The organism is Streptomyces sp. NPDC060035 (assembly GCF_042736635.1).
In the GTDB taxonomy this organism is placed as follows: Bacteria; Actinomycetota; Actinomycetes; order Streptomycetales; family Streptomycetaceae; genus Streptomyces.
Genome location: NZ_JBHWVO010000018.1, coordinates 54,297 through 166,907 on the forward strand (window position 1 = coordinate 54,297; position 112,611 = coordinate 166,907).

Sequence of the window (112,611 nt, forward strand, 5' to 3'; positions counted from 1 at the left end):
CCCCGCGTGCCAAGCGATGTTGTTCTCGCGTACGCACTGGGCCACGTATCCGTCCGTCGAGCGCACCACGTAGTGCGCTGAAACCTGCTTCGCCGGATTCTGGAAGATGCCGATGGTGTCGGCGAAGGTCTCCTGAGCGACATGGATGACGACGAAATCGACGGGATACGCCGAAGGGCGGCTCGACGTCGTGTAGTTGGAGGGGGACGCCGGAGCCCAGTGGGCCGACGGGTAGTCCGTGTCGCCGGTGGGGACGGCGGCTGCTCGGACCGATGCCGGCAAGAGGGCCGCGGTGGCTGTGACCGCTGCACTCTGGAGAATCCTTCTGCGGCGCATCGACACTCCTGTTCGGGAGACGTCCGTAGTCCGTGACGGGCCGTCCGATGTACGGCAGGGTAACCGTCCGCCTCACCGTAGAGCTGCGGTACGGGTGAAGAGGGCAACTGCCCGGGACCGAGCGGACGCGCTCACGCGCGCGCAAAAGCACCGGGCACAGCGGCCGGCCCCTTGGCGGCTGTGCCCGGTGATGGTGAGTTGTGCGAATCAGCCGACCAGCGGTCGCGGCAGCTTGAGCAGTGTCACCGATGTCTCGATACCGCTGTCCACCAGTCGGCCGTTCGCGTCGAAGGCTTCCGCGCCGTCCGTCATCCCGAAGTCGTTGTCGTTGATGACCGCAAGGGTGTCGCGGCCTGTGACGGCCACTCCCTCGATCTTGCCGGGCACGCCCTCGAGCCTGCCGAGGTCGACGACCAGGCTCTTGCGCAGCACCCGCACCCCGGACGCGGAGGGGTCGTCGAGCTCCTCGTACGCGGGTGAGGTGGCCGGATCGTCCCACTCCGAGCCGAGGATGCCGGAACCGCCGGGCAGCGTCACCCTGTGCAGCCGGGCCGACTTGTCGGTGCGCTCCTCCACCAGCAGGCTGTCGCGTCCGATCGCCACGACCGAGGAGATCTTCAGCTCGGACGTGTCGTCCTCGCTGGGGTCGACGACCTCGACCGGGTCGAAGCGGTACGCGTACTCCGCGGTCACCTTCTGCTTCTCCGTCGAGAAGCGAAGGAGACGCACGTTGCGGGAAGCCTCGCCCGCGTCCTGGTCCGGGAGCGACAGCGGGCTCTGCACCGCGAGGACCAGATCGCCGCCCGGCAGCAGGGCGAGCCCTTCGAAGCCGCGGTTGACCTTGCGGTGCAACAGCACACCGGGCAGCGCCTCGACGACCCGGTAGCCGGCGCCCTTCAGCTCCAGGCCCTCCGGTACGTATCGCGTCAGGACCCGGCCACGCGGGGAGACATGGACGAGCGACGGACCGTACTCGTCGACCAGCCAGAACGACCCGTCCGCCGCACGCACGAGGCCCTCGGTGTCAAGCCCGTTCGGGTTGTACGCGAGCGGAGTCCGCGCGTCATAGGTGTACGGGGCCTCGTCCCGGCTCTCCTGATTCGACAGACCCGTCACCGCAGCGCCGGAACGCGTGGTCAGCGGCAGGGAGTCCAGCACCTCGATCCGCTTGCCGTCGACGCGGATCCTGACGATCGCGGGGTCGAAGCCCGGCACGGGGAAGGTACGCCGCTTCTTGCCGTCGACCTTGATCTGGCCGTTGGGGCCGCGGTCCGTCACCGTCCAGAACTCGCCCTTGCGGCCCGCCGGGTAGATGTCGCTGCCGATGCCGCCCAGCATCACGCCCCGGTCGTCGGAGACCGTACCGGGCAGCAGGCTGTTACTGAATCCGGCCAGCGGGACATCGCCGAGCACCGCACTGCCGGTGACCCGTGCCGTGCGCTCCGGACGGTCGGTGGAACCGTGACGGTCCTGCGAACCGGCCGCGGTGGCTGCCACACAGACCGTGGAGAGCAGGGCGAGCGGCAGCCCGACAGCAAGAGAACGACGGACAACGCGCGCGGACATGGGGCCTCCTGGTGGCACTGACGCTCGGACGGTCGTCAGGCTCTGCCCCCACCCTCAACGCATGGTGACATCGAGTTGAACGTGGGGGCAGCAGGTGAGGAACGTGACGGCTGCTCAGGCGTCGGACAGTGCCCCGGCCAGCGCGCCCGCCGGATCGTCGTCCGCCGGCCCGGCCGGAACCCAGCGGCCCCGCTCCTTGCGGTACGGCCACCAGCGTCCGTCGCGCCCGTAGCGCACCTGCGCACCGGAACCCGTCGCGGTCCAGCGGTTGTACGCGGCGCGCAGCTGCGGGCCCTCGCCCTCCTCCCACGCGGCGGCCAGCTGCGCACGGGCCCGCGCCAACTCCTCCGGGCCCGGCAGCCACTCCTCGTCGAGCACAGCCAGCGCGGCCGTTCCGCCGTACTGCCAGGCCCGCACGGCGGCGTCGAGGTCCGCCCGCTGCCGTCCCGAAGCCGAGGCGAGGCGGGTGGACAGCTGCCCGTCCGGCCGGATATCGGCAGCCAGCCGCACCGCGTCCTGTTCCGGCGTCAGCCCGTGCGCCACGGGCTGACGTTCGTGACCCTCTGCGAGTGCATCCGCCAGCATCGCGAAGGCCCGTACGGCGCTGTCCGCCGCCAGTACCTCCAGCGCGGCCGGATCGACGCCCGCCACCGGATCCGTCTCCGCGTCCAGCGACGGCGGCAGACCCGGTTCCGCAGGCAGCGGCGGGGGAGCGGGCAGCGGCGGCAGGATGTCCCGCGCGGCGAACGCCTCATCGGCCCGGACGCCGTGCGGGACGCCCTGACCCGCCAGGGGGTCCGCCGGCTCCGGAGCAGCACCGCTCGCCTCGCGGACCGCACGCGCGGCGCTGCGCACCTGGAGCTCGTCGAGCAGCCGCCGTTCTTCACGCCCCCGCATCAGCAGCAGCACGAACGGGTCCTGGTCCAGAAGCCTCGCCACCTGGTAGCACAGGGCTCCCGTGTGCGGGCAGTGATCCCAGGCCTCACAGCTGCACTCGGGCTCCAGACCACCGATACCCGGCAGCAGTTCGACCCCGGCTGCCGCCGCGTCCTCCACCAGATGCGGCGGCATCTCACGGTCGAGCAGTGCGGCGATGTGCCCGGACCGCTCGGACGCCATGTCCAGGAAGCGGTCCCACTCCGCCTCGCTCAGCTGCGGGAGAAGCACATCACTCCGGTACGCGGTCGAGTCGCGGTCCTGTACGAGCGCGGTGATCCGGCCCGGCCGGACGGACACCGCGCCGACCCTGCCCTCCCGGGCCAGTCTGCGGCCCTTCTTGAGCTGCTGACCGTCGAGCGCCGTGTCCTCCAGCGCCTTCAGCCATGCCTGCCCCCACCAGGACGACGCGAATCCCCGGCCGGCTGCGGGCGGGAGGGCCGCAAACGTACGCTCCGGTCCGTCACTGTCGTTCATCGTGCGCCCCCTCGAAGCTCGACCAGGTCGGCCAGTTCCGCATCGGTCAGTTCCGTCAGCGCCGTCTCGCCCCCGCCGAGCACGGCATCCGCAAGCTTCTGCTTGCGGGCCAGCATGTCGGCGATCCGGTCCTCGATGGTTCCCTCGGCGATCAGCCGGTGCACCTGCACCGGCTGGGTCTGCCCGATCCGGTACGCACGGTCGGTGGCCTGCGCCTCCACGGCCGGATTCCACCAGCGGTCGAAGTGCACCACATGGCCGGCCCGGGTGAGGTTGAGCCCCGTACCCGCGGCCTTGAGCGACAGCAGGAACACCGGGGCCCCGCCCGCCTGGAACCGGTTCACCATGGCCTCCCGCGCGGCGACGGGCGTGCCGCCGTGCAGGAACTGGGTGGGGACCCCGCGCGCGGCCAGATGCTGTTCGAGCAGCCGTGCCATCTGTACGTATTGCGTGAACACCAGCACGCTCGCGCCCTCGGACAGAATCGTGTCGAGGAGTTCGTCCAGCAGCTCCACCTTGCCCGAACGGTCCGCGATCCGGGGCTGCTCCTCCTTGAGGTACTGCGCCGGATGGTTGCAGATCTGCTTGAGCGCCGTCAGCAGTTTCATGACGAGTCCGCGGCGCGCGAAGCCGTCGGCGCCGGAGATCTCGGCGAGGGCCTCCCGCACCACCGCCTCGTACAGACCGGTCTGTTCCGTCGTCAGCGAAACCGCCCGGTCGGTCTCCGTCTTCGGCGGCAGCTCCGGGGCGATGCCCGGGTCGGACTTGCGGCGCCGCAGGAGGAACGGACGGACCAGTGCGGCCAGCCGCTCGCCTGCGGCAGGGTCGTTGCCGCCCTCGACCGCTCCGGCGTACCGGGAACGGAACGTACCGAGGCTGCCCAGCAGCCCGGGGGTCGTCCAGTCGAGGATGGCCCACAACTCGGAGAGGTTGTTCTCGACAGGGGTGCCGGTGAGCGCGACGCGTGCCCGTGCACCGATGGTCCGCAGCTGCTTGGCCGTCGCCGAGTGCGGATTCTTCACGTGCTGGGCCTCGTCGGCGACGACCATGCCCCACGAAGCCTGTGCGAGCCGTGCCGCGTCGAGGCGCATCGTGCCGTACGTGGTGAGGACGAACTCGCCGTCCGCCACGTCCTCCAGGGAACGCACTGCACCGTGGAAGCGGCGCACCGGCGTGCCCGGAGCGAACTTCTCGATCTCCCGCTGCCAGTTGCCCATCAGGGAGGTCGGGCACACCACGAGCGTGGGCCCGGCGGCGTGCTCGATGCCCTGCCGGTGCAGATGCAGAGCGATCAGGGTGATGGTCTTGCCGAGCCCCATGTCGTCGGCGAGACAGCCGCCGAGGCCGAGCGACGTCATGGTGTGCAGCCAGTTCAGGCCGCGCAGCTGGTAGTCGCGCAGGCTCGCTGAGAGGGCCGCCGGCTGACCGACCGTCTGCAGGTCCCGCGACTCCGGATCGGCGAGCCGCTCACGCAGCTCCTCGAGCCAGCCGGTCGCCGAAACCTGCACGCGGCGTCCACCGATGTCGGTGGTCCCGGTCAGCACGGCGCCGAGGGCGTCGATGGCCGTGACCTTGCGGTCCTGCGCCTCCCGGGCGCGCCGGGCCTCCTCCGGGTCGATGAGGACCCACTGGTCGCGCAGCCTGACCAGGGGCCTGCCCGCCTCGGCGAGCCGGTCGAGCTCCTCGCGGCTCAGCTTCTGGTCCCCCAGGGCGAACCGCCAGTCGAAGGCGAGCAGCGCGTCGGCGGACAGGAACGAGGGCGTGTCCGATTCCGTCCTCGCGGGGCGACGGGCGCCGCCTTCGCCATCGTCCGGGCCGAACGCGCCCGAGGGGCCGACCACGGCGCGCGCGGTGAGCTTCCTGGCCAGCTCCTTGGGCCAGTGCACCTGAACGCCCGTCGCGGCGAGTGCCCGGGCCGCAGGCCCGAGCAGCTCCGCGATCTCCTCGTCGGCCGGTTCGACCGCATCCGGCACGGCGGCAGACAGCAGCGGTGCCAGCGGAGGCCAGGCGCGGGCGGCGCGGCGCAGCGCCAGCAGGGCGTCCATGCGGGCGCGCGGGCCGAACAGCGAGGCGCTGGGGGAACGGGCGGCCCATACATCCGCCGCGTCGGCGACCAGGGCGGGATCCTGGACGCTGTGGATCTGCAGGACGGCACGGAACGACGGCCCACCGCCCGTACTGTCGTCGGCGCCTGCCTCGGTGAGCCCCGACACCTCGATACGCAGCGAGAGCCGGACACCCGCGTCGTGCCCGGCGGCCACATCGGCCGCCCATGGCCGCAGTCCGGGCAGGTGCTGGGCGGCCATGGCCGCGAACGCGGGTCCGCCCGTGACGAGTTCGGCGGCCGGGGAGCGAGGCATCCCGTCGGCGACGGCATCGAAGAACGAACGCAGCAGTGGTTCGGGTTCGGCAAGCATGACCGGATCCGCTGCCGCGTCGAGCGGCACCGCGTGCGCGGTGGGCGGCATGGAAGCCGCCAGGACCCTGATCCGCTCCAGGTCGTCCGCGGTCAGCGGGCCTGCGCGCCACGCGTCGTTGTCCCCGGCACTCAGTCCCGGCAGGACCAGCCCACGCGCGACGAGTTGAAGGGCGAGCACCCCGGCGGAGCCCCAGAACGCCGTCGCGGCGGAGGCATGTGCGCTCGCGCGCGCCCGTGTGAGGAGGGGCAGCGCGTCGCGTACCGGCAGAACCAGCGCCGGTACGGTGCAGGGGTGGGCGTCGCTTCCGACGACCGTCAGCTCCGTCGAACTCCCGGGACCGTCTGGAGGGGTGCTACCGTCCGGGTTCCAGAACGCGATCAGGCCGGTACGGGCCGGATCCGCGGGGAGGAAGACTGCGGAGCAGCGGGACAGTTCAACGATCTCGTCATGTGTTGTTGCCGCAGGGAGCCTGTGCACAGCGATGTCAGATTCCTCAAATTTGACTAGTGAGCCCGGGGTCGCCGAGGGTACTCCATCCACGGCCCGTTCCGGGAGAAATGCACAGTGAGCCACCTCACTCATTTCTGCCTTCTGAAGCTTGGGGTGCAGTCGGCACCACCACGGGGGGAGGGGGCTGGCCCCCCTAGGACCGGGGTGGTGCCGTCATGGCAGCCGCAGGCCCGCCATCCGTACGTTTGACGAGGTCAGCGTAGATGCCCAGAAACCGGAGACGTCATGCCCCAGGCGGTAGCCACCGTTGCGCAGCACACCCGTGACGGATCGGAGGGACCGGGAGCTTCCCCGGCCTCCGGCAGTGATTTCGCCCCGCTCCTGAAGGCCGTGAAGAGCCAAGGACTCCTGGAGCGACGCACCGGCTGGTACGCGGCGGGCATCGCCGCCAACCTGGTCGTCCTCGGAGGGGTGATCACCGGCATGGTGTTTCTCGGCGACACCTGGTGGACCCTGTTCCTCGCCCTTCCGCTGGCCATCCTGTGGACCCGTACCGCCTTCTTCGGGCACGACGCCGGCCACGCGCAGATATCCGGCGACCGCAAGGCGAGCCGCATGGTCGGATTGATCCACGCCAATCTGCTCCTCGGTATGAACGAGGCCTGGTGGAACGACAAGCACGTACGCCACCACGCCAACCCCAACCACATCGACAAGGACCCCGATGTCGGGGTCGGCGCCCTGGTGTGGACGCAGAAGCAGGCGGCCCAGCGCGAGGGCTTCGCCCGCTGGCTCACCCGTAACCAGGCACGGCTCTTCTTCCCGATGCTGCTCCTCGAGGGCATCGCCCTCAAGATCTACGGCTTCCAGTTCCTGCGGCGCCAGCCCGTCCGCGAGCGTGCACTCTCCGGTCTGCTGCTGGCCGGTCACCTCGCGCTGTACGTGACGCTGCTGCTCACCACCATGTCGCTGGGCAAGGCAGTCGTCTTCGCCCTCGTGCACCACGCACTCTTCGGCCTCCACCTGGGGATGGCCTTCGCGCCGAACCACAAGGGCATGGAGATGCCCGACCCGGACGGCGACCGCTGGGGCCACCTGCAGCGCCAGGTCCTCACCTCGCGCAACGTACGCGGCGCCGTCCTCACCGACTGGTTCCTCGGCGGCCTCAACTACCAGATCGAGCACCATCTCTTCCCGAGCATGCCCCGACCCCATCTGCGTCTGGCGCAGCCGCTGGTCAGGGCCCACTGCCGGGAGATCGGGATGCCGTACGCGGAGACCGGCCTCATCGAGTCCTACCGGCAGGCCCTGGAGCACATGCACGAGGTCGGCGAGCCGCTGCGTTAGACGGGAGCGGCCTGCTGGAACCGATGAACGGTCGCGGGCGTTCTCACACCAGGAGCGGCTCCGGCCGCGGAGGAGGCATGGATCATGTCGAACGGTGCAAAGATCGCCATCGGGGGAGTCGTCGCGGCAGTCGTCCTGATTCCGTTCATCGGATTCTGGTGGTCACTGCTCGTCCTTGTCGGGGTGCCCACGGTGGGCTACCTGATGCTCGATCCGGCCCAGCGGCGCAGGCTCCGCAGGATCAGCCGTAAGGAGATAGGGCGCTGAACAGCACAGTTGTGGCAGTCAGCAGCAACGGCGTGTACTCGTTCACCAAGCCGAACCGAGCCGGCATCACGCTGCTGGCCGGGCTCGGTGTGGAGGGCGATGTCCACGCCGGTGTCACGGTCAAACACCGGTCGCGAGTGGCCCAGGACCCGACGCAGCCCAATCTGCGTCAGGTCCACCTGATCCATCAGGAGCTCTTCGCGGAGCTGCGGGACGCGGGATTCGACGTTGCTCCGGGCGACCTGGGGGAAAACGTCACCACCGGTGACATCGACCTTCTCGCCCTCCCGGTGGGCACGCTGCTCCACCTCGGCGACGAGGCAGTCGTCGAGGTGACGGGCCTGCGCAACCCGTGCCTGCAGATCGACCAGTTCCAGGACGGACTGCTCAAGCGGGTCGTCGGGAGGAACGACGACGGCAGCGTCGTGCGGAAGGCCGGGATCATGGGCATCGTCAAGGTCGGCGGAGCCGTGCGGCCCGGTGACCCGGTCAAGGCCGAACTGCCCGCAGAGCCGCACCGTCCGCTGGAGCGGGTGTAGTACCTACGGCCGACCGGTCAGCCGAACCTGAGCAGGGGGTGACGGCCGCTCGCGCGGAGCGTGCCCCCTGCTCCGGGGCCGGGACGGCAGAGCACCTGGTGGGGGCGCGCATGCCCCCGTAACGCACGGTGGCCGTACTGGGCGGGCGACGCACTGTGAGCCGTCCGGGCCCGCCTGCATGTGCTTCGGGCTCACGCAGGCCGGACGGCCAGCTCGTCGAGCGACTTCAGCAACCCCGGCAGTTCGGGACCGCGGCCGACGGGCAGGACCTCGCCAGGTTCCTCGTCCAGCAGGATGAACGCGATGTCGTCGGTCCTGGCCACCAGGGACCAGCCGGGACCGTCCGCGCGCAGCGTACGGGCTCCGCCCGGGGCGAACGCGGAGCGGATGCGGCCGGGAGGGGGCGGGTTCGTGACGTACGCGCGGGCCTCTTCGAGCGCTCTGCGCAAGCCTGGATGACTGCTGGAGGCGTTGTCTCCCCCGGCCGTATCCTCGGCCTCCGCACCGTTCTGCGCGTCCCCCGAGGGGGTCCCGCCGCCCGGGGACTCGTCCACGGATCGCCCGAATGCGGTCTCGTCGTCGATCTGCTCCCGCCAGACGGCCCACTGCAGGGCGATCTCGTCCGCACCGAGACGCCGCTGGGCCGCTCCCCAGACCTCGGTGTCCGGCGGCGCCAGGGGTGCCGGGTCGGTTCCCTCGGCGGCCGGGTCCGGTGTCGGGTCGTGCGGCTCGGGAACGCCGGGCGCCGCGACCGCCAGGGCCAGCGGCCAGCCCGGCAGAGCGCACACCACCGAGCGGTCGTCGGGGGAGAGGTCGTACTCCATGCCGCAGTCCCAGGAGGCGATGGCGACGGCCACCAGCGAGACGTCGTCGACGACGACCGTCCAGCGGGCGCCGCCGCCGTCCTGGCCGAGCACAAGACCGTACCCCTCGGCATACGGCTCGAGGCCGAGCGCGCCGCACGCGGCCACGTAGTCGTCGCCGAGCACGCTCGGGAACTGCGCGGGGGTCAGCAGCACCGCGGTCAGCACAAACAGTGCGTCGTCGTCGGTGACCGCCTCGTCGGGCCCGGCCACAGCATCCTCCTCTTTCCTCACAGCTTCGTCCGTCGGCGCACCTTAACTACTCGGTAACCCTGCCGTCGAGGCCCTGACGAGCGGCATTGCCCCGGTGACGGGAGGCCGCCGGGGCTCGCTCCGGCGCGCCGGAGCGCCCCTCGCACCGGAGCGGCCCTCGGACCGTGGTGCCCCTCGCACCGTGGTGCCCGTCAGTCCGGCCCGCGTAGGGTTGTGCCTCCGGCCGACGAGGGGACAACCAGGGTGAAGCGGTTCGAACGGCTCAAGGAGATCCAGCGGCTCGACCCGGAGCGGGACTTCCTCGAGATCTACCGGCTCACCGTGACGTACGAATTCCCCTGGGACATCACCCGCGCACTCGAACTCGCCCTGTACCGCACCTATGCCGTCCCCAGCATCGGCCGACTCCTCGCGGAGACAGGGGAACTGACGGAACGTTCACAGAAGCGGTACGACGACACCGCACTTCTCCTCGACGCCGTCGTGGAGCACGGATTCGACAGCGAGGCGGGACGCACGGCGGTCCGGCGGATCAACCGGATGCACCGCAGCTACGACATCAGTGACGGCGACATGCGCTACGTGCTGTGCACCTTCGTCGTCACCCCCAAGCGCTGGCTCGATGCCTATGGCTGGCGCAAACTGTCCGGCCACGAGCTGCGCGCCTTCGCCGCCTACTACCGCACCCTCGGCACGCACCTGGGCATCAAGGACGTGCCGCAGACGTACGAGGACTTCGAACGCACCCTCGACACCTATGAGGAGGAGTACTTCGGCTGGGACGAGGGCGCACGTGCGGTCTCCGACGCCACGCTGGCCCTCATGGGCTCCTGGTATCCGGGCCCGCTCGCGCCCGTCGTGCGCAAGGCCGCTCTCGCACTGCTCGACGAGTCGCTGCTGCGGGCGTTCCGCTACGAACGTCCCGGCCCCTTCGCCCGGGGACTGACCCGCGGAGCGCTGCTCCTGAGGGCCCGTGCCGTGCGGCTCCTGCCGCCGCGCTCCACCGCGCACTACGCCCGCCAGAACCCCGAGATCAAGGGCTACCCGAACGGGTACGAGGTCGCGGGGCTCGGTACATTCCCCACGCCGGGCGTCCGAGGGTGCCCGGTCCCGCACGGCCGGCCCTCAGACACTCCGGTCGAGTGAGTCGAGGGTGGCGCGCAGCCACCTCAGCTCGGTCTCGCTGGTCGCCCGGGCGATCGTGAGGATGCCCCGGCGGAAGGGATCGTCCAGTTCCTCGGCGCGCAGCGGCCTGTCCCCGGCGTAGAAGAAGCTCGCCGGCTCCTCCAGGAAGGCCAACCGCCGCCGGAGCACGCCGGCCTGGGCCGACGGGTCCGGCAGATGGCGCAGGAACGCCAGGAGCGCGAACCAGCGGTTCTCATCGGTGATGTCGCCCCGTGCCGGTTCGGCCAGACGGCGCCGCAACTCCGTTCTGCCTGTCTCGGTCAACGTCAGGACGTGACGGGGTGCCGCCGTGCTGCCCGGCTGCGTTTCCCTGGCCAACAGCCCTGCCTTCTCCAGCCGCTTGATGGCCGGGTACAGCGTGCTTTCCGCGACCGGCCTCACATGTCCGGTCAGAGCCGTGATGCGTTTGCGCAGTTCGTAGCCGTGCAGAGGCGTGTCGTACAGGAATCCGAGGATGGAGAGCTCCAGCATGCCCACATTCTGCCCCATGGGCGTGGTACATCGTTGCGGTAATACATCGGTGTCGATGTATGCTTCGGTGAAGTGGGACGTCGACGAGTGGGGAGTGGACCTGTGCACGAGGCGCAGTTCGATCAGCGGGGCAGTTCGATCCGATGGACCGAGTCGGGCGGTACGCCCGACGACGCCGGCGTGGCCGCGGTGTACGTACACGGGCTCGGAGCGATGTCCGCCGTCTACCACGCGCACATTGCGGCCGACCCGGCTCTGTCCGGCCGCCGTTCACTCCTTGTCGACCTTCCCGGGCACGGCATCAGTGACCGGCCCCAGGATTTCGGCTACACGCTGGAGGAGCACGCCGACGCGCTGGCTGCCGCGCTCGACGGAGCGGGGGTGCGCGCCGCGGACCTCATCGGCCACAGCATGGGCGGCGCGGTCGCGATCGTCCTGGCGCACCGGCGTCCGGAGCTGGTCCGGCGCCTCGTCCTCACCGAGGCCAACCTCGACCCGCACCCGCCGGTCACCGCGGGGAGCAGTGGTATCGCCTCGCTGACCGAGGAGGAGTTCGTCCACGGCGGCGGCTTCGCCCGCGTGCTGGCACGGGTGGGTCCGGCCTGGGCCGCGACCATGCGGCTCACGGATCCGCTGGCACTGCACCGCTCGGCGATCTGCCTGATGCGGGGCACCGAGCCGACCATGCGCCGGATGCTGATGGAGTCGCCGGCCGAGCGTGTGTTCCTGCAGGGCGCACTGAGCGGTGAACTCCCGGGCGAGGAAGAGCTGACGGCCGCAGGTGTACGGGTGGAGACCGTCCCGGAGGCCGGACATACCCTCATGTTCGACCGGCCGGACGCGCTGGTAGGGGCCATCGCCGCGCGCCCGGTGTGACGGTGGCCGCTCAGCGCGCGTGCCCGATGTGACGGTGGCCGCTCAGCGCGCGCGCACGGTGTGACGGTGGCCGCTCAGCGCGCGCGCACGGCGAGGACCAGGAAGCGGTCGTCCTTGTCGGTGTACGAGTCCAGATCCCACCCCGCACGTGCCAGCAGGGGAACGAGGCGGGGCTCCGCCCGCAGATCGTCGTCCGAGATGTCTCGGCCGTGCCGTGCGGCCAGCGCTGCCCGGCCGATCGGATGGAACAGGGACAGCCGGCCACCGGGACGCACAACGCGTGCCAGCTCGCGCAGATCCCGCTCGGGGCGCGCGAGATGGGAGATCAGGCCGGCCGCGAACACCGCGTCGAGCGTTCCGGCGCGCAGCGGCAGCTGTGCCACATCGGCCAGGAGCAGGGCACCACTTGCGCCCCGCCCCGCACGTGCCGCCGCATTGAGCATGGCGGGTGTGAGGTCGGCGCCGAGCACCGTGCCGCCGGGCCCTACTGCGGTCCGCAGGTGCGGCAGCGCGCGCCCCGTCCCGCAGCCCGCGTCGAGAACGGCGTCGCCCGGCCGAAGCCGGAGTGCGCCGACGGCGGCGGCGTACGCGGGCCCGTCATCGGGGAACCGGCTGTCCCAGTCCGCTGCTCGGACCGAGAAGAAATCCTGGACATGTGTGTGGTCGTCGGCCATACGGACATGATCGCGTAGTCCGCACCCGAGCGAAACGGCACGAATCGGCGCGCACGTTCGAACCTGCCCCGATCGTTCGGGAACATCTCTCTGTCATATTTCAGCACCTTTCGAAATGCGCCCCTGGCACACGCCCCTGAGCGGGCTAGCGTCCCCGATCCATGGGACACCTGGACCACGCCACCTTCGGCTGGCTGACACCCGCGCTGTCGTACGCGATGGCATCGATCGGCGCCGCACTCGGTCTTCGCTGCACCGTGCGCGCGCTCGCCACCAGCGGCCGTTCGCGCCGCAACTGGCTGTTCACCGCCGCATCCGCCATCGGTACGGGCATCTGGACGATGCACTTCGTCGCCATGCTCGGCTTCGGCGTCACCGGTACCGACATCCGCTACAACGTGCCGCTCACCCTGCTCAGCCTGCTGGTCGCCATGGTGGTGGTCGGGGCCGGAGTCTTCGTCGTCGGCTACAGCCGTGACCGCTCGCGTGCGCTCCTGGTCGGCGGCCTTACCACCGGGCTCGGAGTCGCCAGCATGCATTACCTCGGCATGGCCGCGCTGCGGCTGCACGGCACCGTTGCCTACGACCCACTGCTCGTGGCGCTCTCGGTGACGATCGCCGTCGTCGCCGCGACGGCGGCACTCTGGGCGGCACTGAACATCAGGTCGCCGGGGGCTGTGGCCCTCGCGTCCCTCGTCATGGGCGCGGCAGTCAGCAGCATGCACTACACCGGAATGCTGGCGGTAAAAGTCCGGGTCGCGCCCTCGGGATCCGAGCTCCCCGGAGCCACAGTGATGCAGTTCATCTTCCCCCTCGCCGTGGGCCTGGGCTCGTACCTCTTTCTCACTTCGGCGTTCGTCGCACTGTCACCTGCGGCCCGCGACCACGTGGAGGACACCGCCGAACGGACCCCGGCGGCAGCGGCGCCCTGACGCCCGTACCGCGCGGCACCCCGCCGTACACAGCACTCGGGGCACAGAGCTCCACACCTGGAACGAGGAGGCCATGCGCACACCCCGCACGACGACCCCGGACTCCGGTGCGCACGTCGAACGGCCCGCGCCACCGCCGCGCGGACGCCGCGCGCACGCAGGACGGCCGGCCGACGAGCGCACCGAGCACCAGGCCCGGTCGCCGGCCCCGGACGATCCCCCGGCGCGTCGCGGGTCCCTGCGCCCCAGGACCGTGCGGGCCAAGGTCATTTCCCTGCTGATGGTCCCCGTCGTCTCGCTGCTTGTCCTTTGGGGCTTCGCCACCGTCACCACGGCGCAGGACGTGGCCCGACTGCGCGAACTGCAACGGGTGGACCACACCGTGCGAGCACCGGTCTCGGCGGCCGTCGCCGCATTGCAGATCGAACGCGAGGCGGCACTGCGCCAGTCGGTGGCCCCGGGCACCGGACACGCCGCCGACCTGAAGCGGCAGGCGAGGCGGACCGATGCCACGCTCGGCGCGCTACGCCTGGGCGACCGGCACACGGTCGCCGACGCAGGCAATCTTCCCGTGGGGGTGGCGGGCCGGCTCAGCACCTTCCTGGAGCACACCCAGCAACTGCGCACCCTGCGCAGCCGTCTCCTGGCCCCTCCCACCGGCGGCCCCCGGGACCGGGACGCGGATCAACGCGCCGAAGCGGACGCCGCATTCACGCAGTACTCCGAAGCCATCACCGCGGCGTTCGGTGTCTCCGGTGCGCTGACCGGCATTCAGGACACCGAGCTCGGGTCCGAGTCCCGCGTCCTGCTCGAACTGGGGCGGAGCGGTGAGATGCTGGCGCGCGAGGAGGCGCTGCTGGCCTCCGCCGGGCTCACCGGGACGCTCGACGGCGAGCGGCTCCGCAACTTCACCGGCGCGGTGGCGACCCGCCGGAGCCTCGCCGCATCGGCCGGCGCCGACCTGCCGAGCACCGGCCGAGGTGCCTGGCGGGCCCTCACCGAACGCGGCGCCTACCGCAGGATCATGGCAGCCGAGGACGAGGTGCTGCAGGCAGCGCCGGGCCGCAGAGCCGCGCAGGCGGTGTCCGCCGCGGAATGGGAGCGCGACGCGACCGCGGTACGCGAGGAGCTGAGCTCCATAGAGACCGGCGCGGTCGAGCGCGCCGCCGACCGTGCCGACCCTCTCGCCCGGGCACTGTTCAGTCCTGCCGGAGCGGCTGTCCTCTTCGGGTTCTTCGCCGTCGCCGCCTCACTCGTGATCTCCGTGCGCATCGGCCGGGCGCTCGTCGTCGAGCTCGTCAGCCTCCGCAACAGCGCGCTGGAGATCGCCCGGCGCAAACTGCCCCGCGCCATGCAACGACTGCGCGCCGGCGAGGAACTGGACATCAGGGCGGAGGCGCCTGTCGGCAGGTCTTCCCACGACGAGATCGGCCAGGTGGGCGAAGCCCTCGACACCGTCCACCGTGCCGCGCTCAGCGCCGCAGTCGAACGTGCCGAACTCGCCAGCGGAATCTCCGGAGTCTTCGTCAATCTCGCCCGCCGCAGCCAGGTCCTCGTCCACCGCCAGCTCGCCCTTCTCGACGGCATGGAGCGCCGCGCCGACGATCCCAACGAGCTGGGCGACCTGTTCCGGCTCGATCACCTGACGACCCGGATGAGGCGACACGCGGAGAGCCTGATCATTCTCTCCGGAGCGGCACCCGGGCGCGCCTGGCGGATGGCCGTACCACTGACCAATGTTGTGCGTGCCGCCGTCTCCGAGATCGAGGACTACGCACGCGTGGAGGTGCGGATGCTGCCGGAGGCGGGCGTGAAGGGGGCGGCGGTGGCCGACCTCACCCACCTCCTGGCCGAACTCGTGGAGAACGCCGCACAGTTCTCCCCGCCGCACACCAAGGTGCGCATCAGCGGCGAACCGGTCGGCAACGGGTACGCCCTGGAGATCGAGGACCGTGGGCTCGGCATGGGCAAGGAACTCCTCGGCGAGGCCAACCGGCGCATCGAGCAGTCGGAAGCGCTCGACCTCTTCGACAGCGACCGGCTCGGGCTCTTCGTGGTCAGCAGACTCTCCGTCCGCCACCACATCAAGGTTCAGCTGCGCACCTCGCCGTACGGGGGCACGACGGCGGTGGTGCTGCTGCCGACCGCGCTGCTCCAGAGCGGACTCCCGGCAGGGGAGCCGGCCGCTCCGGTGGGCGCCGACCCCGGGACAACGGTGGTCAGGGACGGCGACGGCCGGGCGCCGGGATCGGGGCCACGTCCCGTGGCCCCGCGTCCCACCGCATTCCCCGCCCCGGTGGCGGTGCCGGCGCTCGAGCCGCGTACGCCCGTCGAGACGCGTACCGGGCCGAAGGCCGCACCTGCGCCGGTCACCACGCTGCACCGGCGTGCACGTCCCTCGGGTCCCTCGGGTCCCTCGGGTCCCTCGGACAAGGACGGTGAGCTGCCGCGTCGCGTCCGCCAGGCCAGCCTCGTACCCCAGCTGCGCGAGAAGCCGCGCCCGGAACGGGGCGAGACGCGCGACCACGGGTCGACGCCCCCGGTCGAACGAACGCCCGAACAGGCTCGCGACCGCATGACCGCCTACCGCAACGGATGGGTCCGCGGCGGCGGGACCGCACCGGGCAGCAGCACACCCGGACCCGATTCCGGTATCCGGCCGTACACCGAAGGAGACCAGGCATGATCGCGAACGAGAGGGCAGCGGCTTCCCGCGGCTCCGGCGAACTCGACTGGCTGCTGGACGATCTTGTCGCACGGGTCGGCGAGGTCCGGCACGCCGTCGTGCTGTCCAACGACGGGCTGGCCGTCGGTGCGTCCAGTGCCCTCAGCAGGGAGGACGCGGAGCACCTCGCAGCTGTGGCGTCGGGTTTCCACAGCCTTGCCAAGGGGGCGGGCCGGCACTTCCGGGCCGGGGGAGTGCGCCAGACGATGGTCGAGATGGACGAGGGCTTTCTGTTCGTCGCAGCAGCCGGCGACGGATCCTGTCTCGCCGTGCTGAGCACGGCCTTCGCGGACATCGGCCTCGTGGCCTACGAGATGGCGCGTCTGGTGAAGCGGGTGGGCGAGCACCTCGCCACCCCGGCGAGGCTCGTCGAACCACCGGCAACCGGCTGAGGGGGCGGGCGTGCGCATGGGCATGAGCGACGACGGCACAGCGCCGGGCAGCCAGTGGTACGACGCCGAGGCAGGCCCGCTGGTCCGCCCCTACGCCGTGACGGGCGGCCGTACCGAGCCGGGGCCCAGTGGGGTGCGCTTCGACCTGATCGCGCTCGTGGCGGTCGACGACGACGCCCCGGACAGTTCCGGCGAGGGCCTGCTCGGCCCGGAACACCGGGCCCTGCTGACGCTGTGCCGAAGCGAGACCCAGTCGGTCGCGGAACTCTCCGCCGACGCCGACCTGCCCGTCGGCGTGGTGAGGGTGCTCCTCGGCGATCTGCTCGAAGCCGGCTTCGTGCGGGTCAGCCGTCCTGTGCCCCCGGCGCAGCTGCCCGACGAGCGGATCCTGCGTGAGGTGATCGACGGCCTGCGGGCGCTGTGACGGGCGCCTGCGCGATGGTCGTCCGTACTGCCACTTCGCGTCGAATACCAAGTTGAATACCGAGGCGAAAACCGACGGGAGCGACCGAATGCGAACAACGAACGGGCCCGTCCGGTCACATCGGTCAAAAACCGTTCACTCCCTACGGCGGCGGCTGCTCCTTGCCATGCTGTCGCCCCTACTGATGGCACTGGCGAGAGAAGTGATCGATGTCCTCCGAGCATGTGGACAGCACGGGTGGGGAACAGACCGAGGACACCACGGCCCTTGCCCTGAAGATATTGGTCGCCGGCGGCTTCGGCGTCGGCAAGACGACCCTGGTCGGCGCGGTCAGCGAGATCCGGCCGTTGCGCACCGAAGAACTCCTCAGCGAGGCGGGGCAGTCCGTGGACGACACCGGCGGAGTGGATCAGAAGACCACCACGACCGTGGCCATGGACTTCGGCCGTATCACCATCAGGTCCGGCCTGTCGCTCTATCTGTTCGGCACCCCGGGGCAGGACCGCTTCTGGTTTCTGTGGGACGAGCTGTCCACAGGTGCGCTCGGAGCGGTTGTACTGGCCGATACCCGGAGGCTCGAGGACTGTTTCCCGGCCGTCGACTATTTCGAACACCGCCGCATTCCGTTCGTCGTCGCCGTCAACTGTTTTGCGGGAGCACGTGCCTACGGGGAGGACGACGTCTCCCGCGCACTCGACCTCGACCGTGGCACGCCGGTCGTGCTGTGCGACGCACGCGACCGAGCCTCCGGAAAAGAAGTCCTCATCCGTATGGTCGAGTACGCCGGGCGGATGCATACCGCCCGGCTGCTCGACTCCGTGGGGCAGGGTGGCACGCAATGAGCCGGATGGCCTGAACGTGTGCCGCCCGGGCATCGCGGTCTAGCCGGCCACCTCGGCCATGGCCAGCACCTTGTCGATGCGCACGCGCACGACGAGCTCGCCGGCTACACCATTGCGTGCCCCGAACTCCTCGGCCGCATCCGGGCCCATGTAGCGGCCGGCGATGCGTGTCGCCCAGTGCCGCAATTCGCCGAGGTCCTCGCTCAGTTCCGCCCGCCCTTGAAGCACCGCGAACGCGAAAGGAGGCCGGTCGTCATCCACGCAGATCGACACCCGTCCATCACGCGCGAGATTGCGGCCCTTGACGCTCTCCTTCCCCGTATTGAAGAGCAGATCGTCATCGTCGAGCAGAAACCAGACGGGAGCGATGTGCGGGCTTCCGTCCGCTCGTACGGTCGAAACCTTGGCGGTGCGGGTTCCCTCCAAGAGGAACGCCCGCCATTCGTCCTGAGTCATGTGGTGTGCCATGAGCCCATCTTCGGACGAGAAACGCAGCATGGCGTGAAGCGACGCCCCGGAGACCGGGAGGCGCTTGCCCGCGAGGGAGCCGTACGCAAGGCTTGCCCATCGACGCGGGGAACGGACGAACGGGGAGGACGAGCACATGCCGATGGACCGGGGACTTGACTGGCTCCTTGACGATCTCACCAGCCGAGTGGAACACGTACAGCACGCTCTGGTGCTGTCGAACGACGGGCTGGTCACCGGGGCCAGCACCGAACTGGCACGCGAGGACGCCGAGCACCTTGCGGCGGTCTCGTCCGGACTGCACAGCCTGGCCAGGGGGTCGGGGCGTCACTTCGGGGCCGGCAGAGCGCGCCAGACCATGGTGGAGTTCGATGAGGCGCTGCTCTTCGTGACGGCGGCGGGAGACGGCAGCTGCCTGTGCGTACTGAGTTCCGCAGAGGCTGATGTCGGCCAGGTCGCCTATGAGATGACCCTGCTGGTCAATCGCGTGGGCGAGCACCTCGGTGTTACGGCACGGCAAGGCGCGGAGCGAGCCGAACGCCTCTGACCTGAGCTTTTCGCTGAACACTCGGAGTTATCCACAGGGGCAGCGGGATCTGCCTCCCCTGGCTACCGTGGTCACAGAGAGTATTCGACCTCACGGGGGAGGCCAGTCATGGCTGTCAAGGAAGCCACACGCACCGTCGGCGCAGGAGCGGAGCGCAGGGACACAGCAGCGGGCGGGGGTGCGGGGAACACACTGGCCGCCGGGCGTGCCGCGCAGGCGCTGGAGTTGAAGCGCGGCGAGTTCGATCTTGCCGTCCATCTCGGACTGATCAGCGCGGAAGCGTGGCCGGGCGTCGGCAGGCCGCGGGTCCGAGGGGAGGAGGTCGACAGGCTGCGAGCCATGGCCGGGTTCCCCGAATCACTCCGGGACAGGGTGCGCACGGCAGGGACGGCGGAGGGCGCCGCCCTGCTCGGCATCAGCGGTGTCCGCTTCAGTGCGCTCGCCCGGATCGGGTGCATCTCACCGGTGGCGTTCTATCTGAACCGATACCGCGCGGTGGTCTGGCTCTATCTCGTGGACGAACTCGCAGGATTCGGCGCGAGGGAGCCCGATCTGCTCGCCGGAAAGAGCCCGGTCGGGATGCGGACCATGCTGGAGGCCGGCGTCGACTGGCGTGCGCGCAACTGGCGTTCGCGCAGGATCGACAGGCTGTTGAGCCGGACGGAGGATCCATGGGTGCGTGCTGCGGTGCAGGCGTCTGCTCTGGATGCGGTCCAGCTCGCGGAGGTAGTGGATGACCCCTACGAACGCGCCTACCTTGCGCGTGTCCGGCCGGAACCTTCCTTCGGACGGCCTGGATCCGTGTCCGGAAGGGAGACCATGGGGCAGCTGGTGCTTGCGGACGATCCGGACGAAATCCTGTGGCGGCGGGTGAACCTGGCCATGGAGCTGGACCGGGCCAGGGAGTGCCGCTCTGCTCCCCGGCCCGGCGGCGAACCTGCGAGCGTGCCCGTGCCTGTACCTGCGCCCGTACAGGTGAGGGCGGTCGGCCGAGCGCCGGGCCGAGCCGCTGTGCCGCCCGTGGCCGGGCCTGGTCTGCTTGCCCGGATCGGACTGGGCAGGCGACGGAGCCGAGATCATTGAGTGCTTGCGATCGGCCCGTTCGCACGGGCATCGTTACCCCATGCTGATCAGGGAAGCCACCGCGGAGGACTGGCCCGCCATCTGGCCGTTCTTCAATGAAATCGTCGCCGCGGGCGAGACGTTCACCTATCCCTTGGACCTGGGCGCGGACGACGCCAGGGAGTGGTGGCTCATGTCCGCGCCGAACCGTACGGTCGTCGCGGTCGATGACGCCGGGACAGTCCTGGGCACGGCCAAGATGAACCGGAACCACATGGGTAACGGCTCGCACATCGCCAGCGCCAGTTACATGGTCGACTCGCGGCACTCCGGCCGGGGTGTGGGCCGTGTCCTGTGCGAATACACCGTGGAGTGGGCGCGGAAAGCGGGCTTCCGTGCCATGCAGTTCAACGCCGTGGTGGAGACCAACACCCGCGCCGTGCGGCTGTACCGCTCGCTCGGCTTCGAGGTACTGGGAACGCTTCCGGAGGGATTCAACCACCCCGTCGAGGGCTACGTCGGCCTGCACATCATGCACAAGTCCCTCTGAAAGGGTCTCAAGGCGACGGGGAGCCATGTGGGTCCGCTGGGACTGCTGAGGCGGCCTAGGCCATTCTGGGCACAGGGGCGTGGAGCTCGCCGAGCCGCTCAGTCACCGACACCGGAGATCGTACGACCCGCAGGTCCGGCGTCCTCCACGCCGCTCCTGGTCCCCGGAGTGACCACCGTGCCGGCCCAGGACAGCGCGTTCCAGCCATCCTCGGGCGTGCCCTCGACCACCACCACCCCCGTGTTGTCGAGGGCCCGTGCGGCGGCGAAGTCCACCGAGACGTTGTGCGCACGGGCTGCCGCCCACATTCTGATCGCCGCGCCATGGCTGATCAGGGCCGCCGTTCCCGTGCGGGCCGGTCCGGCGGCCGAGGCGGCCTCCGCCACCACAGCGTCGAAGCGGGCCAGTGCCTCGGCGCCGCTCTCGCCGCCCGGCATACGTCTCGCCGTGTCTCCGGCGGACCAGGCGAATGCCGTCATCAGATACTCCGCCACCGCCGCCCGGTCGGCGCGCATCTCCAACTTCCCGGCGGAAAGTTCACGGATGCCGTCCCGGATGTGGACCTCCAGACCCCGCTCGGCAGCCAGGGGCGCCGCCGTCAGCTGAGTGCGCGTCAGCGTCGAGGCGTAGAGGGCGCGAATGTCCTCACCGGCCAGGGCGGCCGGCAGCTCGGCCGCCTGGCGTAGACCCAGGCCGGTGAGCCCGGGGCCGGGACGCGCGGTGTCCAGGAAGTGGCCGAGGTTGGACGGCGTCTGACCGTGACGGATCAACAGCAATCGCATAAATGGGACGGGCTCCAGGCTGGGTGCAGGGTGCAACAACAGATATATGTACCGGTCACCTTCCCATCGCGCCACCCCATGCAGTGCCTGCCCGCGTCCCGGCGTGTCCGCCATGTCATAAGTCGCGGTGATGTGGCAACAGTTGGTGCGTCCGATGGTGCGTGGGGTGGGTGCACACCTGGTCGGCGGGGGCAGTACTGTGCGCCCCACCGCCAGTCCGGCGGGGAAACTCGTATGAAGGAAGAATCCATGACCATACCCAGGAGATCGTGGCGTGGCGCGGGAGCATTCGCGGCCGCTGCGGTTGTCGGCCTGACCGGCGGGGTCATCTCCGCCGGTCCGGCCGCAGCTCACACCCCCACCTGGGTTGTGACCTGCTCCGACGTGAGCGTCGACCTGACCCAGTACTCGAGCGACGTCGCCAACGTCGTGACCGTCTCCGTGGTGGGCGGCAAGGAACTGCTCCCCGCGACGACGTTCGGTCGGGAGTTCCACACGAAGACGCCTCTCCAGCTGCCTTCGCACGACAAGGAGCTGACGGTCCGGCTCGTCGTCAAGGCCGGAGACGGCGAGAAGTTCTCGCGCGACGAGACGAAGACGGCCCCGGTGTGCGAGGACAATACTCCGTCGCCCACGCCGACCGAGGCGACTCCGAGTACTGAGCCGTCGGCCACGCAGACCCCCGAGCCGAGTGCCACGCCGAGCGAGACCGCTACGGAGACAGCGCCCGCCCCGGCGGCGCCGAGCCCCAGCGCGCCCGACCTGGCCGAGACCGGTTCGTCGTCCGCCACGCCCGTCATCGGGGGTGCCGCGGTCGCGGTTCTGCTCGCCGGCGGCGGCATCCTGTGGTCCGTCCGTAAGCGCCGTTCCGCGCAGCACTGACGCATCCCGGCAGTCCGGCCCGACGGGCGAGTTCCGGCAGGCCGGGTGAGGGGCGTACCGCATCGGGATCGATGCGGTACGCCCCTCACAGCGTTCCTCATGGCTGCGCCGGGTCCATGGGACCGGGCGCAACCGAGGCGTTGGTCGGCGCGATGGCGGCGTCCGGAGAGGTTGGACCCATCTCGCACCAGACGGCCTTGCCCTCACCGCGGGGTTCGATGCCCCAGCGTGTGGCGACCGCGTCCAGAAGCAGCAGACCGCGCCCCGAGGTCGAGGTCTCGCCCGGGGTGCGACGCCTCGGCCAGACACTCGAGCGGTCCTGGACCGACAGCCTGATGCGCCGAACAGGTTCCGGCAGAACCTCCAGTGTGAGTACGGCTCCGCCCTCCGTGTGCAGCAGCACATTCACCAGCAACTCGCCGGTGACCAGTTCCGCATCGTCGGCCAGTGCGGCCATGTCCCAGTCCGTGAGCGCCTGACGAACGATGGCGCGCGCATCCGAGAGCCCCTCCGGGTCCGCCTGATGGATGTACTGGTGCAGCCGCGGAGCGCGTGGCGACCCCAGGTCGGGGCTGCGGCGCAGCACCAGCAGCGCCACGTCGTCCCCCGAGCCCCATCGTTCCCACAGCCGGTCCGACAGGTGGTCTGCCAGCGCCTCGGCACCCGCCGGCCCGTTGCTGATCTCGTGAACCAGCGTGGCGACGCCCGTGTCGATATCGGCGCCCGGCTCCTCCACCAGCCCATCGGTGTACAGGACGAGCGTCTCGCCCGGTACCAGGTCGAGCCGCGTCTCCGGGAACTCCTCGTCCTTGAAGGTCGTGGAGATCCCGAGCGGCAGACCTCCGCGTACCTGAGGGCTGGCGACCCGGCCGTCGGTGTGCCGGATGAGCGGGCCGAAGTGCCCGGCGCGCACCACGCGTACCGTGCCCGTGGCGAGGTCCACCTGTGCATACGCACACGTTGCGAAGCGGTCGGTGTCCAGTTCGGCCAGGAAGCGGGAGGCGCGAGCCAGTACCGTCGCCGGCGGATGTCCCTCGGCTGCGTACGCGCGCAGGGCGATACGCAGCTGGCCCATGATCGCGGCAGCGTGCGTGTCGTGGCCCTGCACGTCGCCCACCACGACGCCGAAGCGGTGGTTGGGCAGCGCGATCACGTCGTACCAGTCGCCGCCGACCTGCCGGCCGCTCCACGCCGCGTGGTAGCGAACCGCGATCTCCCCGCCCTCGATGTCATGGATCCGCCGCGGCAGCATGGCCGACTGGAGCCCGGTGGCGAACTCACGTTCCTCGTCGAACAGCATGGCCCGCTGGAGCGACTGGGCCACGATGGCGGCCAGTCCCAGGCAGAGAATGCGCTCGTCCGCGCTGAACACCGTGCGTTCCCGGTAGAAGAGGGCGAGCCCACCGAGGGGTCGCGCCTGTGCCACCAGCGGAAGGTAGGCGGCGGCGCGGAACTTCAGCAGGCCCATATGCGGCTCGAGCACCGGATAGCGCCGGATCAGGGAATCGAGCGAGGTGATGAACCGGGGCTTTCCGCTGAGGATCGTGTCACCCAGGGGAAGGTCCGCGTCGAGCTCCCCGGAGCCCAGGCCGCCGAGCACCTCCACGGAGTCGCCGCTCAACGCGATGATGTTGAGTGCGGAGTTCTCCACCAGTCCGAGTGCCAGCCCGTCCGCGCCGAGCCCGGCCAGGCCCCCGGGGCCTGTGAGTGCGGCGGTGACGTCGTCGACGGTCACCGCACGCGACATCGCACTAGTCGTGCGTTCAACAATGTTGGTCTGGCGCTGGCGGCGCTTTTCCAGATTCTGCACGAAGGCCGAATGGGTGACTTCCGCCGTCGCGTCCCGCACCACACCGATGACACGGTGTGCGCGGCCGTCCTCGGAACGCAGGATCCGGGCCTGAACGTGGGTCCACTGGCGCGCGCCGTCCGCCAGGGGCACCTGGAAGTGGACACTGTAGGAGCTGCTCCCGCTGGAGAGCGCCTCGTCGATGGTGACGTCCAGACGCGCTCGTTCCGACGGATCGAGCTGCTCCACCACGGACGTCGGCCGTGCGTCGAAGGTCTCCGGGTCCAGACCGAAGACCATCAGCCCGGCCTCGTCGATATCCAGGGTCCCTGCGTCCAGATCCCATTCGAAACTGCCGGTCCGGTTCATGGCGAGGCGCTCCGCCGTCCCCGTTTCGCTGCTGCCGGTCCCGTCGGACCGGAGGGGAGGCGGAGCCTTGGAGCCTGCTCGCCGTGGATCGTCGGTCATTCCTGCTCCGGAGGTCGTCCGGCAGGCCTGCTGAAAGTCGCGGCCCGTAGGTCTCAATTGTCGAGCCCGCCGTGCGGGAGTGCCACAGCGGTTTCGCAGGGCACCCGGCTCCGGAGCCTCGATGCGGCCGTCGCAGAATGGCAGACAGAGATCTCCCACAACCGGTGGATGCACCGCCCATGCCTGACCGGAGCGCACACATGAATGACGACGAACCAGTCCTGCTGCATACCGAGGGTCACAGTCTGCACATCACGCTCAACCGTCCCCGGGCACTGAACGCGCTGACCCACACCATGGTGCGGAGCATCGACGAGGCGCTCACCCTCGCCGCGCAGGACGACGCCGTCACCGCCGTCGTGATCAGCGGGGCCGGGGAGCGCGGTCTGTGCGCCGGCGGCGACATCCGGTCCATCTACGAGGACGCGCGAGCCGGCCGCAGGGCATCCGTGGACTTCTGGCGCGACGAGTACCGGCTCAACGCCCGTATCGCCCGATTCGCCAAACCGTACGTAGCGCTCATGGACGGCATCGTGATGGGCGGTGGGGTAGGGGTGTCCGCCCACGGTGACGTCCGCATCGTCACCGAGCGCTCGCGCGTGGCCATGCCTGAGACCGGGATCGGCTTCGTCCCCGATGTAGGTGGTACCTATCTGCTGGCCGCAGCACCCGGCGAGCTCGGCACCCACCTCGCGCTCACCGGGCAGGCCGTGGGCGCCGAGGACACCATGCTGTGCGGGCTGGCCGACCATTTCGTGCCCTCGCAGCGGCTGGGAGACCTCACCGCCGACCTTGCCCGCAGTGCCACGGCCGCCGGAGTGACGGAGACGGTGCAGCGGTACGCCACGACGGCGCCGGAAGGGGAGCTCGCCCTTCACCGCCCATGGATCGATTCCTGCTACGCCGCCGACACCGTCGAAGAGATCATCGGCCGGCTCGTGGACAGCGGTGTGCCCGCAGCGAAGGAGACCGCCGGGACACTTCTCGCCAAGTCGCCCACCGCGCTCAAGGTCACCCTTGCCGCCGTGCGCCGCGCCAGGCGTCTCGAGAGCCTCGAAGCGGCACTCGACCAGGAGTTCCGGGTCTCCTGCCGGGCCTTCGCCGGACCCGACCTGGTGGAGGGAGTGCGCGCCCAGATCATCGACAAGGACCGTCGTCCCAGGTGGAACCCGGCCGAGCCGGGCGACGTCACCGACGCGGACGTCGCCCGCCACTTCGAGCCGCTCGGCGAACTCGAACTCGGGCTGGCCTCAGGCTGACCGGACCTCTCCCCGAGCGGTACGAACGCCGCTCAGAGGTCGCCCGGCCCGGTGACCGCGCGGAACGGAATGCCGAGAAGGCCGGCAGCGGCCTTGAAGTCCTTGGCGCGGTGACCCGTGCAGAGGGTCCAGTGGTGACCGATACCCGTCGAGGACCAGGCGTCAGTCCACTCACCGGGGTCGAAGCCGAAGTCCACGCGGGACGTCGTGTTGCCGATCTTCAGCAGCGGGCCGGCGACGACCTCGACCTCGGAGACGACGAACACGAACGAGCCGTCCGCCTCCTGTCCGATCCCGAACGTGGTCACCGGGCCGTGCTTCACATCGAACTCGACGCTGACGCCCCAGCCGCGCTTGCCGTGGTAGACGCCGAGACCCCGCAGCAACGGGTCCTCGGCGCTGACCGCCAGATGAGCCGGGCCGTCGTGGCCCATCTCGACGACGCCGTCACGGAAGTTCAGGGCCTGAAGTTCGGTGAAGGACCCGCCGGCACCGAGGGTGTCGGCGATCAGCATGGCGAGGCTGGTGCGGAGCTCGTACTCACCGGCAACCGGAATACCGCGGGCGGTGAGCAGGGAAGCACCGAGGATCATCCCGGCACCGAGCCGCTCGTGGATCTCGCCGTCGAGGCCGCGATGGTAGTAGGCGAGGCTGTCGAGCGAGAAGTCCTCGACGAGCCGGTCCAGCCCCACCGACACCCGGGCCGCCCAGTCGAGATCACCCTCGTCGACGGACTCGTCGAGGGTGAACACGCCCCGGGCCGGCGCGACGCGCTCGGCGGCCTCCTCATCGGTGACCGCCGCGACCCGTACCCGCAGATCGTCGAATTCCAGGACCTCGACATGACCGCCGAACTGGGAGGACACCAGCGTCATGTCCGTCGACACATCGAGCATCCCCGGGTAGAGGTGGCCCATCAGCCCGTGCCGGCCGTGGCGCATGGCGCCCCGCACGCCCGCCCGCCGCGGAGATCCACCGACGGATCCGGTTCCATGCGTTCTCGTCCTGCAGATGTCCGGAGACCGAGCGGAAAGCAATATTGCTGCGGCGGAACACATTGGCGACCTCGGGCAGCGGGCACTGGCCGCAGTAGGCCAGCCACTTGCCGGTATCGGTGTTCGGATGGTCCATCACCTCGGTCGGCTGAAGATCGATGACCAGCACCGGCGTATGGGTGCGCTGGGCAATGGGCAGCACCATCGAAGCAGTGAGGTAGGTCGTCAGAAAAGTGACGACGATGTCGCAGTCGGCCCTGCGAAGCTGCTCCGCCGCGCGGGCCGCCTCCTGAGGATCGGAGATGAAGCCGGCGTCGACCACCTCGCATCCCATCGCCTCGAATCGCTCGGTGACGAAGCGCGCCGAGTCCTGGAGCTGATCCAGGAGGCCGGGGAACTGCGGCCAGTAGGCGGCGAGCCCGCCGGAGACCAGACCGACGCGGGTACGGCGGCGTGTGGTGCGGACGAGCGTGCCGTCGAGCGCGGCGGGGGCATCGTCAGCCATCGGAATTCCTTCCTTCGTCTTCTGCGGAGCGGTCCGTGGCGGCCGGGGTGCCCGCCGCACGCGTCGCCTCGAGGCGGTCCGCGGCCCTGTCCCACGCCGCCGGGTCCCCCTGCGGGCTGTAGTGACGCAGTTCCTGGGTGCGTGCGACCAGCCGGCGCAAGTCGGCCAGGCCGCCCACCAGACCGTGGGCCCGCGCCTGCAGGAGCACGTTGCCGAGTGCGGTCGCCTCCGCGGGACCCGCGGTGACCGGCAGACCGGTCGCGTCGGCGGTCCACTGGCACAGCAACTCGTTGCGCGAGCCACCCCCGACCAGGTGGATGCGGGTCAGCTCGCGGCCCGCCAGGCCGGCGGCCTGTTGCAGCGTGCGCCGATGGGCCAGAGCGAGACTCTCCAGCACGCACCGCACATACCCGCCGGGGCCGTCCGGCAGGGCCTGTCCGGTCCGGGTGAGAGCGGCGTCAATGCGCGAGGGCATGTCCCCCGGGGCAAGGAACGCCGGATCGTCGGGATCGATCACCGCGGCGAACGGCCGGGCACGCACCGCGTCCGCGAGGAGCCGGGGCAGGCTCGGGGACGTACCGACGCGCTCCCAGGTACGACGGCACTCCTCCAGCAGCCACATGCCCATGATGTTGCGGAGATAGCGGACGGTGCCGTCGACCCCGCGCTCATTGGTGAAGTTCGCCGCCCGTGACTCCTCGGTCAGCACGGGCGCGTCCAGTTCCAGACCGGCCAACGACCAGGTGCCGCACGACACATACGCGAACCCGGGTTCGGTGGCAGGGACCGCGGCGACGGCCGACGCCGTGTCGTGCGAGGCGACCGTCGTCACCGGCGTGCCCGCGGGCAGACCGGTGTACTCGGTGACGTGCGGCAGAAGCGCTCCCGCCCGGTCACCCGGTTCGCGCAGCGCGGGGAGCAGTGAAGGCTCCAGACCCAGCCGCTCGATCAGTGCCTCGGACCAGCTTCCGGTACGGGCGTCGAACAGTCCGGTCGTCGACGCGTTGGTCACCTCCGCACCCACCGTCCCGGTCAGCCAGTACACCAGCAGATCAGGCATCAGCAGCAGCGTCCGCGCGGCCTCCCACTGTGCGGTGGAACGATGGGCGGCGAGCTGGAAGACGGTGTTGAACGGCAGATGCTGCAATCCGGTCACGCCGTACAGCTCCTGTGCGCCGATACGGGCCAGTACCTCGTCGGCAGCGCGGGCGTTACGGCTGTCGCGGTAGTGGAACGGCACCCCGAGCAGAGCCCCGTCGGAGTCCAGGAGACCGTAGTCCACAGCCCAGGTGTCGATGCCGACCGAGGTGACGGGACCGCTGCGCGCCGCCTCCCGGAGTCCGTCCAGCATGCCCTGGTACAGGCCGAGCACGTCCCACCGAAGCCCGTCGGGCAGCCGGACCGGAGTGTTGGCGAAGCGGTGCGCCTCGGTCAGCACCAGCTCGTCGTGGCCGACCCGGCCGGTGATCACCCTGCCGCTGGTGGCGCCGAGGTCAACCGCGGCGAACACCGGGTCGTGTCGTGAAGTCGCAGACATGGCCATCTCATCCGATCGGGCGGGGCCGCGCCTCGCACGTCCGCAGACCGTGCAAGGCGCGGCTGATCGCGTGTGGTCAGCGCAGGAAGGCCGCCGCCACACCGGCGTCGACGGGAATGTGAAGGCCGGTCGTGTGGGTGAGGTCCCCGCCGGTCAGCGCAAACACGGCGTTGGCGACGTGCTCGGGAAGCACCTCGCGCTTGAGGAGTGTGCGCTGGGCGTAGAACTCGCCGAGCTTCTCCTCCTCGATGCCGTACGTCGCCGCACGCTGGGCGCCCCATCCCGCGGCGAAGATCCCGGAGCCGCGCACCACCCCGTCGGGGTTGATGCCATTGACCCGGATGCCGTGCTCGCCGAGCTCGGCAGCCAGGAGCCGGACCTGGTGGGCCTGGTCGGCCTTGGTCGCCGAGTACGCGATGTTGTTGGGGCCGGCGAACACGGCGTTCTTCGACGCGATGTAGATGATGTCGCCGCCGAGGTCCTGGGCCCGCATCGCACGGGCGGCCTCGCGCGAGACGAGGAACGAACCGCGCGCCATGATGTCGTGCTGGAGATCCCAGTCCCGGGCAGTGGTCTCCAGCAACGGCTTGGAGATCGAGATCCCGGCGTTGTTCACGACCAGGTCCACGCCGCCGAAGGCGAGCACCGCGGTCTTGAACGCGTCGGCGATCTGGTCCTCGCTGGTGACGTCGACCGTCACCGCGACGGCCTTGTCCGGCCCGCCGAGTTCGTCGGCGACCGCAGCCGCGTTCTCGGCGTGGAGGTCCGCGACGACGACGCAGGCACCTTCCGCGACGAGCCGGTGCGCGATGGCCTTTCCGATGCCCGACCCCGCGCCGGTGACCAGCGCGACCCGGGTGGCGAGGGCCTTCGGCGGCGGCATACGGCGGAGTTTGGCCTCCTCCAGTTCCCAGTACTCGATGCGGAACTTCTCCGACTCCTCGATCGGAGCGTAGGAGGAGACGGCCTCGGCACCCCGCATGACATTGATCGCGTTGAGGTAGAACTCCCCGGCGACCCGCGCGGTCTGCTTGTCCTTGCCGAAGGAGAACATCCCCACCCCGGGCACCAGCACGATCGCCGGGTCCGCGCCGCGCATCGCGGGCGAGTCGGGTGTCGCGTGACGCTCGTAGTACGCGCGGTACGCCTCCCGGTACTCCTGGTGGAGCGACTGGAGGCGGGCGACCGCCTCGTCGAGCGGAGCGTCTGCCGGCAGATCAAGGACCAGCGGGCTGACCTTCGTACGGAGGAAGTGGTCCGGGCAGGACGTACCGAGTGCGGCGAGACGCGGGTGCTCGGCGCGGGAGAGGAAGTCCAGCACCGGCTCCGCGTCGGTGAAGTGGCCCACCTGCGGGCGGTCCGTGGACGCCAGACCGCGGATCACCGGAGCGAGCGCCGCGGCCCGCTCCCGGCGTGCCTCCTGCGCCAGGGCCTCCCGGCCGGACAGCACGGCGCCGAACGGCTCGGTCCTGCCGTGCACCTCGAGGAACGTCTCGGCCGTACGGATCATCCAGAGGGCGTTGCGCTCACACTCCTCGGAGGTGTCGCCCCAGGCCGTGATGCCGTGGCCCCCCAGGACAACGCCGACCGCCTGCGGGTTGGCCTCCTTGACGGCCGCGATGTCGAGACCGAGCTGGAAACCGGGGCGGCGCCAGCCCACCCAGGCCACCTTGTCCCCGAAACACTCCGCGGTGAGCTTCTCGCCGTCGGCGGCGCACGCCAGCGCGATACCGGAGTCAGGATGCAGATGGTCGACATGGGCGGCCTCGACCAGTGCGTGCATCGCGGTGTCGATGGACGGGGCGGCGCCGCCCTTGCCGTGCAGGCAGTAGTCGAACGCCGTCACCATCTCGTCCTCGCGCTCCATCCCCGGGTACACGTCCTTGAGCGCGCGCACCCGGTCCAGCCGGAGCACGGCGAGCCCGGCCTCGGTGAGTGTGCCGAGGTCACCGCCCGAGCCCTTGACCCAGAGCAGTTCGGCCTCGCCGCCGGTGACCGGATCGGTCTCCGTAGCCTTGGCCGACGTGTTGCCTCCGGCGTAGTTGGTGTTGCGGGGGTCGGAGCCGATCCGGTGGGCGCGCTCCAGGAGCGCGGCGACTTCGGCGTGCGTCGCGGACGTCATGAGGGTTCCTTCGAGGTGATGGGGCGGGCGGGTACCGGACGGATGCGCTGGGCGCGAGAGGCGCCGGTGGTCTCAGGCGCCCCAGCCGGCCTGCTCGCCGCCGACCCGGTCGGCTGCGATGCGCTCCTGGTTGCCGGAGGCGCGGTAGGCGGCGAACGGGTCGCGGGCCAGGCCGAGTTCCTCGCGCACCTCGGCGAGCAGCGGCCGTACGTCGGTGTTGAACGCGTCCATCAGCGCACCGTTGGCGGCGAGGACGTCGCCGGACCGCTGCGCCTCGGCCAGCGCCTCGACATCGATCAGCAACGCCTTCGCGGTCGCTTCCTGCACATTGGTGACCGAGCGGATGACTGCCGGGATCTTGGCCTCGATGTTGTGGCACTGGTCGAGCATGAAGTTGACGTTGGTCTCGGGTTTCATGCCCCCGTTCTTGACCACTTCATGCATGATCCGGAACAGCTGGAACGGATCGGCGGCGCCCGCCATGAGGTCGTCGTCGGCATAGAAGCGGGAGTTGAAGTCGAACGCTCCGAGCTTTCCCTCGCGCAGCAGGAACGCCACGATGAACTCGATGTTGGTGCCCGGCGCGTGGTGGCCGGTGTCCACGACGACCTGCGCCTTCGGGCCGAGCTTGAGGCAATGGGCGTACGAGGTACCCCAGTCCGGGACGTCGGTGGCGTAGAACGCCGGCTCGAAGAGCTTGTACTCCAGCAGCATCCGCTGGTCGTCGCCCAACCGCTCGTAGACCTCGGCCAGCGCCTCGGCCAGTCGGTCCTGACGGCCCGAAATGTCGTCCTGACCCGGATAGTTGGTGCCGTCCGAGAACCACAGCTTGAGGTCGGGCGACCCGGTGGCATCCATGATGTCGATGCACTCGAGCAGGTGGTCGGTGGCCTTGCGGCGGACCTTGGGGTCCGGGTGGGTGACCGAGCCCAGCTTGAAGTCGTCATCCTGGAACACGTTGGAGTTGATGGCGCCGATCCGCAGCCCGAGCCCCTCGGCGTGCCGGGTCAGTGCCGCGTAGTCCTCGACCCTGTCCCACGGAATGTGCAGCGACACCTTCGGGGCGACCCCGGTGTAGCCGTGCACCTGCGCCGCGTCCGCAAGCTTCTCGAACGGATCGCGGGGGACTCCGGGCTGGGCGAAGACCTTGAAACGGGTCCCGGAGTTGCCGTAACCCCAGGACGGCGTCTCGATGACCTGAGACTTCAGAGCTGCCTTGACGGCCGACACATCAGACATGAACACCTCGTAAGCAGAGTCATCCGGCGACCGGTCAGGATCGGGGACATGAATCGTTTCATCGGAACGTACGCTAGATTTGGCTGATGCTGCTAGTCAAGCAGCTAGTCAAGTTTCTTCTGGATTTGAATCAATTCATCGCAAGCGCTTGCTGTCTCGTCCCTTTGACAGGTGACCCAAAGGTCACATATTTTGGTTTCATGGACGCGGTGTTCAAAGCCCTGGCAGACCCGACGCGGCGCAGTCTGCTCGACGAGCTGTTCCGTGAAGACGGGCAGACACTGAGTGCGTTGGAGGCCCGCTTCGAGATCACGCGGTTCGCGGTGATGAAGCACCTCAAGCTGCTGGAAGCGGCGGGCCTGGTCGTCACTCGACGGCGAGGCCGGGAGAAGCTCCACTTCCTGAACGCGGTGCCCATCCGGCTCGTCCACGACCGGTGGGTGAGCAAGTACGCGGAGCCCTGGGCTGCAGGGCTCAGCGGCCTCAAGAGCCGACTGGAGAACCCCATGGAGAAGGTCTTCGAGATCTACATCCGCACCACTCCCGAGCGCCTCTGGGAGGCCATCACCGACCCCGAGATCAGGAGCAAATACAACTTCGGAGCCCGTGTCACCTCCGACTGGACGCCGGGATCACGTTTCGAGATGGGTGCCCCGGGTGCCCCTGGACCGCTCGGGGAGGGTCAGAACCTCGAAGTCGACCCGCCGCGCAAGCTGGTCCAGAGCATGGTGGCGCTCTGGAGCGACGAGGTGAAGAACGAGGGACCGACCCGCATCACATGGGAGATCGAGCCCGTCGGCGACTCCTGCCGGCTGACCGTCACCCATGACGAGCTGCGCGACGGCGCCAACGAGGAGCTGTACGGCGGTTGGCCGATGATCCTCTCCGGCCTGAAGACCTGGATCGAGACGGGCGAGCTGCTCACCACGCCGGGCTCCCTGCTGTACACGTAGTCGAAAATCCGCCTGTGACTCTTCCGCGGTGGATGCCCGGAGCTCCCGTCCCGGAGCGGGACATCCACCGCGAGCCGTAGTGGTCAGCGGCCGGAGGAACCGGTCAGGCTCGGCTGAAGTGCCCGTACGAGAGCGAAGAGCCTGTCCTCGTTGCCCGAGAGGCCCGCGCTCCGCAGCGCCTCGTCGGCCTCCTCGATCGGGGAGGCGAGCAACGGCATGTACAGCGGAGCGTCCGCCGGGTCCGCGAGCGCGGCACGGGTGGCCGCCAGTAACCGGACGTACGCCTGGGCGGCGGCGATCTCGTCATTGCGCATCTCAGCATCTCCTGGTCAGAGGTGTCGGACCGTCAAGCATCCCCCATGGGTCTGACAACGCCCGTCCGTGCGGCCCGGCGAGCAGGCTCAGCCGCGCTGCGTGCGAGGACCCGCGGCCGGTGGTTCGACCTCCAGGAAACGCCGCCGGCGCGGTCCCCGGTACGACAGAGCCGTCCAGCCCAGGCGCTGCAGCACGGTGGCGCACCCGGCCAGTGCGCGCTCCTCGTCATGGGCCGCGCCGCTGCCGGGCGCACCCACCCACTCCACCCGTACCGAGCCGGGGAGTTCTCCTTCGCATACCCGGTACCCCGTGGCCGTACGCTCCCCGGACGCGCCGACCGCCGAGGCGGATATCTCTGCGGCCTCCAGGGCCAGCGCCACCGCCCGGACCGGCTGGTGCAGCTCCCACTGGGCGGGTACACGCTCGGGATCCGCGTGCCCCGTATGGGTCAGCCGTCGGATCTGCAGCATCCCGTCGAAGGCCGTCCGCACCACGCCCGCACGCTCGTCGGCGGGACCGGACAGCGGCTGCCCGTCCCCGGTGACGGGCTCGAACCCGGTCTCCCGCGAGGTCTCCATACGTGTCCCTTCACCGGTGCAGTGCTCTGCGGCCAAGTGTGCGCCGGCCCAGTGACAACGGTGGTTGCGCCGGGAGTTGTCAGGCATCGATAGGCTCGGCATTCACGCCCGCTCCCCCGGAGGAATCACGTACCGTGCCCGACCATGAACCAACCGGTGTTCCGGCCACCGAGCGGGAGGATCTGCGCGCCGACTGTGCGAACTGCTTCGGTCTGTGCTGTGTCGCGCTGACGCTGACCGCGTCCGCGGACTTCGCGATCAACAAGGAGGCGGGGGAGCCCTGCCTCAATCTGCGGGACGACTTCCGCTGCGGCATTCACACACAACTGCGACCGAAGGGGTTCTCCGGCTGCACGGTGTACGACTGTTTCGGTGCCGGCCAGAAGGTCTCCCAGGAAACCTACGACGGCCGGGACTGGCGATCCGCTCCGGACACCGCCCAGCAGATGTTCCAGGTTTTCCCCGCGATGCGCAGGCTCCACGAACTGCTCTGGTATCTCACCGAAGCCCTCGCCCTGCCCGCGGCCGGGCCTCTGCACGCGGAGCTTCGCAGCGCCCTCGTCACCACCGAGCACCTCACCCACTCCTCGGCCGAAGTCCTCTCGGAACTCGACGTGTCGGCACACCGCGACGAGGTCGCGTCCTTGTTGCTGCGCGCCAGCGAGCTCGTGCGCGCTGCTGTTCCCCGGCGCAAGAAGCGCAACCACCGGGGGGCCGACCTCATCGGAGCCCGCATGCGGGGCGCCGACCTGCGGGGCGCAGACCTGCGCGGGGCCTACCTCATCGCGGCCGACCTGCGCGGGGCCGATCTACGGCTCGCCGACCTGATCGGCGCGGATTTCCGTGACGCCGACCTGTCCGGCGCCGACCTCATGGGAACCCTGTTCCTCACCCAGGCCCAGCTGAACGCGGCGAAGGGCGACGCCGCCACGAAGCTTCCGCCGCCCCTGACACGGCCCACGCACTGGTCCGGCCAGGGCTCAGGACAGGGCTGAAGGCCCGGCCCGGGATGATCACGCGGGGCGCGGGCCGTCCTCCTCGTGGTCGGCGGCAGACGCGCTGTCCTGCTCCAGCGCCTCCTTCAGCCGTTCCAGCGTTGTGCGGATGTTGGCGCGCTGGAACTCTGCGAACGTATGGCCGCGCGTCGCGATCCGGTCGAACGTGTTGGCGAGGGGATCCGGCCACGATCGGCGGTCGTCGGTCCATATCTCCGTGACCCGCGTGGAGCCGTCGACCGCCTCGAAGAGGTACTCCCACGTCGCGATCGGCCCTCGCAGCCGAGGCCGCTTGGCCCCGATCGCATGGACGCGGAACGCGAACCGCTCGCCCGCGTCGGCGGCTGTGACGGTGCATTTCGTCGTCCAGCGGAAGGCGCCGCGCTTGTTACGGCCCTCGAAGACCATGCCCACATGGGTGCCGCCCGCGTGCTCTCCGAGCACCCTCGCGCCCCGGTTCTCCGGGCTCCAGCGCCCCATGGCCGTGGGGTCGCTGAGCTGTTCGTACACGGCCGAGGGCGCCGCGTGGATCACGATGCTTTCCGAGACGGACATGGTGCGGGGCATGGGGGACTCCTTGTCCACGGCCGTCCTGGGACACCTGCCGCAGGCCGGGCGGATCGTGGGCGAACGGTTGGCGGTGGTGGTTCGTCGGACAGACAGTGTGGCCTACACCTGGCACCGCCCGGAACACCGGACCCGAGGACTCCGCGCCTGCCCACCCACCGAAGCCGGCCGCACCTGAACGGCACCCGCCGACAACAGCGGGCGTTCGCGCCGTACGACCTCGACGAGCCCACCACGCAGCTCGATAGGACGAACGCCGACGGCGGGGTCATCGACGCCGGGCCTGGTCCGGGCTTCGCCGCCCGGCGTCATCCCCGAGCTCAGCGAGCAAGAAGTGCGCCTCGGAATAGGGGACTTGACTCCGCGTGCACTCCAACTGTGGGGATCCCCGGCATAACCCGCGCAGCCACGCGGCAAGAAGGACGACCAGGGGGAGCGAAGCATGAGTGAATCACCGGTCACGCTGATCACCAAAGGCGGTAGCGGAATCGGTGCGGCGACGGCCCGTCAACTGCTGGAGCGGGGTCATCGGGTGACCGTCACCGGGCGCGGCGAGGACAGGCTGAGGCGTTCGCCGAGGAACTCGGCAAGCCCGAAGGCCTGTTGACGTTCACCGGCGACGCGGCCGACCATGACGTGTGCGATCCGCGGTCGACGCGACGGTCGACAGGTTCGGAAGGCTGGATGCCGTTGTCGCCAACGCTGGATCGCCACCCACGACACCCTGGCGGACGGCGATCCCGAGGCCTGGCGGGAGATGGTCCTCACCAACGTTATGGGACCGGCCCTGCTGATCAGGGCGGCACTCCTGGCGCTGAAGGCAACGCGCGGGCGTTGTCCTGGTCGGCAGCGTCGCCGGCTTCCTCAACACCCCGGGAAACATCTGCGGGGCGCAAGTGGGCGGTTACCGGGTTGGCCGGGAACACCCGGCGCATGGTGACGGGCGACGTCGTGGGCGTGACGTTGATCGCGCCGGGCCGCGTGGAGACACCGTTCTGGGGCGACCTCGGCAGCCTGCCCGAGGGACGTCGGCCGACGGCAGGTCAGATCACCGACTCCATCGTGTGAGCCATCGGCCGGCCCGAAGGTGTCGATGTCAACAACGTCATCATCCGGCCGATCGGCCAGCCCGTCTGACGACACCTCCGTGCACCGTGCTGCGCCACCGACCTGGGAGCGCAGCACGGGGTACGGGGCGAGGGGCCCTGGGGCAACGGTCAGGCGCTCCACTCCGCGGTACGTTCCGGGGACGCGTCCGCCAGGGCCTTCAGGATGGTGTCCGCGTCGCCCCGGTTCCCGTAGACCGGCGTTCCCGGCTGCTGGCGCCACGACTCGTCCAGACCACCGGTGTCCACGGTGTCGAAGCCCAGCTCGGCGATGAGCTCCCGTACCGCCTGCTTGGCGGCCGGATCGTCACCGGCGACCGGGAGCGCCTGGCGGCCGGGGGTCCCCTGGGGCAGGCCCCTGTCGAGGATGTCCTCGGCGTACGTACCGTTGAAGGCCTTGATCACCGAGTGGCCGATCTGCTGTTCGGTCCACCGGCTCTCCGGCAGGCCGTCCTCGATGGCGGCGATCCGTCCGTCGCGCTGCGGGTAGTAGTTGCCGGTGTCTATGACAGCGGCGCCGGGTGCAGCCTCGTCGATGAGTCCGGACGGCAGGTCCGGGACTGCCTTGAGGGGGACGGTCACCACGACGATCAGGGCGTCGCGCGCCGCCTGCGCCGCTGTGACCGCGGTGGCGCCCGTCTCGTCGGCGAGTGCCTGGAGGGTGTGGGGTCCGCGAGAGTTCGCGACGGACACATCGTGTCCGAGCTCGGTGAGGCGCCGGGTCAGGTTGCCGCCGATGTTGCCCGCTCCGATGATGCCGATCTTCATGGATCCGACCTTCCGATGCCTGCTGCGTTGGGTGAAAGGGTCTCGACGGACCACCAACCCCGCGCGGACGGCGACTATTCCGACTCGCCGAATCGGTTCTGCCGGCCGTCGGGCGGATGGAACCCCTGCGTGCGGGCACGCATGAGGGGAGAGGGGAGAACCGGAACCGCACGGCCCCATGTGGAGGTGACGCCCGTGCTGCATGGCGTCGATGTCAGTTCCCACCAGACGTCCTTCGACACCGAGGGTCTGGACTTCGTCTTCATCAAGGCGACCGAAGGACGTTCATACATCAATCCGCGCCTCGCCGACCAGGTCGAACGGGCCAGGGGAGCCGCATGTGTGGTCGGCTTCTATCACTTTCTGTGGCCGGGGAAGGTCAAAGAACAGGCGGCGTATTTTGTCGGCGGTGCGCCGGAGAAAGCCGGCGATCTGCTCGCCGTCGACTGGGAGACGACAGGCGAAGGTACGCATGCGAGCAACGGCGACAAGGACCGCTTCATCCGTGAGGTGAAGCGCCTCAGGCCGAACCATCGTGTCCTGCTGTACTGCAACCGCTCCTTCTGGCTGCATCACGACACGACGTCGTACGCGGGCGACGGTCTCTGGATCGCCGACTACGTAACGGCGGGCAAGCCGCGGATCAAGGCGTCCTGGCGCATTCATCAGTACACCGACCAGCCGCTGGACAGGAACGTGGCCGACTTCTCCTCGCGCGCGGCGATGCGTTCCTGGTCCCAAGGCTGAGGGGCCCCCGCATGTCCGGGCCTCGGGGATGATGCCGCGGATGCGCCGTCTGCCCGCGGTCCGTGCGTCAACAAGGGCATCGTGGCCGTCGGCCAATGGAGTGTCCTTTGCCAGCCACCGGTGCAGTGCGGACAGGGATGTCCCGCAGTACCGCCGCAGGGGAGTCCATCCTGGTCGCCGAGTCCGCAACCGGCCGTCGACCGAGGGAGTGCCGCAGTGACGACGAGGGGCCCCGCAGAATCGGTGGAAGCCGATACCGCCTTTCAGGACGAGTTGCCCGTACGGCGGAAGCAGCCGGGGCGTGTGGTCGTCACGTGGATGACCACCACTGACCACAAGACGATCGGCACGATGTACCTGATCACGTCGTTCGCCTTCTTCCTCATCGGCGGTGTGCTGGCACTCGTGATGCGCGCCGAGCTGGCTCGGCCGGGTACGCAGATCGTGTCGAACGAGCAGTTCAACCAGGCGTTCACGATGCACGGCACGATCATGCTGCTGATGTTCGCGACGCCGCTGTTCGCCGGATTCGCGAACTGGATCATGCCGTTGCAGATCGGCGCGCCCGATGTGGCGTTCCCGCGGCTGAACATGTTCGCCTACTGGCTGTACCTCTTCGGCTCGATCATCGCGGTGGCCGGCTTCATCACCCCGCAGGGTGCGGCCGACTTCGGCTGGTTCGCCTACGCTCCGCTCAACGACGCGGTCCACACGCCCGGTATCGGTGCGGATATGTGGATCATGGGTCTGGCCTTCTCCGGCTTCGGCACGATCCTCGGCTCGGTCAACTTCATCACCACGATCATCTGCATGCGCGCCCCCGGCATGACGATGTTCCGCATGCCGATCTTCGTGTGGAACGTCCTTCTCACCGGTGTTCTGGTCCTGCTCGCTTTTCCCGTCCTGGCGGGCGCCCTGCTCGCCCTCGAGGCCGACCGAAAATTCGGTGCGCACATCTTCGACGCGGCAAATGGCGGCGCACTGCTCTGGCAACACCTCTTCTGGTTCTTCGGCCATCCAGAGGTGTACATCATCGCTCTGCCGTTCTTCGGAATCGTCTCCGAGATCTTTCCGGTGTTCAGCCGGAAGCCGATGTTCGGTTACATCGGTCTCATCGCGGCGACGATCTCCATCGCCGGCCTCTCCGCGACGGTGTGGGCACACCACATGTACGTCACCGGCGGTGTGCTGCTGCCGTTCTTCTCGTTCATGACGTTCCTGATCGCGGTACCGACCGGCGTGAAGTTCTTCAACTGGATCGGCACGATGTGGAAGGGATCGCTTTCTTTCGAGACACCGATGCTCTGGTCGATCGGATTCCTGGTCACCTTCCTGTTCGGCGGCCTCACGGGGGTGATCCTGGCTTCTCCGCCCCTGGACTTCCAGGTCTCCGACTCGTACTTCGTGGTGGCGCACTTCCACTACGTCGTCTTCGGCACCGTGGTCTTCGCGATGTTCGCCGGATTCCACTTCTGGTGGCCGAAGTTCACCGGCAAGATGCTGGACGAGCGGCTCGGGAAGATGACTTTCTGGACGCTGTTCGTGGGCTTCCACGGCACGTTCCTGGTGCAGCACTGGCTGGGTGCGGAAGGCATGCCGCGCCGCTACGCGGACTACCTCGCGGTGGACGGCTTCACCGCGCTCAACACCATTTCCTCGATCGCCTCCTTCCTGCTGGGGCTGTCGATGCTGCCCTTCCTCTACAACGTGTGGAAGACCGCCAAGTACGGCAAGAAGATCGAGGTCGACGACCCCTGGGGCTACGGCCGTTCGCTGGAATGGGCCACGACGTGCCCGCCGCCGCGGCACAACTTCCTCACGCTTCCTCGGATCCGTTCCGAATCGCCCGCGTTCGACCTGCACCACCCCTCGGTCCGCGCGCTCGAAGAGGCGGTCAACCGCCCCGCAGACTCGGCAACGGTGGCGCCCGGGGACAAGCAGGCGTGAGGTGGGGCCCGAACGACAGCCGGAGGAGAGGAGGACTGCGTGGAACCGGAGAAGGACAGTGCCCGAGGTCTTGCCCAGATGGAGGGCTACCTGCTGTGGAACGCCGAAGTCGAGGAGGCCCGCCGCGGGGCCTCCCGCTTCACCGAGCAGTTGCCCTGGCTCACCACCGCCCAGCGCGAGGACGTCGAGCGCGTCTACGTCGCCGATGGCGTGGCCCTCTCCCGGGAGTCACTCCTGAGGATCGCCGACCGCGCAGGCGAACTCCGCGGTGAGTACACGGCACGGTACGAGCGGCTCAGAGCCCGCTGCGTGGCATTTTCCGTCCTGGCTGTCGGCGCGGCGAGCGGTACCTGCACCGCCCTCACGCTGATCAGCAGGTGACCGCGGCCCCCGGGTGCTCGGTGCAGCACTCGGGGCCACGGCCGACCGCGGTCACTCACGTACCAGACAGAACGGATGCCCAGCCGGGTCGGCGAAGACGCGCCAGCTTCGCGAGGCCGGGCCGTCGTCCAGCACGGTCGCGCCGAGTGCGAGCACCTGCTCCTGGGCGTGGTCCAGGTCGGGTACACCGAAGTCCAGATGGGACTGCTGCGGACGCTCGGGATCCGGCCACTGCGGCGGGCGGTACGTTTCGACCTGCTGGAACGCGAGCACAAACCCGGCCGGTGTATGGACGGTTGCCCAGTCCTCGCCGAGATCCCATCGTGCATCGGGCTGATTCACCCTGCCACCGAGCACGGCCCCGTAGAAGGTGGCGAGCCGGACGGGATCCGGGCAGTCCAGCACCACGCACTGCAATTCGGCGATCATGGGCCACATCCTACGAGTCGGCCCGAATGCCGTGAACGAAGCGGATCGACGGCGCACCGGTGAACAGAGAGAGCCGACGGGTGCCGGGCGCACGGCCGTTGATCAGGCAGCCGGGACCACCGGACGTGGCGTCGACCGCGCCCGGTCGAGGGCGGACTGATGCGCGGAGAGCTGCTCGGCGTGCGACGGAGGCAGCTCGGCGGCCCGGTGATCCAGATACACGGCGCAGGCGGTCGTGGTGTCGATGAGCTGCTCCAGGGCGCAGGCTATGTCCTCGGATCCGGCCGTGTGCCGGGCCACCGCGGGAAGTTCGGACGCCGACAGGTCGATGGCGGTGCGTGCCGCTGCCAACGACCGGTAGGCGTCACGCCGCAGCGCGCCCCGCCCGTGGTGGTCCTCCGGGTCACCAAGTACGTGCCCCAGATAACGGTGTGCCGCGCCCACCGCGCTGTCGAGCGCGGCCCGGACCCTGTGGCCATGCCTGCCGGGCAGCGGGAGGTGGCCGACGAGCAGCACTGTCGCGCAGGCGAGAAGGGACTCGACGACCCGGCCCCAGGCGGCCGGCGGCTCCCCGCCCAGCAGGACGAGGGCGAGCACGAGTACGGTCACCACCGCCGTCTGGACCGCGAAGTGCCGGGTGGCGACGGGAAGCAGCGCACCGCAGAGCGCGACCACCCCGACCAGGGCGAAGGGACCTGGCAGCAGCAGGACCAGCACACCGAAGACGGCGGCACCGGCAACGGTCCCCACGGCCCGGCACACCACCCGCGACGCCAGCGGCCCCAGATCGGGCTTGACCAGGAACACGGTCGTGGCGGGCAGCCAGTACCAGTGCTCGTGATGCAGGGCCTGAGCCACGACCGTGCTCGCCACGCAGCACAGCGCCACCCGTATCCCGTACTCACGCCCCGCGGCACTCCACGCCCGGCTCAGTACGGAAACGTACGAACGCCCCTTCGGGGTGCGCAGGGGAGCCCCCGCAGAGCAGTCGAAGGCCGCCGCGGCCCGCAGTATGGCATCGTCCAGAGCCCGCAGCGCGGCATCGGTCCGCGCCGGGGCCGAAAGCGGACCGCAGGGACCGCCCGTGCGTACCGCGTCGGCCAGCCGGCGCGGGCCGTCCACGATTCCGGCGGGCAGCGCAACCCCCGCCCAGGCCAGCGCGGTCGCGGCCTCGGCGAGCGGAAGCGCCGCGGCGTACTGGGCGTGCAGTCTGCGCTCGGCCGCCGAACTGGCCCGCCGACGGAGCCTCGGCCCCGTCAGCGCGTCCTGCGCATGGTCGAGAGCCGCGCTCAGAGAAGCGCGCCGGGCGAGAGCCTGCGGGCCACCCGCCGCCCGCAGCAGCCCGGCCACGGCCCCGTACACGGCGGCGACCGCCTCCCGCTCCCCGTCCAGCCGGTAAGGACCGACGCCGAGCCGGACGGGGGACGGCAGAACCAAGCGGAGCAGGATGAGCCATCCCGCACCGGCAAGGAACAGCAGAGCACGCTGCGGACCCGGCTCGGGCAACGGCATGCCTGCCCCGATCACAGCCGCGACCAGCAACTGCGTGCCGCACGCGGAGGCAACCGGACCCGTCGAGCTGATTGCTCCCGCGATCAGCCCCAGCACCCCGAGCAGCAGCGGAAGCACGACCATGGACGGGCCGGTTCCGGCGGCGGCCGCGGTCATGGTGCCCAGCAGCAGACCGGCCGAACCCGCCAGGGCAGGGATCCCGAGCCGGGAGACCGCCGCACGCCGGCTGCCCGGCCGGTCGTTGATCCCGGCCAGCATCGCGCCCAGCGCTGCCGGGATCCCGGCCGTCGGCCGTTCGGCGAGAACCGCCACGAGGAGCGGGGCTGCGGCCAGGGACCCGCGCAGGACCGCATTCCAGGGGACCGGCCCGCGCTGCGCCCGCAGCACATGGGCGAGCCACGGGGGGAGGGGAGGGAGTGTGGCGAGAAAGGCAGGTGTGAACACCGGGCTCCTGTCCGCGCAGGGGTTCGTCGGATCGCCGGCGGACACCTTCGGCCTGGGCGCATCTCCAGCCTAGATCCTTTACGTGGAGGGGGTGCTACCTGCTCGTTTCCGGAATGTGACGGCCTGCCGGACGCTCATCGTCACAGAGCGGCTCCGAAGTTCTGCGTCCACACAGGACCGCCGGAGGAGTCCTGACGGCCGACCCCGATCTCCTTGAACGCGCAGTTGAGGATGTTCGCCCGGTGACCGGGGCTGTTCATCCAGGAATCCATTACCGCGGCCGGGGTGCGCTGCCCCTTCGCGATGTTCTCGCCGTACGTGCTCCAGCGGTAGCCCGCCGCTGTGATGCGGTCGCCGGGGTCCGAGCCGTCCGGGGAGGTGTGGGAGAAGTAGTCGCGCGACACCATGTCGGCGGAATGCCGCGATGCAGCCGTCGCCAGCCGGCTGTTGCTGCGCACCGCTGCGCAACCCTCCTTCGCGCGCTCTGAGTTGACCAACGCCACGACCTCCTCGGCGGCCGAGGACGGCGGCGGGTCCGCGGGCTGCGGCGCCGGGGCGGCCTGCGGCTTCGAGGACGGTGTACGCGTGCTCGGCGCGACCTTGGGGGTGGGGGAGGCGCTCCTGCTCTTCGTCCGGGACGGCGACGGAGTGGGCGACGCGGAGGACGGCGAGGGGGAGGGCGAAGCGGACGGGGATTCCGGCGCCGGCGCTGAGGAAGACGGGCCGACCAGAGGCGCGACGGCAGTGGCCGGACCTTCGCCCTCCCCGTCCGTGTAGAGGTGCACCGCAGCGCCTCCGCCACCCAGGACCACAACCGCCACCAGCCCCGCCAGCACGGTGTTGCGACGGCGGCGCCGCATCTGGTCCCGCCGCCGTTCGGCACGTCCCGGACCGGAGGGGTGTGCTGCCCCGGCCACCGGCAGGAAGTCGGCTCCCGCGCGGGCGGCGGACGCTCCCGCACCGGCCGCGGACGCCACCAGGGGAACGAGGGCCAGTCCCACCAGCAGGCCCTCCGCCGGAACCATGCCCGACCCGTGCCCCGAGCACACCGTGCAGTCACGCGCATGGCGGGCCAGACGCTTGCGCCAGAGGGCGGACGGCGCCCCGTCCCACCCGGCGGTGAGGTCCTCCAGCAGGATGCAGCGCGGGCGCGCAGCCAGCGCGCGCACCACCACCCTGGCCCCTTCCAGCTGGGCCTTCATCCGCTGCACGCGTACCGCGGTGTGCTGCGGGGAGAGATCGAGCGCAGCGGCTACCTCGGCCCGGGACAGCTCGCCGGCCGTCTCCAGCCACCACAACGACAGCAGCGCGCGGTCGTCCTCGTCCAGCCAGCGCGTGGCCTCGGCGGCCTCGCGCCGCTGTCCGGTCAGTCCGAGGCGGACGATGGTCAGCTCGACGAAATCGGCCCCGGGATCGACGACGTCGTACGCGACCTCCATCGGGTCGGCGGATATCTCCCCGGTTCTCCGCTCACGCCAGTGCCCTCGTATCTGGTTCATGGTGATGGCCACGAACCACGACCGGAAACTCCCCGGAGCACGCAGCGAGGGGAGGCCGTGGAGCATGCGCAGCGCACTCTCCTGCACCACGTCGTCGACGTCCGCGTGACCGTTCAGAGCACGGCCGACAATGTTGTAGATCAGCGGCAGGTACGACTCGACGAGTTGGTCCTGGGCCTGCTGGTCCCCCCTTTGCGCCGCCTTGATCAACGCCGCCTCGCGTGCCTCGCCCATGGTGTGCTCACTCTTCCGGGATCCTGTTCCGTCACTGCCCACACTCGGGAGACGGCGTGCGGCGGGGACGATAACAGGAATCCTGCCGGGTCTTGTGAGCTTCTTCCCCGGAGCGGCCGTCGACCACCCGGGCAAACCGCACCCCGGACCGCTCGGCACGAGGTGCGCCACGCGGTCCGGGGTGCGGATACGAGGGCTGGGGACAGGGCCGGCCCGGCAGCCGGCGCGTACTCACGTCAGGTACGGGGCGGGTTGTCCTGGTCCCGGTCGGCGCCGAGCTGCTGCTTGAACTTGTCCTGGCCGGTGTCGACCTGGCTGCGGTACTTCCCCTGGGTCCTGCCGTCGATCGTGTCACCTGCCTTGTCGACGCCCTTGCCGGCCTGGTCCTCGTGCCCCTTCAGCATCTTCTTGATCTTGTCCAGTGCGGACATGGCTGGTCCTCCTCGGCTCGGCGCCCCCCTCCCATCCAGAGTCACCGCACATCCCGGCGACCGCATCCGCGGGAGGCACGCGGGGGCCCGTCCGGACCGGACCCGGTCCGGACGTGTGAAGGGCGTCTGTGTGGGCACATACCGGATTACCAGGAGGAGGTGGTGGCAGTGGGCCGCATCCAGATCGTCCGTCGTCCGCCGCCCCCCACGGGGCCGCCCCCGCTGGACCTGCGTACACCGTCCGGGCGGACCCTGCCCTACTGAGGAGCGCTCCAGCCGGTTCACTCCACGCCGCACCGGTGTCCCGAAGGTGCAGTGTGTGAGGCTTCCACCATGAGCAATCCTGGTCAGTCGGCGGCCGACCTGCAGTCGGACCGGCCGCACTCCGCCCGCGTATGGAACTACCTGCTCGGAGGCAAGGACAACTACCCGGCCGATGCGGCGGCGGGCGAGATGATTCTTCGGATGTTCCCCGACATCGCGGGTATCGCCCGGGATCAGCGCACCTTCCTGGCCCGCGCGGTGCGTTTCCTGACCGGGGAGGCGGGTGTCCGCCAGTTCCTCGACATCGGCACGGGGCTGCCCACAGCGAACAACACGCACGAGGTCGCGCAGAGGACGGCTCCTGAGTCCCGCATCGTGTACGTCGACAACGACCCGCTCGTCCTGACGCACGCCCGCGCGCTGCTGACCAGCACACCCGAGGGTGCCTGTGCATACATCGACGCCGATGTGCGCGATACGGGCCTCATCTTCGAAGAGGCCGCCCGGACCCTGGATTTCGACCGGCCGATCGGCCTCACCTTGCTCGGGATCATGGGGCAGCTGCCTGACGACGAGGACCCGTGGGCGCTGGTCGACCGGCTGCTGGCAGGGCTTCCGTCCGGGAGCTATCTGGCGCTCACCGACGGTACCGACACGAGCGACTCGCTGAACAGCGCCATCGAGGCGTACAACGCGAATTCGGCGAGCTCCTACCATCTGCGCAGTCCCGCACGCATCGCCGAGTTCTTCCAGGGGCTGGACGTCGTCGAGCCGGGCATTGTCAGGACGTCGGCCTGGCGCCCCGAGCCCGGTCAGGACAAGCCGGACCCCCCGCAGAGCCACGCCGTCAGCGGTGTCGGACGCAAGGCCTGAGAGGGGCGGCGGCGCGAGGCCCTGGGCGGAGGACGGAGCGTAAGCTCCCGAGTCATGATCGATCATTCGGCGGACTCCGGGACGGCGGGCGCGCGCCCGCAGCGGAACTGGGCAGGGAACATCACCTTCGGGGCGCGGCAGCTGCACACACCCGCCACGGTGGCCGAGCTGCAGAGCATCGTGGCCGCCGGGAGTGCGGTACGGGCGCTGGGCACCGGCCACTCCTTCAACACGGTCGCCGACACCCACGGCGACCTGATATCCGTAGCCGGGCTGCCCCGCTCCGTCGAGATCGACAGGAAAGCCGGGACCGCCACGGTCAGCGCGGGGCTGCGCTTCGGCGAACTGACCGAGACGCTGCACCGAAGCGGATTCGCTCTGCACAACCTGGGCTCGCTGCCCCACATCTCGGTCGCGGGCGCCTGTGCGACGGGCACCCACGGTTCGGGCGTGGACAACCGCTCCCTGGCAGGTGCCGTCCGTGCACTGGAGCTCGTCACGGCGGACGGCAGCACGGTGACGCTGCAGAGGGGGGACGCAGAGTTCGCCGGCGCCGTCGTCTCCCTCGGCGCGCTGGGAATCGTGACCCGCCTGACGCTGGACCTCGTGCCTGCGTTCGATGTTCAGCAATGGGTGTACGAGGGGCTGCCGCAGGAACAGCTGCTCGGCCGGTTCGACGACGTGATGTCCGAGGCCTACAGCGTGAGCCTCTTCACCCGCTGGCGCGACGGACCGATCGACCAGGTGTGGCTCAAGCAGCGGGTGACCGCGGACGGACACCGTACGGCGCCGCCCCGGTGGCTCGGCGCGACGCTCGCGGACGGGCCGCGGCATCCCGTTCCCGGCATGCCGGCGAAGCACTGCACGCCGCAGCAGGGCGACCCCGGCCCCTGGCACGCCCGGCTTCCCCACTTCCGGCTCGAGTTCACCCCGAGCAACGGAGAGGAACTCCAGTCGGAATACTTCGTCGCCCGGCAGGATGCGGTGGCGGCCTACGAGGCCCTCGACCGCATCCGGGAGCGCATCGCACCCCTTCTGCAGATCGGTGAGATCCGCACCGTGGCAGCCGACGACCTGTGGCTGAGCCCGGCCCAGGGCATGGACGCCGTGGCCTTCCATTTCACGTGGGTGCCGGACACTGCAGCCGTCACACCCGTTCTTGCGGCAATCGAGGAAGCACTGGCTCCGTTCGCTGCCAGGCCGCACTGGGGCAAGGTGTTCACCACCCCTCCCGTGACGCTGCGCACCGTGTACCGCCACTACGACGATTTCGAGCGGCTGACCCACCGGTTCGACCCCACGGGAACCTTCCGCAACGAGTTCCTCGCGCACCACTTCCCCCGTACGGGCCAAGGCCCCGAGGCAATCAAGGCCGGCTGAGCCGCGAGTGGAGGGGCCCGGCAGCGGTCAGAGCGAGCTGGGCCGCGCCTCGGGCCCGGCTGCTCCGCCCCGCTGTGCCGGATGCGGTGCGAGCTCCTCCACCAGGGCCGCGAGCTCCTCGCACGCCAACTCCGTCTCACGGCGGATGTTCTTGTGCTCCTGGACGATCGCGGCCAGGAGCAGCGCGGTGAGCGCCACACAGCAGTTGAGGACCCCGAGGTTGAGCATGATCTCGAGCACGGAGTGGTTGTTGAACGGCCCCACGCGGTCGGTTCCGGCGATGACCGCCATGATGGACACCAGGAGAGCGCACGGGGCGCTGCCTGCCAGCTGGAAGCGCAGCGCGGCCCAGACGAGCGGCGGGAAGACGAGGTAGATCATGGACAGCGGACTCCTCGTCGCCACCACCGCCAGCCCCACCGCGACCATCACCAGCGCCGCGGGTTCCGCCCACCGGTAACCCAGCCCCGGCACCCGTGCCGTACGCAGGACGAGCAGCACCGGAGTCACCATGAGCACCCCCATGGCGTCGCCGGCCCACCAGGCCGACCAGACGGGCCAGAACGTCCCCGCCGAGAGGTCACCTTTGAGCAGAAGGACTCCGGCACCGGTGGTCGCGCTGATGAGCATGCCTCCCATGGCTCCCAGGAAGACGAGGACGACGCCGTCGCGCAGGCGGTCCAGTTCGCTGCGGAATCCCACCGCGCGGAGCGCGAGAAAGGAGCACAGGGGGGCCAACGTGCTGCCCGCCGCGATAGCGAGGCCCGAGAGGGTGAGCCCGCCGCTGATCGAGACGATGGTGAGCACAGCACCGACAGCGATCGCGGGCCAGATCCGGATACCCAGGCACAGCAGGGCGGCCAATGCGATGCCCGTGGGGGGCCAGAGCGGAGTGACGGCGGCGCTGTTCACGGTTACCCGCCTGACCAGACCGAGCTGTCCGGACACGTAGTAGGCAGCGGCAATACCCAGCATCTGCAGAGCCACCACGGTCCGACGTCTCGTTTCCTCGCTGCGGATCACGCATCTCATCAGACACCGCGCATGACGGCAGGCGGCCGTGACACGCGCGGCCCTGCCCCTACGTCTCCTGGCGTCCGCAGGGGGCGGACTCATGGCGCAGAACGAGGACGGCCACATCGTCCTCGTGGCCGGTGAGCTCGCCCGCCCGGAGCACCCGGTCGGCCAACTCCTCGGCCGTGGCTCCGACGTGGGAGCTCGCCAGATGCCTGACCCGTTCCAGACCGTCCCCGATCGACAGCGAAGGGCCTTCGACGACTCCGTCGGTGAGCAGGACCAAGGATCCGTCGACGGCCAGCGAGCGCCGCGTGACCGCATAGTGCTGACGGGCCTCGATACCCAGGGGGAGCCCTCCGGCGTCCGCCGTGATTCCCGACCGCCCGTCGGCGGTGGCCCACACACTGGCCACATGGCCGGCCCGCGCGCTCTGGAGGTCCCCGGTCAGGGGATCCAGCCGAAAGAACGAGCAGGTGGCGAAGAGACTGGAGTCCACCGAAAGGATCAGGTCATTCGTTCGACCCATGACCTCGCCCGGATCGGTGGCCGTGATGGCGATGGCGCGCATGGCGATGCGTATCTGCCCCATGAAGGCCGCCGCCTCGACGTCGTGACCCTGGACATCGCCTATGGCCATTCCGAGTGACCCGTCCGGGAGCAGGAAGGCGTCGTACCAGTCGCCGCCGATGTCCAGCCCGTCGCGGGCGGGGGCGTAACGGGCGGCGATCTGCAGCCCCGGCAGCGAGGGCAGTGCAGCGGGCAGCATCTTGCGCTGCAGCGCCCCGGCCAGCTCGACTCGCGCCTGATGCAGCTCCACCTCCTGCCGGGCACGGGCAGTCAGGTGCTGCAGGGTGCTGAGCAGGTCCTCGGCGCTCGCTGATCGGGGAGTTCGACGCCGGTTCATGGGCCGCTCCGCGGTGCGTTAGTAGCTGCATCCTATTTCGGCGGTGAAATTCCTGCGAGCTCTGCCGTTCCTGGTGCGAGTGCGACGAGCGAGTCTCAGCCGTTCCGGCTCAGGGAGGCCGTGAGCCGTCCGAGGGTCTCCTGCAGGGCGAGGATCTCCTGGACCGACATGCCCGTGGCTCCGAGGATCGTGCGCGGAACGGGCAGTGCGCGCTCGCGCAGCCCGGCTCCCGCCCCGGTGAGGTGGACGGTGACCGACCGTTCGTCCTCCGGGCTGCGTTCGCGCCTGACGAGTCCGGCCGCTTCCAGCCGCTTGAGCAGCGGGGACAGCGTTCCGGAGTCGAGGTGCAGCCGTTCACCGATTGTCTTGACCGGCAGTGGTCCGTGCTCCCACAGGACCATCATCGCGAGGTACTGGGGGTAGGTGAGGCCGAGTTCCTTGAGCGCCTCCCGATAGGCGCCGCCGAAGGCGCGGGAGGCCGCCTGCAGCGAGAAGCAGACCTGGTGGTCCAGCCGGAGGAGCTCGGCATCCGGCAGGTCCGTGAGGTCGGGAGTGGCGGCGATCGGCGGTGGCGTCATGAGTTCAGAGTAACCTGCCGCCCATCATTGAGTTGTGCACAATTAAGTTATGTGCAATTCTTTTGGCGGTGGCCGGCTCGCGGCCGCCGTCGTACGAGAGAAGGTCATTCCATGGACGCGCTGTACACCGCTGTCGCCACCGCGAACGGCCGCGAAGGCCGGGCAGTGAGTTCGGACGGCCAGATCGACCTCGGCCTCGCCCTGCCGCCGGCCCTCGGGGGCAACGGGAAGGGCACCAACCCGGAGCAGCTGTTCGCCGCCGGATACGCCGCCTGCTTCGCCAGTGCGATGAGCTCGGTCGGCCGCGAGATGAAGCTCGACACCAAGGACGTCTCCGTGACGGCCGAAGTGTCGATCGGGAAGGACGGCACAGGCTTCGGCCTCGCGGTGATCATGCGCGTCGAGCTTCCGGAGGCTCTCGAGGGCGAGACCGGCCGCCGGCTGGTCGAGGCCACACACGCCTACTGCCCCTACTCGAAGGCCACCCGCGGCAACATAGACGTCGAGCTCGTCATCGAGTAACGGCCCCGGCCTGCCCCGCCGCCGCCCCTCGACCGCACATCGGTCGAGGGGCGGCGGCGGTACTGCGTGAGCAGGGGAGACAGGAGTCGAACCTGCGGCATCCGGTTTTGGAGACCGGCGCTCTGGCCTCTGAGCTACACCCCTTCGGTGTGATCAGCCTGGCAGCGGACACCGCCTGCGGACAAGCGGTTTTCCGTGGGGTGCCGCTCGATCCCTGATGCGCCCCGCGGCGGCCGGAGGGGGAAGCGTAGACTCTGCTCCCGTTTCCGCTGATTGGCGGGCATTACCTATCGATGGGCAAATTCGCCGTGAGTTTCGTAGACAGATCCGAAGCACCGATCTACGCCGGCCTCGTGGAGGAGCAGGGCGACGTTCCCGCTGAGGTGCGACGGGTCGCCGAGCAGACTCTGCGAGAGGTGGACCGGGCACTCGACTTCAGTGCGGTACGCGCGCCGGCGGCTTTCCGGTAGTCCTCGACCCGGTGTCGGCGGTCTCGGGGGACGGAAGCGGGCTGCTCCGGAGACGAAGCCCTCGTTGGGTTGCAGCTGCCGCCACCGCAGGTGGACAGGGTGCCCGCGCCTCAGCATTCTTTATCTTTCGGAGCATTGCGTGACCATCAGCCTGCACGGCTCAGCCACCGTCCTGTTCCAGGGGGACAGCATCACCGACGCGGGCCGGCTGTCCGACCCCGGTTACCCCCTGGGTCGGGGCTACGCGCAGATGGCTGCGGAGCTCGTACGGTCTGCGTGGCCGGACAGCGACATCACTTTCATCAACCGGGGTATCAGTGGCGACGGAGTTTCTGACCTCCGCGCCCGGTGGCGCGAGGACGCCGTCGATCTCAAGCCCGACGTGGTGTCCGTCCTGATCGGCGTGAACGACACCTGGCGCCGTTACGACTCGGGCGATGTCACCTCGTTGCGTTCGTACGAGGACGACTACCGGACCATCCTCACGCAGATCCGGGAGGGCTCGGATACGCGGCTGATCCTCGTCGAACCCTTCCTGGTTCCGGTCGCGGCCGAGCAGTGGGCCTGGCGTGAGGACCTCGATCCCAGGATTCAGGCGGTCCGCCGGCTGTCCGAGGAGTTCGACGCCGCTCTGCTGGCCGCGGACGGCCTGCTCAACCAGGCTGCGCGGACCGCGGGCGGCGCCGAGCGCATCGCCGGGGACGGCGTCCACCCGACCCCGCTCGGGCACGCTGTACTGGCCGAGGCATGGACGGCGCTCGTCGGCCTGTAGGTGCCGGCACCCGGGCCCTGCTCCTGGGCCACGCCCTGCCTTACCGAATCAGCCCTGATCACGTCGGCCCGGCGGGATCAGGGCGAGGCGGGCCGGATCGGGCCGGATTCCGAAGAGGGGCCCTGGGCGACGGGGATCCGTGCCCAGACGGTCTTGCCTGCGCCGGTCGGCAGAGACCAGCCCCACGAACTGCTCAGCGCGTTGATGATGCGCAGGCCCCGGCCGCGCTCCAAGGAATCGTCGGCGTTGCGCAGTACGGGGACAGTGGGGCTCGGATCGTTCACCGCACAGACCAGAGTGCTGTCCTGACGGGCGAGGCCGAGCCACGCCGTGGACCGGACGGCGAACTCCCCGGACGGGGGCAGCGCGTGACATACCGCGTTGCTGACCAGCTCTCCGGCGACGAGCGCGACGTCGTCCGCAAAGGACCGCAGACCCCACTGTTCCAGTGCGTCGCGGACGAACACCCGTGCCCGCTGCAGACTTTCGGCATCGGCGGCCAGGCTGTGGGTGATGAATCCGGCGGCACCGATGCCGAGATCCCGCGCCCAGTGCCGGTGAGGGGCAATGTCGTTCCCGGTCGGATCCGACGAGCCGGCATCCTCTCCGCGAGGGCGTGCGTTCTCCGCATGCATGAGCACTGATTACCCTCCGGTGAAGGCCGATTAATGGTGCCGAGGGGCCGGACGCCCACTAGTATCCTCGCCGTCCGCTCTTCCGTGCAATTGCATCCGAAATTGCACCCCCCGGGTGTGAGGGGGACAACTGTTCACCCGGTGCGGGCCCTGGCAGCACGCCAGGAGTGGTCCGAGCAACTGCCCCACAAGGAGTGCACCGCATGCAGCACATCGACAACGGCGTCCCCGCCAACTCCCTGACCGACGTGACCTGGATGAAGAGCCATCACAGCAACCCCAGTGGGAACTGTGTCGAGATGGCGCTGCTGCCCGGCGGCGACGTGGCCGTACGGAACTCCCGGCATCCCGAAGGGCCCGCCCTCGTCTATACGGAGGACGAAGTGCGAGCCTTCCTCGCAGGCGTCAGGGACGGTGACTTCGACGGCGTGATCGGCTGAAAGCGCGCCATGTTCTCGTGCTGACCCGCTCCTTCCAGGACTCCCTGATGGCACACTGGCGTTCAGACGTCCGCCCTCAGGAGCCCGCATGCCCGGCATCGAACCGCTGCAGCCCTTACGGAAGCCGGCGCCCGCCCAGGCCGCCGGGTCAAGTCCCACTGCCCTGCGTCTGGTTCTGGGTGCCCAGCTTCGACGGATGCGTGGCGAGGCGGGTATCACCCCCGATGCCGCGGCTGTCCGGATCCGCTGCTCCACGGCGAAGATCAGCCGGATGGAGACGGGGCACTCCCCGTGCAAGGAGCGCGACGCCGTCGACCTTCTTGAGCTCTACGGCGTCACCGATCCTGACCGGGCAACCGAGTTCGTCGAACTGGTGCGCGTGGCCGGACAGCGTGGCTGGTGGCGCAGTTACGCCGATGTGCTGCCGGACTGGTTCGAGCCCCTGGTGGGACTGGAGGAGGCGGCCGCCTCCATCCGGACCTACGAGGGGCACTACATTCCAGGGCTTCTTCAGACGGCTGACTACGCCTACGCCGTGGTGCGTTCCGGCCACTCGATGGAGCCGGAGGAGACCACGAGGCGGCGCGTCGAGCTGAGACTCAAACGGCAGGAGCTGCTGCACCGGCGCGATGCGCCCAAGCTCTGGGTGCTCCTGGACGAAGCGGTGCTGATGCGGCCCACAGGTGGCGCCCGCGTGATGCGTGAGCAGCTGGCCCGCCTGCTGGAAATGACCGAGCTGCCCAACGTGATCGTGCAGGTCGCCCCCTTCGAGGTGACCGCCCATACGTCGCCCGGCAACGGCATCACGTACCTGCGGTTCGCGATGAGCGGACTCCCCGACGTCGCCTACATCGAGCACCTGACCAACGCGACGTCCGTGAACAAGCCTGAGAGCACGGACGAGTACCGGTGGATCCTGGACTCCCTCAGCGCCCAGTCCCCGAGCCCCGTGGAGAGCCGGCACCTGCTGGGGCAGGCGCTCAGGCGTTACGCCTGAGCGGAGCCGGCGGAACGGCAGACGGGCCGCGTCACCACTTGCGGCCGACGCCGCCGTACTCGATCCACTCCTGGGTCTCCTGCTTCGGCGCGAGATCCGAGTCGGGACGCCAGGTCGACACCTCCACCAGACCCGGCTCCAGCACGTCCAGTCCCTCCAGGAAGACGCGTACGTCGTCCTGTTGGCGGACCCGCCCCCACCGGTTGCCCGTGCTCTTCGCCATGAAGTCCGTGACGAAGTCGCGGGTGGCGGCATCCTCACTCACGAGCTGGCACACCACCAGGAAACTTCCCGGAGCGAGGCGGTCCGCGACCCGGCGTACCAGCGCCGCGGGGTCGTCGGAATCGGGGATGCAGTGCAGCACGGAGACGAAGAGCGCGGCCACGGGCTCGTCGAAGTCGATCAGGCGGGTGACCTCGGGGTGCCCGAAAATCGTGTCGGTTTCGCGCATGTCCGCCTGGATGACCGCAGTCCGGCTGTTCTCCTCGAGTATCGCCTTGCCGTGGGCGAGGACGATGGGGTCGTTGTCTATGTACACGACGCGGGCCTCAGGGTCGACGAGCTGGGCGACCTGGTGGACGTTGTCCTGGGTCGGCAGGCCGGATCCGTGATCGATGAACTGCCGGATCCCGTACTCGGACGACAGGTGGTGCACCACACGCCGGAGGAACCGCCGGTTGTTCACCGCGAGGACCTTGGTGCTCGGCACGTGCTCCAGCAGCTGTTCGCAGGCAACCCGGTCCGCCGGGTAGTTGTCCTTGCCGCCCAGGTAGTAGTCGTACATCCGCGCCACGCTCGGCACGTTCACGTCGATGTTCTTCGGAATGGAGGTGTCCCCGTTGCTCATCCAGCCCCTCGCCAGGTCAAAGAGAAGAATTCTCGTAGCCGTGAGGGGTCATGCTAGGGATCTCATCCTGGGGCTGACAGCCCTCGGAGGAGTGAGGCGGGGGCGTACGGGGGTGAATCGGCCAGTTACATCGGCTGCGGGGCGCCGGCTTCGCCCGGTCTTCCGGCGCCGGCGCAGGCGAGTACGGAGGACGTGTCGCGCCAGGACCTGAAGTCTCCCTGGTCGGAGGGCCGGCAGGGATCGCCCAGGAGTCTCTCGGGCGGCCGCCCGGACGTGCACGCAGACAACGACGGGGCGCAGGTTGCCGTTTCAAAGCGGCCGGAAATCGCCTGACCATCCGTCCGTTTCCCGGATGCGTCGTTGGCAGTCTTCCTGCGGCGGACCATCGTTGCTCCAGTCCGGCGGACTATCGTGAACGGCATGTCTGCCCCTGAGCTGATCCGCATTGTCTCCCGCGACTCGCCCATGGCCCTGGCCCAGGTGGAGCGTGTTCGGACCGAACTGGCGGCGCTTCATCCCACCACCGCCACCGAGGTGATCCCGGTCAGGACGACGGGCGACAAGTGGATGGGCGACCTCTCCCAGGTCGAAGGCAAAGGTGCCTTCACCAAGGAGGTCGACGCCGCCCTGCTCGCAGGCGAGGCGGATCTCGCCGTGCACTGCGTCAAGGACGTCCCCGCCGACCGGCCGCTGCCGGCCGGTACGACCTTCGCCGCCTTCCTCGAGCGTGACGATATCCGCGACGCCCTCGTCCACCCGGGTGGTCTCACCCTCGGTCAGCTTCCCGCCGGAACGAGAGTCGGTACCTCCTCCGTACGCCGTGTCGCCCAACTCGCCTCCTCGCACCCCCATCTGGACTGCATTCCCTTCCGGGGCAACGCCAACCGGCGCCTCGCCAAGCTCGCCGCAGGAGAGGCCGACGCCCTCCTCCTGGCCGTCTCCGGACTCCGGCGCATCGACCGCTCCGACGTGATCACCGAAATCCTCACACCGGAAGCCATGTGCCCCCCGATCGGCGCGGGCGTCCTCGCTCTGCAGTGCCGGGAGGACGACACAGCCACCATCGACGCGGTCAGCGCCCTCAACCATCCTGGTACCTACCGGGAGACCACGGCGGAGCGCATGTTCCTCCATGTCCTGCAGGGCCACTGCAACTCACCGATCGCGGGTTACGCCACGGCCCATCGCAACGGAGATCTCTCACTGCGCGCCTGCGTGTTCACCCCCGACGGCAAAACGGTGCTCAACGCGCACGAGTGGGCAGGCCCTCTCGACGCCGCGACCCTCGGCACCTCCGTGGCCGTCGCCCTGCTGCGTCAGGGCGCACGCGAACTGATCGACAACATCGCGCACTGACCCCTCGCAACGACGGGGCCGGTCCCACGGCCGGGCGAGCGTCTCTCCGTACAACCCTTCTGCCTCACGCGCGGTCAAACAGGACGCCAGGAAGGAACGGGCCCTTCCCGGCCGTCCCCCCGGCGCCTGCCCGGTCATCCTTCACCGAGGAGCCGCTCGTGCGCACACACCGTTCGGCCGCCGTTGCCGCGGCCGCAGTTCTCCTCTCGGCGGGAGCGGTCATCGCCGCACCCACTGCCCACGCCGGTACGCCCGGCGGCACGCACGCAAGTGACCGCAACAGTGATTTCAACGGCGACGGCTACGAGGACGTGCTCATCGGCGCCCCGGGCGGCACCGTCAGCGGCAGCAGGGGCGCGGGATACGTGACCGTGCAGTACGGCGCGGCGACCGGCATCGGCACGAGCCGGGCCGCGGTCATCAGCCAGTCCACATCCGGAGTCGCCGGCTCCGCCGAGACGGGTGACCGTTTCGGTGCTGCCCTGGCGACCGGCGACCTCGACGCGGACGGTTACGACGACGCGATCGTGGGCACCCCGGGCGAGGACCTCGCAGCGGCAGCCGACGCAGGCCGCCTCACCATCCTGTGGGGAACCTCGAAAGGGCTGACCGGCGTCGCCAGCGACTGGCTGGATCCCACGGAGCCCGCCGCCGGGAAGAAGTTCGGCAGCGCTCTCGCCGCGGCCCGCTTCAGCCCCGACATCCCGGGTGACCACCTTGCCGTAATCGATCGTGACGAGCTCCAGCTGTACGCCTACGACACGGCGTCCAGGGCCGGGACGGCGCCCCTGCAACGCACGGCGCAGCGCCGCCTCGCTGCACGGGCGCAGGAGCGGCAGATCCTGCCCAGGTCCCTGACCACGGGCGACTACGACAACAACGGTCTCGCCGACATCGTCGTCTCCGGAGTCACCGGGGGAGCGGAGCCCGGCCACGGCTGGTCGTCCTTCTTCTCCGGGCAGGACGAGGGCCTGGTGTACGAGCGCGATCTGCGCGGAGGCCCCGTCGCGGCGTCCGGCGACATCAACAACGACGGATACGACGACCTCGTCACCGGTGAGCCGAACAGCCCCGACGACGGCGGTGAGGCGATGAGCGGGGGCCTTGTCGGTGTCTACTACGGCAGTGCGGACGGCCCGCTCGGCATCGAGGGAGCGAGCAGCCCGCCGCAGTGGTGGACCCAGGACTCGGCCGGTGTGCCCGGAACGGCCGAGCGCGGTGACGGCTGGGGCACCGATCTGTCCGTGGCCGACACCGACGGCGACGGCTTCGCGGACCTGGCGGTGGGCGCGGCCGGCGAGGACATCGGCACGGTCGCGGACGCGGGAGCGGTGTGGGTGCTGCGGGGAGCAGCGGCCGGCCTGACCGCCACCGGTGCCACCTCATGGGACCAGAACTCCGCCCAGGTACCGGGCGCAGCGGAGAAGGGGGACCGCTGGGGTGGCCAGGTCAGGCTGACCGACCCGAACAGGGACGGACGCTTCGGCCTGCTGGCCTCCGCCCCCGGCGAGAACACGGGCGACGGCGTGGTGTGGGTGCTCTCGGCAGGCAAGGGCGGAATCACCGCCTCAGGATCGTGGACCTACGGCGCCGGCTCGCTCGGCGCACCGTCGGTGGACGCCGCGTACGCGGCCGCTGTCGACGAGTAGTCCACAGCGGGCGGCCCGGCGGAACCCCATGTCCGCCGGGCCGCACCGCGGCTCGGATGCCGAGCCGCACGGGGAGTGTCGAGGAACTGTTTCGAGACGAGCTACGGCAGCGCGGACGCTCTCTGTCGCCTGCCCGTTCGGCTGAGCTCGGCCCATGGGTCACCTGCCGTGGAACGGCAATTGACTGACCGCCAAAGAAGCCATGGGCAGGACGAGGGGGAACGTACCCGGCCATTCAACCGATGGCGTAGCGTCGCCCGACCGCCATCTTGATGGGAGCCAGAGCCAGCCACGACCACATGGCGGCGCCGGGGGAGACGAAGACGGCGATCGGCACGGTGGCCCCGAACACCAGGATGGTCGAGACCAGATCGGCCACGATGCCGTGGCCCGTGTGCGGGTGCTGCCGGATCGCGAGGAACAACGCGAGCTGCAGCAGGTCCACGACCGCGATGGTCAGTGCGTAGAGAACGACGGACAGCGGCCGCGTGGCGTACTCGGAAAGCATCGCAGTAGGGAAGGGAACCACTGCGATGACACCCAGCCCGGCGAGGGCGATCCGTTCGGACAGCGGGTCCACCCGCTGCGCCAGCTGCAGGATCCGGCGGTGATCACGCCAGAAGCCGGCCAGGATGGTGAAGCTCAGCGCATAGGCGCCGAGCTTGGGCAGCCAGTCGCCCACAGCCTCACGGAACCCATCGGCGTCCAGCCCCGTGGGTACGTGAATGTCGAGCACCAGCAGCGTCATGGCGATGGCGAAGATTCCGTCGGACAGGGCGATCAGCCGGTCCGGGCTCTTCTCGTCGGCTCTGGCTCCGGTCACCCGACACAGAGTGAACCGGCGCGTGCGCAGGCTCGCTCATTACGCCGACAGCGGGCACGCCACGGTCAGGGATGCGATGCCAGGACTGCCGTTGCGGACACCCAAGTGCAGTAGCCGCCCCTCGCCGGCCCCTCACCCGGTCCGAGCAGCAGGAACCGGCCGTCCGGTCCGGCCGGATGTGCCGGACCGGCTGCCGAGCGTTCGCGGAGCGCGGATCCTGGGAGGAGCATGCACCCGGGGCGCGCCACGCTGATGTCCCCTGGGCACCGCGCCCGCCAGGCACGAGGAGAATCCATGGCTCAGTTCGAGGCGACGGTCGAGATCGACCGCCCCGTCGCAGAGGTTTTCGCGTTTCTCGCAGACGGCGAGAACGACAGGAAGTTCAGCCCGCGTGTGCAGGACATCTCCAAGACCCCGGCGGGCCCGACCGCGGTGGGCACCGTGTTCCGCAGCACGGTGAAGGACGCAGGCATGACGACCCGGAGGGAATTCCGGATCAGCGAGCTCGTCGCACCGACCCGGATCCGGTGGAACGAGCTGTCCAGCAACCTCGTGACAGCCCGGGAGGGCGGCTACGACCTCGAATCCCTCGCGGACGGCCGAACCAGGGTGCGGATCTTCAACGACCTCGAGGGTCACCGTCTGGGCAAGCTCCTGGTCGGCCTCGCCGTCGCCGCGGCACGAAAGGACGCCCCCGCATTCGGACAGCGGATCAAGGCCGCGGTGGAGGCGTCCTGAGAACGCCCCGACACCGCTGATGCGCTCCGCCACGACGATCGGTCCACCAGGGTGGCGGGGCATGTCCGGCCCGGCAGCGATCGAGCATCCGGAGGAACCATGAAGAGGGCAGTGTCCAAGGACGGCACCGTCATCGCGTACGAGCGGCACGGCGACGGCCCGCCGCTGGTCCTGGTCGGTGGGGCGACCTGTACCCATGAAGCGGACGCGCCGCTCGCGGCGGAGCTCGCCGCGGCACACACGGTCTACGTCTACGACCGCCGCGGCCGGGGCGAGAGCGGTGACACCACCGCGTACGCCGTCGCCCGGGAGGTGGAGGACCTGGCGGCGGTGATCGCGGAGGCGGGCGGCGAGGCCGGGGTGTACGGCATCTCCTCCGGCGGCGCGCTTGCCCTGGAGGCGGCGGCGAGCGGCCTGCCGATCACCCGCACGGCGGTGTACGAGGTGCCGTATTCCACTGATCCGGCAGCACGCGCGGACGCGTACACGGCCGCGCTCGGTGAACGGCTGGCCGCCGACGACCGGGGAGGTGCCGTGGAGCTGTTCCTCCGCCGGGTGGGCATGCCGCCGGAGGCCGTCGCGGGGATGCGCCGGGCCCCGTTCTGGAAGGGCCTGGAGGCACTCGCACCGACCCTTGCCCACGACGATGCCGTCATGGGCAAGGGCGAGGTACCCGCCGCACGGCTGGCGGACATCGCCCAGCCGGTGCTCGTTCTCTGTGGCGGATCCAGTTCGCAGTGGTTCCGCGACACGGGCCGGGTCATCGCGGAATCAGCGGCACGTGGACGGTACGAGACGCTGGAGGGCCAGGACCACCAGGTGGCGCCCGCGGTGCTGGCCCCCGTGCTCAGGGAGTTCTTCGCCTGAGCCGGTCACATCCGGGCACCGACGGCGGCGCCGTTGCGCGGTACGAAGAGCTGCGGCGCGGAGGGAATGGAACCGTCGGCCGCGCGGGCCCCGGTGACGGGGCCCGTGTCCGTGCTCAGGACCGAAGCCTCGTTCCATGTACCGCCGAGGTCCCAGGAGTTGCCGTCGGTGAGGGTGCCCGCACCGAGGGCGGCGGCCTGCTTGTCGGCAACGGACAGATTGCCGGTGAGCACGGCGACGGCCCCGGAGGTGTCGGCGTCGAAGCCGGTGCCGCCGTTGCGGAACGTGGTGTTGCCGGTCAGGGCGAGGGCGCCCGGATTGCCGTTGTCGGTGACCCCGTGCTTCGCGTTCTTGAATGCGAACGAGTTGCGCAGTGTGTGGCCCGTCGCAGGGGCCGGCGTTCCGCCGCCGAGCTTGAAGCCGTTGCCGTCGCCCGCGAAGTCGGGGAAGCCCCAGCGGTTGAACCCGTTGGCGTACGCGATCGTGTCCTCGACCAGGATCGGGGACGCGAACTTCCAGGCGTCGAAGCCGTCGTCGACGTTGTTCCACAGCCGCGCGCCACGCACGACGTTGCCCGTTCCGCTCCCCTCCTTGATGCCCAGGCCGTCCGCGCTCTCGCCGTTCTTGCGTGGGTCACGGTTCCCGTAACTGTCGAGATCAAGGATCTGGTTGTCGCTGGAGCCACCCTGGAGCTGGAAGCCGGTCTCGTAGTTGTCGCGGGTGGTGAGCCGGGAGAAGACGTTGTTGTCGCAGCCGTCGCAGTAGTAGCCGTACGGGCCGTTGACGATCTCCAGGCCCGACACCCGCCAGTGGGACGCCTCCTGGTGGATGGCACCGCGTTCGGCGCGCGGGATGCTGCCGCCGACCGGCGTGTGGCTGGCGGGCAGTTGCTCGCCGTCGATGATGACCCGCTCGCCCTGGTAGGCGCTGAGGGTGATCGGCAGGGACGCCTCGCCCGAGGTGGTGATGGTGATGTTGTCCACCAGCGCGTACGTGCCGCCCCGGACGGCGATGACGTCACCGGGGCGCGCCTCGTCCACGGCCTTCTGGATGGTCCGCAGCGGGTGCTCGAGGGTGCCGGCGGCGGAGTCGTCCCCGTCCACGGCCACGACGATCGCCGACGCGGCGGTCGCTGCCTCAGCGGGTGCCACCACCACCGAGAGCACGGCGCTCAGCACCACGACCGTGGACATGCTGACGACACGCATACAAACTCCTTCTTCCTGGCTGACGGCTGACAGGAAGACAGTGGTCGCCGATGCCGGAATGGTTGCCGCTCCCGGATGCGCCGGGCAGCACCCCGGCCCTGCAACCGGCAGTCGGGACGCGGTCGCTCAGGCTGAGCGGCAGCTCAGGGGAGACCGCTGCCGCTCAGCGATCCGAGAGCTCCGAGGGGGCTTCCTGCACCACCCAGCCGTTACCGTCCGGGTCCTCGAACGACATGAACGAGTTCCAGATGTCGCCCTTGCCGTCCTCCCAGCCCGTCGCGCCGACATGGCGGATCGGAGAGACGTCCACGCCCCGCGCCACCAGCTCCTTGCGGGCCGCCTCGATGTCCGTGACACAGAGCTGAATGCCCTGCAGCGCGCCCGGAGCCATCTGCTTCATACCGGGCGCGGCGGGCATCCCGGCGAGCATCGCAATGGAACACCGTGAGCCGGGCGGCGTCATCTGGATGATGCGCATGCCCGGGGCGACCTCGTCGTCGAGGTCCACCGTGAAGCCGGCCTTGCCGGCGTAGAACTCCTTCGCGCGTTCCATGTCGGTGACAGGGACGGGAATGACCTCGACGGTCCAGTTCATGGAAGGTCTCCTCAGACATACGGGTTGCGGTGGCCCGCAGACACCGGGGCGGGTCCACCGTCGCCCACGAGGGAGCTGCCGCGCACGTCGAAACGCCAGTCCGGTCCGCACTTTGTGCATGGGCGCATCCGTAAGGCGGCACCGGGCGTCCTCGGCCGCCCGGGCTACCGACCGGACAGGCGTTCGCGGGCTCGGTTGATCAGCCGATCAGCAGGTCCCGCTTCAGGCCGATTCAGGTCCTTGCTGCTCAGGCCGAGTGCTCGCTTCTCGTACGTCCGGAAGGAACCGAACTTCTCGGTGACCTCCTGGAAACCCGAATTGAGATGATGACCGTTCTGAAGCGACCGTCCGATCGGTGTCCCAGCCAGTCGTGACCGGAGACGGCCATGTCCGGACACAGTTGTGTCCGGACATGCCACACAGGTGAACCCATCGGCCCCAGGCAGCCCTCCTCGCGCGGGAGCGCGGCCGGCCCGGGCCTTCGGACGGTCGGTTCCTGGCCGAAGTGCATGGCCGACCGCAACAGGCAGGCCCGGCAAGGGCGGTGACGCGGCGCCGGCTGCGTCACGCCTCCGTGCAGCTGAAGTCCTCCGGCGATGTGCGCAGCTTGTCCAGCAGCCCACGCAGAGTCGTGAGCTCGCGTTCGGACAGGTCCGCGAACAGTTCCCGTTCGACGGTGTCGAGGGCGGTATCCGACGTCCGGAGCCGCGAGGTCCCCTCGGGGGTGATCTCCACGATGTGCCGGCGGCGGTCGGCGGGGTCGCGCCTGCGGCGTACGAGATCGTCGCTCTCGAGATCGTTGAGCAGGGCGACGAGGACGCTCGGGTCGACGTCGAGCTTCTCGATGAGTGCCTTCTGTGTGACCGGCCCCTCGGCGAGCTGCAGGAGCGTCATCGCATGCCGGGGTGTGAGGCCGGTGGAGGCGAGAGCCTTGCGGATCACGGTTTCGGTGATGCCGCCGTGATAGGCGAGCAGGAAGCCGAGGCGGTAGTCCGGGTCGCCGGGGGACGCGGAGGGCCGCGCCGGTTCCTGGGTGACCCCGTCCTGAGCTGCCATACCCATACCGTATCAGGGGCCCTATTGTGGAGCTAGATAAATCATTGATACTCTTCAACGATATTTGGCCATCCATCATTGAAGAACTTGAGGTAAATCATGTTCATCGCCTACGCCGTAGCCGGCATCCTCCTCGCTCTGGCTCTCAGCGCCTCAGCCGTACTGACCTTCTCGCGCAACGAGGCCGTCACGGCCTCGATGGCCAAGGTGAGCGTGCCCGGTTCCTGGTTCCCGAGGCTTGCCTCGCTCAAGGCCGCGGGCGCCGTAGGACTCCTGGTCGGTCTCGCGGTGCCCCTGATCGGAGCGGCCGCCGCGGTCGGCGTGGTCCTCTACTTCATCGGGGCGGTCATCACTCACGTACGCGCGAAGGACTTCGAGATCGCGGCACCGGTGATCATCGCCCTGCTGGCCGCCGCCGCGCTCGTGCTGAGAGTGCTGTCGGCCTGAGCCCCGGCGGGCAGCCTGGGTGACAACCCCAGCATCTGCTCCGGGCCGCCCGGTGACGGCCCCCGGCGAGCGCCCTGTCATCCTTCACGGATCCGTCGGACCTGGTGTCAGGCAGGCCGACCGCCGAGACCGGATGGGTGAAGAGCCTTTCCGGGGACAAAAGGGAGCCGGACGTGGAAGCAACGCCTGCCCGAGACGTGCGAGGCGCCGTGCCTCCAGGCCTCGCCGATGCGATACGCGAGACCGCGGCGGAGATCGCGGCGCTCCTGCGCGGTCGTACCGACACCGGCGGCCCGGTTCCCGGGTCGACATGGACGCTCGGCGAGGCGGCAGCCCATCTGGCGCAGGCCAACGAGCTGATGGCGGACATCGCGTCGGGTCGCGAGCGCAGTCACGGTGACGGGACGGCCCCGAGTCTGGCGGCGGCCAACGAGCGCGCGCTCGCCCGGTTCGGCGAGCGCGGCGCTGACCCGCTGGCCGAGATGATCGTGGCGCAGGCCGAGGCCTTCCTCGCCGCGGCGGACCGGCGTGCGGCCGAGGAGACGATGGCCACGCCGCTCGGCCCGATGGGCATAGCTGTCTTCGGCTCGTATCTGCTCACGCACATGCTCGGCCACGGCTACGACCTCGCCCGTTCCGTCGGGCGGCCTCACATGCTCGACCGCGCCCGCGTCGAGCTGGCCATGCCGTTCATGTTCACGGTCATGCCACATGTCGTCGATGCGGCCGCCGCCGGCCTGACTGCCCGCTTCGGGATCCGGCTGCGTGGCGGGACACGCTTCGCAGTGACCTTTACCGACGGTGCGGCGGCCGTCAGCCCGCGGCCGGAGGACCGCCCGGACTGCACCATCCTGATCGAGCCGGTCACCTTCCTGCTCATCGCGCTCGGCCGCTGCGAACCATGGGGCGCCATCGCCCGCGGCCGCATACTCACCTGGGGCCGCAAGCCCTGGCTCGCACCGCGTTTCCCGACCCTGTTCAAGGCGCCCTGACGGGGACCGGGCCCGCCGATCGGACTCCGGATGCGCTGGGTCCCGGGTACACGGTCGGGGCCGGCGCGCCCACGGCGGAGCCGCTACCGGCCGGAACCGACCCGAACCTGCTCTCTCCGGTCGCCGCAGACGGTCACGGCTCGCGGTTCGCGGCGTCCGCGGGGGCGTTCGCGGGACGCAGCTCGCGGACGATGCGGGCCAGGTCCGCAGGGGCGGCCGCGAGGCGGACCGGCTCGCCCGCGTCGTCGAGTTCGGCGATGTGCCAGCTTCTGGGGACGATGTCGCCGTCGCTGCCCCGAGCACGCCGCACGTCCTTGACGGTGAGCCGCTCCACCGGTATCCGCTTTGCCGCGAATCGGCCCGGGCCGGGGTGGGGTGTCACCGCGGGAGGGCCGCCTCCGAGCACGATGTGGGTGCCGAAGCCGTGCGGGTTGTAGTCGGTGTGTTCCAGGAAGCGGGCGGCCAGGTACACCTCCCGCCCCTTCTCTCCGGCCTCACTCGCCGGCCCGTCTCCGGGCCTGCGGACCTGGGTGGCCCGCCAGGCCCAGGTGAAGAGGCCGAGCGTGGCCGACGCGCCCGCGGCCGCCCACGCGATCGTGACAGGAGAGGTGGGCAGGGCCGTGGGGTGGAGGTAGCAGAGCGGTAGCAGCCACAGGGCCGTACCGGCGAGCGCGCCCCCGAACGGAAGGGCCGACGGGAGGACCTCGTCGTCGGCCAGCCGGCGCCCGCGCAGGCGCAGCAGCATCTGCGCGCCGGGGTAGCCCGCGGCGAGGGCCAGCGCGCCCGCGATGGCGGCCGCGTCCCCGGCGGCGGGGATGTGCTCGCGCCACACGTGATGCTCTCCGGCGACCTTCCTCACCTTTCCGCGCCAGAGGACCAGTTCGACGCTGTCGCCGGGCTGGAACGCCTGCGCGTCCTCCTGCGGGACAGCGACCCGCCCCAGCGGCCGGTTGTCGGCGAAGTACAGCCAGCTGTTCTGCTTGGGCCGGTTGGCCTCGGTCCGCGCGATCACGGCCGGCAGCGTGGTCAGGCACTCGCGGAGCTCCGTGGCGGGCGTCTCCGCGGTGCACGGTATTGCCGACTTCCACTCCCGCTCGTTCGACGCGGCGTTCGGCACGAACCACGCGGCCACGCCCCCGCACGCGATCAGGAGTGCGCACAGACCCAGCGGCCCGGCCCAGCCACGCCCGGCGGTGCGGTGGGAGATGACGGGGAGGTGGGTGGAATCCGGGGTTCCGTGACGGCGGTGCAGCGCGCGGAGCGCGTCCAGCTTCGCGTCGAAGTCCGGGTCCTGGGGGGACCAGCTCTGCGGCAGGGGCAGGAGCCGCTTGTGTCCGTCCCGCAGCACCACGCTGACTCGACGGGCTTCCTCGGCCCGTGAGGTGTTCGTGTACTTCAGGTGGACACGCAGGTCGGCGACGTCGTGCCAGGGCACGCTCCGACGACGCAGTCGTGTCCGGGAGTGCAGGCCGTACGCGTCGGCGCTCACCTCGGCGGTGACCTTGCGGAGCGCTGCGATGCCTACCGCCGCGAACAGCAGCCCGACGCCCAGCCTCAAGTCCGGACCCCGGAAGGCCATGCGTTCGGCTGCCAGGCTCGTGCCGGTGGCCCCCAATCCGACGAAGAACCACAGGGTGCGCTTCCAAACGGGACGGCAGGTCACTTCCCGGGTGTGGGTCATGTTCGGAATCCTCCACCATCCGGGCTGCACCTGGGGTGGGCATGGTGCGGCAGTCTGTCGGCCGCCATTTCTGCCGACTGGGCGCATAGGAAACCCAGTTCTTCGCGTGCATCTCGGGCAACAGTGACGTCGTCCATGGGCGTGCGTGCCAAGTCCGCTCACCGGCCGACGGATCGGGCGGCCCCGGTGCCCGGGCAGGTGCCCGTGCGAGGCGTCGAGGACAACGTCACCGAAATCGTGCCCGTGGCCGACGCACAGAAGGCAGTCCGCTCCCTCTGCGCAACGTGGAGCGGTCGCTACCGGCGACGCGGGGAGAACCTTGCATAATGCGGCACCTGGAGCCCCGGCAGAGAGCTCACGAAGGAGTCGACCCGTGGCGTTGAACCGCGAAGAGCGTGAACAGTTTCTGGCCGAGCCGCATGTCGCAGCCCTGGCCGTGGACGCGGCGGACCAGGGGCGTGCCCCGCTCACCGTGCCGATCTGGTACCAGTACAAGCCGGGAGGTGACATCTGGATCATGACGGGACGCGACTCCCGCAAGGGGACGGCGATCGCCGATGCGGGCCGGTTCTGCCTCATGGTCGACCGTGTCACGCCGACCATCCGCTACGTCTCGGTCGAAGGCCCCGTCGTCGCAACCCTCCCTGCCACCCGCGAACAACTCGTGGAGATCTCGGCCCGCTACCTCCCTGCCGAGAAGGTCGAGGGCTACGTCGACTTCGCCTGGAGGGAGCACGGCGAGCAGGTGGTCATCCATATGCGGCCCCAGAGGTGGCTCAGCTCGGACCTCGGCGAAGTCTGAACAGGAAACCCCGCCCTGGGGCGGGGGAGGCTCCTCCAGCGTTGCCGCTCGACCTGGATTACCCCAGAGGGGTATACGGTTCATGGGGTGCGGACGCCGGCCCGCGGGCGGTGTCCTGACCGCCGCTGGACTCGATTGCCTGGCAGTGCTGCGTATTCTCGAACAACGTCGCGAATAATCTGCCCCAGGTCGGCTCAGCGCAGAGGCCGCCAGGCACAATTCACGTGTACCAGTCTCACGACCAAGAGGATCACCATGATCACGCTGAAGAAGGAAGACGGCCCGGCCGACCTCGACGGGGTGACCCATCTGTCCATCGGGGTGTCCTGGGACCCGACCGTCGGGAGCAGCGGAGGGGTGCTGGGCAAGCTCCGGCAGAAGGCCGGCACCGATCTTGACCTGATCGCCATCGCGATGCAGGGCGCGGAGCCCGTACGGCTGGCCGGGCTCGACTCCCTGGACCCGCTGGGCAACGGCTCCCTGTTGCACAGCGGGGACAACCAGACCGGGCGCGGCGACGGCGACGACGAGACCGTGACCGTGGATTTTGCCCGGGTACCGTCCAACATCACGGCCGTTGTGTTCATCGCTGCCGCGTACAAGAAGCGGAGCGCTTTCCAGAACGCGCGGAACATCAGCTTCAAGGTCTACGACGCGACCGGTGGTACCACCCAGCAGGTTGCCGACATCTGGCCGAGTCTGCTCACCGACGACAACGGCTGCGCCGTGGCCAAGGCCATGCGGGACGGTGCGGGCTGGAAGCTCCAGGTGATCAATGAGACCGGCAAGATCAAGCAGGGCGACGAGCGTGCCCTCATGCGCTTCGCCGTGAGCAAGTAGCGAACGCTCCGATGCTGTCGCGAGTCTCGGACAACTACGGCAACCGGTTCGAACTCGTCACGCTCGGAAGGTAGTCGCGTGCTCGGCCAGGGTCCGGGAAGTACCCGGACCCGGCCACAGCCCGTCCCCGGCCATGAGCTGACCCTCCTGCACGTTCCGCGGGCTCCGAACCTGCGCGGGCAGGACGGGCAGCGAAGCAGCTCAAGACCCGCCACCGAATATGCATCACGAGATCAGCGCCGGCACGGGCGGCCGAGGCAGTCGCTGATCGCCTCGGCGGAGCACTCGTCCGAAGGACGGTCCAGATCCTCCGGGTCGAGACGGCGTCCCGGCACGTCAGCCGCTTCCAGCAGCGACTGGATCCGGCGGGCGCCGGCGACTAGGGCTCCTGGGGCGAGATCGGGCGCTCGAAGAACGTTTCCAGCACGATGGTGGCCTGCGTGCCGCTGACGCCGTCGATCGCGTAGATCCGGCGCAGCACGTCCTGGAGCTGCTCGGTGGTCGCGGTTCTGACCTTCACCAGCAGCGAGGCACTGCCCGCGATGACGTGCGCCTCCTGAATCTCGGGCAGCGCGGCGAAGCGATCCGCCGCATCGCCCATCCAGGACGTCGAGTCGACCATCACATACGCAAGTACACCTCGCCCCACCGCTGCTGGGTCCACCTCGACCACAGTGCGCCGGATCACGCCGCGCTCGCGCAGCTTTTTGACGCGTTCATGGGCGGCACCGGCGGAGAGGCCAACGGACCGACCAAGGGCGGAGTAGGGCTGGGTGGCGTCCTGCTGAAGCTGTGTCAGCAACGCACGGTCCACGTGATCCACAACACTCCATTCGATAGAAGCTTGAAAGAACCATACTGCATACTGCGATACTCGCCCTGAACCGAATACGCTTCAGTTCGACTCTGGGAAGGGCGAAGCACATGACCATCGAGCACCCCGGGTTGTACGAATGCCTCGACGACCGCTTCCGTACCGGTCGGTGCATGAACGGCGACGACGACCTGGAGGTCCTGTACACCAGCTGCCGCTGGGCGGAGGGCCCGATCTACCTCCCGGCCTGGCGCCAGCTGATATGGAGCGACATCCCCAACGACCGCATGCTGCGCTGGGACGAGACCACCGACACCGTCAGCGTCTTCCGCGAGCCGGCCGGGCACACCAACGGCAACACCCTGGACCGCGAAGGCCGGCTCATCACCTGCGAGCAGGGGAACCGCCGGGTCACCCGCACCGAGCACAACGGCACCCTCACCGTGCTTGCCGACCGCTGGCAGGGCAGGCGCCTCAACAGCCCCAACGACGCGGCCGTGAAGTCCGACGGCTCGATCTGGTTCTCCGACCCGGACTTCGGCATCACCAGCGACTACGAGGGCTATCGCGCGGAGAGCGAGATCGGCTCCTGCAACGTGTACCGGATCGACCCGGCCACAGGCGAGGTGCGCCTGGTCGCCGACTGCTTCGGCGCCCCCAACGGGCTCGTCTTCTCCCACGACGAGCGGCAGTTGTTCGTCTCCGACACCCGGGCCGGCTTCATCCGTGTCTTCGACGTCCGAGCGGACGGCAGCACCCTCTCGGACGGCGCGGTCTTCGCCGAGGCCGAGCCCGGCAGCGGAAGCCGCTTCGACAACCTGCGCTTCGACGACGGCGGCCGGCTGTGGGTTGCCGCGATGGGCAACGGCGTGCACTGCTACGACCCGGACGGCACCCTGATCGGCCGACTGAACGTCCCTGAGACCGTGTCCAACATCTCCTGGGGCGGGGCCAAACGCAACCGTCTCTTCATCACCGCCGAGACCACCCTCTACTCGGTGGTCATGGCTGTCACGGGGACGCACCCGACCGGCCCGGGACGGCGTCCCTGGATCGACGCCGCCTGAGGTGTTCTCCCGTCGAACGTGAGCGTTGCGGAAGCCGTGAGTCGAACGTTTGACCCTGACCTGAAAGGACACCCGTGCAAGCACTCGCAGTACCAGCGGTTCGGCGGCCGCAGCCGCGGCGGCGGAATGGGCGCACGAGGACGGCGGCGGGCCACGTGATGTGCCCGTGAACTTCTGGTCGATCTACCACCATGGCTTCGCGCGAGTCGCCGCGTGCACCGGGCACACCGCCATCGCCGACCCGCCGGCCAACGCCGAGACGGTCCTCGCACAGGGGCGCCGCTGCGCCCGGGACGGGGTGGCGGTCGCCGTCTTCCCCGAGCTCTGCCTGGCCGGCTATTCGATCGAGGACCTCCTGCTGCAGGACGTGTTGCTCGACGAGGTCGAGGCGGCGCTCGAGGCCGTGGTGGCCGGGTCTGCGGATCTGATGACGGTGCTCGTCGTCGGAGCCCCGCTGCGCCATCGCCACCGCATCTACAACTGCGCGGTGGTCGTGCACCGTGGGCGGATCCTCGGCATCGCGCCCAAGTCGTACCTGCCGAACTACCGGGAGTTCTACGAGCGGCGGCAGATCGCGTCGGGCGACGACGAGCGCGGCGGGACGATCCGGTTCGGCGGGTCGACCGTGCCGTTCGGAACGGACCTGCTCTTCGCGGCGGAGGACCTCCCCGGTCTGGTGCTGCACGCGGAGATCTGCGAGGACATGTGGGTACCGGTGCCGCCGAGCGCCGAGGCGGCACTGGCCGGCGCGACCGTTCTCGTCAATCTTTCGGGCAGCCCGATCACCGTAGGGCGGGGCGAGGACCGGCGACTGCTGTGCCGTTCGGCGTCCTCCCGCTGCATCGCCGCCTATGTCTACGCGGCTGCCGGCCGGGGCGAGTCCAGCACGGACCTGGCGTGGGACGGCCAGACCATGATCTACGAGAACGGTGCCCTGCTGGCCGAGACCGAACGGTTCCCGCTCGACGACCAGTACGCCGTGGCGGACGTCGACCTCGACCTGCTGCGGCAGGAGCGGCAGCGGACGGGCACGTTCGACGACAACCGCCGCGCCCACGCTGCGCGCACCAGTGGCTTCCGGCAGGTGCCGTTCCGGCTCGACCCGCCGATGACCGACCTCGGCCTGCGTCGCCGGGTCGAACGGTTCCCGTTCGTGCCGGCCGACCCAGACCGCCTCTCCCAGGACTGCTACGAGGCGTACAACATCCAGGTCGCGGCGCTCCAGCAGCGGCTCGCGGTGATCGGCGGTCCGAAGGTTGTCATCGGGGTGTCCGGGGGCCTTGACTCGACGCACGCGCTGATCGTCGCCGCCCGGGCGATGGACCGCGCGGGCCGTCCGCGCAGCGACATCCTGGCCTTCACGCTGCCGGGTTTCGCGACCGGCGACCACACCAAGGACAACGCCCACACACTGATGCGGGCGCTCGGTGTCACCGCGGCCGAGCTGGACATCACGCCGACCGCCCGGCTCATGCTCAAGGAGATGGGCCACCCGTTCTCGTCGGGTGAGCCGGTGTACGACGTCACCTTCGAGAACGTGCAGGCCGGTCTGCGTACCGACTACCTCTTCCGGCTCGCCAACCAGCGGGAGGGCATCGTGCTCGGCACCGGTGACATGTCCGAGCTGGCGCTCGGCTGGTGCACGTACGGCGTCGGCGACCAGATGAGTCACTACAACGTGAACTCCGGCGTGCCGAAGACGCTCATCCAGCACCTGATCCGATGGGTCATCAGCAGCGGCCAGTTCGGGCAGGAGGCCGGTGAGACGCTGGCCGCGATCCTCGACACAGAGATCAGTCCGGAGCTGGTGCCGGGCGACGAACTCCAGTCGACCGAGTCCAGAATCGGGCCGTACGCGCTGCACGACTTCACCCTCTTCCACGTTCTGCGCTACGGCTTCCGGCCGTCCAAGATCGCCTTTCTGGCCTGGCATGCCTGGCATGACGAACACGCCGGCGCGTGGCCCCCCAATTTTCCGGTCTCCAGGAGGCCGGCCTACGACCTGCCGGAGATCCGCCACTGGCTGGAGACCTTCTGCCGCCGCTTTTTCGCCTTCGCCCAGTTCAAGCGCTCAGCCATGCCGAACGGGCCGAAGGTGTCGGCGGGCGGTTCCCTCTCGCCGCGCGGCGACTGGCGTGCCCCGTCCGACGCCACGGCGCAGGCGTGGTTGCGCGACCTCGCCCGCTGGGAGATGCCGCCGACCGGACCGTAGCCGGTGCTTCGGTCCGGGTACGCCAGGACCGCGGCCGCCTCAGGCGCTAGCTGGGACGGCTCGGCCCGTGAACCCTGCACGGAGAGTCCGAACCAGCCCGCAACTGCGAGCAGTTGCCGGATCCGCTCACTCCGTAGCGGAAGGCGGCTTCGAGGAAGGGGGCATCCGCGGCACGTCGGGCGTATCGCGGATGTCCTGCGCGGTGCCAGTGGGTCTTCGGCAGCCTCGAACGGCAAGATCAAAGGAGTCGGGCTGCGTAGGAAAGCATTCCGAGGAGCCGGGACATGGGACGCACCCCCAGTATCCCGTCCCGTGTCAGAGCTGATCCCGTCGAAGCTGCACGTATGTCCCCTCGCCGTGCGCATCCGTGAGGTCGATGGTGATGCTCTCCCACTCCTCGGCGGGCTCCTCCGCCACCTCACCCGTCCTGTACTCGGCCTCCGCCAGGAGTGCCTCGGTCACCCGGACGCCCGTGAGGCGCTCGGCCAGTGCGAAGACCGCCGCCTTGCCATCGACGTCGGGAGCTTGGTCACCTGCGGGATTGAGACCGACCTCGCTCATCACGGCGTTCAACTCATCGGGAGTGCTGCCCGTTCTGGCCTTCGGCAACTCGAAGGTAGTCCGCAACTCTCCGTTCTCGTACCAGTGGAAGAAGTGCATGGGCTTCCCCCCGTTGCTCGAATGCGAGACAGCACGCGTCCCGGCGGAGAGAGCCTCCATGAAACGCGGTCGCGTCCCCACATCGCCGCCGAACTCAAGAGCGAGCGTCCAGTCCCCTCCCTCACCCCGCACCGTGAACGCTCCCGCCAGGAAGGACTCGGGCCAGTCCTCGTACGCATCCAGGACCGCCATGTGCTGCTCGGTCAGTTCGTCGAATCCCTCACACACACCTCGCGCCTCGGCCTCCACCACGTCGAGCAGTTCGTCGGGCGAGACCCCCCGCACCAGCGTCAGGGTGTACCCGGCATCCAGTGCGTATCCGAACAGTGAGGACGAGGAACGTATCCAGCCGTAATCGGCTGCGGTGGCTGAGGTCATGCAGCGCATCCTGCCAGTGACCACTGACACACGGGAGTGCTGTCCGGGCCGCCCGTAGGTGGAGCCGCCTGGATGGTCCTAACGATGCTGGTCGTAGGGCTCCGGCGTCAGCCGTGCCAGTTGCCGTGCAGCCCCCTGCGCTTCATGAACTGCATCCATCAAGCCTTGCTGAGCAGCTTGTCGACGATCCCCGCGCCACCTCCGGTGCTCGACCCGTAGTTCACGAAGCGCAGCGCGATCCTGTGCGGCCTCTTGGCGTATCTGCTGACGTTCCAGAGCCTCATTCTTTCGCCGCTCAATCCGAGCGGTCACAGATGCCGTCAGTCCGCTGCCCAGCAGCGTGCCGACGATTGCGATGGCCGTGGTCATCAAGGTGCTCGTCACAGGGAGACATTGTGAAGCACGGCCGCGCGCCCATCCGGACGATCAACGCAAAGCCGCCTCCGTCCAAGCAGCCTCCCTCAGGAGGCTGCACTCGAACCCGTACCTCACCCCGCCAATGCCCCTACGCGCCGACAACCAGAGAGGCCAGATACGTGCACGACAACTGTCGCACCGTCCCGCCCGCACATCTAACCGGCTGGCCAGGCACAACCCGACCAGCACGAACACCTACGGATGAGTAGCCACACAGAACGGGACGGTTCTCACCGTGACCATCAACGGCGAACCGGGGCCGCCGGAGGCCGTGCAGTTGCAAGCGCCCACCGTCACACGTCGACATGCCCGACTTCCGCAGCAGCGCTGGTCCCATTCCTCGGAATCCAGCGTTTTTCAGCCCCCCTGTCTCTCAGCTCCTGGCCCAGCTCGGAGCCTCAGCCGTCGAATCGACCCAGGCCAGCATCTGCTCGAGGGTCACGTCGAGTTCGGCCTGGGACTCAGGGCGAATATCCGCCTGCCAAACCACCTCGGTCACGTTGTCGATCCCCATGAGCCGACCCCAACCCGTGGCGTACACGGACGCGTTGCCCCACCGGCTCCCTGCTTCGGCAGTCACCCTTGCGTCGGCAATCGGCTTCCGCCCCGGACGGTCAGGGGGCCCGTCCGCAGGCCGCAGCCACAGCACTGCTTCGGTTCCTCGACCTCGGTGCCCGGCCTCGTTCTCCACAAACCACACCTCAAGCCACCGTGGCAACTCGCCCATGCCGTCCTCCCTCGTTCCAACGGCTCGCAGATGAACCCATCCTGGCACCACGTGCCGACGCGGGCTTGAACACCGGTCACCGTCACAGGACCAGCGGCAGAGCCCGTTCGCCCGTACCTCACCGATCGCCTTCTGAAGTACGCCGAAAGCGACGGGACCGTCGGCTTCGTCCGAGCGATTCCGGGCCCGGCTTCGGGGCGGAAGGATGGCGGCCGTCGGCCGCGCCGAACGTGGAACGCGGGCTGCGTGACGATCACCGCGGGTCGGCAAGCTGGTCACTGCGGATCACCTGAGACTAGAGGCTCGTGTGGGCCAGCCAGTGGTCCAGCAACGCGCGGTCGCCCGTCACCGTCACCCGGTCGTCCTGGGGCGGGACGCGGTGGGAAAGCACCAGCATGAGGTCCGCCACCGCCCCCGACACCACTGTGTCGGCCTCGACCGGACCGCGCTCCCAATTCAGCGTGTCAGGCGTCCTGGTGATCACCCAGCCTTCCACGGACCTCGGCCGGAACCCGATCCGTTCGCCCCGGCCACGCAGCCCGGCAACCGTCGGCCTGGCCGTCTCAAAAGCCGGTGTGGACAGCAGGTTCAGCTTCTCGCTGATCACGTCGGCCGCGAGGTCGTCGGCGATCTCGAACGCGGTGTCCGTCGCAAACGCCGCGTCGTAGTGGTGGACGCAGGTGTCGCTCAGCATCCTGCGCAGCCAGAAGGCAGCCGGCCGCGGCCCGAAGAGCGTGTGCATCTCGGTGTCCGAGCCGACCTCCTGGATCGCGCGGATCAGCTCTTCCGCGCCCTCGCGCAGCCACCGGGCCCACTCGTCCGGGACTCCGGGATCGGCCTGCCGCGGGTCGGGAACGGGTAGCTGCTCGCCCCTGCGCACGAGTTCGGCCGCCCACCGGTGCTCCTGGCCCACGTGCCCGACGAGGGTACGCAGCGGCCATTCCGGGCAGGTAGGCACCCGGGCTTCCGGAGACCTTCCGGCGACCGCGCGGATGAACCCTCCGGTCTGCTCCCGCAGACCCTCCACGAGCCGTGCGGTGTCCAGTGTCGACGTCATCATGAATGCTCCTCTCAGGGGGTTACGCCGGTACGGTAGAAGCTCCAGTCCGGTGGAGGTTCAAGTGCCTTTGCTCGATGAGACGCTCGGGATCGGCGACCTGGCACGGCTGACCGGCGTCCCGGTGCGGACCATTCGCTTCTACTGCGACGAAGGCATCGTCGACTCGGTGCGCAGCACGGGAGGGCACCGCAGGTTCGACCAGGCGACCGTGGAGCGGCTCGGCCTTGTCAGACGGCTGCGTAGGCTCGGGCTGGGGCTGCCCTCCATCAGACAGGTGCTCTCCGGCGAACGCTCCGTTGCCGAGGTCGTGTCGGCCGAGCGGTCCGCGCTCGACGTACAGATCGCGGACCTGGCCTGGCGGCGGGCCTCGCTGCGCGCGGTCGAGGAGGCAGGACCGGCCGACCGGGCTGCCAGGCTGCAGCTGCTGGCCGCCGTGGGCAGCGGGGGTGCCGCCCGGGACGCGCTGATCGACTTCTGGAGACGCACGATGGTCGCCCCGGTGTCCGAGGCGATGCTCACCGCGTTCGTGACCATGGCCGTGCCCGATCCGCCCGCCGATCCGACCCTGCCACAGGTGGTCGCATTCGCCGAACTGTTCGCACTGGCCGACGACCGGGAACTGACACGCGGACTGCTGGCCATGGCGCGGGCCAACGCCGAACTGATCGCCGACGAGGTCGACCTGTTGAAGGGGATCAGCGAGGCGTGCGCGCTGGCCCGGCCCATGGTGCAGGCGGGAGAGCCGCCCCGCGTGGGCCCTGAACTCGACAGGTTCGTCGCAGCACACGTCTCGGTGCGCGACGGCAGGGATTCCCCGGAGTTCAGAGGCCGGCTGCTGGCCCACGTGGCCGCTGACCGTGACCCGCGGTTGCGCCGCTACTGGCGGCTCGTGACCGAGGCCGGCGGCGATGCGGTCACACTCGGCGTGTCCCATCTGTGGCTGACCGACTCCCTCGAACTCTCCGTAAGCCCTGGCGGTGCCGGAGAGGCGAGGGCCCATCGGCGGTCCCGCACGGAACCTGCCGCCGACTCGTCCCGGGTACCGTTGAATTGAGACGTGGGGGAGTGATGGACCGTGGCGGCTGGTGAGGCGTCTACAGCCCGCCGGAGGTGAGTGTCCCCTCCGATATTCTGGTCGCCTCAACGGGGCGGACAGAAAGGGTGGGGCCGGTGGCCGGGCTGATCCCACAACCGCAGACGGCGGACACCTTTTTGCTGACCCAGCTGGGCCTCGATGCCGAGCAGGGCGGCGTCTACCGGATCCTCGTCGACCGGCCGGACAGTGAGCCGGCAGACCTGGTCCTGACCGACACGGACGAGGAAGCGGTCACCCACGTCCTCAAGACGCTCGTCGACCGTGGGCTTGCCAGCGTCGAGCGGTACGCGGGCGGCGTCCGGTACCGCGCCGCCTCCCCGGTGCTCACGTTGGGACCGCTGCTGGAGTCTCGACGGGCCGCCCTGCACCGCGTCGAGCATCTCGTCACGGAACTCGCCGAGCGCCACCGCGCCGCGCAGTCCCGTACCTCCGGCGCACCGGTCGAGGTGCTGTCCGGGAGCGCCGCCATCCGGAGTCGGCTCGTCGAGATCCAGCGGGGAGCCCGGCACCAGGTCCGAGCCCTGGTCCCGGCCATGCGGGCGGCCTCCGCCATCACCTTCGAGGACAACCTCGAGGAGGTCGAACGGGAGTCGATGCGGCGGGGGGTGACCATGCGGTGCGTCGTGGCGCGCACCTGGCTGGAGAGTCCCGGCTCCGCGCGCTCCCTCTCCGAGCTGGCTGCGCAGGGACAGCAGATTTCCATCGTCGGGGAGTTGCCCATAAAGCTCGTCATCGCCGATGACGACATCGCCCTGCTGCCACTCGACCCCGAGCAGGACGAGTCCGGCGAACCCGTGGCGCTGGTCGTGCACGGCAGCGGCCTGCTCACCGCCCTGATCTCGCTGTTCGAACAGCACTTCGACAAGGGCTCGCGGCTGCGCGATACCGGCGCCGACGAGCCGGCGGAGGACGAGGGCCGGCCCGGGGATCTGGACACGGTGGATCGCCGGATCGTCGCCCTGCTCCAAGTCGGTCTCACCGACGCGACCATCGCCCGCCAACTCGGCATGGGGCATCGCACCGTCCAGCGACGGTTGCAGGTCCTCATGGAGTCGGTCGGAGCGGCAACCCGATTCCAACTCGGCTGGCATGCGGCCGTCTCGGGCTGGCTGGACAACGACCGGGCCCGAACCTGAGCTTCACGATCCACGTGGCCCCAGCGTGCCCGGTGGGGCGGCTTTACGCCCAGGCGGTTTTGCGCCCTCCCGCGTCTCTTGTAGCCGAAAGTTTCATGACGAAGCATCGACCCCACAAGTCGCGGGGGGCTCACGGCCCTTACGCATGCGATGGGGAGAATGCTGTGAGAGCACGATGGATTCGCCGGGTCCTGGGCACGAGTGTGGTCTTGGCCGTCACCGGCTCGGCACTGCTGGTCGCTCCGGCCTGGGCCGAGGGGGAGACAGCAGCAGCACAACGGCGTCCCCGTGTTCGGTGCCCAGTACGCGGTGCAGACCGAGGCAGTCGACGGCGGTCAGCAGGTCACCTCCGCAACCGGCACCCTGTACACCGACCTCACGGTGTCCACGGCCCCGACGGTCTCCGAAGCGACTGCGGAACGGCGCCTGTTCGCGCTCGACCGCGCCATGGGGGCGGTCGACGGCGCGAAGACCGCCCGGCACGGACTGGTCGTCCTGCCCAGCGCCAAGGGCGGCGTCCTTGCCTGGCACTTCACCGTCACCGGCGCCAAGGCCGACGGCAGCCCGGTGCGCCAGGAGGTGTACATCGACGCGCGGGTCGGCGGCATCGCGCTCTCCTACAACAACATCGACGCCGCCGACGCCTCGCCCGTGGAGGGGACGGGCATCAAGGTGGACGGCGGCGAGGTCAAACTGAACGCCAACCAGGAGGCGGACGGCTCCTACACGCTGGTCGACTCCACCCGGGCCATGCACGCCACCACCGGCGGCCAGATACGCACCTACGACGCGCAGCGCAAGAGCTACCTGCTGGTGGCAGGTGGTCCGGTCACCGACGACGTTCTGCCCGCGACCTCGTCGACCGACCGCTTCGACGGCGCGCACACCACCTCCGGCGCGGTCGACGCCCATGTCAACGCAGGCAAGGTCTACGAGTACCTCAAGGACCAGCTCGGCCGTGACGGCGTCGACGGCAAGGGCGGCACCATCCACTCCGTCGTCAACGTCGCGAGCAACGGCAAGGACTATGCCAACGCCTTCTGGGACGGCAACAAGATGGTCTACGGCCACATGGACGGCGTTCCGCTCTCGGTGGGCCTGGACGTGGTCGGCCACGAGATGACCCACGGCGTCACCGAACACTCCGCCGGGCTTGTCTACCTCAACCAGTCGGGCGCCCTCAACGAGGCGATATCCGACTACTTCGGCAATGCCATGGAGACTGCCGACAAGGGCGTCGCGATGAGCGACCCGACCTCCGGGCTGATCGGCGAGTACCTCTGCAACGGCACGGTGCCGCTGGAGGAGTGCGCCCTGCGCGACCTCAACGACGGCCGCAGCGCGCAGACCGACTACGACCCCTTCACACTCGACTTCGACAACGGCGGGGTGCACTACAACTCCTCCATTGTCGGCGGCGCGCTGTGGGACCTGCGCGAGGCGATCGACCCGAACCTCGCGGACCGGATCGTCTACCGGGCCGCGCAGAACTACCTCACCCCGCTGTCCGGCTTCAGCGACATGCGCAACGCGGTCACCCTGGCTGCCAAGTCCTTGAAGGTCTCCAAGGCCGACTTCGGCGCCATCCGCAAGGCTTTCGACGGCCACGGCATCGTGGACGACTGGGAGCAGAAGGCCGGCACGCACGACGGCCAGGTCATCAGCGACCGTGTCCTGCCCGCCTACGAGGTCTACAGCGGCGTCGACGAGCAGGCTGCGCAGATCAACGGCGACGTCTACGCCATCGGCCACGGCGACGCGATCGCCTGGAACGCCGGGTCTGCCGCCTTCGGAATCACCGTCGGCCGCTTCAGCAAGCAGAACGGCAAGTCCACCTACGAACTCGCCGAGGACGACGCCTACCTGATCGACCCGTCGCTCGACGACGACCGGGTGGTCTTCACCCGGATCACCGCCGACAGCATCGGCGTCTACGGCACTCGCGACAAGGGCAGGGGCCACGGCCACGGCCAGGACAAGATCAAGAAGCTGGTCGACACTCCGAACGCCGACGAGACCGAGCCGGTCACCGACAGCGGCAGCCTCGCATACATCAGCACCACCGCCGACGGCGAGCAGGACGTCATCCTGCGCAAGGCCGACGGCACCACGGTGAATGTCACCCCGGAGGCAGGCACCACGGCCGCCCGACTGGCGATGAAGAACGGCAAGATCTCCTGGGCCGGCGGCGCCACCCAGACCTACCTGAACGTCTACGACGTCGCCACCGGCACCACCCAGACCAAGCGGATCGGCGGCTGGGTCTTCAACTCCATCGGCGACCTCCAGTTCACCTCCGACCGGATCTTCTGGCGCGAGGACGGCGGCCTGGTCGGCAACACCAACTTCATGTCTGCACCGCTGGACGACCTGACCAAGGGCGCAAAGCTGCGTTACCCGACAGGTACCTACGGGGCCCAGTTCTCCGTCAATGACGACTACTTCGCCTACTCGACCTATGACGGCTGGTCGGCTCTGGGTGCATGGCCCGGCGCCGAGAAGATCAAGGTCATGGTCGCGAAGACCGCCGACGTGGTCGCGGGTGGCAACACCTTCAGCCGCGTCTCCTGCTCCTCCGGCGCCCAGATTGCCCCCTCCCTGGGCGACGGCCAGCGCGTGGTCTGGCTGGACACCACCGCGGCGGACACGGACGTGGTGACCCGGAAGACCTTGGCGGGCAGCTGCGAGTAGCAGGCTCAGACGGAAGGGCCATCTCGGCCGGCTGGTGCTCCCACCGCGTGTGCGCGGTGGGAGCACCTTGAGCGTCGGGAGCAGCATGAGATTGTGGCACCTGAACGCGGCCGACGGTGATGTTCGACCTGACCGACGTGATCGAGCTGAAGGCCGGCGAGGACTCCTCCGTGCTGGAGGCCCTCGCGTACGCCAAGGCCCACCGGGCGATGGTGCGCGCATTCATCCCCCACCGTGACGCGGATGGCCCCAAGGTGGACGTTGGGGCGCCGTGGTGAGTGGGCGTCAGAGATTGAGCAGCTCTTCGAAGTGCGTGAGTGGGTAGGCGGCGACGCGGGTCCGGCAGTCTCTGCAGCCAGCTCGGCGGCCTCGCCCTCGTGGCCGCCGCCTGACCCGGACCGAACGATTCGCAGAGCCCGTCCACGATGGCGTGATTCCGGGTCGGAGTAGTTGAGGACGAGGCCGCCGAGGACTGATCCCACCGACACACAAGTGCCCCCGAGCCGTCTGCGGACGGCTCGGGGGCACGGTGGACTCGCCGGTGCTTTTCCATGAGCCTGGTTGTGCGAGTTGCTGCTCGGCCCGCGGCCGGTCGCGATCGGCAGGCGCGATCTGCGCCTAGGCCGCCCGGTCAGGCATCAGGTGACGGCGGTCCGAACCGGTTCGGAGAAGGGCCGCCTGGACGGTGCGATCAATCGCCAATGGCGGAGGAGCCCTCGACGTAACCGAGCTTGTTGAGCTCGCTGTCGAACAGCGTGACGGTGATCTTCACGTCACCGCTGTACCACGATTCCCAGCCGGAGGGCGACGTCAACGTAGCGTTCGCGGTGTGCTGGGTACCGTCGCAGGTCAGATCGCTCAGATGGCTGACTGCGAACTTGGCTTCCTGGGTGGCGGCGACGTCGATGGTCGCGGTGCCTGCTGTGGTGTCGCAGGCGTAGGTGAGCGAAACATTCAGCACGCGGTCCGTCTGGGGGTCGATGGTTGCTTTGCTGATGGCGATCGAGGTGGCTGCGTGCGCGGGCGTGGTCGTGGTGAGCACACCTCCTCCTGCCAGGAGCGCGGGGACAACCAGAACGCCGGCGAGCTTCTTGATCACGGTTACAGGCACGTCAACCTCCGGTGCGGGGAATGGATTTCAGGGTGTCCCGAGTCCGCGAAGGACGGACGACGGGGGACCGATCACGACTGCCTCAGGCAGGCAGGGCGCGACCCTGTCACCATATCTGACTGGTCGTCACCTAAGGTCGCATTGATAGTGGAGTGATCCAATTTGGTGTCGGCGCAAGGGGCCTCATGGGGATGCGGCGGGCGATCTGCGAGATCGGCACCTGCGCTCGGCTCACGGGAGCCGGGCGCGCGGCCGTGGCGACCGGTAGCTCTACGAGGACAGGGCCGGTATGACGCGTCTCTGGTACGGCGCAGCCGGCTGCTCCCGTGCGCGGCAGGGGTCGCGACGGGTCGTGGCGGTCGGCGTTCGACGTGCGGATGGCGGGGTGCATGATTGCGGCATGATCTTGCGTCGCCCGTTGGGCACTGGACCTGCAGCGGCTGCTGCTCCTGCTCCCGTTGTCGTTGGGGAGAGAATGCTCCCTGCCGAGCGCGCCCCGATTGTCGAGCAGCTCGAGGACGAGCAGCGGCCGGTGTCGGGGCGCCGGGTGCTCGGTGTTCCCCAGAGGGACGGCTCGGCTGCCCCTGTGCGCGAGACAGAGGTGGAACCGGTTCAGAGCGGGTGATCCGTCGCCTGCTCGGCTGCCTGAGTGATCTTCTGTTGCAACCCGCACCCCTCGGCGAAGTCGAGCGTTGAAGCGGCGTGAAGGTCAGTGCGTGGCCCCGGTTGCCCCGTGGCCTACGGACCCGGCGCAGCTGGGGATCTTCAGGCCGAATGCCACCCCACCGACGCGGAAGAGGGCGCGGGTGGGTTCGGCCGCGCCGTACCCAGCGCCACAGCCGGTCATTGGACCGGCAGGGTGACAACGCCTCGTCACCCTCGGCGGCCGATCACCGCGTTCGGGCTTCCACTCGAGAACGGCCCCGCCGGCACCCACCCGCCGCCGGCGGGGCCAGCCCTCTCCCAATGCTTGGGCCCCTCACCGGTCGGCGGTCTCTGAGGGCCCAAGCGAACGAGCACCGCGTGTCTACCGCTTCGGGGAGCTCACCCCCGGGTGAGCCGACCCGCCGCGGCGCCGCCGCCGCCCTGGCCACCCGAGCTCTCCTCGAATTGCGCGCCAGTGACGCGGGTGTCTCCCGGCGCACACTCCGGCGAGCTGAGGCTGAAACTCGTACCGCCGTGTTCGTCGCCGATGTACCAGGTCAACTTCCCCGCCGCGAAGGTGTACGTGACCTTGTTTGTCTCACCGGGAACCCACGCGGTGTCGCCTTCCAGGGAAACGGTGCGCTCCACCGCGCTGTCGTCATTGGTCTTGGCGGAGCCGCTGTAGCTGGCGGCCTCGTCGGCGTCCCTCCAGTCGTCGATGGAGCCACCGCAGGCGGGCGCGGCGTACGCAGCGCCCGGCGCCATCATGCCGGCGCCCATGAGACCTCCCAGCGCGAGCGCGGAGGCGGAGAAAAGGGCGGTCAGGTGTTTCATGAAGGCTTCTCCTTCGAGGCGAGCGGGATCTCCGCAAGTAAGGCATCGCGACACGAAATGTAACGTAAGTGACTGATTTCGCACTCAAGGCTGGCCAACTATCGATCGGAATGGCCAGCTCGGCCGACGTCACAAATGGACGGGGCCTTTGTTGCGCACGGGGGAAGCCCCTGCGCCCTCGCGTGCAAGGGTCAGGTCGGATTCCCACCGGCCCATCCGGTCCTTGAGGGCGAGGATTTTGTGGTGAAGTCGCGGGGTCGGTCTCCATCGGCCGCTCCAGGAGAGCGCGGGCGGAGTTCGCATAGCGGATCGCGGTCTTCTCGTCCAGATCGAACACCTCGGCGAGGTGGAGCGGGGTCAGGCCCGTGGGCAGGTGGCCGACACGGTCGACCGGCCGACCGGCCGATCACCCCAGTCGCTGCGGGAGGTGCTGATCGAGCAGCATGGCCGGCTCATCACCCCCTCGTGACGGCGGTCGACACCACGGCTCGCGTCGACTCGCCCCGGCTCGCCTCAACCCATGCGGGGCAGGGGCGGTACGGCCGGCGAGGCTTGATCCGTGGCACGCAGGGCTCGCGCCAGCCACTCCAGCTCCTCGGTCACGTCGGGCGACGAATCCTGCCCGCGCACACGGGCGACGAGCCTGCGGTAGCGCTCCGCACCTGCCTCGATCCCGGCCTCCAGGCTGCGCAGCACGGCGGCCCGATCGGCGTCACCGAACAGCTCGGACAGCACCTCGGCCGCTGCCGGCCCCTCGGGAGCGACCCCGCGTTTTCTGACCTCCGCAACGGTCTGCACGACCTGCCTGGCCCACCAGATGGACGCCCCGGGGGGACGGCCCTGCCCCGGTACGGGCGTGTTGAGCTCCATCCATGTGCGCAACCGGGCGCGAAAGCCGGGGTCCCGCACCAGTTCGGCCAGTTCGATCCAGGCGTCGACCTGCTCGGGTGCGGGGTCGTCGGGCAGTTCGACGCTGAAGGTGCGCATGCGGTCGCGCAGGCGTGGGTCGACGTCGAGACCGCCGAACACCTCCTCCTTGAACTCGTCGATGATCTGCTTGCGTTCGGCGGCGGAAAGCCGTGCCAACCGGTTCATCAGTGCTGTCTCCTCAGCGGTCGAACCACGTTTCGATACGGTGGACAGGACGGCTCGGCTCACCTTGAGGGAGCGGATCTGCGCGTCGAGCGCGGCCACGTGCGCGTCGGCGACCTCGGCGACCGTGGTGCGGCCGCTCAGGACGCGGCATACGTCGTCGAGCCCGAGGCCCAGCTCCCGCAGGGTGCGGACCAGCTCGACGCGGGCCACGGACTCGGCGTCGTACAGCCGGTAGCCGCTCGCGGAGCGGGCCACGGGCGGCACCGCTCCCTCGTCCGACCAGAAGCGCAGGGTGCGCACCGGAAGTCCGGTGCGGTGCGCGAGCTGGCCGATGGTGAGCACGTCGGGGCGTTCGTCTTCCATGGGCGAGATCCTGGACCCTCCAGCCGCTGGAGACTCAAGAGCCCGGGGCGCGCGAGCCGGCAAATCGTCACGTCGAGGGGCTCTCCACCGCTTGCCGTGGCGGTCATGCAGGTCACCATGAGTTCGTGAGGACCCGGCACACGACGGGCTCAGCGAAGGCGCATCAGTCTTGGCGACACCATCTGCCGTGGATGCGCACCCCCAAGAGAATCGCCTCCACGACTGCGCAGCGCAGGGAAAGCAGGAGACGTGCCGGGCACCTCGCCTGTCTGTGCGACATCCCGTGAGTTCTCCAGAGCTCTGCTGAGTTGCCTCACCACCGCCGGCGCCGACAGCATGCGCCTCTTCGCCTTCGACCAGGCCGCAGATCGGTCGGATGGGATGAGAATGCTTCAGGACTTCCGAAGTTGCGTCACTGGCTGGCCGAACCGCGCGAACAAGGGAGAAGCCCCAGGCCAGGGGCTCAGGACCCCAGCAGGGGTCACGGGAACTCACGGGATGTCGCACAGGACATCGGCCGCCCGCCCGAGCACGACCTGCGACCGTCCTGGGTGCGATCCTCTACGTGGATCGCCCCGTGGGGCAGTGCTGCTACCTGCCCCACGACTTCCCACCCCTTTCTGTGGATCCGACCTGCCGAGGCGGCTCGGAGTCAGTCCCACTCGGTGTCGACGTAACCAAGCCGTCGGTTCATCTCGATAGCGCTCGTGTTTGCCGGGTGGTGGATCGTTCGAACCTTTTCCACACCGCACAGATCGGCGAATCCGATGCCCACCGTCTTCATCGCGAGGGAGATGCCTTGACCGCGGTAGGCGGCCTTGACTCCGGTCATCTCGTTGAACACGAATCCGGAGGATCGTCGGTCCGATGTCGCGGCGAGCCCGCACCATACGTCGTTGTCGAGGGCAATGACGACACCACGCGGGTCGTAGGAAGGGACCTCGATCCTGCGCTCGAGGTATTCGTCGAACGTATGGAACTCGCCGCGGTCCGGGATGTCGGCGGAGCACTCCTTGTTGAGCTCGTAGAGCGCGCGCCGGTGGCGTGGAGTGTCGCCCAGCTCGGCCAGTGTGCTCATGCGGATGCCGGCGTCTCGGCAACGCTGGATGTACTTCTCGAAGCGCGCCGCATTGAAGGTGTTCACGTCGAGTTCCAGCTTGACCCAGTGGTCTGCCACGGTGTTGCTCCTTGTCGACCGTCAGCCCGGACACCCCGGGTGCTCCGGATGGCGGGGCGACGCCGGCGCGACAAATCCATCTGCCCCGACTGCGCCATTCGAGAGGGCGGCATCTCAGCACCCGGCCAGTTCAACCTATCTGGAGAACGAATGGCCTCGTCCGGGTTCTGGGGTCCTTGTCCGTTCTGCTGCGGTTGGTCTTCGCGGTGACCACGGCAAGTGACCGGTCGCCGCTGCCGGCCGGCACGTTGACCGGCCGCTGCGGGCGGCCGACTCCGTCACCTGCACACGATCGTCCGGCCGGACACCGCCGACCGGAAGTGGTCGGTCCGCGTGAGGCCGAGGCGCTCGGCGGAAATCCGAAGTCGAGCGGACCATCAATGGGCTCAAGAACTCCCGGGCCGTTGCGCCTCGTTACGACGAGCGGTCCTACGTCTTCCGCGGCACTGTCACGGTCGCCATCCGCCTCTGGGCCAGACCATGAACCGAAGGAGCGACGCCAAGGCAACTTTCGGTCAGCAACTGGGCTGGGCAGCGGAGCGATAGACGTGCTCTCGCCCATCGTTGTCCTCGAACTCGACGGTGAATGGCATGCCCATCTCCTTCAGGGCTGCCAGTAGGACAGCAATGCGGTCGGGGTCCACGAACCCGCTGAACACCACGGGATTCAACGGCATCAGCTCAAGCTCAGCAAAGACACTCTCGACCTCGAACTCAGTCCAGCTCGATCGGCGGACCCCCCAGCCGGCGGAGTGAAACACCTCGGCCGCGCGTTGAGCGTCGGCTGTTGCTGTAAGGGATCCCCATATGTTGCTACCACGAGCAGACTGTGCCAGGGCAGCGGCATCGAGACGTGGCCCGCCTGTCCCGCCAGAGGTGAAGTCCACGCCGGACGGTATCAGGCAGACGTGAGTCTCCCACCGATGATCCGCCGCGAGCAGGTGGACGTGGTCCTGTTCGCCCAGCACATGAGCCGGGCACACTCCGCTGGCGACGGTCCGGCCACGGTCAGGTACCGCCGAGGTCGGTGCAGTACGCGATCGTCGCATCGTCCGCCTCCACTGCGTGGCGAGCCTCCGCCTGCCGGACACGATGGATGATTTCTGCGGGTCCGCTCGAGGCCAGGACGGCCAAGACCCCTGGCCAGTCAGCCAGCCGGAACCGGTCCACGATGCGGCCGGCCCCGTTGCTGAGCAGGACGGCAGCGGTCAGCTCGGAGAGCGGACAGCTTCCGGTGATCGCCTCGTCCGCGGCCCGCGGGTCGTTCTTGGCCACCCAGAAGCCGCCCGGTTGGTTCCGGTTGGCGCGCAGCTCTCGGAGGACTCGGTGGTACTCGTCGCTGCCCGTTGGGGCGGCCTCGAGCGCGGACCGGTACGACCGGCTGATGATCACCTCCCGAGGATCGGACATGACGAGCGGCGCACCGTCTGCTCTGCCGAGTACGAGGACCGAGTCACCGAGCACGAGGTGCTCGATGAGGCCGTCGGACAGGCGCAGGATGGCTACGGTCGCCGACGGGCTGATGGGGTCGGCGACGTCGCAGGTGTCCCGGTGATCGTCCGTCACCTGCTCGATGGCCTCGGCGAGCAGCGTGGAAAGACTGCGGTCCCGCACGAGTGACAAGAGACTGAGGAGAGTGCCTCCCAGGCGGCCGGCGTACCAGGCCACGCCGTGCCGGCAGATCGATTCGGTCCCGGAGATGTTGGCGTCGTCGATCAGTACCGCGGCCGCCGGTACGGCGCCAGTGAAGTCCTCGTTCACTCGGCCGGTCCGCGCCGCGGCGCTCGTCATCGTCACCCGCATGGCCTGACGCCGCCCTCCCGCCGTTGAAGGCGTCGACCTTAACAACCGTCGACGAGCTCGGGGTGCACACACGTGTGCTGCTGTGCAGACGCGTCGGGCCCTTGCGGGCAGGTGTGTCCGGTTCCTCAAGCCTTGGTGGGACTGGGCAACTCTCCATGAGTTTCTCCTCGTTGAGGACAAAGTATGGACGGTTCGGTGCGATGTTCGTACGCTGGGCGTCGATTTCGCGCGGAAGTCCGCATGCAACAGAGCGGAAGGCAACCGCACCACTCGTACGTGCACGAACTCCACTGCGCGGACGCGGGCCGCCCCGGTCGCGCCGCATCGCAGCGCCCAGCAGGAGGAAGAGTGACGCCACGCAAGTACCCGAACCTCCGTAGCCATCGCTCCGGAGCACGAAGAATCACCGGGCTGTTCCTCTCGGTGTTTCTCACCAGCGGCCTCGCCGCCGCCACCGCCGGCGCGGACGAGAAGCCCTTCGCGGACCTGCCGCCCCAGGAACCCGGTGTCACACTCCGCGTCTTCGATATCCAGTCCCCGCTGAACGAGCTCTGCGACCTCAAGCCCGCCCAGACCCCCAACGTCGACAAGCTGATACCCGCTGCCGACTGGTCCTCCACGGACGGCTTCGGATTCACCGACAACTTCGTGTCGCAGATCATCGGCAACATCAACGTTCCCGCCGACGGTACGTACGCCTTCCGTCTGATCAGCGACGACGGCTCCCGCCTCTTCATCGGCGGTCAGCAGGTCATCGACCACGACGGACTGCACGGAGCCGAACCCAAGGACGGTGAGATCACCCTCACTCCTGGCTACCACGCCCTGCACGTCGACCACTTCGACCGCGGCGGCGGCCAGCAGGTCACCCTCCAGTGGAAGCCACCGGGCGCAGCCGACTTCACCCTCGTCCCGAACTCCGTGCTCAGTACCGACGCCGACGTCGTCCGGGTCACCGCCCCCGGGCGCAAGGAGTGCGAGGGCGCGTATGACACCCCCGGCGACGGCCTCCCGCTGACCTCGGTCAACCCCGGCTACACCCTCACCGACCTGCGTCCCGCCGGTTTCGAGCCGCAGGTCTCCGCGATGGACTGGCTGCCGGACGGCCGGCTCGCCGTGACCACCTGGGGCGGCAGCAGCGAGACCCGGGGAGAGGTGTACGTCCTCGACCACGTCACGGGTGACACCGGCCCGGAGCAGGTCACCTACAAGAAGATCGCCGACGGCCTGAGGGAGCCGATGGGGATCAAGTACGTCGACGGAAAGCTGTACGTCTCGGAGAAGCACCAGCTGACCGAGTTGGCCGACTCCGAGGGCGACAACACCGCGGGCGAGATCCGCAAGGTCGCCGAGTGGCCGTACGGAGGGAACTTCCATGAGTTCGCCTTCGGCCTCCTCTACGAGGGCGGGAACTTCTACCTGAACCTGTCCGTCGCCATCAACTACGGCGGCGCGACGACCGATCCGCAGCCGGCTGCGAACCGTGGCACCACCATCAAGGTCAACAAGGCCACAGGGAAGGTCAGTTACCTGGCCGGTGGCCTACGTACACCGAACGGGATGGGACGGGGCCCTGAGGGCGAGCTCTTCGTCACCGACAACCAGGGCGGCTGGCTGCCCGCCTCCAAACTGGTCCATGTCAAACAGGACCGGTTCTTCAACCACTACACCAACCCGGACGGCCCGTTCGACGACCGCACGCCCACCAAGCCGGTGCTGTGGCTGCCGCAGAACGAAATAGCCAACTCACCCAGCACACCGATGCTGTTGAAGAAGGGCCCCTTCGCCGGACAGCTGCTCTTCGGCGACGTCACCTACGGCGGAATCCAGCGCGCCGACCTGGAGAAGGTGGACGGCGAATACCAGGGCGCGGTGTTTCGGCACACACAGGGCCTGGAAGCAGGCATCACCCGAATCAGTACCGGACCGGACGGCGCGATCTACGCGGGCGGCCTCGGCGCCGACGGCAACTGGGGCCAGGAAGGCAAACTCCGCTTCGGCCTTCAGAAGCTCACGCCGAACGGCAAGAGCGTCTTCGACATCAAGACCATGCGCGCCACCCGCGACGGCTTCGAACTCAGCTACACCAAGCCTCTGTCGGAGGAAACAGTCGCCAAGCTGACGAGCGGCGCCTACTCCGTCGAGCAGTGGCGTTACGTCCCCACCCCCGCGTACGGGGGACCGAAGATCGACGAGGAGACACTCCCCGTCGCGGCCGCCCGCATATCCGACGACCGTCGCACGGTCAGGATCACCGTCCCCGGCCTGAAGGCCGACCGGGTGGTGCACGTACGCTCGCCGCGCCCGTTCGCCTCGGCCGACGGTGAACAACTCTGGTCCACCGAGGCCTGGTACACGCTGAACGCACGCCCGGGCCCCGAGTCGCCCGTTACCGCGTACGACGCCGAGTCAGCGCGACTCTCCGGGGGAGCGGGCATCGACACCGAGCATGCCGGTTACACCGGGGGCGGCTTCGTCGACGGCTTCGGCACACAGGGCGCCACCGCGACCTTCGACGTCGACGCACCCGTGAAGGGCACCTTCGACGTGGGACTGCGCTATGCCAACGGCCCCGACCCCTTCACCGGTACCAAGACGATCGGCGTCAGCGTCAACGGCGGACAGCCGCAGCAGACCAGCCTTCCGTCCACCGGCGGCTGGAACCGCTGGTCCACCCGGCCCGAGCGGCTTGACCTGCGCAAGGGCCACAACACCATCACTTACACCTTCCGGCCCGAGGACACCGGCCACGTCAACCTCGACATGATCGAGGTGCGCAGACCCGGCAGCCGCATCGACCTGTTCTCCGGCGGGAGCGTCTCCACCGGCTGGCAGCACACCGACGGCCGTGGTGTCGAGTGGCCGCACACCGCCGAGGACTCCATCGAGGTGTGCTGCGGAGACATCCGTACCAAGCAGGCATTCGGCGACTTCAGAATGCATGCCGAATTCCGGGTGCCGAAGCTGCCGGACGACGTCACCGGGCAGGACCGCGGCAACAGCGGCATCTACCTCCAGGAGCGGTACGAGATCCAGATCCTGGACTCCTTCGGAGTGGAGAAGCTCGCCGCGAACGAGGCCGCCTCCATCTACAACAAGAAGGCCGCCGACCTGAACGCCGCCACCGCCCCCGAGACCTGGCAGACGTACGACATCGTCTTCCGTGCGGCCCGTTTCGACGCCGCGGGCGAGAAGACCGACGACGCCAGGATCACCGTGGTGTGGAACGGCAAGAAGGTCCACGACAACGTGGCGGTCGACGGCCCGACCGGGGCAGGCGATGCCGAATCGGCTGCGGCCGGCGCGATCCGGCTCCAGGACCACGGCAACAAGGTCCGCTTCAGGAATCTCTGGATCGAACCGCTCGGCTGACAGCCGGGGGGAGACGGGAACCGAGACCTGATCCCGCGGGCCACCGATACGGTCGCCGCGGAACTGGGCGGTCCAGTGGCGCAACCGGCCACTGGACCGCCCCGACATCTGGCCGCAGGCGGATGTCCGCCGAAGTGGCTGCCGGGTCCCAGGAACGCTTCGGCCATGGCGCAGTGCAGGCAGGGGATGGCCGTGGCGAATCGGCCGTCGAGGTACACACGCCGACCGGGCGATCCGGGCAACCTGGAGATGCAGGCTCTTTCCACCCCCCGCTACCGGGTCACCTCGTGCAGTCCGGACCCTGCTGGCGTCCGCGCTCGGGGCAGGGCACGACGTTCACACCTCAGGAGTCGGCTCGCGTCTGTCACCCGGTCAGTAGGGGCGGGGAATGCCGTGAGCCTCCGAAGCCATGGTGCAGCGGGCCGGCAGGTCGAAGCGTTTACACCTGCCGCCCTGGACCTCGATGACACAGCGGCACCGCACCCCTTGCGCGACGGCGGACCGCGATGTGTGGGCGGCGGCGAGACCCTCAGCAGAACCAGCCGTTCTGCACCCACCCCCGGCGGTTGATGTCTCCGTAGGCGAAGCCGTAGACCCAGTCTCCGCCGCCTTGTTCGACGAGGAAGGTCTGACCCCGGTACAGGGTGCCCATCCATGCTCCATGGGGGGCGGTGACCCGTACGAAGAGGTCCTGGGCGCAGACGGTTTCGCGCTGTCCCACCCTGCCGTCCGCGGCGTCGGCCGGGCCGACCGTCATGGCTGCCATGGCGGCGGCCAGGACCAGGACTGTGAGCTTGCTCGTTCGGGTCACGTGTCGTCCGTTCTGTCGTGGCGGCATTCGGTCACCAGGATCCGAAGCCGCCCAGGCATTCCTGCCTGACGAAGCCCCAGTCGTTCGGGCCGAAGTCGAACGTGGCCGCCCAGCCGTTGTAGACGGGATGGGCGCCACGGGTGTGCCCGACCTTGTCGCCACGGAACAGGGTCCGTTTGAGGCCGGCCGGGCCGGAGGAGCTGTCGTAGTTCGCGTAGAAGCTCGCGCTGTCGCAGACGATGACCGCGTGCTCCGGCACCGTGGGCTCAGCCTGCGAGATTCCGGCGGCCATCAGGGCGAAGGCGGCGGTCAAGGACAGGGTGACGCCCGCTCGCAGTGTGGTGGACATGACAGCCATGGTGAGGGACGGCCGGGTTTCCGTCGAGGGGGCATGAGCGAAATCTCAGTCGGCCGCCGGCTCACCCGGACTGCGGCGGCCGACCGCACCGGCCGGCCACACCCTGGGGGTTGCGGTCCAGCAGAGGCGCCGCTCGGCGGGGATACCCGGGTGTTGGCGTGGACGACAGCTCAGGCTGTGCGCGCCGGCGCTGATGCGGTGGGCCTCGTCCACGGTGGCAGGAGATCGGCCATTCGGCTGCGGCTGCCTCGCGCGCGATACGGGGCCGCTGTGTTGTTGACACGGATGCGTGCCGAGGGCCAGGTCATCGGAGGTCTCGGGCGCTCGGACACCAAGAGGAAGGCCGGAGTATGCCCGCACACCCCCTGCGCGGATTCATAGCGGGTCGGCGACGTCATGCCGCAGTCATCGCCGCGGTGATGGCCTGCTCGACGGTACTGACCGGGCAGGGCCCCGTCACGGCCGACGGTGCGCCCACACCGTCGGTGCCCGCCCCGCGGCTGGACTGGAGACCCTGCATCCAAGGCAGTCCCTTCGACTGCGCGACCGCGAAGGTGCCACTGGACTACAAGAACCCAGGTGGTCGCACCATCGAACTGGCAGTCATCAAACGGAAGGCAACCGGACCCGGACGGCGCATCGGCACCCTGTTCTTCAACCCCGGCGGCCCCGGCGGGCCCGGGACGGTTCAGATGCCGCAGAACTACGAGTTCTTCCCGCGCGAGGTGCGGGAGCGGTTCGACATCGTCAGCTGGGACCCCCGCGGAATCGGCAGCAGCACCGCGGTGAACTGCTTCGCGAGCCCCCAGGAGGCCGCCGACTGGAGCGCGAGCAAGGCGGCGGGCTTCCCGGTGGGCGAGAAGGAGCGGACGGACTTCATCGCCGCGTACAAGGATCTGGTGCGGCGCTGTCAGCAGAAGGACCCCGAGCTCCTCAGCCATGTGTCGACCGCCGACACTGCTCGCGACCTGGACCAGCTCCGCCGGTCGGTGGGCGAGCCGCAGCTCAACTACTACGGGATCTCCTACGGCACGATCCTGGGCGCCACCTACGCCAACCTCTTCCCCGGCAAGGTCCGGGCCATGACCCTCGACAGCAACATCGGCCCCCCGGCCTGGACGAACGACGCGTCCGACGACGCCCGGCTCACGACATTCCTGCGCGTCGGCTCGGACCGCAGCGCGGCAGCGACCCTGGACAAGTTCCTCGACCTGTGCGGTTCCACCACCACCGCCCGCTGTGCCTTCTCCGCCGGTACGCCGAAAGCGACCCGGGACAAGTTCGATCAGCTGACGCAGCGGCTCCGGAAGAAGCCCGTGGACACCTGGACCTATGCCCGCACGGTCGCGGACGCGGTGAACGGCCTCTACCTCGTCAGCGGGTGGGCCGACCTCGCAGGCCGGCTGGAGGAGCTGTGGCAGGGCCGCGCCCCGGAGCCGGCCCCCTTCCCGCCCGCACCGCCGGTCCCGGATCCGAATCCGTACCTGGGCGAGGAACAGGCCGCCGCGGTGCTCTGCGGCGACAGCCCCAATCCGCGCGACCCCGGTGTCTACCACGCCTTGGAGGAGGCCGCCGCCGCCCGTGCGGGCGACGCCGGACGCTTCTGGACCTGGGCGGCCGCTGGGTGCGCCACCTGGCCGGCCTCCCCCGACCGCTACCTCGGCCCCTGGAACAAGCCGACCGCGAATCCCGTCCTGGTGGTCGGCACCGCCTACGACCCCTCCACTGCCTACCCGAACTCGCAGGCCATGGTCGAAGAACTGGCCGACGCCCGCCTGCTCACCAACGAGGGGTACGGGCACACCGCACTGCTCAACCCCAGCAGCTGCATCCAGGAGCACGAGAGCCGCTACTTCATCGACGGCACGCTTCCGCCTGTCGGCACGAAGTGCCGGCAGGACACGCCCCCCTTCTCCGCCCCCAAGCCGAGCGGCGGCGTCGCCACCGGTGGCGGCGGAATGGCCGGCATCGTCTCCTGAACACGCCATCCCCCGGCTCACAGCTCACAGCGACAGGCTCCGGACCGCAGTCGGCCCGGGGCCTGTCGCTACGGGAACCTTCCCCCCGGCACGTCTCGTCTCCCTGATCGCGCAGCGGGCCGGATCCCATAGCGGCAGGGCAGCCGGGGCTCGCCGCCGGGGGGAAGGTACGCGGAGCCCGAAGGCAGCCGGTCGTGCTGACGATCGGGACAGGCCGGGCACGCGGTGCCCGGCCGGCTGCGGCTGTCGGGACTCGTCGAAGCGCTGACGGCGCCGGAGGCGGTCGTCACCGGGTGACGTCCGGCGGTTTCGTCACAAATGGGATGATGCCCGTCGAGGTTCCTGGCATCGGCGTCCGGTTCGTGGTCGGCTTACGGATGATGACCGATCAGCAGCGTCCTCCGCCCGGCACCCTCGTCGTCGGTACCGGTCCGGTGGGCATCGCCTGCGTAGCCGACCTGAGTCGTGCCGCAGTGAGCGTCGTGCCGGCTGGCCCGGCATCGGGTACGCGTGCCGCGCGGGATGGCTGACCTGCCGCGACGATGACCACCCAGCCACGCGCAGGCGCACTCGTGCGCACGACCGGCCGGAGTCAAGTCGGCAACCGGACCAGGCGATACGGAGCGAGACGTGGAAATTGACGGCGCGCGTGTCCTGGTCGCCGGCGCAACGGGAGTCATCGGCGCAGCCGTGGCAGCCGAACTCCGGTCTCGCGGTGCGCGTCTCGTCCTGGCCGGCCGGGACGGGACGCGCCTGGCTCGCACCGCCGAGGAACTCGGCGGCGCTCCCACGGTCCTGTTCAACGCGTACGCTCCGGACTCGTGCGCCCGCGCGGTGGACACAGCTGCGGGCGCACACGGCGGCCTGGACGCAGTCCTGACGGCGTTCGGCTCAGTGGCCTTCGGGAAGGCCGACGCCGTGGGTGACGACATCGCCGAGCACCTGATGACGGTGAACGCCCTCGCGCCCGCCGCGTTCTTCCGTGCCGCGCTCGGCGTACTCGGCGCAGGTGGCACGATCGCCGCGATCACCGGTGTGGTGGCCGAGCGCCCGCAGCCCGGGATGGCCGACTACAGCGCCTCGAAGTCCGCGCTGGGCGCCTGGCTCAGCGCCGTGCGCCGTGAGGTCCGCCCCGCAGGCATCCATGTGCTGGACATCCGCCTCGGGCATCTGGACACCGGCTTCGCCGACCGGGCCGTCGTCGGCATCCCGCCCTCCTTGCCGCACGCGGGTGATCTCACTGTCGCCGTTCACGCGGTGGCCGACGCCCTGGCGACGGACGCCGAGAGCGTACGTACCGGCCCTGACGGGATGCCCTTCCTCGAACAACGGGCCCGGTGAGCGGCCGGTGCCCGAGGAAGCGGGACGGGCAGACGCGATCGTCGTCGGCGGCGGGGCGGCCGGGCTGTGTCTGGCGCACTGGCTGACGCGAACGGGAACCACGGACGTGACCGTCATCGAGCCCCCCGACGGCCCGCTGCGGCCGGCCGAACGCACCTGGTGCTACTGGGACGACGGGCCCGGCGAGTTCGAGGACGCCGTCGTAGCCTCCTGGCCGCGGCTGCGGATCACGGCACAGGACGGCGGAACCATCACCTCCGACCCCATGCCACTGCGCTACCGGATGCTGCGGTCCGCGCCCTTCGAAGAACTGGTCCACTCGCGGCTGGCTCACTACGCCACTGCACGGGTCCTGCGCGCCACAGCCCATGACGTGCGTAACGTGACAGGCGGAGCCGAGGTCTCCTGCACCACTGCCGAAGGGGCAGCGCTGACCCTGCGCGGTGGACACGTCTTCGACTCACGGCCCCTGCGCCGTCTGCCGCCGGCCCGAACCACACTGCTCCAGCACTTCCGCGGTTGGTTCGTCCGCACAGCCACCCCGTGCTTCGACCCCGAAGTGGCGGACCTGATGGACTTCCGTGTGCCGCAGCCACCTCACGGGCTCGCGTTCGGCTACGTCCTGCCCCTGGCACCGGACCGGGCACTGGTGGAGTACACCGAATTCTCCCGGGCCGCCGTGTCGACCGCCGCATACGAGACCGCCCTGCGGCGCTACACCACCGACGTTCTGCGCCTGGGACCGCTCACCGTCGAAAGCGCCGAGCAGGGTGTCATCCCCATGACCGACGCACGCTTCCCGCGCAGAATCGGAAAGGCCGTCTTCCGTATCGGAGCCGCCGGAGGGGCCACCCGGCCGGCAACCGGCTACACGTTCGCCGCCGTTCAACGCCAGAGCCGAGCCATCGCCGCAGCGCTCCGCGATGGCACGGAGACGGTGCCGCGTCCTCATGGCCGCCGGGCGTTGGCGATGGACGCGGTTGTACTGCGAGCGCTCGACACAGGCCGGATCGACGGTCCCGGCTTCTTCACCGACCTCTTCCGCCGCACTCCGATGGAGCGGCTGCTGCGCTTCCTCGACGGCGGGAGTACGCCATGGGAGGAGTTCGGCATCGGACTGCGCACCCCCGTGGTCCCCATGCTCCGCACCGCTGCCGAACTGCCCTTCCTTCCCCGCCGCGCCCCCACCGCCCCCGAAGAGAGCCGCTGATGACGCTTCTGCGAGACCACGACCTCACCGCAGCCTTCGACCACGCCGCCCCCACGTACGACCGTCTCACGGCTGCCAACCCCGGCTACCGCACCGAGCTGAACCGCTCCGCGCGTCGGCTCCGCCTTCCTTACGGCGGGGCCGGCCTGCGTGTGCTCGACCTCGGCTGCGGCACCGGCACATCAACACGAGCACTGCTGCGGGCGAGCCCGCACGCGCGGATCACAGCCGTCGACGCGTCCGCCGGAATGCTCGAACGTGCGCTGGACAAGCACTGGCCCGACAACGTGCGCTTCCTGCACCTCACCGCCGAGGAGCTCATGTCGGCCGACGGCGATGGCCCCTACGACGCAGTCCTGGCCGCCTACCTGCTCCGCAACGTCACCGATCCGGACGCCGTACTCTCCTCCGTCCGCGCGCTCCTGCGGCCCGGAGGGCGCCTCGCCGTGCACGAGTACTGTCTCAGCGGCTCCCCGTTCCACAGCATCCTGTGGAACACCGTGTGCCGCGGAGTGATCATGCCGGCGGGCACGCTGACCGGCGACCGCGAGCTCTACCACCACCTGTGGCGCAGCGTCCTCACCTTCGACACGGCCCCCGCCTTCGCTTCCCGGCTCACCCGGGCCGGCTTCACCGGCGTGCGCACGGTCCCCGTCGCCGGATGGCAGACCGGTGTGGTTCACACGTTCCTCGCCGAGAACGGCTCCCGGCCCGAGCGGGCGGCCGCCCGGTGAGGACGACCTCACGGCCCACCGCCGCCCGCCGTGGCCGGGACCGGAAGGCAGAGGTGATCCTGCCCGCCCCGGGACGGGACCGCTTCACAGGCGATGCACCCCGTACCGCGGTGATCGGCGGCGGTATCGCCGGCCTCGCCGCCGCGACGGCGCTCGCCGAACGCGGCGTCCGCGTCACCCTCTACGAGCGCGAGGCGTCGCTCGGCGGCCGCCTGGCCGGATGGCGCACCCGCCTCGCCGACGGCTCGGAGGCCACCATGAGCCGTGGCTTCCACGCCTTCTTCCGTCAGTACTACAACCTGCGCGGCCTGCTGCGCCGAACGGATCCCGCGCTCTCGGTACTCACGCCCCTGCCCGACTACCCCCTGCGCCACAGCGGCGGCCTGACCGACAGCTTCGCCCATGTGCCCCGGACACCACCTTGGAGCGCACTCGCCTTTGCCGCGATCAGCCCCACGTTCGGGTGGCGCGACCTGACCGCGATGGACCTGCGCTCCGCGCTGCCGATGCTCGACGTGCGGGTGCCCGAGGTGTACGAGCGGTTCGACAGGGTCAGCGCGGCGGACTTCCTGGCGGACATCAGGTTCCCCGAGGCCGCCCAGCACCTGGCGTTCGAAGTCTTCTCGCGCAGCTTCTTCGCCGACCCGCGCGAGCTGTCCGCCGCCGAAATGCTGCTGATGTTTCACATCTACTTCCTCGGTTCGTCCGAGGGCCTCCTCTTCGACGTACCGAGCGAACCGTTCCCGCAAGCCTTGTGGGAGCCGCTGGGCGGGTACCTGGACCGCCTCGGCGTGGACGTGCGCACGGGCACAGCGGCCCACAGCATCCGGCCGGCCGACGACGGCGACCTGACCATCGAGAGCGACCGGACGAACGATCGCTACCAGTCCGCCGTCCTGGCTCTGGACGCGGCCGGCCTACGCCATGTCGTCGGCGCATCGGACCAGCTGGGCGACACGGCCTGGCGTGAAAGCATCGCCTGCCTGCGCACCGCACCGGCGTTCCTGGTATCCCGCCTGTGGCTCGACCGGCCCGTACGCCCCGACCGTCCCGGTTTCCTCGGCACCAGCGGCTACGACGGCCTGGACAACGTCAGCGTCCTCGACCGCTGGGAAGGTGAAGCGGCCCGCTGGGCGCGGCGAACCAACGGATCCGTGGTGGAACTCCACGCCTACGCCGTGGACGGGGGAGCCGAGCAGAGGGATGTCCAGGCGCGGCTTGTCTCCCAGCTCCACGAGGTCTACCCGGAGACCGCGCATGCCCAAATCATCGACGCCCGCCATGAATGGCGGGCGGACTGCCCCATGTTCACAGTGGGCGGCTACGCCCGTCGGCCATCCGTACGCACGCCGCACCCGCGCGTGATGGTGGCGGGCGACCTGGTCCGCACCGGTCTTCCCGTGGCCCTGATGGAACGCGCGGCGACTTCGGGGTTCCTGGCGGCCAACGCCCTGCTCGCCGCCTGGGGAATCCGGGGGCAGGTGCTGTGGACCGTGCCGCGTGCCGGCCGTTCCCCGGCTTTGAGATCCCTTGCCGGACTGGCCGCACGGGACCGACCGTCCATGTCCGGCCGAGGGCACCCTCAGCCGGGAAAGCGCCCCGCGCTGCGCAGCGACCAGCGGCGCTCGGCGTAGGCCAGGTCGTCACGCCAGAGCCGGCCGGCCGCCCGACGCACAAGGGGACGCAGCGCCGGGGCAACCGCGCGTGCCAGCGCGAACCCTCGCCGGCCCGACGAGGCGACGACCGCCTCGACCACGGCGGTCCGCGGGCTCCGGTCTCCATGGGGCGTCAGAGGAGTGGCATGCGTTTCCACGACCGAGGTGGCCCCTTCGCCCTCCGTGATGTGCATGACGACCGTACGCGGCTCGGGCGCGGTGAACACCGCCCGTACGGGCACCACCAGGCGGCCGACGACCCGGAACGAGACCTCGACGGTGAACGCGTCGTCGAGGTCACCCCGGGGGGTGTCCACGACCCGCAGGTCGACGAACGAGTACGGATGGAACCAGGACCCGTGCCAGGGGTCGAGCCGGTTCGCGACCACGTCCTGCGGCTCGCACCGCCCCACCGTGGTGAACACCGAGTCCACCGCGTTCGCGGGCGACGGGCGTTGGGGCAGTACGGGATGATCCAGCGGCGCCTCGCCCCCGGCCTCGTCGAGGCGTACCCACACCAGCACCCCGTCGTCGTGAGCAGGGAACGGCTCCCAGCCGGCGAACGGGCCGCCCCGAAGGGCCAGTCCGTGCCAGTGGCACACAAGCGTCCCGCACACCACCCTGCCCTTACGCAGTGGCGCCCCGAGGTGCGGGCATACGCCTGGCCCGGCCCGGACTCGGCCCGTCTGTGTACGCCACAGCACGACCTCCACGCCGCTCACGGTCCTGCCGTACGGGCGGCCGCCGGCGATGTCCCGGGATGCGCCGACGACGAACCAGTTCCCCGAGGGCCTCGCGGACGCCCTCATGAGGGCGTCAGAGATCACGGACGGCTTCGCCTCCCTCCAGGTCGGTGCCTGTTCGAACCACCCCGGCCCCCGACGTACCCGCAGCGGCGACGTCCAGCGGCCCTCGCCCGACAGGTCCTTCATCGGCCGTACTCCTCCCCTTGAGGCACCGGCGCGTGCACGGAAACCAGCGGGGCGGCGGCCCGGGTGCGGAGCCTGCTGCCCATGATGCGTACAAGTCCGGCGGCAGCAACAAGAGCCCGGCGCCGACGCGGCACCACGGACCGGCGGTGCAACACGGCGTACTCGTCGTCGGCGATCGCGTCCAGGATGCCGGCGTACAGCGTGTAGGCCGTACGGATGCAGGGCCGCACCCGCGGGTCGAGTATGCCGATGCCCGGCTCCGCCTCCCGGTACACCTTCCGGGTCATCGCGTCGGCAGCCATGAAAGCGGCGCGGATGCGCGGATCAGGGCGGCCGGTGCGGCGGCTCCACTCCAGCATCGGCCTGTCCACCCCGTGAGCAGCGAGCAGGTCCACCGGCAGATAGACGCGCCCCCGGTCCAGGTCCTCGCCCACGTCACGCAGGAAATTGGTGAGCTGGAACGCCACGCCGAGGGCCGCGGCGTGCGGTGCCGCTTCCTCGCGGGGAACCACCGTCCCGAGCACGGGCAGCATCTGCAGCCCGATCACCGCAGCCGAACCGTGCATGTACGTCCGTAGATCCGCGTACGTCGGATAGTCGGTGACGCTCAGATCGCTGCGCATGGAGGCCATGAAATCGGCGAACAGCCGCGGGTCGATTTCATACCGGCCCGCGGTGTCCGCGACCGCCCGCACCACCGGCTCCGCCCCGCTTCCTGCGTGCAGGCCGTGCGTGAGGTCGCTCTCCAGTCGCCGCAGCAGTCGATCGCGTTCCTGCGGCGTCTCCCGCCGGTCGAGGTCGTCGACGATGTCATCCGCCCAGCGTGCGAACCCGTACAGGGCGTGGACCGCGCAGCGGCGTTCCACCGGCAGCAGACGGGTGGCCAGAAAGTACGTCCTGCCGTGGCGGGCGTTGAGCCGTCGGCAGCCCGCGTACGCCTCGCGAAGGCCGGGGTCGGTGATACCGGCGGCGTCCAGTTCACGACGCGTCATCGGCGCTGCCTCTCGAGGACGGGACGACGGACCGTTCCGAGGCGGCCGGCTTTGCGCGTACCGGACGGGGAAGGCCGGTGATGCGGGCGGCGGCGAGCTTCCCGCTGATGAGCACGGTGGGAACACCCACCCCGGGGGTCGTCCCGCACCCGGCCAGGACGACGTTGTCCCACCCGCGCACAAGATTGCGCGGCCGGAACGGACCGGTCTGGGCAAAGGTGTGGGACACGGAGAACGGTGTGCCCGCCGCGTGGCCCTGGGCCGTCCAGTCCACCGGCGTCACCAGCAGCTCACTGTCGATGGAGTCACCGAACCCGTCCAGCCCGCGGCGTTCCAGCTCGGCCACCAGGCTGTCGCGGTAACGCGGTCCGAGGTCGTGCCACGCGTCGCCCGACGGGCCGATCGTGGTGTTCGGGCACGGAGCCAGGACGTAGTGCAGGTGCTTTCCTTCCGGCGCGAGTCCCGGGTCGTGTGTGGTCGGCCTGGTGATCAGCAGCGATGGATCGCTCATCAGCTGTCCGGATCGTGTCAGTTCGTCGAAGGTGCGCTCCCACGCGGCGCCGAAGGAGATCGTGTGATGCGCCAGCTCAGGCCAGGTGCGGTCAGTGCCGGCGTGGAGGATCACCGCGGAGGGGGAGTGGCGCAGCCGTACCGGGCGCCGCGGAGCCCGCCCCATGAGGCGGTGCACGACGGGCAGATCGGGTGTCATGATCACGGCGTCACAGGCGATCCGCTCGCCGGACGCCAGGTGTACGGCCCGTGCTCGTCCGAGGGAGCATTCCAGTTCGGTCACCTCGGCCGACCAGCGGAACTGTCCCCCGGCGTCGCCGGCCGCGTCCGCCATGGCCCGGGGCAGCGCGTGCATGCCGCCCCGGGGGAAGTGGACGCCCGCCACCGTGTCCATGTAGGCGATGACCGCGTAAGCGGCGAGTGCCCTCGCCGGTGTCACTCCCGCGTACAGCGCCTGGAAGGAGAACACCCTCCGCAGACGCTCATCGGAGAGGAACCTGCCGATCTGCGGATCCAGCCGTCCGAAGCCGCCCAGGGCAGCCAGCCGGGCCAAGTCCGGATGCAGGAGCTGGAAGGGAGAGTCGAAATTGGTATCGATGAACCTGCGCATCTGCGCCCGGTACAGCCGCTGGAGCCAGAGGCGCAACCTGCGGTAGCCCTCGGCCTCGGCAGAGCCGGCGAAGCGACGCACCTCGGCCTCCATGGCATCGCCGTCCGTATGGACGTCCACGTGGGTGCCGTCGGCGAACCGGGCCCGGTAGGCCGGATGCAGCTGGATCAGCTCCAACCGCCGGTGGAGGCTGTCGCCCACGGCGGCAAAAGCCTCGTCGGCCAGGTGCGGCATGGTCAGGACGGTCGGGCCGGTATCGACCCGGAACCCGGCGAGTTCGATTCGGCCGGCACGACCGCCCGGTCCGGAGTCCCGCTCGACGACGGTCACTTGACGGCCCGCGCCGAGCAGGTGCAGGGCAGCGGCCAGACCGGACAGACCTGCGCCGACCACCACCACGTGGTCCGTGGACCCGGACACGGTCCTCACGTGCTCTCCTCGTGCCCGGCCGAGGCACTGACCACGGCCCGTTCCACCAACGAGGCGAACTCCTGCTGGGCATGCCGATCCGCACCAGCGGTGGCGAAGTGGCGCAGGCTCAGTGCGGACAGATCGGCGATCTCGGCCTCCACCACCGCGCGTGCACCCGTGCGCTCCATGGCGGCGCGCATCCGTGCGACCTCGTTGTCGGAGCGCGCGATGTCGTCCGGTTTGAGCGTGGCAACCGCCTCCGCATCATCCGACGCGTGAGCGAGCCGCACGGCGACCGCGAGGAGATACGTGAGCTTCCGCCCGCGCAGATCCTCATCGGCGGGCTTGCCCGTCACCGCCGGATCCCCGAACGCACCCAGCAGATCGTCCCTGAGCTGGAAGGCCAGCCCCGCGCACCGGCCGGCGGACCGCAGCGACTCCAAGGTGCGGGCATCAGCGTCGCCCAGTGAAGCACCCAGGGCGAGCGGCCGCTCCACGGTGTAGAGAGCGCTCTTCAACGTGGCGATCCGCAAGGCTTCTTCCACGGCGGACGAGCCGGTTGCCTGGGCACGGACGTCCAAGTACTGCCCTGCCACCATCTCGCAGCGCATCGCCTGCCACTCGCTGTGCAGCTGGCGTCCACGTGGTGAAGCGAGCGCGGTGTCGGTGAGCAGGTCGTCGGCCCACGACAGTGCCAGATCGCCCGCGAGCACCGCAGCCGCGGTCGAGTAGGTCTCAGGGGTACCGTTCATCTTCATGGCGCGATGCACACGGGCAAAGTCGGCGTGGACTGCGGGCGCGCCCCGGCGCATCGGGGATCCGTCCATGACGTCGTCGTGTATGAGCGCGCACGCCTGGAGGAGCTCAAGGGCTGCTCCGACCCGCAGGAGTGTTCGCGGATCCCTCTCGCCGCCGACGGCTCGCCATCCGCACCACAGGAAGGCGGTCCGTAGCCGCTTTCCGCCTCGCTGGGCAAACGCAGCGACCCGGCCCGCGACTTCCCGCGCGAACACCTTGTTCACCTGATGCGCCTCGCGCAGCCTTGAGTCGAGATGGTCCGCGAGTACGCCGTTGACGGCCACGGTGGCGTCGCGAGCGGTACGCGGGGCCTCGTGACCACCGGTAGGGCCGACGGTGCCGGCCTGCTCCGTCCGCGTATCAAGCATGGACAGCCCCTTTCGATCTTCATGGCTCGCACGCGCGTGCTTGGCGGACAGGCATCGACTACCGTCCAGCGCAGCGCGTGCCGTTGCGCTTTCCGACCGGCTGCCCGAAGCGCGTTTCCGTCGTCCGCCCGTCCTTGGCCGCCGAGGTCGACCCGGTCGCCGCCCCCCCAGCACTCCATCGCGGCGAACGAGTTCTCCGCCGCAGCCTGGGGATTTCCCGCTTCGGATCGCCGTGACCACCGGCGGCATTGAGCTACGCGCTACCTACGTGGCGGCCGAGCCACACAGGTGCGTACACGGCCGCACTGCGCCGCTCGACCGCACGCGCTTCGCGTAACGGTGTCTCCGGATCGGTCCGTCGGCCGGCGCTACCGTCCAGGTGTGGCTGCGCGCGAATCCCTGCCGTCCTGTCCTGCCGATTCATCGGTCAGCGGGTGCGTTTGGCGACGGTGGCCTTCTTGGCCGTGCGCTTGGTGTTGGCCGTCTTCTTCGCCGGGATCGTGCGCGGCGGCCCGGCTGCCGCGGCGGCCTGCTCTTCGCTGCCGGCGTCTGCCGTGGTGAGAGCCCCCGAACCGTTTTCCAGGTGGGCGCGGACGAACCACTGGAACTGTTCCAGGGAACGGAGGTGCTCGATGAGCAGGTCCTCGGTGACCGGGTCGACGGAGGCTGCCTTCGCGGCGGCTTTCCGGTGGCCCTCGATGATGCCTGCGTAGACGAGGTCGAGTGCGCCGAGGTGGGCGATCGCGTCAGCCCTGCCCACGCTGTAGTCATCCCATGCTCGCTCGGCGACCAGCACGCCCGCGGTGCCCTGCGGCACACCGCCCAGGGCCGAGATACGTTCGGCGGTGGCGTCTGCCATGCCACGGACCGCCGAGGTCTGCGGGTCGAGCATTTCGTGGACGGCGATGAAGTGGGGGCCGGTGACATTCCAGTGGATGTGCTTCAGGGTGAGTGCCAGGTCGTTGAGTGCGTGCAGGCGCATATTCAACAAGTCGATCAGGCGGCCGCCTTCCTTGGTGCTGAGGCCAGGAACGGTGTAGCGCGGGATGGGAATCTGAGGCGGCATGATGCTCCTGCAACGATGGACGACGTACGCCATTCATTTGCCCCCAGGACTCCGCAAGCCACGCCTGTGCGCCCCCGACACCACTTGACCGGCCCTGGAAAATCTGACCCGGGACGCGCATGGCGGGGGCGCTGATCGCGTCCCGCCTGGGCCTCTGGCCGGCGCACTCAAACGTCGTTGACACCAACTCGCCTCCGTCCGAGTTCGGTGGGCACGCGCTCACGGTCCGGTGACACCGAGCAGAGTTCGGGAGGCACTGGACGTCTTATCAGGGCAGCATCGAACTGCCCTTGGCGAAGGGTGCTGGTCATGGAGCAGGAGAGGAACGCAAGGGTGGACTGGACGCTTGGTGAGAAGTTCGAGACGCCTGACGGCACGGTGCGGTGGAGGGCCCTCGGCAGCGGAGACCCGGTCGTTCTGGTGCACGGCACCCCGTATTCCTCCTTTCTCTGGCGGGACATCGCTCCAGCGCTCGCCGGTACGCGCACGGTCTTCGTCTTCGACCATCTCGGCTTCGGCCAGTCGGACCAACGCGAGGGCCAGGACCTCAGCCTGGCGACTCACGCGAGGAATTTCGCCCGGCTCCTCGACCACTGGGAGCTGCCCTGTCCCAGCATCGTCGCCCACGACATCGGCGGGGCCGTGGCACTCCGGACGCTGCTGCTGGAGGAGAGGAGCTACCGGGACCTGACCCTCTTCGACGCGGTGAGTGGCGGTGAGTGGGAGCGAGGGCTCTTCCAGCTCATCCTGGAGCACTCGGATGTCTTCCAGCAGCTTCCGGACTACGCTCACGAAGCGCTGGTCGCGAGCCATATGCGGCACGCGACGCACGTCGGCTTCCGGCCGGAAGTCCTCGACGCGTTCCTCGCACCGTGGCGGGGGACCGCAGGGCAGGCCGCGTTCTATCGTCAGTACAGCCAGATCAGGCAGGCGGACACTGCTGCGTACGAGAACCTGCTGGGCGGGATATCGCTTCCGGTACGCCTCATCTGGGGCCGCGAGGACCGCATCCTCCCCCCGAAGTACGCCAGCTGGTTACACGCGCGCATTCCTCACGCCGAGCTGCACTGGATCGAGGGCGCGGGCCACCTCCTCCAGGAAGACGCACCGGGGCAGCTGTCGGCCTACCTCACCGCCGGGTTCCCCTCAGACACGTGAGGAGAGACGGCGAGGGTGAGGGAGCGGCTCACCGGTGAGGAGCTCAGCGCCGTCTCCCGGCCGAGACGAACGCCTTGGGGGAGTGGGTACAAGACAGGTCCGGAGACCGCGGCGCGGTCGGCGGACCCGCTTCCCCGGCGAAGAACCGCTCCAGTACGGGGCACGTGGGCGTCTCCCCGAGGGCCGTCCTCAACTGCTCGTACCCGGAAGCCCGTCTGCGTATCGCCAGGGACCACTGTGTACGTGCCACTGGCCCGCCGGATCACCCGGAACGGGGGCAGCCGCACAGCAGGGGGCTCAGCGCCGCCCGGCGAGGCGCGCCTTTACTCCTGATTCTCCTCTCATGCACAGGCATATTGATCGATTCGAGTGAATGTGGGCCCGCGGCCGTGCGTATCCCGGGGTCCTGGGCAACCCTTCGTTACCGATCTCTAATCATGGGAGGAAGAACACATGCGTGTCCGTACTGTTCTCGCTGCACTGGCCCTCGCCGCAACCGCCACTCTGGGGGGCGCCGGCATGGCCGCAGCCGACGAGAACCCGTCCATCCTGGATCAGGCTTTCAGTTTCGGCGGATTCGTCGCCGGTCAAGCACTGGCCCCGGCCGCTGTCGCACCAGAGGCCGGAGTGCCGGTACAGGGCTGACGCTTCCGCGACCGGCGGAGTCAGGACTCCGTACCGGGAGGTCGGCAGTTTCGGACGTTCTCAACGAGGCTCATGCCTGAGCCTCCCAGCGCCCGGCCGCTGAATGAACAGTGGAACAGCTGCCCACCGATCCGGACAAGAGGACCCTGCGTGGCTGCGGGCCCCGGCGTGCGAGCCAAGCTCGGCCATCGGCGCTGCTCCGGTCACAGCAACGGGCCGCACGGAAGTCTCCGTGCGGCCCGTTCGAGCGCAGAGCTCAGGGCGGTGGCGAGGCCCGCTACGTCCGGCGCGTTGCGACCCGGGGGAGTTGCTCCACCCGCTCAGGCGTCGGTGTCGCGGCCTTGCTCCGCTGGTTCCCGATTCACCGGCACCCCGCCCCGCCTACGGCCGGCGAATTGGGACCGCACCGAAGGGCACGCAGCAGCCTTTCGCCGTTTGTGCCGCAATGCTGAAGGGTGTTCGTGATGTACAGAACGACTTCGGTGAAGGCGGCAGTGTTCCCGTCGCGGTCAGCAAGAGGATCGCGTCGGTGATCGCCGATCTCGTGGAAAAGAGCGCGGGCGGCGACTGCCAGTACGTCGTCGCGACCGGGGACCACCACGTCGACCCGGGGAGCCGTTTCTCCGAGAACCCTGACTTCCGGGACAGCTTCCCCGTGCGCTGCGTGGCAGGGAACGGGGACGGCGCATTCCATCCGAACTTCGCCCCCGCCGTCATGAGTGGCAAGGTCGACGCTGTCTTCTCAAGGGCGCCCACAGCGCGTCCAGGAGCACCTTCGAAGGCGCCGAAACCCAAAGGGGAGTTCACTGGCGGACTGGCGGCCTGGCTGCGCGCCTGTGGGGTGGAGGCCGTCGACCCCGTAGGCATCGCGGCGGACCTCCGTGTGCGAGCGAAGGCGCTGGACGCCGCCGCAGTGGGATTTCGTGCCCGCGTCCTGGATTACGGGACAGCCCTTACTCGTCGGCGTCGCCCCACACACCGCAGCGGCCGCCCTGAACGACTTCCGCCAGGCAGGCATTGCGGCGTCCGGCGCGGTCCCGGTACCGGAATAGCCCCGGCCCGAACCGGTGAACCGACTGAAGGCCGGTTCATCAGTTGAGGTATGCGCCCGGGCCGGCTTTCGTGGTGTCAGCGGTGACCGGCCGGTGGGGGAGAAACGTGTCATGTGGGGAGCCGGAGGAGCTCGGCAGAGAGCATGAAGGCCGGACCGGCGTCCTGCCGGCCGACGGCACCTTGACCGGGCACGGTGTACTTCGACGCCGCGCGGGCGCTCGTGGCGTACCGGCTGTTCCCCGTCCGGCGCGTCCAGGGCCCGTGGCGCTGGGAGGCGGCGGAGCGGACCCGGCAGAGCTGTCCATGCATGCCAAACCATTTCCCGAACCACGGCCCGGATGCGAAGTCGCTCAACGACTTGTCTGCAGCTTGTGGTTGACGGGCACCGGGGTGGCTCCGGCGTGCCATGCGCCGAAGACAGCGATGACGAAGGCGGGGGTGTTTACGGCATGACTGCGGGCCGGTCCCCGGGACGGAGCCGGGCGTCGCGCAGCACCGCCGCGGCGCGGCGGACGGTCGCGGGCGGGTCCGGGTAACTCCAACGCTGCTCGGCGTGGACGAGGGCTTCCTTGCCGCCGGCCCTTGTGGACCGCCCGACCGGCCGCCGCTCGTCCCAGGATGCTGTGGGCTGCGTCTCTGCCGCATGCGCCTGGTTCGAGGAGGCCGGTGCGGACGGATGCTGGTGTGAAGCTCCGAACAGTGGTTCACTTGTTACATGGTCTACCGCAAGACGCCCGCTGTGCAGAACCGGCTGGCCGCCGCCAGGGAGCATCTGGTGGAGCAGGCGACCGCCGTCGTCGCCGATGTGGGCTGGGCGAACGCATCCGTCACCGCGGTCGCCGCCGCGGCCGGGATGTCGGTCGGCTCGGTCTACCAGCACTTCCCTTCCAAAGGCGCGCTTGCCGTCGAGGTGTTCCGCCGTGCGTCGGGACGTGAGGTCGAGGTGCTCGGCAAGGTCCTCACGGAGGGCGGCCGGGACCCGGTCGAGCGGCTCGCGCTGGGCATCGGCGTCTTCGCCCGCCGCGCCATGGAGTCCCGCGGTCTGGCCCACGCCCTGCTCGCCGCCCCGGCCGAACAGGCAGTCGGCCAGGAGCGGCTGGGGTACCGGCGCCGCTACCGCGAGGTCTTCGCCGAGGTGATCCGAGAGGGCATCCACGCAGGTCTGCTGCCCGACCAGGACCCGGAGGTCACCGCAGCCGCACTGACCGGGGCGATCGGCGAAGTGCTCGTGGACCCACTGTCCGCTCCTGCCGAGGGCACCGACGCCGACCAGCTGGTCACCGAGTTGGTGGCGATGTCCCTGCGCTGCGCTGGCGCCGCCGCACCGCTCGAAGCTGCCGCACCGCTCGACGCCGACCAACTGTGACCACGCCTGCGTACGACGACCTCCGGAGGACCGTGATGACCACGACGGCAGACGCAGACGCCGCGCTGCACAGCAACCCCACCGCGCGCACCCATGAGGTGACCAACCAGCCGCCGCCGCTGGTCGGACACGATGTCGCCGACGACGCCGTACTTCTGGAGGGAGTGCGGCGCGAGGGCGCCGAGTGGTACGAGGAGGACCTGCACCGCCTGGGCCGGCTGGCCGGCTCGGAGCAGGTCCAGCGCTGGGCGGAGGAGGCGAATCGCTACGAGCCGGTGCTGCGTACCCATGACCGCTACGGCAACCGGATCGACGAGGTGGACTTCCATCCCTCGTACCACGCGCTGATGGACGTGGCGATCAGCGAGGGCCTCGGCGGCGCACCGTGGGCCGACGCCCGGCCCGGCGCCCATGTGGCGCGCGCGGCGGGCTTCATGGTGTGGAGTTCGGCCGAGCAGGGGCATGGCTGTCCGGTCTCGATGACCTACGCGGTCGTCCCCGCGCTGCGTTCGGCGCCGGAGCTGGCCGCCAGGTACGAGCCGCTGCTGACGAGCCGGACGTACGACCCCGGTCTGCGCGCCCCTGGGAGCAAGAGTGGCCTGCTCGCGGGCATGGGCATGACGGAGAAGCAGGGCGGCACCGATGTGCGGGCCAACACCACCATTGCCACCGAGCAGCCCGACGGCACCTGGCGGCTGCGTGGCCACAAGTGGTTCACCAGCGCTCCGATGAACGATGTGTTCCTGGTGCTGGCGCAGGCTCCGGGAGGACTGTCCTGCTTCCTTGTTCCGCGGGTACTCCCGGACGGCAGCCGCAACACCTTCCGTATCCAGCGGCTTAAGGACAAGCTCGGCAACCGCAGCAACGCCAGCAGCGAGCCGGAGTTCGACGACACCGTTGCCTGGCCGGTGGGCCAGCAGGGGCAGGGGGTGCGGACCATCATCGACATGGTCACGATGACCCGGCTCGACTGCATCCTGGGCTCTGCGTCCGGGACCCGTGCCGCGCTCGCGCAGGCAGCCCATCACGTCCGGTACCGCTCCGTGTTCGGCGCCAGGCTGATCGACCAGCCGTTGATGCGCAATGTCATCGCCGACCTCGGCATCGAGTCGGAAGCGGCGACCACCCTGGCGCTGCGAATCGCGGGAGCGACCGACCGTGCGCAGCGCGGCGACGTGGGGGAGCGGGTGTTCCTGCGGCTGGCCACGGCGGTCGGCAAGTACTGGGTGTGCAAGCGTCAGCCGGCGGCGGTCGCCGAAGCCCTGGAGTGCCTCGGCGGCAACGGCTATGACGAGGCATCGGGGATGCCCCGGCTGTACCGGGAGGCTCCGCTCAACGGCCTGTGGGAGGGCTCGGGCAACGTCAATGCACTCGATGTGCTGCGCGCCCTGACCCGTGAACCCGAGTCCCTGGACGCCTTCGGCGCCGAGATCGAGGTCGCCGCAGGTGCGGATGCCCGGCTCGACGCGGCCTGGCGGCAGTTGCGCGGTGAGCTGGTGCTCACCGAGGACGCGGCCGTGCGCGCCCGCAGGCTGGTCGAACGCATGGCGCTGGTACTGCAGGGCTCCCTGCTCGTCCGGCACGCCCCGGCCGCCGTCGCGGACGCGTTCTGTGCCTCACGGATCGCCGGCGACCAGGGCCTGGCCTTCGGCACGCTCCCTGCGGGCACCGACCTGTCCGGCATCATTGCCCGGCTCCCTGGGGCGGTCGATTGAGCTCCGGTCCCGTAAGGAGGCGCCCGAACCCGCACGCCTGGCCGGCATCCGGCCGGTGACCTGCTGGGCGGGATGTCGCTTCCGGTGCGCCTCATGTGGGGGCCGGGAGGACCACTTCCTCAGGGCCTGTCCGGCGGATCAGCTCAGAGCCGCGCGGGCAACCCTAGGCGTGCACCCCGACGGCCCGCAGCAGCCGGACCGCCGCGACCCGCTGGTGGCGCGGACGGTCCTCGGCCAGGAGCCCGCGCAGCAGCTCCTGAGGGACGCGGTCGGCCCACGGCAGCAGGGCCGCGGTCGTCTGCCGGACCACCGCCGCCGACGGGTCGTCCAGGAGCGGCCGTATGTCGTCGACGCGTACCGCTCCCAGCGCCCGCAGCCCCGCCAGCGCGCAGGCGCGCACGCCGGGGACCGGGTGCGCGAGGAGTGCCCGGACCAGGTCCGCATCCTCAGGCACCCTGCACTCGCCGAGGCCCACTGCGGCGGCGGGCCGTGCCGCGGGGTCGGCACACAGCGCGCGGTACAGCGGCGCCGGGTCGGTGCCGCCCTGCCGCAGCACCCACCGGGCGCACGCCCGTACCACGGCGGACCGGTCGGTGAGGTACGGCTCGGCGTCCGCGTGCAGCCCGGCCCGGCGCAGCGCGGTCACCCCCGCCGACCTGACCCGGGGTTGCCGGGAACCGAGCAGCGGCACCACGACCTCGGTGAACTCGTCGAAGGCGCCCTCGCCGAGGGCGGCCACGGCCGCTTCGGCGCACAGGTCCTGCACTACGACGTCGCGGTGGCGGGCGGCCGTCTGAGCGAGCTGCGCCGTGGGGAGCAGCCGCCGTTCGACGGCGATGCGGTACGCGAGGCGGGCCGTGGCCCGGTCGCCGCTGTCGAGCAGCGCCTCGGTTTGCGCGGCGGGGCCCGTGCGCAGCGCCCCGGTCAGCAGCTCCTGGGCGAAGCCGCCCCGCGGGCGGCGGCCGATCCGCAGGGTCAGCGCGGCGTGCGCGGCCAGCCGGTGCAGGGGCGTCTCGGACAGGAGCACGCGGGCCCGTTCGCGTACCGGCCCCGCCCAGTCCGCGCAGCGGATGACGACCAGCGCAAGCAGGGCGGGCCGCTCCTCGGTATGGTCCAGCGCGGCCTCACGGATCCGGCCGTCGGGGTGGCAGAGGGCGAGGGCGAGTTCGGCGTCACCGGGCCTATGGGGCCAAGTGACGGTGGGCAGCGACGCATCCGGGTCCCAGCTCAGCCGCCTCCCGGACGGCGACGCGTTCGAGTGGAACAACTCCGGCCGCTGCCGGGCCAGTTCGCGTACCCAGAAGTCAAGGCCGATCCAGGACTCCGGATCCGTCACATCGAGCGCCTGGTCCGGAGCAACTCCGGCGGCCAGTCGCCTGACGGCCTCGTACGACTCGTCTTCGCTGGTCAGCATGGGTGAAGCCTCCCGGCAGATCCTGTTGTGTGGGGTGAAGGCCGCGATCGTTGTGCCGACTGGGTGACGGCTTCGCTGGGGCTCCCATCACGCCCCATCTGTCGGAGCAGGTCACGACCGGAGCCAGAGCCGGACGGCGGCGAGGGTGAGGGTGCCGTGATCTGAGCGCGGGCGGCATCGATGACAGGGGCGAAGGCTTCTGGCACGCGGTTCAGCGCACCTTCACGCGCGATCGTCCCGTCCTTCTCCAGCCCTCTCCCCTCATGGGGTCACTCTGCCTCGCGCCATCGTCTGCGGGCGAGCGGCTGTCCGTGGCGCCGACCGCGCACTGAGAGCCGGGGGACCGGCCAGGGTCCTCGTACGGTGAATCCGCCGGATGGTCCTGCTGAGCGGGTTCGGGGCTTCGACGACGATGAGCAGGCTTCGGTCGGCTGATCATTGTGGTCGCCGTGAGGTGCAAGCCGCTCAACGCCCGTCGTCGCTGGACAGTTGCTCGCTCAGGATCGTGCCCAGGGTGATGGGTTCACGGCCGAGCAGGGCGCCCAGTGTCGGGTCGACGGCAGCGAATTCGCCGGCGCGGCCGGCGGCGAAGATGCCGAGCAGCCGGTCTGCCGCCTCGGCGGGGACGCCATTGCTCACCAGCTGCTTGCGGAACTGGTCATCGGGTGCGGTGGTCCTGGTGATGGTGCGGCCCGTGGCCTCGGTGGCTATGGCGGCGATGTCATCGAACGTGAGGGCCTGCGCCGCGGTGAGTGGCGGCGTGGGGCCGTCGAAGAGGCCCTCGTCGGCGAGGATGGCGGCAGCCGCGTAGGCGAGGTCGGCATGTGCGGTCCAGCTGACCGGCCCGTCTGCGGGGAGCGTGATCGCGCCGGACTCCAGGCCATGACCGGCGAACTGCACCGCACTGGCGGCATAGAAGCCATTGCGCAGCGAGGTGAACGGCACGCCGGAGGCGCGAAGTGCTTCCTCGGTGGCGGCGTGGTCGCGGCAGGGCTGGAAAGCCGACGAGGCGTTGGCGCCCATGTGGC

103 protein-coding genes, 1 tRNA gene and 3 pseudogenes (2 of these 107 running past the window's edge) are annotated in these 112,611 nt (G+C 69.6%); 53 read left to right on the top strand and 54 right to left on the bottom strand.

Annotation, left to right across the window (positions count from 1 at the left end):
- The 4 genes from ACFWBQ_RS26035 to ACFWBQ_RS26050 all read right to left on the bottom strand — a co-directional run.
- Positions 1-336, bottom strand: partial view of an N-acetylmuramoyl-L-alanine amidase gene (locus tag ACFWBQ_RS26035; protein ID WP_385497782.1) — the 5' portion only. The gene continues 246 nt to the left of window position 1, outside the view; only the first 336 of its 582 coding nucleotides appear in the window; it begins with the start codon at positions 334-336; the stop codon falls past the left edge of the window.
- Positions 337-543: 207 nt separating this feature from the next.
- Entirely contained in the window at positions 544-1,902 is a 1,359-nt protein-coding gene (locus tag ACFWBQ_RS26040; RefSeq protein WP_385497787.1) for an esterase-like activity of phytase family protein, read from the bottom strand.
- 114 nt (positions 1,903-2,016) lie between these two features.
- Positions 2,017-3,315: an SWF or SNF family helicase gene (locus ACFWBQ_RS26045; RefSeq protein WP_385497793.1), complete on the bottom strand. Its 1,299-nt coding sequence runs from the start codon at positions 3,313-3,315 to the stop codon at positions 2,017-2,019.
- Complete coding sequence (locus tag ACFWBQ_RS26050) at positions 3,312-6,212, bottom strand: DEAD/DEAH box helicase (RefSeq protein ID WP_385497799.1); 2,901 nt, start codon at positions 6,210-6,212, stop codon at positions 3,312-3,314. The genes ACFWBQ_RS26045 and ACFWBQ_RS26050 overlap by 4 nt, the downstream gene beginning before the upstream one ends.
- Before the next feature lie 258 nt (positions 6,213-6,470).
- On the opposite strand from ACFWBQ_RS26050, the gene ACFWBQ_RS26055 reads away from it, so the two are divergent.
- From ACFWBQ_RS26055 to ACFWBQ_RS26065, 3 genes are all read left to right on the top strand, one after another.
- Positions 6,471-7,532: a fatty acid desaturase family protein gene (locus ACFWBQ_RS26055; RefSeq protein ID WP_385497802.1), complete on the top strand. Its 1,062-nt coding sequence runs from the start codon at positions 6,471-6,473 to the stop codon at positions 7,530-7,532.
- Positions 7,533-7,616: 84 nt separating this feature from the next.
- Positions 7,617-7,799, top strand: a complete 183-nt coding sequence (locus ACFWBQ_RS26060; RefSeq protein ID WP_385497806.1) for a hypothetical protein — start codon at positions 7,617-7,619, stop codon at positions 7,797-7,799.
- On the top strand, positions 7,796-8,338 hold the full coding sequence (locus ACFWBQ_RS26065; protein WP_385498776.1) for an MOSC domain-containing protein: 543 nt from the start codon (positions 7,796-7,798) through the stop codon (positions 8,336-8,338). The genes ACFWBQ_RS26060 and ACFWBQ_RS26065 overlap by 4 nt, the downstream gene beginning before the upstream one ends.
- A 191-nt stretch (positions 8,339-8,529) precedes the next feature.
- Here the strand turns inward: ACFWBQ_RS26065 and ACFWBQ_RS26070 are convergent, their stop codons facing one another.
- The gene (locus ACFWBQ_RS26070) at positions 8,530-9,414 is read right to left on the bottom strand and encodes a hypothetical protein (protein ID WP_385497810.1); all 885 of its coding nucleotides are present in this window, start codon (positions 9,412-9,414) and stop codon (positions 8,530-8,532) included.
- 243 nt (positions 9,415-9,657) lie between these two features.
- Here ACFWBQ_RS26070 and ACFWBQ_RS26075 point away from each other — a divergent pair, with 243 nt between their 5' ends.
- Positions 9,658-10,560 carry an oxygenase MpaB family protein gene (locus ACFWBQ_RS26075; RefSeq protein WP_385497815.1) on the top strand — a complete coding sequence of 301 codons (903 nt, stop codon included), beginning with the start codon at positions 9,658-9,660 and terminating at the stop codon, positions 10,558-10,560.
- On the opposite strand, the gene ACFWBQ_RS26080 is transcribed toward ACFWBQ_RS26075, so the two are convergent.
- Entirely contained in the window at positions 10,540-11,070 is a 531-nt protein-coding gene (locus ACFWBQ_RS26080; protein WP_385497820.1) for a PadR family transcriptional regulator, read from the bottom strand. The two genes, ACFWBQ_RS26075 and ACFWBQ_RS26080, sit on opposite strands and share 21 nt — an antisense overlap.
- A 102-nt stretch (positions 11,071-11,172) precedes the next feature.
- Here ACFWBQ_RS26080 and ACFWBQ_RS26085 point away from each other — a divergent pair, with 102 nt between their 5' ends.
- Positions 11,173-11,946 carry an alpha/beta fold hydrolase gene (locus tag ACFWBQ_RS26085; RefSeq protein WP_385497827.1) on the top strand — a complete coding sequence of 258 codons (774 nt, stop codon included), beginning with the start codon at positions 11,173-11,175 and terminating at the stop codon, positions 11,944-11,946.
- A gap of 74 nt (positions 11,947-12,020) precedes the next feature.
- Here ACFWBQ_RS26085 and ACFWBQ_RS26090 read toward each other — a convergent pair whose 3' ends face one another.
- The gene (locus ACFWBQ_RS26090; protein WP_385497841.1) at positions 12,021-12,620 is read right to left on the bottom strand and encodes a class I SAM-dependent methyltransferase; all 600 of its coding nucleotides are present in this window, start codon (positions 12,618-12,620) and stop codon (positions 12,021-12,023) included.
- A gap of 161 nt (positions 12,621-12,781) precedes the next feature.
- On the opposite strand from ACFWBQ_RS26090, the gene ACFWBQ_RS26095 reads away from it, so the two are divergent.
- From ACFWBQ_RS26095 to ACFWBQ_RS26115, 5 genes are all read left to right on the top strand, one after another.
- Positions 12,782-13,552, top strand: a complete 771-nt coding sequence (locus ACFWBQ_RS26095; protein WP_385497847.1) for an MHYT domain-containing protein — start codon at positions 12,782-12,784, stop codon at positions 13,550-13,552.
- Between the two features lie 73 nt (positions 13,553-13,625).
- Entirely contained in the window at positions 13,626-16,238 is a 2,613-nt protein-coding gene (locus ACFWBQ_RS26100) for a nitrate- and nitrite sensing domain-containing protein (protein WP_385497869.1), read from the top strand.
- On the top strand, positions 16,235-16,669 hold the full coding sequence (locus ACFWBQ_RS26105) for a roadblock/LC7 domain-containing protein (RefSeq protein ID WP_385497908.1): 435 nt from the start codon (positions 16,235-16,237) through the stop codon (positions 16,667-16,669). Before ACFWBQ_RS26100 ends, ACFWBQ_RS26105 begins: the two co-directional genes overlap by 4 nt.
- Before the next feature lie 22 nt (positions 16,670-16,691).
- On the top strand, positions 16,692-17,093 hold the full coding sequence (locus ACFWBQ_RS26110; RefSeq protein WP_385498779.1) for a DUF742 domain-containing protein: 402 nt from the start codon (positions 16,692-16,694) through the stop codon (positions 17,091-17,093).
- A 209-nt stretch (positions 17,094-17,302) separates the two neighbouring features.
- On the top strand, positions 17,303-17,935 hold the full coding sequence (locus ACFWBQ_RS26115; protein WP_385497924.1) for an ATP/GTP-binding protein: 633 nt from the start codon (positions 17,303-17,305) through the stop codon (positions 17,933-17,935).
- 39 nt (positions 17,936-17,974) lie between these two features.
- Here the strand turns inward: ACFWBQ_RS26115 and ACFWBQ_RS26120 are convergent, their stop codons facing one another.
- Positions 17,975-18,403, bottom strand: coding sequence for a PPOX class F420-dependent oxidoreductase (locus ACFWBQ_RS26120; RefSeq protein WP_385497957.1), 429 nt, complete (start codon positions 18,401-18,403; stop codon positions 17,975-17,977).
- Between the two features lie 136 nt (positions 18,404-18,539).
- On the opposite strand from ACFWBQ_RS26120, the gene ACFWBQ_RS26125 reads away from it, so the two are divergent.
- The 3 genes from ACFWBQ_RS26125 to ACFWBQ_RS26135 all read left to right on the top strand — a co-directional run bounded on the left by ACFWBQ_RS26125 (position 18,540) and on the right by ACFWBQ_RS26135 (position 20,562).
- Entirely contained in the window at positions 18,540-18,950 is a 411-nt protein-coding gene (locus tag ACFWBQ_RS26125) for a roadblock/LC7 domain-containing protein (protein WP_385497974.1), read from the top strand.
- Between the two features lie 108 nt (positions 18,951-19,058).
- A complete protein-coding gene (locus tag ACFWBQ_RS26130; protein WP_385497981.1) occupies positions 19,059-20,033 on the top strand; it encodes a DUF6397 family protein in 975 nt (324 codons plus the stop codon).
- Between the two features lie 40 nt (positions 20,034-20,073).
- Positions 20,074-20,562, top strand: coding sequence for a GNAT family N-acetyltransferase (locus ACFWBQ_RS26135; RefSeq protein WP_385497999.1), 489 nt, complete (start codon positions 20,074-20,076; stop codon positions 20,560-20,562).
- A gap of 98 nt (positions 20,563-20,660) precedes the next feature.
- On the opposite strand, the gene ACFWBQ_RS26140 is transcribed toward ACFWBQ_RS26135, so the two are convergent.
- Positions 20,661-21,344: a histidine phosphatase family protein gene (locus ACFWBQ_RS26140; RefSeq protein WP_385498010.1), complete on the bottom strand. Its 684-nt coding sequence runs from the start codon at positions 21,342-21,344 to the stop codon at positions 20,661-20,663.
- Positions 21,345-21,593: 249 nt separating this feature from the next.
- Between ACFWBQ_RS26140 and ACFWBQ_RS26145 the strand changes: the two genes are divergently transcribed.
- Positions 21,594-22,226 carry an LAETG motif-containing sortase-dependent surface protein gene (locus tag ACFWBQ_RS26145; RefSeq protein ID WP_385498016.1) on the top strand — a complete coding sequence of 211 codons (633 nt, stop codon included), beginning with the start codon at positions 21,594-21,596 and terminating at the stop codon, positions 22,224-22,226.
- Positions 22,227-22,323: 97 nt separating this feature from the next.
- Here the strand turns inward: ACFWBQ_RS26145 and ACFWBQ_RS26150 are convergent, their stop codons facing one another.
- Positions 22,324-24,483 carry a SpoIIE family protein phosphatase gene (locus ACFWBQ_RS26150; RefSeq protein ID WP_385498031.1) on the bottom strand — a complete coding sequence of 720 codons (2,160 nt, stop codon included), beginning with the start codon at positions 24,481-24,483 and terminating at the stop codon, positions 22,324-22,326.
- 200 nt (positions 24,484-24,683) lie between these two features.
- Here ACFWBQ_RS26150 and ACFWBQ_RS26155 point away from each other — a divergent pair, with 200 nt between their 5' ends.
- The gene (locus ACFWBQ_RS26155) at positions 24,684-25,742 is read left to right on the top strand and encodes an enoyl-CoA hydratase/isomerase family protein (protein ID WP_385498037.1); all 1,059 of its coding nucleotides are present in this window, start codon (positions 24,684-24,686) and stop codon (positions 25,740-25,742) included.
- Positions 25,743-25,774: 32 nt separating this feature from the next.
- Here ACFWBQ_RS26155 and ACFWBQ_RS26160 read toward each other — a convergent pair.
- From ACFWBQ_RS26160 to rhaI, 4 genes and pseudogenes are all read right to left on the bottom strand, one after another.
- Positions 25,775-27,242 (bottom strand): annotated as a pseudogene (locus tag ACFWBQ_RS26160) (arabinose isomerase).
- The gene (locus tag ACFWBQ_RS26165) at positions 27,235-28,779 is read right to left on the bottom strand and encodes a rhamnulokinase family protein (protein ID WP_385498051.1); all 1,545 of its coding nucleotides are present in this window, start codon (positions 28,777-28,779) and stop codon (positions 27,235-27,237) included. Before ACFWBQ_RS26165 ends, ACFWBQ_RS26160 begins: the two are co-directional and overlap by 8 nt.
- Positions 28,780-28,855: 76 nt before the next feature.
- On the bottom strand, positions 28,856-30,901 hold the full coding sequence (locus ACFWBQ_RS26170) for a bifunctional aldolase/short-chain dehydrogenase (protein WP_385498062.1): 2,046 nt from the start codon (positions 30,899-30,901) through the stop codon (positions 28,856-28,858).
- Positions 30,902-30,973: 72 nt separating this feature from the next.
- Entirely contained in the window at positions 30,974-32,140 is a 1,167-nt protein-coding gene (rhaI, locus tag ACFWBQ_RS26175; protein ID WP_385498071.1) for an L-rhamnose isomerase, read from the bottom strand.
- A 200-nt stretch (positions 32,141-32,340) separates the two neighbouring features.
- Between rhaI and ACFWBQ_RS26180 the strand changes: the two genes are divergently transcribed.
- Positions 32,341-33,093, top strand: coding sequence for an ArsR/SmtB family transcription factor (locus tag ACFWBQ_RS26180; protein WP_385498079.1), 753 nt, complete (start codon positions 32,341-32,343; stop codon positions 33,091-33,093).
- Positions 33,094-33,176: 83 nt separating this feature from the next.
- On the opposite strand, the gene ACFWBQ_RS26185 is transcribed toward ACFWBQ_RS26180, so the two are convergent.
- The 3 genes from ACFWBQ_RS26185 to ACFWBQ_RS26195 form a co-directional block, all read right to left on the bottom strand.
- The gene (locus ACFWBQ_RS26185) at positions 33,177-33,407 is read right to left on the bottom strand and encodes a hypothetical protein (RefSeq protein WP_329204330.1); all 231 of its coding nucleotides are present in this window, start codon (positions 33,405-33,407) and stop codon (positions 33,177-33,179) included.
- An 87-nt stretch (positions 33,408-33,494) separates the two neighbouring features.
- Positions 33,495-33,986 (bottom strand): hypothetical protein, encoded by a 492-nt coding sequence (locus ACFWBQ_RS26190; protein ID WP_385498093.1) that lies wholly within the window; start codon positions 33,984-33,986, stop codon positions 33,495-33,497.
- Positions 33,987-34,386: 400 nt separating this feature from the next.
- Positions 34,387-34,722 carry a GlcNAc-transferase family protein gene (locus ACFWBQ_RS26195; RefSeq protein ID WP_385498100.1) on the bottom strand — a complete coding sequence of 112 codons (336 nt, stop codon included), beginning with the start codon at positions 34,720-34,722 and terminating at the stop codon, positions 34,387-34,389.
- Here ACFWBQ_RS26195 and ACFWBQ_RS26200 point away from each other — a divergent pair.
- Positions 34,655-34,981 carry a pentapeptide repeat-containing protein gene (locus tag ACFWBQ_RS26200; protein ID WP_385498109.1) on the top strand — a complete coding sequence of 109 codons (327 nt, stop codon included), beginning with the start codon at positions 34,655-34,657 and terminating at the stop codon, positions 34,979-34,981. The two genes, ACFWBQ_RS26195 and ACFWBQ_RS26200, sit on opposite strands and share 68 nt — an antisense overlap.
- Positions 34,982-34,999: 18 nt before the next feature.
- On the opposite strand, the gene ACFWBQ_RS26205 is transcribed toward ACFWBQ_RS26200, so the two are convergent.
- On the bottom strand, positions 35,000-35,548 hold the full coding sequence (locus ACFWBQ_RS26205; protein ID WP_385498115.1) for an SRPBCC family protein: 549 nt from the start codon (positions 35,546-35,548) through the stop codon (positions 35,000-35,002).
- Between the two features lie 442 nt (positions 35,549-35,990).
- On the opposite strand from ACFWBQ_RS26205, the pseudogene ACFWBQ_RS26210 reads away from it, so the two are divergent.
- Positions 35,991-36,685, top strand: a pseudogene (locus tag ACFWBQ_RS26210) (SDR family oxidoreductase).
- A gap of 80 nt (positions 36,686-36,765) precedes the next feature.
- Here ACFWBQ_RS26210 and ACFWBQ_RS26215 read toward each other — a convergent pair.
- Entirely contained in the window at positions 36,766-37,626 is an 861-nt protein-coding gene (locus tag ACFWBQ_RS26215; RefSeq protein WP_385498783.1) for an NADPH-dependent F420 reductase, read from the bottom strand.
- Between ACFWBQ_RS26215 and ACFWBQ_RS26220 the strand changes: the two genes are divergently transcribed.
- From ACFWBQ_RS26220 to ACFWBQ_RS26230, 3 genes are all read left to right on the top strand, one after another.
- Complete coding sequence (locus ACFWBQ_RS26220; protein ID WP_385498124.1) at positions 37,618-38,169, top strand: GH25 family lysozyme; 552 nt, start codon at positions 37,618-37,620, stop codon at positions 38,167-38,169. The genes ACFWBQ_RS26215 and ACFWBQ_RS26220 overlap by 9 nt on opposite strands.
- Before the next feature lie 216 nt (positions 38,170-38,385).
- Positions 38,386-40,116, top strand: a complete 1,731-nt coding sequence (gene ctaD / locus ACFWBQ_RS26225) for a cytochrome c oxidase subunit I (protein WP_385498141.1) — start codon at positions 38,386-38,388, stop codon at positions 40,114-40,116.
- Between the two features lie 39 nt (positions 40,117-40,155).
- Positions 40,156-40,497: a hypothetical protein gene (locus ACFWBQ_RS26230; protein ID WP_385498147.1), complete on the top strand. Its 342-nt coding sequence runs from the start codon at positions 40,156-40,158 to the stop codon at positions 40,495-40,497.
- 51 nt (positions 40,498-40,548) lie between these two features.
- Here the strand turns inward: ACFWBQ_RS26230 and ACFWBQ_RS26235 are convergent, their stop codons facing one another.
- From ACFWBQ_RS26235 to ACFWBQ_RS26250, 4 genes are all read right to left on the bottom strand, one after another.
- Complete coding sequence (locus tag ACFWBQ_RS26235; RefSeq protein WP_385498157.1) at positions 40,549-40,926, bottom strand: VOC family protein; 378 nt, start codon at positions 40,924-40,926, stop codon at positions 40,549-40,551.
- A 102-nt stretch (positions 40,927-41,028) separates the two neighbouring features.
- A complete protein-coding gene (locus ACFWBQ_RS26240; protein WP_385498166.1) occupies positions 41,029-42,882 on the bottom strand; it encodes an FUSC family protein in 1,854 nt (617 codons plus the stop codon).
- Positions 42,883-43,022: 140 nt separating this feature from the next.
- Positions 43,023-44,615 (bottom strand): sigma-70 family RNA polymerase sigma factor, encoded by a 1,593-nt coding sequence (locus tag ACFWBQ_RS26245; protein ID WP_385498172.1) that lies wholly within the window; start codon positions 44,613-44,615, stop codon positions 43,023-43,025.
- Between the two features lie 236 nt (positions 44,616-44,851).
- Positions 44,852-45,046, bottom strand: coding sequence for an antitoxin (locus ACFWBQ_RS26250; protein ID WP_385498176.1), 195 nt, complete (start codon positions 45,044-45,046; stop codon positions 44,852-44,854).
- A 333-nt stretch (positions 45,047-45,379) separates the two neighbouring features.
- Between ACFWBQ_RS26250 and ACFWBQ_RS26255 the strand changes: the two genes are divergently transcribed.
- Positions 45,380-46,183 carry an SAM-dependent methyltransferase gene (locus ACFWBQ_RS26255; RefSeq protein WP_385498186.1) on the top strand — a complete coding sequence of 268 codons (804 nt, stop codon included), beginning with the start codon at positions 45,380-45,382 and terminating at the stop codon, positions 46,181-46,183.
- A 54-nt stretch (positions 46,184-46,237) separates the two neighbouring features.
- Complete coding sequence (locus tag ACFWBQ_RS26260) at positions 46,238-47,563, top strand: FAD-binding protein (protein WP_385498192.1); 1,326 nt, start codon at positions 46,238-46,240, stop codon at positions 47,561-47,563.
- A 27-nt stretch (positions 47,564-47,590) separates the two neighbouring features.
- Here ACFWBQ_RS26260 and ACFWBQ_RS26265 read toward each other — a convergent pair whose 3' ends face one another.
- From ACFWBQ_RS26265 to ACFWBQ_RS26275, 3 genes are all read right to left on the bottom strand, one after another.
- Positions 47,591-48,586: an MASE1 domain-containing protein gene (locus ACFWBQ_RS26265; protein WP_385498207.1), complete on the bottom strand. Its 996-nt coding sequence runs from the start codon at positions 48,584-48,586 to the stop codon at positions 47,591-47,593.
- 58 nt (positions 48,587-48,644) lie between these two features.
- Positions 48,645-49,484, bottom strand: coding sequence for a PP2C family protein-serine/threonine phosphatase (locus tag ACFWBQ_RS26270; RefSeq protein ID WP_385498219.1), 840 nt, complete (start codon positions 49,482-49,484; stop codon positions 48,645-48,647).
- A gap of 95 nt (positions 49,485-49,579) precedes the next feature.
- Entirely contained in the window at positions 49,580-50,062 is a 483-nt protein-coding gene (locus tag ACFWBQ_RS26275) for a MarR family winged helix-turn-helix transcriptional regulator (protein WP_385498234.1), read from the bottom strand.
- A 111-nt stretch (positions 50,063-50,173) separates the two neighbouring features.
- On the opposite strand from ACFWBQ_RS26275, the gene ACFWBQ_RS26280 reads away from it, so the two are divergent.
- Positions 50,174-50,584 carry an organic hydroperoxide resistance protein gene (locus tag ACFWBQ_RS26280; protein WP_385498244.1) on the top strand — a complete coding sequence of 137 codons (411 nt, stop codon included), beginning with the start codon at positions 50,174-50,176 and terminating at the stop codon, positions 50,582-50,584.
- Between the two features lie 71 nt (positions 50,585-50,655).
- On the opposite strand, the gene ACFWBQ_RS26285 is transcribed toward ACFWBQ_RS26280, so the two are convergent.
- A tRNA-Trp gene (locus tag ACFWBQ_RS26285) sits at positions 50,656-50,728 on the bottom strand.
- Positions 50,729-50,892: 164 nt separating this feature from the next.
- On the opposite strand from ACFWBQ_RS26285, the gene ACFWBQ_RS26290 reads away from it, so the two are divergent.
- Both ACFWBQ_RS26290 and ACFWBQ_RS26295 read left to right on the top strand, forming a co-directional pair.
- A complete protein-coding gene (locus tag ACFWBQ_RS26290) occupies positions 50,893-51,054 on the top strand; it encodes a hypothetical protein (protein ID WP_385498798.1) in 162 nt (53 codons plus the stop codon).
- 139 nt (positions 51,055-51,193) lie between these two features.
- Entirely contained in the window at positions 51,194-51,826 is a 633-nt protein-coding gene (locus ACFWBQ_RS26295; protein WP_385498257.1) for an SGNH/GDSL hydrolase family protein, read from the top strand.
- A gap of 77 nt (positions 51,827-51,903) precedes the next feature.
- Here ACFWBQ_RS26295 and ACFWBQ_RS26300 read toward each other — a convergent pair whose 3' ends face one another.
- Positions 51,904-52,461, bottom strand: coding sequence for an ATP-binding protein (locus ACFWBQ_RS26300; RefSeq protein ID WP_385498274.1), 558 nt, complete (start codon positions 52,459-52,461; stop codon positions 51,904-51,906).
- 203 nt (positions 52,462-52,664) lie between these two features.
- On the opposite strand from ACFWBQ_RS26300, the gene ACFWBQ_RS26305 reads away from it, so the two are divergent.
- The gene (locus tag ACFWBQ_RS26305; protein WP_385498284.1) at positions 52,665-52,901 is read left to right on the top strand and encodes a DUF397 domain-containing protein; all 237 of its coding nucleotides are present in this window, start codon (positions 52,665-52,667) and stop codon (positions 52,899-52,901) included.
- An 88-nt stretch (positions 52,902-52,989) separates the two neighbouring features.
- Positions 52,990-53,898, top strand: coding sequence for a helix-turn-helix domain-containing protein (locus tag ACFWBQ_RS26310; RefSeq protein ID WP_385498293.1), 909 nt, complete (start codon positions 52,990-52,992; stop codon positions 53,896-53,898).
- 31 nt (positions 53,899-53,929) lie between these two features.
- Here ACFWBQ_RS26310 and ACFWBQ_RS26315 read toward each other — a convergent pair whose 3' ends face one another.
- Positions 53,930-54,745 (bottom strand): SAM-dependent methyltransferase, encoded by an 816-nt coding sequence (locus ACFWBQ_RS26315; RefSeq protein ID WP_385498303.1) that lies wholly within the window; start codon positions 54,743-54,745, stop codon positions 53,930-53,932.
- 420 nt (positions 54,746-55,165) lie between these two features.
- On the opposite strand from ACFWBQ_RS26315, the gene hemC reads away from it, so the two are divergent.
- Both hemC and ACFWBQ_RS26325 read left to right on the top strand, forming a co-directional pair.
- Entirely contained in the window at positions 55,166-56,101 is a 936-nt protein-coding gene (hemC, locus tag ACFWBQ_RS26320) for a hydroxymethylbilane synthase (RefSeq protein ID WP_385498317.1), read from the top strand.
- A gap of 158 nt (positions 56,102-56,259) precedes the next feature.
- Entirely contained in the window at positions 56,260-57,750 is a 1,491-nt protein-coding gene (locus ACFWBQ_RS26325) for an esterase (protein WP_385498322.1), read from the top strand.
- A gap of 235 nt (positions 57,751-57,985) precedes the next feature.
- Here the strand turns inward: ACFWBQ_RS26325 and ACFWBQ_RS26330 are convergent, their stop codons facing one another.
- Positions 57,986-58,573: a TMEM175 family protein gene (locus ACFWBQ_RS26330; RefSeq protein WP_385498328.1), complete on the bottom strand. Its 588-nt coding sequence runs from the start codon at positions 58,571-58,573 to the stop codon at positions 57,986-57,988.
- Positions 58,574-58,867: 294 nt separating this feature from the next.
- On the opposite strand from ACFWBQ_RS26330, the gene ACFWBQ_RS26335 reads away from it, so the two are divergent.
- Positions 58,868-59,311 carry an SRPBCC family protein gene (locus ACFWBQ_RS26335; protein WP_385498334.1) on the top strand — a complete coding sequence of 148 codons (444 nt, stop codon included), beginning with the start codon at positions 58,868-58,870 and terminating at the stop codon, positions 59,309-59,311.
- A 99-nt stretch (positions 59,312-59,410) separates the two neighbouring features.
- On the top strand, positions 59,411-60,178 hold the full coding sequence (locus ACFWBQ_RS26340; protein WP_385498341.1) for an alpha/beta fold hydrolase: 768 nt from the start codon (positions 59,411-59,413) through the stop codon (positions 60,176-60,178).
- A 5-nt stretch (positions 60,179-60,183) separates the two neighbouring features.
- On the opposite strand, the gene ACFWBQ_RS26345 is transcribed toward ACFWBQ_RS26340, so the two are convergent.
- The 3 genes from ACFWBQ_RS26345 to ACFWBQ_RS26355 all read right to left on the bottom strand — a co-directional run bounded on the left by ACFWBQ_RS26345 (position 60,184) and on the right by ACFWBQ_RS26355 (position 63,037).
- On the bottom strand, positions 60,184-61,386 hold the full coding sequence (locus tag ACFWBQ_RS26345; protein ID WP_385498346.1) for a right-handed parallel beta-helix repeat-containing protein: 1,203 nt from the start codon (positions 61,384-61,386) through the stop codon (positions 60,184-60,186).
- Positions 61,387-61,549: 163 nt separating this feature from the next.
- Positions 61,550-61,981, bottom strand: a complete 432-nt coding sequence (locus ACFWBQ_RS26350; RefSeq protein ID WP_385498353.1) for a VOC family protein — start codon at positions 61,979-61,981, stop codon at positions 61,550-61,552.
- 564 nt (positions 61,982-62,545) lie between these two features.
- Positions 62,546-63,037, bottom strand: coding sequence for a MarR family winged helix-turn-helix transcriptional regulator (locus ACFWBQ_RS26355; protein ID WP_385498366.1), 492 nt, complete (start codon positions 63,035-63,037; stop codon positions 62,546-62,548).
- A gap of 99 nt (positions 63,038-63,136) precedes the next feature.
- Between ACFWBQ_RS26355 and ACFWBQ_RS26360 the strand changes: the two genes are divergently transcribed.
- Positions 63,137-63,484, top strand: a complete 348-nt coding sequence (locus ACFWBQ_RS26360) for a DoxX family protein (RefSeq protein WP_385498370.1) — start codon at positions 63,137-63,139, stop codon at positions 63,482-63,484.
- Positions 63,485-63,657: 173 nt separating this feature from the next.
- Positions 63,658-64,476 carry a maleylpyruvate isomerase family mycothiol-dependent enzyme gene (locus tag ACFWBQ_RS26365; RefSeq protein ID WP_385498376.1) on the top strand — a complete coding sequence of 273 codons (819 nt, stop codon included), beginning with the start codon at positions 63,658-63,660 and terminating at the stop codon, positions 64,474-64,476.
- A gap of 133 nt (positions 64,477-64,609) precedes the next feature.
- On the opposite strand, the gene ACFWBQ_RS26370 is transcribed toward ACFWBQ_RS26365, so the two are convergent.
- Positions 64,610-66,157, bottom strand: coding sequence for a PH domain-containing protein (locus ACFWBQ_RS26370; RefSeq protein WP_385498379.1), 1,548 nt, complete (start codon positions 66,155-66,157; stop codon positions 64,610-64,612).
- Between the two features lie 373 nt (positions 66,158-66,530).
- On the opposite strand from ACFWBQ_RS26370, the gene ACFWBQ_RS26375 reads away from it, so the two are divergent.
- Together ACFWBQ_RS26375 and ACFWBQ_RS26380 are read left to right on the top strand one after the other, a co-directional pair.
- Complete coding sequence (locus ACFWBQ_RS26375; RefSeq protein ID WP_385498385.1) at positions 66,531-66,959, top strand: pyridoxamine 5'-phosphate oxidase family protein; 429 nt, start codon at positions 66,531-66,533, stop codon at positions 66,957-66,959.
- A 255-nt stretch (positions 66,960-67,214) separates the two neighbouring features.
- Positions 67,215-67,799 carry a TerD family protein gene (locus ACFWBQ_RS26380; RefSeq protein WP_385498393.1) on the top strand — a complete coding sequence of 195 codons (585 nt, stop codon included), beginning with the start codon at positions 67,215-67,217 and terminating at the stop codon, positions 67,797-67,799.
- Between the two features lie 379 nt (positions 67,800-68,178).
- Here the strand turns inward: ACFWBQ_RS26380 and ACFWBQ_RS26385 are convergent, their stop codons facing one another.
- On the bottom strand, positions 68,179-68,622 hold the full coding sequence (locus tag ACFWBQ_RS26385) for an Lrp/AsnC family transcriptional regulator (RefSeq protein WP_385498400.1): 444 nt from the start codon (positions 68,620-68,622) through the stop codon (positions 68,179-68,181).
- 101 nt (positions 68,623-68,723) lie between these two features.
- On the opposite strand from ACFWBQ_RS26385, the gene ACFWBQ_RS26390 reads away from it, so the two are divergent.
- Together ACFWBQ_RS26390 and ACFWBQ_RS26395 are read left to right on the top strand one after the other, a co-directional pair.
- Positions 68,724-69,680, top strand: coding sequence for an SMP-30/gluconolactonase/LRE family protein (locus tag ACFWBQ_RS26390; protein ID WP_385498408.1), 957 nt, complete (start codon positions 68,724-68,726; stop codon positions 69,678-69,680).
- 166 nt (positions 69,681-69,846) lie between these two features.
- On the top strand, positions 69,847-71,892 hold the full coding sequence (locus tag ACFWBQ_RS26395) for an NAD(+) synthase (protein ID WP_385498415.1): 2,046 nt from the start codon (positions 69,847-69,849) through the stop codon (positions 71,890-71,892).
- Positions 71,893-72,207: 315 nt separating this feature from the next.
- Here ACFWBQ_RS26395 and ACFWBQ_RS26400 read toward each other — a convergent pair whose 3' ends face one another.
- The 4 genes from ACFWBQ_RS26400 to ACFWBQ_RS26415 all read right to left on the bottom strand — a co-directional run bounded on the left by ACFWBQ_RS26400 (position 72,208) and on the right by ACFWBQ_RS26415 (position 75,134).
- The gene (locus tag ACFWBQ_RS26400) at positions 72,208-72,930 is read right to left on the bottom strand and encodes a DUF6461 domain-containing protein (protein WP_385498420.1); all 723 of its coding nucleotides are present in this window, start codon (positions 72,928-72,930) and stop codon (positions 72,208-72,210) included.
- A 158-nt stretch (positions 72,931-73,088) separates the two neighbouring features.
- Positions 73,089-73,214 carry a hypothetical protein gene (locus tag ACFWBQ_RS26405; protein WP_385498425.1) on the bottom strand — a complete coding sequence of 42 codons (126 nt, stop codon included), beginning with the start codon at positions 73,212-73,214 and terminating at the stop codon, positions 73,089-73,091.
- 506 nt (positions 73,215-73,720) lie between these two features.
- On the bottom strand, positions 73,721-73,861 hold the full coding sequence (locus ACFWBQ_RS26410) for a hypothetical protein (RefSeq protein ID WP_385498428.1): 141 nt from the start codon (positions 73,859-73,861) through the stop codon (positions 73,721-73,723).
- Between the two features lie 508 nt (positions 73,862-74,369).
- On the bottom strand, positions 74,370-75,134 hold the full coding sequence (locus ACFWBQ_RS26415) for a maleylpyruvate isomerase family mycothiol-dependent enzyme (RefSeq protein WP_385498436.1): 765 nt from the start codon (positions 75,132-75,134) through the stop codon (positions 74,370-74,372).
- Positions 75,135-75,195: 61 nt separating this feature from the next.
- On the opposite strand from ACFWBQ_RS26415, the gene ACFWBQ_RS26420 reads away from it, so the two are divergent.
- The 4 genes from ACFWBQ_RS26420 to ACFWBQ_RS26435 all read left to right on the top strand — a co-directional run bounded on the left by ACFWBQ_RS26420 (position 75,196) and on the right by ACFWBQ_RS26435 (position 80,335).
- The gene (locus ACFWBQ_RS26420; protein ID WP_385498442.1) at positions 75,196-76,188 is read left to right on the top strand and encodes a MerR family transcriptional regulator; all 993 of its coding nucleotides are present in this window, start codon (positions 75,196-75,198) and stop codon (positions 76,186-76,188) included.
- Between the two features lie 116 nt (positions 76,189-76,304).
- Positions 76,305-77,366 (top strand): helix-turn-helix transcriptional regulator, encoded by a 1,062-nt coding sequence (locus ACFWBQ_RS26425; RefSeq protein WP_385498447.1) that lies wholly within the window; start codon positions 76,305-76,307, stop codon positions 77,364-77,366.
- A gap of 288 nt (positions 77,367-77,654) precedes the next feature.
- Positions 77,655-80,057, top strand: a complete 2,403-nt coding sequence (locus tag ACFWBQ_RS26430; protein ID WP_385498454.1) for a M4 family metallopeptidase — start codon at positions 77,655-77,657, stop codon at positions 80,055-80,057.
- Positions 80,058-80,176: 119 nt separating this feature from the next.
- Complete coding sequence (locus ACFWBQ_RS26435) at positions 80,177-80,335, top strand: hypothetical protein (protein WP_385498459.1); 159 nt, start codon at positions 80,177-80,179, stop codon at positions 80,333-80,335.
- 413 nt (positions 80,336-80,748) lie between these two features.
- Here the strand turns inward: ACFWBQ_RS26435 and ACFWBQ_RS26440 are convergent, their stop codons facing one another.
- From ACFWBQ_RS26440 to ACFWBQ_RS26455, 4 genes are all read right to left on the bottom strand, one after another.
- Positions 80,749-81,156 (bottom strand): hypothetical protein, encoded by a 408-nt coding sequence (locus ACFWBQ_RS26440; protein ID WP_385498464.1) that lies wholly within the window; start codon positions 81,154-81,156, stop codon positions 80,749-80,751.
- A gap of 1,056 nt (positions 81,157-82,212) precedes the next feature.
- Positions 82,213-82,647, bottom strand: a complete 435-nt coding sequence (locus ACFWBQ_RS26445) for a hypothetical protein (RefSeq protein ID WP_385498470.1) — start codon at positions 82,645-82,647, stop codon at positions 82,213-82,215.
- 513 nt (positions 82,648-83,160) lie between these two features.
- The gene (locus ACFWBQ_RS26450) at positions 83,161-84,105 is read right to left on the bottom strand and encodes a MerR family transcriptional regulator (RefSeq protein ID WP_385498477.1); all 945 of its coding nucleotides are present in this window, start codon (positions 84,103-84,105) and stop codon (positions 83,161-83,163) included.
- A 652-nt stretch (positions 84,106-84,757) separates the two neighbouring features.
- Positions 84,758-85,282, bottom strand: coding sequence for a GNAT family N-acetyltransferase (locus tag ACFWBQ_RS26455; protein WP_385498481.1), 525 nt, complete (start codon positions 85,280-85,282; stop codon positions 84,758-84,760).
- Positions 85,283-85,631: 349 nt separating this feature from the next.
- On the opposite strand from ACFWBQ_RS26455, the pseudogene ACFWBQ_RS26460 reads away from it, so the two are divergent.
- Positions 85,632-85,766, top strand: a pseudogene (locus ACFWBQ_RS26460) (IS5/IS1182 family transposase); the annotation flags it as partial.
- Between the two features lie 31 nt (positions 85,767-85,797).
- On the opposite strand, the gene ACFWBQ_RS26465 reads toward ACFWBQ_RS26460, so the two are convergent.
- Both ACFWBQ_RS26465 and ACFWBQ_RS26470 read right to left on the bottom strand, forming a co-directional pair.
- Positions 85,798-86,250 (bottom strand): hypothetical protein, encoded by a 453-nt coding sequence (locus tag ACFWBQ_RS26465; RefSeq protein WP_385498486.1) that lies wholly within the window; start codon positions 86,248-86,250, stop codon positions 85,798-85,800.
- 40 nt (positions 86,251-86,290) lie between these two features.
- Complete coding sequence (locus ACFWBQ_RS26470) at positions 86,291-87,073, bottom strand: integrase (RefSeq protein WP_385498489.1); 783 nt, start codon at positions 87,071-87,073, stop codon at positions 86,291-86,293.
- A 360-nt stretch (positions 87,074-87,433) separates the two neighbouring features.
- Between ACFWBQ_RS26470 and ACFWBQ_RS26475 the strand changes: the two genes are divergently transcribed.
- Positions 87,434-90,457 carry a family 16 glycoside hydrolase gene (locus tag ACFWBQ_RS26475; RefSeq protein ID WP_385498501.1) on the top strand — a complete coding sequence of 1,008 codons (3,024 nt, stop codon included), beginning with the start codon at positions 87,434-87,436 and terminating at the stop codon, positions 90,455-90,457.
- A 529-nt stretch (positions 90,458-90,986) separates the two neighbouring features.
- Here ACFWBQ_RS26475 and ACFWBQ_RS26480 read toward each other — a convergent pair.
- Positions 90,987-91,268: a hypothetical protein gene (locus ACFWBQ_RS26480; RefSeq protein ID WP_385498505.1), complete on the bottom strand. Its 282-nt coding sequence runs from the start codon at positions 91,266-91,268 to the stop codon at positions 90,987-90,989.
- 31 nt (positions 91,269-91,299) lie between these two features.
- On the bottom strand, positions 91,300-91,617 hold the full coding sequence (locus ACFWBQ_RS26485; protein ID WP_385498507.1) for a hypothetical protein: 318 nt from the start codon (positions 91,615-91,617) through the stop codon (positions 91,300-91,302).
- A 359-nt stretch (positions 91,618-91,976) separates the two neighbouring features.
- Here ACFWBQ_RS26485 and ACFWBQ_RS26490 point away from each other — a divergent pair, with 359 nt between their 5' ends.
- From ACFWBQ_RS26490 to ACFWBQ_RS26510, 5 genes are all read left to right on the top strand, one after another.
- Positions 91,977-93,605 carry an alpha/beta hydrolase gene (locus ACFWBQ_RS26490; RefSeq protein WP_385498513.1) on the top strand — a complete coding sequence of 543 codons (1,629 nt, stop codon included), beginning with the start codon at positions 91,977-91,979 and terminating at the stop codon, positions 93,603-93,605.
- Between the two features lie 630 nt (positions 93,606-94,235).
- Positions 94,236-94,946: an SDR family NAD(P)-dependent oxidoreductase gene (locus tag ACFWBQ_RS26495; protein WP_385498525.1), complete on the top strand. Its 711-nt coding sequence runs from the start codon at positions 94,236-94,238 to the stop codon at positions 94,944-94,946.
- 7 nt (positions 94,947-94,953) lie between these two features.
- Positions 94,954-96,156 (top strand): lycopene cyclase family protein, encoded by a 1,203-nt coding sequence (locus tag ACFWBQ_RS26500; protein ID WP_385498556.1) that lies wholly within the window; start codon positions 94,954-94,956, stop codon positions 96,154-96,156.
- Complete coding sequence (locus ACFWBQ_RS26505) at positions 96,156-96,890, top strand: class I SAM-dependent methyltransferase (protein ID WP_385498600.1); 735 nt, start codon at positions 96,156-96,158, stop codon at positions 96,888-96,890. The genes ACFWBQ_RS26500 and ACFWBQ_RS26505 overlap by 1 nt, the downstream gene beginning before the upstream one ends.
- Positions 96,818-98,524, top strand: a complete 1,707-nt coding sequence (locus ACFWBQ_RS26510; protein WP_385498614.1) for an FAD-dependent oxidoreductase — start codon at positions 96,818-96,820, stop codon at positions 98,522-98,524. Before ACFWBQ_RS26505 ends, ACFWBQ_RS26510 begins: the two co-directional genes overlap by 73 nt.
- On the opposite strand, the gene ACFWBQ_RS26515 is transcribed toward ACFWBQ_RS26510, so the two are convergent.
- The 5 genes from ACFWBQ_RS26515 to ACFWBQ_RS26535 all read right to left on the bottom strand — a co-directional run bounded on the left by ACFWBQ_RS26515 (position 98,473) and on the right by ACFWBQ_RS26535 (position 104,232).
- On the bottom strand, positions 98,473-99,477 hold the full coding sequence (locus ACFWBQ_RS26515) for a DUF5914 domain-containing protein (protein WP_385498644.1): 1,005 nt from the start codon (positions 99,475-99,477) through the stop codon (positions 98,473-98,475). The two genes, ACFWBQ_RS26510 and ACFWBQ_RS26515, sit on opposite strands and share 52 nt — an antisense overlap.
- The gene (locus ACFWBQ_RS26520) at positions 99,474-100,469 is read right to left on the bottom strand and encodes a phytoene/squalene synthase family protein (protein WP_385498648.1); all 996 of its coding nucleotides are present in this window, start codon (positions 100,467-100,469) and stop codon (positions 99,474-99,476) included. Before ACFWBQ_RS26520 ends, ACFWBQ_RS26515 begins: the two co-directional genes overlap by 4 nt.
- A complete protein-coding gene (gene crtI / locus ACFWBQ_RS26525; protein WP_385498655.1) occupies positions 100,456-102,018 on the bottom strand; it encodes a phytoene desaturase family protein in 1,563 nt (520 codons plus the stop codon). Before crtI ends, ACFWBQ_RS26520 begins: the two co-directional genes overlap by 14 nt.
- The gene (locus tag ACFWBQ_RS26530) at positions 102,015-103,166 is read right to left on the bottom strand and encodes a polyprenyl synthetase family protein (protein WP_385498664.1); all 1,152 of its coding nucleotides are present in this window, start codon (positions 103,164-103,166) and stop codon (positions 102,015-102,017) included. The genes crtI and ACFWBQ_RS26530 overlap by 4 nt, the downstream gene beginning before the upstream one ends.
- A gap of 427 nt (positions 103,167-103,593) precedes the next feature.
- Entirely contained in the window at positions 103,594-104,232 is a 639-nt protein-coding gene (locus ACFWBQ_RS26535) for a Dps family protein (protein ID WP_385498668.1), read from the bottom strand.
- Positions 104,233-104,565: 333 nt separating this feature from the next.
- On the opposite strand from ACFWBQ_RS26535, the gene ACFWBQ_RS26540 reads away from it, so the two are divergent.
- The 4 genes from ACFWBQ_RS26540 to ACFWBQ_RS26555 all read left to right on the top strand — a co-directional run bounded on the left by ACFWBQ_RS26540 (position 104,566) and on the right by ACFWBQ_RS26555 (position 110,169).
- Positions 104,566-105,390 (top strand): alpha/beta fold hydrolase, encoded by an 825-nt coding sequence (locus tag ACFWBQ_RS26540; RefSeq protein WP_385498675.1) that lies wholly within the window; start codon positions 104,566-104,568, stop codon positions 105,388-105,390.
- A gap of 453 nt (positions 105,391-105,843) precedes the next feature.
- Positions 105,844-106,035: a hypothetical protein gene (locus tag ACFWBQ_RS26545; protein ID WP_385498680.1), complete on the top strand. Its 192-nt coding sequence runs from the start codon at positions 105,844-105,846 to the stop codon at positions 106,033-106,035.
- 1,768 nt (positions 106,036-107,803) lie between these two features.
- The gene (locus ACFWBQ_RS26550; RefSeq protein WP_385498688.1) at positions 107,804-108,454 is read left to right on the top strand and encodes a TetR/AcrR family transcriptional regulator; all 651 of its coding nucleotides are present in this window, start codon (positions 107,804-107,806) and stop codon (positions 108,452-108,454) included.
- Positions 108,455-108,489: 35 nt separating this feature from the next.
- Complete coding sequence (locus tag ACFWBQ_RS26555) at positions 108,490-110,169, top strand: acyl-CoA dehydrogenase family protein (RefSeq protein ID WP_385498697.1); 1,680 nt, start codon at positions 108,490-108,492, stop codon at positions 110,167-110,169.
- A gap of 163 nt (positions 110,170-110,332) precedes the next feature.
- Here ACFWBQ_RS26555 and ACFWBQ_RS26560 read toward each other — a convergent pair whose 3' ends face one another.
- Positions 110,333-111,583, bottom strand: coding sequence for a hypothetical protein (locus ACFWBQ_RS26560; protein WP_385498701.1), 1,251 nt, complete (start codon positions 111,581-111,583; stop codon positions 110,333-110,335).
- 465 nt (positions 111,584-112,048) lie between these two features.
- Positions 112,049-112,611, bottom strand: the 3' portion of a protein-coding gene (locus ACFWBQ_RS26565) for an SDR family oxidoreductase (RefSeq protein ID WP_385498706.1). Its footprint extends 310 nt past the window's final position; only the last 563 of its 873 coding nucleotides appear in the window; the start codon falls outside the window, past its right edge; it ends in the stop codon at positions 112,049-112,051.

Bases quoted from the DNA above. Each gene is read 5' to 3' on its own strand.
- ACFWBQ_RS26040 (WP_385497787.1), bottom strand. From the start codon at position 1,902: ATGTCCGCGCGCGTTGTCCGTCGTTCTCTTGCTGTCGGGCTGCCGCTC.
- ACFWBQ_RS26045 (WP_385497793.1), bottom strand. From the start codon at position 3,315: ATGAACGACAGTGACGGACCGGAGCGTACGTTTGCGGCCCTCCCGCCC.
- ACFWBQ_RS26055 (WP_385497802.1), top strand. From the start codon at position 6,471: ATGCCCCAGGCGGTAGCCACCGTTGCGCAGCACACCCGTGACGGATCG.
- ACFWBQ_RS26060 (WP_385497806.1), top strand. From the start codon at position 7,617: ATGTCGAACGGTGCAAAGATCGCCATCGGGGGAGTCGTCGCGGCAGTC.
- ACFWBQ_RS26080 (WP_385497820.1), bottom strand. From the start codon at position 11,070: ATGCTGGAGCTCTCCATCCTCGGATTCCTGTACGACACGCCTCTGCAC.
- ACFWBQ_RS26090 (WP_385497841.1), bottom strand. From the start codon at position 12,620: ATGGCCGACGACCACACACATGTCCAGGATTTCTTCTCGGTCCGAGCA.
- ACFWBQ_RS26095 (WP_385497847.1), top strand. From the start codon at position 12,782: ATGGGACACCTGGACCACGCCACCTTCGGCTGGCTGACACCCGCGCTG.
- ACFWBQ_RS26100 (WP_385497869.1), top strand. From the start codon at position 13,626: ATGCGCACACCCCGCACGACGACCCCGGACTCCGGTGCGCACGTCGAA.
- ACFWBQ_RS26105 (WP_385497908.1), top strand. From the start codon at position 16,235: ATGATCGCGAACGAGAGGGCAGCGGCTTCCCGCGGCTCCGGCGAACTC.
- ACFWBQ_RS26110 (WP_385498779.1), top strand. From the start codon at position 16,692: ATGAGCGACGACGGCACAGCGCCGGGCAGCCAGTGGTACGACGCCGAG.
- ACFWBQ_RS26115 (WP_385497924.1), top strand. From the start codon at position 17,303: ATGTCCTCCGAGCATGTGGACAGCACGGGTGGGGAACAGACCGAGGAC.
- ACFWBQ_RS26120 (WP_385497957.1), bottom strand. From the start codon at position 18,403: ATGGCACACCACATGACTCAGGACGAATGGCGGGCGTTCCTCTTGGAG.
- ACFWBQ_RS26125 (WP_385497974.1), top strand. From the start codon at position 18,540: ATGCCGATGGACCGGGGACTTGACTGGCTCCTTGACGATCTCACCAGC.
- ACFWBQ_RS26130 (WP_385497981.1), top strand. From the start codon at position 19,059: ATGGCTGTCAAGGAAGCCACACGCACCGTCGGCGCAGGAGCGGAGCGC.
- ACFWBQ_RS26135 (WP_385497999.1), top strand. From the start codon at position 20,074: ATGCTGATCAGGGAAGCCACCGCGGAGGACTGGCCCGCCATCTGGCCG.
- ACFWBQ_RS26140 (WP_385498010.1), bottom strand. From the start codon at position 21,344: ATGCGATTGCTGTTGATCCGTCACGGTCAGACGCCGTCCAACCTCGGC.
- ACFWBQ_RS26145 (WP_385498016.1), top strand. From the start codon at position 21,594: ATGACCATACCCAGGAGATCGTGGCGTGGCGCGGGAGCATTCGCGGCC.
- ACFWBQ_RS26150 (WP_385498031.1), bottom strand. From the start codon at position 24,483: ATGACCGACGATCCACGGCGAGCAGGCTCCAAGGCTCCGCCTCCCCTC.
- ACFWBQ_RS26155 (WP_385498037.1), top strand. From the start codon at position 24,684: ATGAATGACGACGAACCAGTCCTGCTGCATACCGAGGGTCACAGTCTG.
- ACFWBQ_RS26165 (WP_385498051.1), bottom strand. From the start codon at position 28,779: ATGTCTGCGACTTCACGACACGACCCGGTGTTCGCCGCGGTTGACCTC.
- ACFWBQ_RS26170 (WP_385498062.1), bottom strand. From the start codon at position 30,901: ATGACGTCCGCGACGCACGCCGAAGTCGCCGCGCTCCTGGAGCGCGCC.
- rhaI (WP_385498071.1), bottom strand. From the start codon at position 32,140: ATGTCTGATGTGTCGGCCGTCAAGGCAGCTCTGAAGTCTCAGGTCATC.
- ACFWBQ_RS26180 (WP_385498079.1), top strand. From the start codon at position 32,341: ATGGACGCGGTGTTCAAAGCCCTGGCAGACCCGACGCGGCGCAGTCTG.
- ACFWBQ_RS26185 (WP_329204330.1), bottom strand. From the start codon at position 33,407: ATGCGCAATGACGAGATCGCCGCCGCCCAGGCGTACGTCCGGTTACTG.
- ACFWBQ_RS26190 (WP_385498093.1), bottom strand. From the start codon at position 33,986: ATGGAGACCTCGCGGGAGACCGGGTTCGAGCCCGTCACCGGGGACGGG.
- ACFWBQ_RS26195 (WP_385498100.1), bottom strand. From the start codon at position 34,722: ATGCGGGCTCCGATGAGGTCGGCCCCCCGGTGGTTGCGCTTCTTGCGC.
- ACFWBQ_RS26205 (WP_385498115.1), bottom strand. From the start codon at position 35,548: ATGCCCCGCACCATGTCCGTCTCGGAAAGCATCGTGATCCACGCGGCG.
- ACFWBQ_RS26215 (WP_385498783.1), bottom strand. From the start codon at position 37,626: ATGCAGCACGGGCGTCACCTCCACATGGGGCCGTGCGGTTCCGGTTCT.
- ACFWBQ_RS26235 (WP_385498157.1), bottom strand. From the start codon at position 40,926: ATGATCGCCGAATTGCAGTGCGTGGTGCTGGACTGCCCGGATCCCGTC.
- ACFWBQ_RS26245 (WP_385498172.1), bottom strand. From the start codon at position 44,615: ATGGGCGAGGCACGCGAGGCGGCGTTGATCAAGGCGGCGCAAAGGGGG.
- ACFWBQ_RS26250 (WP_385498176.1), bottom strand. From the start codon at position 45,046: ATGTCCGCACTGGACAAGATCAAGAAGATGCTGAAGGGGCACGAGGAC.
- ACFWBQ_RS26255 (WP_385498186.1), top strand. From the start codon at position 45,380: ATGAGCAATCCTGGTCAGTCGGCGGCCGACCTGCAGTCGGACCGGCCG.
- ACFWBQ_RS26260 (WP_385498192.1), top strand. From the start codon at position 46,238: ATGATCGATCATTCGGCGGACTCCGGGACGGCGGGCGCGCGCCCGCAG.
- ACFWBQ_RS26270 (WP_385498219.1), bottom strand. From the start codon at position 49,484: ATGAACCGGCGTCGAACTCCCCGATCAGCGAGCGCCGAGGACCTGCTC.
- ACFWBQ_RS26275 (WP_385498234.1), bottom strand. From the start codon at position 50,062: ATGACGCCACCGCCGATCGCCGCCACTCCCGACCTCACGGACCTGCCG.
- ACFWBQ_RS26280 (WP_385498244.1), top strand. From the start codon at position 50,174: ATGGACGCGCTGTACACCGCTGTCGCCACCGCGAACGGCCGCGAAGGC.
- ACFWBQ_RS26300 (WP_385498274.1), bottom strand. From the start codon at position 52,461: ATGCATGCGGAGAACGCACGCCCTCGCGGAGAGGATGCCGGCTCGTCG.
- ACFWBQ_RS26305 (WP_385498284.1), top strand. From the start codon at position 52,665: ATGCAGCACATCGACAACGGCGTCCCCGCCAACTCCCTGACCGACGTG.
- ACFWBQ_RS26310 (WP_385498293.1), top strand. From the start codon at position 52,990: ATGCCCGGCATCGAACCGCTGCAGCCCTTACGGAAGCCGGCGCCCGCC.
- ACFWBQ_RS26315 (WP_385498303.1), bottom strand. From the start codon at position 54,745: ATGAGCAACGGGGACACCTCCATTCCGAAGAACATCGACGTGAACGTG.
- hemC (WP_385498317.1), top strand. From the start codon at position 55,166: ATGTCTGCCCCTGAGCTGATCCGCATTGTCTCCCGCGACTCGCCCATG.
- ACFWBQ_RS26335 (WP_385498334.1), top strand. From the start codon at position 58,868: ATGGCTCAGTTCGAGGCGACGGTCGAGATCGACCGCCCCGTCGCAGAG.
- ACFWBQ_RS26340 (WP_385498341.1), top strand. From the start codon at position 59,411: ATGAAGAGGGCAGTGTCCAAGGACGGCACCGTCATCGCGTACGAGCGG.
- ACFWBQ_RS26345 (WP_385498346.1), bottom strand. From the start codon at position 61,386: ATGCGTGTCGTCAGCATGTCCACGGTCGTGGTGCTGAGCGCCGTGCTC.
- ACFWBQ_RS26350 (WP_385498353.1), bottom strand. From the start codon at position 61,981: ATGAACTGGACCGTCGAGGTCATTCCCGTCCCTGTCACCGACATGGAA.
- ACFWBQ_RS26355 (WP_385498366.1), bottom strand. From the start codon at position 63,037: ATGGCAGCTCAGGACGGGGTCACCCAGGAACCGGCGCGGCCCTCCGCG.
- ACFWBQ_RS26360 (WP_385498370.1), top strand. From the start codon at position 63,137: ATGTTCATCGCCTACGCCGTAGCCGGCATCCTCCTCGCTCTGGCTCTC.
- ACFWBQ_RS26370 (WP_385498379.1), bottom strand. From the start codon at position 66,157: ATGACCCACACCCGGGAAGTGACCTGCCGTCCCGTTTGGAAGCGCACC.
- ACFWBQ_RS26380 (WP_385498393.1), top strand. From the start codon at position 67,215: ATGATCACGCTGAAGAAGGAAGACGGCCCGGCCGACCTCGACGGGGTG.
- ACFWBQ_RS26390 (WP_385498408.1), top strand. From the start codon at position 68,724: ATGACCATCGAGCACCCCGGGTTGTACGAATGCCTCGACGACCGCTTC.
- ACFWBQ_RS26400 (WP_385498420.1), bottom strand. From the start codon at position 72,930: ATGACCTCAGCCACCGCAGCCGATTACGGCTGGATACGTTCCTCGTCC.
- ACFWBQ_RS26405 (WP_385498425.1), bottom strand. From the start codon at position 73,214: ATGAGGCTCTGGAACGTCAGCAGATACGCCAAGAGGCCGCACAGGATC.
- ACFWBQ_RS26410 (WP_385498428.1), bottom strand. From the start codon at position 73,861: ATGGGGATCGACAACGTGACCGAGGTGGTTTGGCAGGCGGATATTCGC.
- ACFWBQ_RS26415 (WP_385498436.1), bottom strand. From the start codon at position 75,134: ATGATGACGTCGACACTGGACACCGCACGGCTCGTGGAGGGTCTGCGG.
- ACFWBQ_RS26435 (WP_385498459.1), top strand. From the start codon at position 80,177: ATGTTCGACCTGACCGACGTGATCGAGCTGAAGGCCGGCGAGGACTCC.
- ACFWBQ_RS26445 (WP_385498470.1), bottom strand. From the start codon at position 82,647: ATGAAACACCTGACCGCCCTTTTCTCCGCCTCCGCGCTCGCGCTGGGA.
- ACFWBQ_RS26450 (WP_385498477.1), bottom strand. From the start codon at position 84,105: ATGGAAGACGAACGCCCCGACGTGCTCACCATCGGCCAGCTCGCGCAC.
- ACFWBQ_RS26470 (WP_385498489.1), bottom strand. From the start codon at position 87,073: ATGACGAGCGCCGCGGCGCGGACCGGCCGAGTGAACGAGGACTTCACT.
- ACFWBQ_RS26485 (WP_385498507.1), bottom strand. From the start codon at position 91,617: ATGTCCACCACACTGCGAGCGGGCGTCACCCTGTCCTTGACCGCCGCC.
- ACFWBQ_RS26490 (WP_385498513.1), top strand. From the start codon at position 91,977: ATGCCCGCACACCCCCTGCGCGGATTCATAGCGGGTCGGCGACGTCAT.
- ACFWBQ_RS26505 (WP_385498600.1), top strand. From the start codon at position 96,156: ATGACGCTTCTGCGAGACCACGACCTCACCGCAGCCTTCGACCACGCC.
- ACFWBQ_RS26510 (WP_385498614.1), top strand. From the start codon at position 96,818: ATGGCAGACCGGTGTGGTTCACACGTTCCTCGCCGAGAACGGCTCCCG.
- ACFWBQ_RS26515 (WP_385498644.1), bottom strand. From the start codon at position 99,477: ATGAAGGACCTGTCGGGCGAGGGCCGCTGGACGTCGCCGCTGCGGGTA.
- ACFWBQ_RS26520 (WP_385498648.1), bottom strand. From the start codon at position 100,469: ATGACGCGTCGTGAACTGGACGCCGCCGGTATCACCGACCCCGGCCTT.
- ACFWBQ_RS26530 (WP_385498664.1), bottom strand. From the start codon at position 103,166: ATGCTTGATACGCGGACGGAGCAGGCCGGCACCGTCGGCCCTACCGGT.
- ACFWBQ_RS26535 (WP_385498668.1), bottom strand. From the start codon at position 104,232: ATGCCGCCTCAGATTCCCATCCCGCGCTACACCGTTCCTGGCCTCAGC.
- ACFWBQ_RS26545 (WP_385498680.1), top strand. From the start codon at position 105,844: ATGCGTGTCCGTACTGTTCTCGCTGCACTGGCCCTCGCCGCAACCGCC.
- ACFWBQ_RS26550 (WP_385498688.1), top strand. From the start codon at position 107,804: ATGGTCTACCGCAAGACGCCCGCTGTGCAGAACCGGCTGGCCGCCGCC.
- ACFWBQ_RS26555 (WP_385498697.1), top strand. From the start codon at position 108,490: ATGACCACGACGGCAGACGCAGACGCCGCGCTGCACAGCAACCCCACC.
- ACFWBQ_RS26560 (WP_385498701.1), bottom strand. From the start codon at position 111,583: ATGCTGACCAGCGAAGACGAGTCGTACGAGGCCGTCAGGCGACTGGCC.